The sequence below is a fragment of the Paraburkholderia guartelaensis genome (genome assembly GCF_004353905.1).
Classification (GTDB): Bacteria; Pseudomonadota; Gammaproteobacteria; order Burkholderiales; family Burkholderiaceae; genus Paraburkholderia; species Paraburkholderia guartelaensis.
On record NZ_SMOD01000009.1, the window covers coordinates 170,736 to 283,710 of the forward strand.

At 66.2% G+C, this 112,975-nt stretch carries 107 protein-coding genes, 1 pseudogene and 1 riboswitch (2 of these 109 only partly in view); of the genes and pseudogenes, 66 read left to right on the top strand and 42 right to left on the bottom strand.

Translation table 11 applies throughout. From position 1 onward, the window contains the following. From motB to E1N52_RS14185, 17 genes and pseudogenes are all read left to right on the top strand, one after another. Positions 1–155, top strand: the end of a protein-coding gene (motB, locus tag E1N52_RS14105) for a flagellar motor protein MotB (protein WP_133183382.1). Its footprint begins 922 nt before the window's first position; 155 of the gene's 1,077 nt are visible here — the last part of the coding sequence; the start codon falls outside the window, past its left edge; its stop codon occupies positions 153–155. Positions 156–168: 13 nt separating this feature from the next. Continuing rightward, positions 169–543, top strand: coding sequence for a response regulator (locus E1N52_RS14110; RefSeq protein WP_069264375.1), 375 nt, complete (start codon positions 169–171; stop codon positions 541–543). Between the two features lie 57 nt (positions 544–600). Then, on the top strand, positions 601–2,883 hold the full coding sequence (cheA, locus tag E1N52_RS14115) for a chemotaxis protein CheA (RefSeq protein ID WP_133183383.1): 2,283 nt from the start codon (positions 601–603) through the stop codon (positions 2,881–2,883). A gap of 57 nt (positions 2,884–2,940) precedes the next feature. Continuing rightward, positions 2,941–3,477: a chemotaxis protein CheW gene (gene cheW / locus E1N52_RS14120; RefSeq protein WP_028203349.1), complete on the top strand. Its 537-nt coding sequence runs from the start codon at positions 2,941–2,943 to the stop codon at positions 3,475–3,477. A 189-nt stretch (positions 3,478–3,666) separates the two neighbouring features. Beyond that, positions 3,667–5,526 (top strand): methyl-accepting chemotaxis protein, encoded by a 1,860-nt coding sequence (locus tag E1N52_RS14125; RefSeq protein WP_133183384.1) that lies wholly within the window; start codon positions 3,667–3,669, stop codon positions 5,524–5,526. A gap of 228 nt (positions 5,527–5,754) precedes the next feature. Next, a complete protein-coding gene (locus tag E1N52_RS14130; RefSeq protein WP_133183385.1) occupies positions 5,755–6,690 on the top strand; it encodes a CheR family methyltransferase in 936 nt (311 codons plus the stop codon). Then, positions 6,687–7,523 carry a chemoreceptor glutamine deamidase CheD gene (cheD, locus tag E1N52_RS14135; protein ID WP_133183386.1) on the top strand — a complete coding sequence of 279 codons (837 nt, stop codon included), beginning with the start codon at positions 6,687–6,689 and terminating at the stop codon, positions 7,521–7,523. The genes E1N52_RS14130 and cheD overlap by 4 nt, the downstream gene beginning before the upstream one ends. A gap of 59 nt (positions 7,524–7,582) precedes the next feature. After that, entirely contained in the window at positions 7,583–8,641 is a 1,059-nt protein-coding gene (locus E1N52_RS14140) for a protein-glutamate methylesterase/protein-glutamine glutaminase (protein ID WP_425468062.1), read from the top strand. A 130-nt stretch (positions 8,642–8,771) separates the two neighbouring features. Continuing rightward, positions 8,772–9,167 (top strand): chemotaxis response regulator CheY, encoded by a 396-nt coding sequence (cheY, locus tag E1N52_RS14145; RefSeq protein ID WP_028203354.1) that lies wholly within the window; start codon positions 8,772–8,774, stop codon positions 9,165–9,167. 130 nt (positions 9,168–9,297) lie between these two features. After that, on the top strand, positions 9,298–9,954 hold the full coding sequence (gene cheZ / locus E1N52_RS14150; RefSeq protein ID WP_165979386.1) for a protein phosphatase CheZ: 657 nt from the start codon (positions 9,298–9,300) through the stop codon (positions 9,952–9,954). Between the two features lie 215 nt (positions 9,955–10,169). Further along, positions 10,170–10,766 carry a DUF2844 domain-containing protein gene (locus E1N52_RS14155; protein ID WP_425468060.1) on the top strand — a complete coding sequence of 199 codons (597 nt, stop codon included), beginning with the start codon at positions 10,170–10,172 and terminating at the stop codon, positions 10,764–10,766. 16 nt (positions 10,767–10,782) lie between these two features. Next, the gene (locus tag E1N52_RS14160) at positions 10,783–12,069 is read left to right on the top strand and encodes a DUF3443 domain-containing protein (protein ID WP_246089058.1); all 1,287 of its coding nucleotides are present in this window, start codon (positions 10,783–10,785) and stop codon (positions 12,067–12,069) included. A gap of 242 nt (positions 12,070–12,311) precedes the next feature. After that, entirely contained in the window at positions 12,312–13,643 is a 1,332-nt protein-coding gene (flhB, locus tag E1N52_RS14165) for a flagellar biosynthesis protein FlhB (protein ID WP_133183388.1), read from the top strand. Next, complete coding sequence (flhA, locus tag E1N52_RS14170) at positions 13,640–15,739, top strand: flagellar biosynthesis protein FlhA (protein WP_133183389.1); 2,100 nt, start codon at positions 13,640–13,642, stop codon at positions 15,737–15,739. Before flhB ends, flhA begins: the two co-directional genes overlap by 4 nt. Before the next feature lie 296 nt (positions 15,740–16,035). Beyond that, positions 16,036–18,072, top strand: a complete 2,037-nt coding sequence (gene flhF / locus E1N52_RS14175) for a flagellar biosynthesis GTPase FlhF (protein ID WP_133183390.1) — start codon at positions 16,036–16,038, stop codon at positions 18,070–18,072. After that, positions 18,065–18,847: pseudogene (locus E1N52_RS14180) on the top strand (MinD/ParA family ATP-binding protein); the annotation flags it as partial. The gene flhF and the pseudogene E1N52_RS14180, both read left to right, overlap by 8 nt. Before the next feature lie 355 nt (positions 18,848–19,202). After that, the gene (locus E1N52_RS14185) at positions 19,203–19,934 is read left to right on the top strand and encodes an RNA polymerase sigma factor FliA (protein ID WP_028203358.1); all 732 of its coding nucleotides are present in this window, start codon (positions 19,203–19,205) and stop codon (positions 19,932–19,934) included. Positions 19,935–20,107: 173 nt separating this feature from the next. Here E1N52_RS14185 and E1N52_RS14190 read toward each other — a convergent pair whose 3' ends face one another. From E1N52_RS14190 to flgA, 3 genes are all read right to left on the bottom strand, one after another. Continuing rightward, positions 20,108–20,551: a flagella synthesis protein FlgN gene (locus E1N52_RS14190; RefSeq protein WP_133183392.1), complete on the bottom strand. Its 444-nt coding sequence runs from the start codon at positions 20,549–20,551 to the stop codon at positions 20,108–20,110. A gap of 50 nt (positions 20,552–20,601) precedes the next feature. Next, positions 20,602–20,955 (bottom strand): flagellar biosynthesis anti-sigma factor FlgM, encoded by a 354-nt coding sequence (gene flgM / locus E1N52_RS14195; RefSeq protein WP_133183393.1) that lies wholly within the window; start codon positions 20,953–20,955, stop codon positions 20,602–20,604. Positions 20,956–21,135: 180 nt separating this feature from the next. Continuing rightward, positions 21,136–22,428, bottom strand: coding sequence for a flagellar basal body P-ring formation chaperone FlgA (gene flgA / locus E1N52_RS14200; RefSeq protein WP_133183394.1), 1,293 nt, complete (start codon positions 22,426–22,428; stop codon positions 21,136–21,138). A gap of 247 nt (positions 22,429–22,675) precedes the next feature. Here flgA and E1N52_RS14205 point away from each other — a divergent pair, with 247 nt between their 5' ends. From E1N52_RS14205 to flgL, 12 genes are all read left to right on the top strand, one after another. Beyond that, entirely contained in the window at positions 22,676–23,191 is a 516-nt protein-coding gene (locus E1N52_RS14205) for a flagellar basal body protein (RefSeq protein WP_133183395.1), read from the top strand. 93 nt (positions 23,192–23,284) lie between these two features. Beyond that, positions 23,285–23,710 carry a flagellar basal body rod protein FlgC gene (gene flgC / locus E1N52_RS14210; RefSeq protein ID WP_133183396.1) on the top strand — a complete coding sequence of 142 codons (426 nt, stop codon included), beginning with the start codon at positions 23,285–23,287 and terminating at the stop codon, positions 23,708–23,710. Between the two features lie 209 nt (positions 23,711–23,919). Continuing rightward, entirely contained in the window at positions 23,920–24,567 is a 648-nt protein-coding gene (locus E1N52_RS14215) for a flagellar hook assembly protein FlgD (RefSeq protein WP_133183477.1), read from the top strand. Positions 24,568–24,593: 26 nt separating this feature from the next. Continuing rightward, positions 24,594–25,832 carry a flagellar hook protein FlgE gene (gene flgE / locus E1N52_RS14220; protein ID WP_133183397.1) on the top strand — a complete coding sequence of 413 codons (1,239 nt, stop codon included), beginning with the start codon at positions 24,594–24,596 and terminating at the stop codon, positions 25,830–25,832. 27 nt (positions 25,833–25,859) lie between these two features. After that, entirely contained in the window at positions 25,860–26,618 is a 759-nt protein-coding gene (gene flgF, locus E1N52_RS14225; RefSeq protein WP_133183398.1) for a flagellar basal-body rod protein FlgF, read from the top strand. 65 nt (positions 26,619–26,683) lie between these two features. After that, on the top strand, positions 26,684–27,472 hold the full coding sequence (flgG, locus tag E1N52_RS14230; protein WP_133183399.1) for a flagellar basal-body rod protein FlgG: 789 nt from the start codon (positions 26,684–26,686) through the stop codon (positions 27,470–27,472). Positions 27,473–27,486: 14 nt separating this feature from the next. Beyond that, positions 27,487–28,218, top strand: coding sequence for a flagellar basal body L-ring protein FlgH (locus E1N52_RS14235; protein ID WP_425468063.1), 732 nt, complete (start codon positions 27,487–27,489; stop codon positions 28,216–28,218). Then, positions 28,212–29,411, top strand: coding sequence for a flagellar basal body P-ring protein FlgI (locus tag E1N52_RS14240; RefSeq protein WP_133183401.1), 1,200 nt, complete (start codon positions 28,212–28,214; stop codon positions 29,409–29,411). The genes E1N52_RS14235 and E1N52_RS14240 overlap by 7 nt, the downstream gene beginning before the upstream one ends. Before the next feature lie 10 nt (positions 29,412–29,421). Continuing rightward, positions 29,422–30,423, top strand: a complete 1,002-nt coding sequence (flgJ, locus tag E1N52_RS14245) for a flagellar assembly peptidoglycan hydrolase FlgJ (RefSeq protein WP_133183402.1) — start codon at positions 29,422–29,424, stop codon at positions 30,421–30,423. A gap of 268 nt (positions 30,424–30,691) precedes the next feature. Continuing rightward, on the top strand, positions 30,692–31,453 hold the full coding sequence (locus E1N52_RS14250) for a flagellar brake protein (RefSeq protein ID WP_133183403.1): 762 nt from the start codon (positions 30,692–30,694) through the stop codon (positions 31,451–31,453). A 216-nt stretch (positions 31,454–31,669) separates the two neighbouring features. Continuing rightward, on the top strand, positions 31,670–33,697 hold the full coding sequence (flgK, locus tag E1N52_RS14255) for a flagellar hook-associated protein FlgK (RefSeq protein WP_133183404.1): 2,028 nt from the start codon (positions 31,670–31,672) through the stop codon (positions 33,695–33,697). Between the two features lie 11 nt (positions 33,698–33,708). Then, positions 33,709–34,953, top strand: coding sequence for a flagellar hook-associated protein FlgL (flgL, locus tag E1N52_RS14260; RefSeq protein ID WP_133183405.1), 1,245 nt, complete (start codon positions 33,709–33,711; stop codon positions 34,951–34,953). Positions 34,954–35,036: 83 nt separating this feature from the next. On the opposite strand, the gene fliR is transcribed toward flgL, so the two are convergent. The 13 genes from fliR to fliF form a co-directional block, all read right to left on the bottom strand. Then, on the bottom strand, positions 35,037–35,828 hold the full coding sequence (fliR, locus tag E1N52_RS14265; protein ID WP_133183406.1) for a flagellar biosynthetic protein FliR: 792 nt from the start codon (positions 35,826–35,828) through the stop codon (positions 35,037–35,039). Between the two features lie 52 nt (positions 35,829–35,880). Next, positions 35,881–36,150 carry a flagellar biosynthesis protein FliQ gene (gene fliQ, locus E1N52_RS14270; protein ID WP_133183407.1) on the bottom strand — a complete coding sequence of 90 codons (270 nt, stop codon included), beginning with the start codon at positions 36,148–36,150 and terminating at the stop codon, positions 35,881–35,883. A gap of 10 nt (positions 36,151–36,160) precedes the next feature. Next, complete coding sequence (gene fliP, locus E1N52_RS14275; protein WP_246089067.1) at positions 36,161–36,904, bottom strand: flagellar type III secretion system pore protein FliP; 744 nt, start codon at positions 36,902–36,904, stop codon at positions 36,161–36,163. A gap of 102 nt (positions 36,905–37,006) precedes the next feature. After that, entirely contained in the window at positions 37,007–37,648 is a 642-nt protein-coding gene (gene fliO / locus E1N52_RS14280; protein WP_425468061.1) for a flagellar biosynthetic protein FliO, read from the bottom strand. After that, positions 37,645–38,103: a flagellar motor switch protein FliN gene (fliN, locus tag E1N52_RS14285; protein WP_133183409.1), complete on the bottom strand. Its 459-nt coding sequence runs from the start codon at positions 38,101–38,103 to the stop codon at positions 37,645–37,647. The genes fliO and fliN overlap by 4 nt, the downstream gene beginning before the upstream one ends. Next, positions 38,096–39,094 (bottom strand): flagellar motor switch protein FliM, encoded by a 999-nt coding sequence (fliM, locus tag E1N52_RS14290; protein ID WP_133183478.1) that lies wholly within the window; start codon positions 39,092–39,094, stop codon positions 38,096–38,098. Before fliM ends, fliN begins: the two co-directional genes overlap by 8 nt. 46 nt (positions 39,095–39,140) lie before the next feature. Continuing rightward, positions 39,141–39,644 (bottom strand): flagellar basal body-associated protein FliL, encoded by a 504-nt coding sequence (gene fliL, locus E1N52_RS14295; protein ID WP_133183410.1) that lies wholly within the window; start codon positions 39,642–39,644, stop codon positions 39,141–39,143. 232 nt (positions 39,645–39,876) lie between these two features. Continuing rightward, positions 39,877–41,421 (bottom strand): flagellar hook-length control protein FliK, encoded by a 1,545-nt coding sequence (locus tag E1N52_RS14300; protein ID WP_133183411.1) that lies wholly within the window; start codon positions 41,419–41,421, stop codon positions 39,877–39,879. A 21-nt stretch (positions 41,422–41,442) separates the two neighbouring features. Then, entirely contained in the window at positions 41,443–41,895 is a 453-nt protein-coding gene (gene fliJ / locus E1N52_RS14305) for a flagellar export protein FliJ (protein ID WP_133183412.1), read from the bottom strand. After that, positions 41,892–43,601 carry a flagellar protein export ATPase FliI gene (fliI, locus tag E1N52_RS14310; RefSeq protein WP_133183413.1) on the bottom strand — a complete coding sequence of 570 codons (1,710 nt, stop codon included), beginning with the start codon at positions 43,599–43,601 and terminating at the stop codon, positions 41,892–41,894. The genes fliJ and fliI overlap by 4 nt, the downstream gene beginning before the upstream one ends. Beyond that, on the bottom strand, positions 43,595–44,272 hold the full coding sequence (gene fliH / locus E1N52_RS14315; RefSeq protein WP_133183414.1) for a flagellar assembly protein FliH: 678 nt from the start codon (positions 44,270–44,272) through the stop codon (positions 43,595–43,597). Before fliH ends, fliI begins: the two co-directional genes overlap by 7 nt. Further along, positions 44,265–45,260, bottom strand: coding sequence for a flagellar motor switch protein FliG (gene fliG / locus E1N52_RS14320; protein ID WP_042269052.1), 996 nt, complete (start codon positions 45,258–45,260; stop codon positions 44,265–44,267). Before fliG ends, fliH begins: the two co-directional genes overlap by 8 nt. After that, positions 45,250–47,058 carry a flagellar basal-body MS-ring/collar protein FliF gene (gene fliF, locus E1N52_RS14325; RefSeq protein WP_133183415.1) on the bottom strand — a complete coding sequence of 603 codons (1,809 nt, stop codon included), beginning with the start codon at positions 47,056–47,058 and terminating at the stop codon, positions 45,250–45,252. Before fliF ends, fliG begins: the two co-directional genes overlap by 11 nt. A gap of 308 nt (positions 47,059–47,366) precedes the next feature. Here fliF and fliE point away from each other — a divergent pair, with 308 nt between their 5' ends. From fliE to E1N52_RS14350, 5 genes are all read left to right on the top strand, one after another. Then, positions 47,367–47,702, top strand: a complete 336-nt coding sequence (fliE, locus tag E1N52_RS14330) for a flagellar hook-basal body complex protein FliE (protein WP_069264308.1) — start codon at positions 47,367–47,369, stop codon at positions 47,700–47,702. A 144-nt stretch (positions 47,703–47,846) separates the two neighbouring features. After that, on the top strand, positions 47,847–48,293 hold the full coding sequence (gene fliS, locus E1N52_RS14335) for a flagellar export chaperone FliS (RefSeq protein WP_133183416.1): 447 nt from the start codon (positions 47,847–47,849) through the stop codon (positions 48,291–48,293). After that, positions 48,290–48,622 carry a flagellar protein FliT gene (locus E1N52_RS14340; protein ID WP_133183417.1) on the top strand — a complete coding sequence of 111 codons (333 nt, stop codon included), beginning with the start codon at positions 48,290–48,292 and terminating at the stop codon, positions 48,620–48,622. Before fliS ends, E1N52_RS14340 begins: the two co-directional genes overlap by 4 nt. An 84-nt stretch (positions 48,623–48,706) precedes the next feature. Beyond that, on the top strand, positions 48,707–50,227 hold the full coding sequence (gene fliK, locus E1N52_RS14345) for a flagellar hook-length control protein FliK (protein WP_133183418.1): 1,521 nt from the start codon (positions 48,707–48,709) through the stop codon (positions 50,225–50,227). Further along, positions 50,227–50,640: an EscU/YscU/HrcU family type III secretion system export apparatus switch protein gene (locus E1N52_RS14350; RefSeq protein WP_133183419.1), complete on the top strand. Its 414-nt coding sequence runs from the start codon at positions 50,227–50,229 to the stop codon at positions 50,638–50,640. The genes fliK and E1N52_RS14350 overlap by 1 nt, the downstream gene beginning before the upstream one ends. Here E1N52_RS14350 and E1N52_RS14355 read toward each other — a convergent pair. Both E1N52_RS14355 and E1N52_RS14360 read right to left on the bottom strand, forming a co-directional pair. Then, positions 50,618–52,069, bottom strand: a complete 1,452-nt coding sequence (locus E1N52_RS14355; RefSeq protein ID WP_133183420.1) for a coniferyl aldehyde dehydrogenase — start codon at positions 52,067–52,069, stop codon at positions 50,618–50,620. The two genes, E1N52_RS14350 and E1N52_RS14355, sit on opposite strands and share 23 nt — an antisense overlap. Before the next feature lie 82 nt (positions 52,070–52,151). Further along, entirely contained in the window at positions 52,152–53,873 is a 1,722-nt protein-coding gene (locus E1N52_RS14360; protein WP_133183421.1) for an isovaleryl-CoA dehydrogenase, read from the bottom strand. 366 nt (positions 53,874–54,239) lie between these two features. Here E1N52_RS14360 and E1N52_RS14365 point away from each other — a divergent pair, with 366 nt between their 5' ends. After that, a complete protein-coding gene (locus E1N52_RS14365; protein ID WP_133183422.1) occupies positions 54,240–55,868 on the top strand; it encodes a GMC family oxidoreductase in 1,629 nt (542 codons plus the stop codon). A 42-nt stretch (positions 55,869–55,910) separates the two neighbouring features. Here E1N52_RS14365 and E1N52_RS14370 read toward each other — a convergent pair whose 3' ends face one another. Next, complete coding sequence (locus E1N52_RS14370; protein WP_133183423.1) at positions 55,911–56,858, bottom strand: LysR family transcriptional regulator; 948 nt, start codon at positions 56,856–56,858, stop codon at positions 55,911–55,913. Between the two features lie 214 nt (positions 56,859–57,072). Here E1N52_RS14370 and E1N52_RS14375 point away from each other — a divergent pair, with 214 nt between their 5' ends. From E1N52_RS14375 to E1N52_RS14425, 11 genes are all read left to right on the top strand, one after another. After that, positions 57,073–57,501, top strand: coding sequence for a CidA/LrgA family protein (locus E1N52_RS14375; RefSeq protein WP_133183479.1), 429 nt, complete (start codon positions 57,073–57,075; stop codon positions 57,499–57,501). A 38-nt stretch (positions 57,502–57,539) separates the two neighbouring features. Continuing rightward, complete coding sequence (locus E1N52_RS14380) at positions 57,540–58,262, top strand: LrgB family protein (RefSeq protein ID WP_133183424.1); 723 nt, start codon at positions 57,540–57,542, stop codon at positions 58,260–58,262. 84 nt (positions 58,263–58,346) lie between these two features. Continuing rightward, a riboswitch (S-adenosyl-L-homocysteine riboswitch) is annotated at positions 58,347–58,454 on the top strand. 33 nt (positions 58,455–58,487) lie between these two features. Beyond that, complete coding sequence (gene ahcY / locus E1N52_RS14385; protein WP_069264292.1) at positions 58,488–59,906, top strand: adenosylhomocysteinase; 1,419 nt, start codon at positions 58,488–58,490, stop codon at positions 59,904–59,906. Between the two features lie 216 nt (positions 59,907–60,122). Continuing rightward, complete coding sequence (locus E1N52_RS14390; protein ID WP_028203399.1) at positions 60,123–60,476, top strand: phage holin family protein; 354 nt, start codon at positions 60,123–60,125, stop codon at positions 60,474–60,476. 52 nt (positions 60,477–60,528) lie between these two features. After that, positions 60,529–61,359, top strand: a complete 831-nt coding sequence (gene metF / locus E1N52_RS14395; protein WP_133183425.1) for a methylenetetrahydrofolate reductase [NAD(P)H] — start codon at positions 60,529–60,531, stop codon at positions 61,357–61,359. 325 nt (positions 61,360–61,684) lie between these two features. After that, entirely contained in the window at positions 61,685–63,319 is a 1,635-nt protein-coding gene (locus E1N52_RS14400; protein ID WP_133183426.1) for an ABC transporter substrate-binding protein, read from the top strand. Between the two features lie 129 nt (positions 63,320–63,448). Then, on the top strand, positions 63,449–64,462 hold the full coding sequence (locus E1N52_RS14405) for an ABC transporter permease subunit (RefSeq protein WP_133183427.1): 1,014 nt from the start codon (positions 63,449–63,451) through the stop codon (positions 64,460–64,462). Between the two features lie 54 nt (positions 64,463–64,516). Further along, entirely contained in the window at positions 64,517–65,434 is a 918-nt protein-coding gene (locus E1N52_RS14410; protein WP_133183428.1) for an ABC transporter permease subunit, read from the top strand. 1 nt (position 65,435) lies between these two features. Continuing rightward, complete coding sequence (locus tag E1N52_RS14415; protein WP_133183429.1) at positions 65,436–66,431, top strand: ABC transporter ATP-binding protein; 996 nt, start codon at positions 65,436–65,438, stop codon at positions 66,429–66,431. After that, positions 66,428–67,462, top strand: a complete 1,035-nt coding sequence (locus E1N52_RS14420) for a peptide ABC transporter ATP-binding protein (RefSeq protein WP_133183430.1) — start codon at positions 66,428–66,430, stop codon at positions 67,460–67,462. Before E1N52_RS14415 ends, E1N52_RS14420 begins: the two co-directional genes overlap by 4 nt. Before the next feature lie 184 nt (positions 67,463–67,646). Continuing rightward, positions 67,647–68,765, top strand: coding sequence for a TraB/GumN family protein (locus E1N52_RS14425; RefSeq protein WP_246089059.1), 1,119 nt, complete (start codon positions 67,647–67,649; stop codon positions 68,763–68,765). Positions 68,766–68,864: 99 nt separating this feature from the next. Here E1N52_RS14425 and E1N52_RS14430 read toward each other — a convergent pair whose 3' ends face one another. The 5 genes from E1N52_RS14430 to pxpB form a co-directional block, all read right to left on the bottom strand. Beyond that, a complete protein-coding gene (locus E1N52_RS14430) occupies positions 68,865–69,818 on the bottom strand; it encodes a DUF979 domain-containing protein (RefSeq protein WP_133183431.1) in 954 nt (317 codons plus the stop codon). Next, entirely contained in the window at positions 69,815–70,558 is a 744-nt protein-coding gene (locus E1N52_RS14435) for a DUF969 domain-containing protein (RefSeq protein ID WP_133183432.1), read from the bottom strand. Before E1N52_RS14435 ends, E1N52_RS14430 begins: the two co-directional genes overlap by 4 nt. 218 nt (positions 70,559–70,776) lie before the next feature. Next, a complete protein-coding gene (gene pxpA / locus E1N52_RS14440) occupies positions 70,777–71,532 on the bottom strand; it encodes a 5-oxoprolinase subunit PxpA (RefSeq protein WP_069264272.1) in 756 nt (251 codons plus the stop codon). Positions 71,533–71,576: 44 nt separating this feature from the next. After that, positions 71,577–72,644 (bottom strand): 5-oxoprolinase subunit C family protein, encoded by a 1,068-nt coding sequence (locus E1N52_RS14445; RefSeq protein WP_133183433.1) that lies wholly within the window; start codon positions 72,642–72,644, stop codon positions 71,577–71,579. Further along, complete coding sequence (gene pxpB, locus E1N52_RS14450; protein ID WP_133183434.1) at positions 72,641–73,300, bottom strand: 5-oxoprolinase subunit PxpB; 660 nt, start codon at positions 73,298–73,300, stop codon at positions 72,641–72,643. The genes E1N52_RS14445 and pxpB overlap by 4 nt, the downstream gene beginning before the upstream one ends. Positions 73,301–73,514: 214 nt before the next feature. On the opposite strand from pxpB, the gene E1N52_RS14455 reads away from it, so the two are divergent. Next, positions 73,515–74,027, top strand: coding sequence for a winged helix DNA-binding protein (locus tag E1N52_RS14455; protein ID WP_133183435.1), 513 nt, complete (start codon positions 73,515–73,517; stop codon positions 74,025–74,027). 22 nt (positions 74,028–74,049) lie between these two features. Here E1N52_RS14455 and E1N52_RS14460 read toward each other — a convergent pair whose 3' ends face one another. After that, positions 74,050–74,676, bottom strand: a complete 627-nt coding sequence (locus E1N52_RS14460) for a 5-formyltetrahydrofolate cyclo-ligase (protein WP_133183481.1) — start codon at positions 74,674–74,676, stop codon at positions 74,050–74,052. Positions 74,677–74,684: 8 nt separating this feature from the next. Between E1N52_RS14460 and E1N52_RS14465 the strand changes: the two genes are divergently transcribed. The 4 genes from E1N52_RS14465 (at position 74,685) to E1N52_RS14480 (ending at position 79,706) form a co-directional block, all read left to right on the top strand. Further along, complete coding sequence (locus E1N52_RS14465) at positions 74,685–76,658, top strand: lytic transglycosylase domain-containing protein (RefSeq protein WP_133183436.1); 1,974 nt, start codon at positions 74,685–74,687, stop codon at positions 76,656–76,658. Positions 76,659–76,806: 148 nt separating this feature from the next. Further along, a complete protein-coding gene (locus tag E1N52_RS14470) occupies positions 76,807–77,763 on the top strand; it encodes a complex I NDUFA9 subunit family protein (RefSeq protein WP_133183437.1) in 957 nt (318 codons plus the stop codon). A gap of 54 nt (positions 77,764–77,817) precedes the next feature. After that, positions 77,818–78,468, top strand: coding sequence for a glutathione S-transferase family protein (locus E1N52_RS14475; RefSeq protein WP_133183438.1), 651 nt, complete (start codon positions 77,818–77,820; stop codon positions 78,466–78,468). After that, entirely contained in the window at positions 78,465–79,706 is a 1,242-nt protein-coding gene (locus E1N52_RS14480) for a multifunctional CCA addition/repair protein (protein ID WP_133183439.1), read from the top strand. Before E1N52_RS14475 ends, E1N52_RS14480 begins: the two co-directional genes overlap by 4 nt. 18 nt (positions 79,707–79,724) lie before the next feature. Here the strand turns inward: E1N52_RS14480 and E1N52_RS14485 are convergent, their stop codons facing one another. Together E1N52_RS14485 and E1N52_RS14490 are read right to left on the bottom strand one after the other, a co-directional pair. Further along, the gene (locus tag E1N52_RS14485; RefSeq protein ID WP_133183440.1) at positions 79,725–79,919 is read right to left on the bottom strand and encodes a DUF2905 domain-containing protein; all 195 of its coding nucleotides are present in this window, start codon (positions 79,917–79,919) and stop codon (positions 79,725–79,727) included. Positions 79,920–79,937: 18 nt separating this feature from the next. Beyond that, complete coding sequence (locus tag E1N52_RS14490) at positions 79,938–81,140, bottom strand: class I SAM-dependent methyltransferase (RefSeq protein ID WP_133183441.1); 1,203 nt, start codon at positions 81,138–81,140, stop codon at positions 79,938–79,940. Between the two features lie 52 nt (positions 81,141–81,192). Between E1N52_RS14490 and E1N52_RS14495 the strand changes: the two genes are divergently transcribed. The 7 genes from E1N52_RS14495 (at position 81,193) to E1N52_RS14525 (ending at position 88,707) form a co-directional block, all read left to right on the top strand. After that, positions 81,193–82,011, top strand: coding sequence for an SDR family oxidoreductase (locus E1N52_RS14495; RefSeq protein ID WP_133183482.1), 819 nt, complete (start codon positions 81,193–81,195; stop codon positions 82,009–82,011). 204 nt (positions 82,012–82,215) lie between these two features. Continuing rightward, a complete protein-coding gene (locus tag E1N52_RS14500) occupies positions 82,216–82,611 on the top strand; it encodes a dihydroneopterin aldolase (RefSeq protein WP_133183442.1) in 396 nt (131 codons plus the stop codon). A 3-nt stretch (positions 82,612–82,614) separates the two neighbouring features. Further along, complete coding sequence (ttcA, locus tag E1N52_RS14505; protein WP_133183443.1) at positions 82,615–83,586, top strand: tRNA 2-thiocytidine(32) synthetase TtcA; 972 nt, start codon at positions 82,615–82,617, stop codon at positions 83,584–83,586. Between the two features lie 201 nt (positions 83,587–83,787). After that, positions 83,788–85,149 carry a bifunctional UDP-N-acetylglucosamine diphosphorylase/glucosamine-1-phosphate N-acetyltransferase GlmU gene (gene glmU / locus E1N52_RS14510; protein ID WP_133183444.1) on the top strand — a complete coding sequence of 454 codons (1,362 nt, stop codon included), beginning with the start codon at positions 83,788–83,790 and terminating at the stop codon, positions 85,147–85,149. A gap of 77 nt (positions 85,150–85,226) precedes the next feature. Next, the gene (gene glmS, locus E1N52_RS14515; protein WP_133183445.1) at positions 85,227–87,053 is read left to right on the top strand and encodes a glutamine--fructose-6-phosphate transaminase (isomerizing); all 1,827 of its coding nucleotides are present in this window, start codon (positions 85,227–85,229) and stop codon (positions 87,051–87,053) included. 268 nt (positions 87,054–87,321) lie between these two features. Continuing rightward, positions 87,322–88,089, top strand: coding sequence for an SIR2 family NAD-dependent protein deacylase (locus tag E1N52_RS14520; protein ID WP_246089060.1), 768 nt, complete (start codon positions 87,322–87,324; stop codon positions 88,087–88,089). A 117-nt stretch (positions 88,090–88,206) separates the two neighbouring features. Continuing rightward, the gene (locus E1N52_RS14525) at positions 88,207–88,707 is read left to right on the top strand and encodes a CinA family protein (protein WP_165979381.1); all 501 of its coding nucleotides are present in this window, start codon (positions 88,207–88,209) and stop codon (positions 88,705–88,707) included. 444 nt (positions 88,708–89,151) lie between these two features. Here E1N52_RS14525 and E1N52_RS14530 read toward each other — a convergent pair whose 3' ends face one another. Beyond that, entirely contained in the window at positions 89,152–90,117 is a 966-nt protein-coding gene (locus tag E1N52_RS14530) for a DMT family transporter (protein ID WP_246089061.1), read from the bottom strand. Between the two features lie 429 nt (positions 90,118–90,546). Between E1N52_RS14530 and E1N52_RS14535 the strand changes: the two genes are divergently transcribed. Continuing rightward, on the top strand, positions 90,547–90,768 hold the full coding sequence (locus tag E1N52_RS14535) for a hypothetical protein (RefSeq protein ID WP_028203426.1): 222 nt from the start codon (positions 90,547–90,549) through the stop codon (positions 90,766–90,768). Between the two features lie 74 nt (positions 90,769–90,842). On the opposite strand, the gene E1N52_RS14540 is transcribed toward E1N52_RS14535, so the two are convergent. Together E1N52_RS14540 and E1N52_RS14545 are read right to left on the bottom strand one after the other, a co-directional pair. Next, positions 90,843–91,127, bottom strand: a complete 285-nt coding sequence (locus tag E1N52_RS14540; RefSeq protein WP_133183447.1) for a hypothetical protein — start codon at positions 91,125–91,127, stop codon at positions 90,843–90,845. 117 nt (positions 91,128–91,244) lie between these two features. Continuing rightward, positions 91,245–92,063 carry a Mut7-C RNAse domain-containing protein gene (locus E1N52_RS14545; RefSeq protein WP_133183448.1) on the bottom strand — a complete coding sequence of 273 codons (819 nt, stop codon included), beginning with the start codon at positions 92,061–92,063 and terminating at the stop codon, positions 91,245–91,247. A gap of 138 nt (positions 92,064–92,201) precedes the next feature. Here E1N52_RS14545 and E1N52_RS14550 point away from each other — a divergent pair, with 138 nt between their 5' ends. Continuing rightward, a complete protein-coding gene (locus E1N52_RS14550) occupies positions 92,202–93,074 on the top strand; it encodes an NAD(P)-dependent oxidoreductase (RefSeq protein WP_133183449.1) in 873 nt (290 codons plus the stop codon). Positions 93,075–93,340: 266 nt separating this feature from the next. Next, positions 93,341–93,706 carry a response regulator gene (locus tag E1N52_RS14555; protein ID WP_165979382.1) on the top strand — a complete coding sequence of 122 codons (366 nt, stop codon included), beginning with the start codon at positions 93,341–93,343 and terminating at the stop codon, positions 93,704–93,706. 245 nt (positions 93,707–93,951) lie between these two features. On the opposite strand, the gene argC is transcribed toward E1N52_RS14555, so the two are convergent. Further along, positions 93,952–94,899 (bottom strand): N-acetyl-gamma-glutamyl-phosphate reductase, encoded by a 948-nt coding sequence (gene argC, locus E1N52_RS14560; protein ID WP_133183451.1) that lies wholly within the window; start codon positions 94,897–94,899, stop codon positions 93,952–93,954. 159 nt (positions 94,900–95,058) lie between these two features. Continuing rightward, entirely contained in the window at positions 95,059–95,583 is a 525-nt protein-coding gene (locus tag E1N52_RS14565; RefSeq protein ID WP_246089069.1) for a YbhB/YbcL family Raf kinase inhibitor-like protein, read from the bottom strand. 334 nt (positions 95,584–95,917) lie between these two features. On the opposite strand from E1N52_RS14565, the gene E1N52_RS14570 reads away from it, so the two are divergent. Then, positions 95,918–96,625, top strand: coding sequence for a response regulator (locus E1N52_RS14570; protein WP_133183452.1), 708 nt, complete (start codon positions 95,918–95,920; stop codon positions 96,623–96,625). A gap of 94 nt (positions 96,626–96,719) precedes the next feature. On the opposite strand, the gene E1N52_RS14575 is transcribed toward E1N52_RS14570, so the two are convergent. Further along, positions 96,720–97,406: an orotate phosphoribosyltransferase gene (locus E1N52_RS14575; RefSeq protein ID WP_133183453.1), complete on the bottom strand. Its 687-nt coding sequence runs from the start codon at positions 97,404–97,406 to the stop codon at positions 96,720–96,722. 377 nt (positions 97,407–97,783) lie between these two features. Here E1N52_RS14575 and E1N52_RS14580 point away from each other — a divergent pair, with 377 nt between their 5' ends. Next, positions 97,784–99,040, top strand: a complete 1,257-nt coding sequence (locus E1N52_RS14580) for an MFS transporter (protein ID WP_133183454.1) — start codon at positions 97,784–97,786, stop codon at positions 99,038–99,040. A gap of 204 nt (positions 99,041–99,244) precedes the next feature. Next, on the top strand, positions 99,245–101,530 hold the full coding sequence (locus E1N52_RS14585; protein WP_133183455.1) for an NADP-dependent malic enzyme: 2,286 nt from the start codon (positions 99,245–99,247) through the stop codon (positions 101,528–101,530). Positions 101,531–101,619: 89 nt separating this feature from the next. Here E1N52_RS14585 and E1N52_RS14590 read toward each other — a convergent pair whose 3' ends face one another. Beyond that, entirely contained in the window at positions 101,620–105,222 is a 3,603-nt protein-coding gene (locus E1N52_RS14590) for an indolepyruvate ferredoxin oxidoreductase family protein (RefSeq protein ID WP_133183456.1), read from the bottom strand. Between the two features lie 406 nt (positions 105,223–105,628). Between E1N52_RS14590 and E1N52_RS14595 the strand changes: the two genes are divergently transcribed. Then, complete coding sequence (locus E1N52_RS14595) at positions 105,629–105,817, top strand: hypothetical protein (RefSeq protein ID WP_133183457.1); 189 nt, start codon at positions 105,629–105,631, stop codon at positions 105,815–105,817. 145 nt (positions 105,818–105,962) lie between these two features. Here the strand turns inward: E1N52_RS14595 and hppD are convergent, their stop codons facing one another. Next, positions 105,963–107,060 (bottom strand): 4-hydroxyphenylpyruvate dioxygenase, encoded by a 1,098-nt coding sequence (gene hppD, locus E1N52_RS14600; RefSeq protein WP_133183458.1) that lies wholly within the window; start codon positions 107,058–107,060, stop codon positions 105,963–105,965. Positions 107,061–107,199: 139 nt separating this feature from the next. On the opposite strand from hppD, the gene E1N52_RS14605 reads away from it, so the two are divergent. Then, positions 107,200–107,694 (top strand): Lrp/AsnC family transcriptional regulator, encoded by a 495-nt coding sequence (locus E1N52_RS14605; RefSeq protein WP_028203439.1) that lies wholly within the window; start codon positions 107,200–107,202, stop codon positions 107,692–107,694. 82 nt (positions 107,695–107,776) lie between these two features. On the opposite strand, the gene E1N52_RS14610 is transcribed toward E1N52_RS14605, so the two are convergent. The 7 genes from E1N52_RS14610 to paaB all read right to left on the bottom strand — a co-directional run. Then, a complete protein-coding gene (locus E1N52_RS14610) occupies positions 107,777–108,442 on the bottom strand; it encodes a GNAT family N-acetyltransferase (RefSeq protein WP_133183459.1) in 666 nt (221 codons plus the stop codon). 262 nt (positions 108,443–108,704) lie between these two features. Further along, positions 108,705–109,307 (bottom strand): TetR/AcrR family transcriptional regulator, encoded by a 603-nt coding sequence (locus tag E1N52_RS14615; RefSeq protein WP_133183460.1) that lies wholly within the window; start codon positions 109,305–109,307, stop codon positions 108,705–108,707. 6 nt (positions 109,308–109,313) lie between these two features. Beyond that, positions 109,314–110,138, bottom strand: coding sequence for a DUF1835 domain-containing protein (locus E1N52_RS14620; RefSeq protein WP_133183461.1), 825 nt, complete (start codon positions 110,136–110,138; stop codon positions 109,314–109,316). Between the two features lie 165 nt (positions 110,139–110,303). Further along, on the bottom strand, positions 110,304–111,392 hold the full coding sequence (gene paaE, locus E1N52_RS14625; RefSeq protein WP_133183462.1) for a 1,2-phenylacetyl-CoA epoxidase subunit PaaE: 1,089 nt from the start codon (positions 111,390–111,392) through the stop codon (positions 110,304–110,306). Position 111,393: 1 nt separating this feature from the next. Further along, on the bottom strand, positions 111,394–111,927 hold the full coding sequence (gene paaD, locus E1N52_RS14630) for a 1,2-phenylacetyl-CoA epoxidase subunit PaaD (protein ID WP_133183463.1): 534 nt from the start codon (positions 111,925–111,927) through the stop codon (positions 111,394–111,396). Between the two features lie 29 nt (positions 111,928–111,956). Continuing rightward, on the bottom strand, positions 111,957–112,763 hold the full coding sequence (paaC, locus tag E1N52_RS14635; protein ID WP_133183464.1) for a 1,2-phenylacetyl-CoA epoxidase subunit PaaC: 807 nt from the start codon (positions 112,761–112,763) through the stop codon (positions 111,957–111,959). Positions 112,764–112,772: 9 nt separating this feature from the next. Continuing rightward, positions 112,773–112,975: the 3' portion of a 1,2-phenylacetyl-CoA epoxidase subunit PaaB gene (gene paaB / locus E1N52_RS14640; RefSeq protein WP_028203445.1), read on the bottom strand. The gene runs 82 nt beyond the window's last position; only the last 203 of its 285 coding nucleotides appear in the window; its start codon lies beyond the right edge, outside the window — the gene reads right to left on this strand; the stop codon is at positions 112,773–112,775.

Sequence of the window (112,975 nt, forward strand, 5' to 3'; positions counted from 1 at the left end):
CGGCGGGCTCGGGCAAGAGCCTACCCGCGCTCACGCCGGACGCCGGCATGGGTCGGGTGGCGCCGGCGCCGGTCGCGATCGCGCCGAAGGTGGCAACGACGGTGGCGCCGGCGGGACCGGCAGTTGCCCCAGCCGTCGCGCCGGCAGCGCAATGACAACGAGGAACGGATGATCAGGAACATTCTGGCGATCGACGATTCGGTGTCCATGCGGGAGATCCTGCAGGCGGCGCTCGGCTCGGCAGGCTACGAAGTGACGGTGGCGAGCGACGGCGAAGAAGGGCTCGAGCATGCGCTCGCCCAGCGCTTCGATCTCGTGCTCACCGACCTTTACATGCCGCGCATGGGCGGGCTCGACCTGATCAAGCAGTTGAGGGCGAATCCTTCGTACTTCGAAACGCCCATCCTCGTGTTGACCACGGAATCGGACGAAGGCTTCAAGGCAGCCGTACGCGACGCAGGCGCGACCGGCTGGATCGAAAAACCGGTGGACCCCGAGCTGCTCGTCGATCTGGCGAGCGCACTCGGCGAGGCCCACCCTTGAGGTGCCGCGCGGCGAACGACCAGGCACCCCCCAGGCAATTAACGCGGTGAAAGAGCAATGACTCTCGACATCACTCAGTTCTATCAGACGTTTTTCGACGAGGCGGACGAGCTGCTCGCGCAGATGGAGCAGCTTCTCCTGAACCTGAACGTTGGTCGCCCGGATCCCGAGGATCTGGCGGCGATCTTCCGCGCGGCGCACTCGATCAAGGGTGGCGCGGCGACGTTCGGCTTCACGGCCTTGACCGAGACGACCCACATTCTCGAATCGCTGCTCGACCGCGCTCGCAACAACGAGCTCGTGCTGCGCAAGGACATGATCGACACGTTCCTCGAAACTAAGGACGTGCTTTCCGACCAGCTCGGCGCCTACCGCGCGAGCGCCGAGCCCGATGCGCAGGCAGCTGCTGCCGTGCGCACGAAGCTCGAGCGCCTCTATGCGGAAAGCCGCGGCGTACCCGCGTCCGCGCCTGAACCCGCTCCGGCGCCGGCCCCCGCGCCCGCGCCGGCCCCGCAGGCGAGCGCAGGCGACTCGGAAGAAGATCTCGAAGCCGCTTTCGAAATGCACAGCACGCTGGCGGCTGCAGGCTCGGGCGCGCCCGAGCACGTCGTGAGCGAGGCGATCGATGCGGCAGCCGCGGCGCCCGCGGCAGGCGGTGAAGCCGCAGCGGAAGGTCCGCACCTGCGCGTCACGCTGCGCGCCGTCGACGCGAAGGACCAGGAACTGCTCGTCGAAGAGCTTGGCAACCTCGGCCGCATTCTCGGCCAGGTGAAGACCGGCGACGACCTCACGCTGTGGCTCGAAACCGATGTCACCTCCGACGACATCATCGCGGTGTGCTGCTTCGTGATCGACGAGAAACAGATTTCGATCGGCCGTGGCGCTGCGCCCCAAGGCGACGCGCAACCGGCCGCGGCCGCAGCGCCTGCCGCCGCACCGGCCGCGCCGCCGGCAGCACCGGCTGCGCCCGTCGCCGTCGCGCCTGCGCCGGTTGCGAGCGCACCGGTCGCGCCGCCCGCTGTGCACGCCGAACACGAAATGCCGCGCCCGCCCGCGAGCGCACCGGCGCCCGCGCAAACCGAAGGCGAGCGCAAGGCGCGACCGGCCGCAGCCGCTGCATCGGCGGAAGGCAGCTCGATTCGCGTGGGCGTCGAAAAGGTCGACCAGCTGATCAACCTCGTGGGCGAACTCGTCATTACGCAGGCCATGCTGGCGGAAACCACCAGCACGTTCGACCCGGCGCTGCACGACCGCCTCTACAACGGCATGGCGCAGCTCGAGCGCAACGCGCGCGACCTGCAGGAAGCGGTGATGTCGATCCGCATGATGCCGATGGACTACGTCTTCAGCCGCTTCCCGCGTCTCGTGCGCGATCTCGCGGCGAAGCTCGGAAAGGAAGTCGAGCTTGTCACCTTCGGTCAGGCGACCGAACTCGACAAGAGCCTGATCGAGCGCATCATCGACCCGCTCACCCACCTCGTGCGCAACTCGCTCGACCACGGCATCGAAACCGTGGAAGCGCGCCGCGCCGCGGGCAAGGACGCCACGGGCCAGCTCGTGCTCTCCGCCGCGCACCATGGCGGCAACATCGTGATCGAGGTGAGCGACGACGGCGCGGGCCTGCGCCGCGACAAGATTCTCGCCAAGGCAATCAAGCAGGGCATGCAGGTCAGCGACAGCATGTCCGACGACGAGGTCTGGAACCTCATTTTCCTGCCGGGCTTCTCGACGGCCGAACAGGTGACCGACGTGTCGGGCCGCGGCGTGGGCATGGACGTGGTCAAGCGCAACATCCAGGCGATGGGCGGCCACGTGGAAATCACCTCGCACGCGGGCAAGGGCAGCACCACGCGCATCGTGCTGCCGCTCACGCTGGCGATTCTCGACGGCATGTCGGTGAAGGTGGGTAGCGAGATCTTCATCCTGCCGCTGAATTTCGTGATGGAGTCGCTGCAGCCGCGCCACGAAGACATCTACACGGTCACTAACGGCGACCGCGTGGTGCGCGTGCGCGGCGAATACCTGCCGCTCGTCGCGCTCCATAGCGCGTTCAACGTGGAAGGCGCGCGCACGGACCCGACGCAGGGCATCGTCACGATCATGGAAACCGAAGGCCGTCGCTTCGCCATGCTGATCGACGAACTGGTCGGCCAGCAGCAGGTCGTGGTGAAGAACCTCGAAACGAACTACCGCAAGGTGCACGGCATTTCGGCGGCGACCATCCTCGGCGACGGCAGCGTCGCGCTGATCGTCGACGTGGCCGCGCTCAATCGCGAGACGCGCGCCACACACGGCGTGAGCGCCAGCGCAAATTCGGGTGCGTTCGCCGAATTCGCGTAATCGTTATGAAGTCCGGACGCACTCAACCAATCATCTCCCAACCGTTCAGGGGCTAACGTGGCAGAAGTCCAATCGATTCAAGGCAACGGCGCGCACGGCGCGATTGCCGGCGCGCAACGCCGCGACGCGCTGCAGGCCGACGCAGGCGGCCAGGAATTCCTCGTCTTCACCCTCGGCGCGGAAGAGTACGGCATCGACATCCTGAAGGTGCAGGAAATCCGCGGCTACGACAGCGTGACGCGCATCGCGAACGCGCCCGATTTCATCAAGGGCGTGATCAACCTGCGCGGCATCATCGTGCCGATCGTCGACATGCGCATCAAGTTCCATCTGGGCCGCGTCGAATACGACCACCAGACGGTCGTCATCATCCTGAACGTCGCGCATCGCGTGGTCGGCATGGTGGTGGACGGCGTCTCGGACGTGCTCACGCTGCAGATGGAGCAGATCATGCCGGCGCCCGAATTCGGCGCGACGCTCACGACCGAGTACCTCACGGGCCTCGGCACCGTGGAAGGTCGCATGCTCATCCTGATGGACATCGAAAAACTGATGACGAGCCGCGAAATGGCTCTGATCGAGGCGCTGGTCTAACGCGCCGAGAGTTAAACCGGGGGGCCGCGAGGCCAGCGTGAGAGAGAGCGGAAAGCCGCCGCTAAAGAGCGGCAAGCCGCCTTCGTTTTCGCGCGCGCTTCGTGCAGGGTCCCGGGCGTCGCCGTGCCTATGCCGGCCGCGCCTGACCGCGTAGCCCACCCCGATTCGCACAGGACAGGAGCAAACGAGATGCTGCAAAGATGGTCGATCCGCACGACGCTCACGGGCGTCGGGGTCATTCTGGTTGCGCTGACCGTGCTGGTCGGCGCACTCGGGCTCGTCGCTCTCGGGCGTGCGAGCGATGCGTTCACCGAGATCGTGCGAGGCGATCTCGTGGCGATGCATGCGCTGAACGACGCGTCGTCGTATCTGCTGCGCACGCGCGTCGCAGTCGACCGCGCCAGCGCGCTCACGGCAGCCGGCCAGGCCGACGACGCGAAGAAGGTGATCGATCGCGCCCAGGAGTTGCTCGGCAAATCCAACGAAGCCTGGCAAGCGTTCCAGAACGCGCCGAAGGGCGGTCTCGACGCCGCCGCGCTCGACGCGCTCGCGGCCAAGCGCGCCACGCTCATGCAAGACGGCGTGCAGCCCGAATTTGCGGCCTTGCGCGCAAACGATCAACCGGCCTATCACGCCATCGCCGACACGAAGATCAGCCCGATGTTCGTCGACTACGACAACGTCGCCGGTCCGCTCGCGCAGGCCCTGGAAGACAGCGCACAGGCTCGCGAAGCTGGTGCGCACGACAAGATCGCCGTCATGCGCATCGCGATTGGCGCGGCGATCGCCGTCGCGCTCGTGCTCGTGGTGGTGATCCGCTTCGCCATGCGCGGCCTCATCGTGCAGCCGCTCGAGGACGCCGTGACGTGCTTCGAGCGCATCGCGCACGGCGATCTCACGCAGCCGGTCACGGTCTACAGCGACAACGAGATCGGGCGTCTGTTCAGCGGAATCAAGCGCATGCAGGAAAGCCTCGTCACGCTCGTGAGCGCGGTGCATACGGGCGCAAGCTCGATCGACGTGGGCGCGCGCGAGATCGCCATGGGCAACACCGATCTCTCGCAGCGCACCGAGCAGCAGGCCGCTTCGCTGCAGGAAACGGCGTCGAGCATGGAGCAGCTCACCGGCACCGTGCGCCAGAACGCCGAGAACGCGCGCCAGGCGAGCCAGCTGGCCGTCAACGCCTCGGATATCGCGACGCGCGGTGGCGAGGTGGTGGGCGAAGTCGTGAACACGATGCAGGGCATCGCGGCGAGTTCGGCGAAGGTCGTGGACATCATCAGCGTGATCGAAGGCATCGCGTTCCAGACCAACATTCTTGCGCTCAACGCGGCCGTGGAAGCGGCGCGCGCGGGCGAGCAGGGCCGCGGCTTCGCGGTGGTGGCCGGCGAAGTGCGCAGCCTCGCGCAGCGCAGCGCCAGCGCGGCGAAGGAAATCAAGGAACTCATCAACGACTCGGCCGAGAAGGTGCAAAGCGGCTCGCAGCTCGTGGGCCGCGCAGGCTCGACGATGGAAGAAATCCTTCAGGCCGTGCGTCGCGTGACCGACATCATGGGTGAGATCAGCGCGGCGTCCGAGGAGCAGTCGGGCGGCATCGAGCAGGTCAACCGCGCCGTCACGCAGATGGACACCGTCACGCAGCAGAACGCGGCGCTGGTGGAACAGGCGGCCGCTGCGGCAGCGTCGCTCGAAGAGCAGACGCGCCAGCTGCAGAACGTGCTCGGCACGTGGACGACGGGTAGTGCAGCGGCGCGCAGCGTGGGTGCAGGTCCGGCTCACGTGAGCGCTGTCACGCCGGGCGCCGCGAAACGCACGACGCCGTCTTCGGCTTCGGCGGGGACGAAGGCCGCGGTGACGGCAACGTCGTCGTCGGTCGCGACCTCGGCGGCATCGGCGGACACCGCGAAGCCTGCGGCCAGGCCCGCGGCGCAACCGGCAAGCAAGGCGGCGGCAAAACCGGCAGCCAGGCCGGCCGCGCCTGCGCGCGCCGAGACGCATGTGAGCACGGCGGCATCCGCTTCGGACGATTCGGACTGGGAAACGTTCTGATCGAACGCGGCATAGAAGAGTAGTGAAGCACTGAACACGACGAGCAACTGCAATGCACATGAGCGCTACACAACGGCAAGACCTGCCGCGCCGGGCCCAAAAGCCCGCGCGCGCTGCGCAGGCCGCCCATGCGCCGCACGCATTGCAACCGGGCAGGCGCGGCGCGCAGCAGTCCTGCGCCGCGGTATCCCATGCAGTGGGCGGCGCGCAATGCGAAGGAGCATCAGCATGAAAGCGCTGCGAAATACGCGCCAGGACGCCGGCGAGATGGGCGGCCCGGGCGTGGAGAGCAACCGCGATTTCGATTTCACTTCGGCGGACTTCGAGCGCATCCGCGCGCTCATTCACCGCCGCGCGGGCATCTCGCTCTCGGACCACAAGCGCGACATGGCGTACAGCCGCCTCGCGCGGCGCTTGCGCACGCTCGGCATCGACAGTTTTCGCGAGTACCTCGACCAGCTCGAAGCACGCAACGACGCGACCGAGTGGGAAGCGTTCACGAACGCGCTCACCACGAACCTCACGGCGTTTTTCCGCGAGGCGCATCACTTCCCGATCCTTGCGGATTTCGTGAAGCGCCGGGGTTCGAATCCGGTATCGGTGTGGTGCTCGGCGGCCTCCACGGGCGAAGAGCCGTACTCGATCGCGATGACGCTCGTCGAAGCGCTGGGAGACCGCGCCGCGCGAGAGGCGCGCGTGCTCGCGACCGACCTCGATACCCAGGTGCTCGCCAAGGCCGACGCGGGCGTCTACTCCTTCGACCAGGTGAAGCATCTGTCGCCGGAGCGCCTCAAGCGCTTCTTCTTCAAGGGCACCGGCTCGCACTCGGGACTCGTGAAGGTGCGCCCGGAGCTGCGCGCGATGATCAAGTTCGAGCAGCTCAATCTCACCGACGCGGACTACGGCTTGCGCACGACGTTCGACGCGATCTTCTGCCGCAACGTGATGATCTATTTCGACAAGCCGACCCAGGCTCAGGTCCTCACGCGCTTCGAGCCGCTCATGAAGCCGGACGGCCTGCTGTTCGCCGGGCACTCGGAGAATTTCACCTACGTCACGCAGGCGTTCCGTCTGCGTGGCCAGACGGTGTACGAACTCACGCGCGGCGCACAGGCCAATGCCGCGCCGCGCCGCGCGAACGACGCGATCGGAGTGCCCGCATGAGTGCCCGCCTCCCGATCGCGACGAACCGCTATTTCGACGCGCATTTCCAGCGCCCCGGCGTCAAGCTGCTGCCCAACGAGTTCTACACGACGGGCGAGGACATGGTGCTCGTCACCGTGCTCGGCTCGTGTGTGGCGGCCTGCATCCAGGACCGCACCGCGGGCATCGGCGGCATGAACCACTTCATGCTCCCCGACGACGGCGCGGACTCCGCCCACGCGCTCACTGGCGCGTCCGACGCGATGCGCTACGGCGCCTACGCGATGGAAGTGCTCATCAACGAGCTGATCAAGGCGGGCGGCCGTCGCGAGCGTTTCGAGGCCAAGGTGTTCGGCGGCGCTGCGGTGCTCGCGGGCATGACGACGATGAACATCGGCGACCGCAACGCTGCGTTCGTGCGCCGCTATCTCGCGACCGAGAACATCCGCATCGTCGCCGAGGACCTGCAAGGCGCGCATCCGCGCAAGGTGGCGTTCCTGCCGCGCACGGGCCAGGTGATGGTCAAGAAGCTGCGCCTGTCGCAGGACGCGAGCGTGGCCGAGCGCGAGCAGCAGCTCGCCGCGCAAACCCCCGAAGCGCGCGCCGAGAGGCTCGCGCGTGCACGGGCGCGCGTCGAGCTGTTCGGCGTCGGCAGCGCCGGGCGCGCGGGCCCGGGCGCCGCTGCGCCGGCTCATGTGGCCAATGCAGCAGCCAACGCGGCAGCTCAAGCGACCCAGATTTCCCAATCCCAGCCGCAGAGCGCGCGGCCTCGCATCGAGCTGTTTGGCTCGAGCGTGTCGTCCGCGCTGCGCGCATCCGGTCAAGACAACGCCAGGACAGTAGAGGAGGCGTGAACGCTGTGCAAAAAATCAAGGTTCTCTGCGTCGACGATTCGGCGCTGATCCGCAGTTTGATGACGGAAATCATCAACAGTCAGCCCGATATGACGGTCGTCGCCACCGCGCCGGATCCGCTCGTCGCGCGCGAGCTGATCAAGCAGCACAACCCCGACGTGCTCACGCTCGACGTGGAAATGCCGCGTATGGACGGCCTCGACTTCCTCGAGAAGTTGATGCGCCTGCGGCCCATGCCGGTCGTGATGGTGTCGTCGCTGACCGAGCGCGGCAACGAAATCACGCTGCGCGCGCTCGAACTGGGCGCCGTCGACTTCGTGACGAAGCCGAAAGTCGGCATTCGCGACGGCATGCTCGAATATTCGGAAAAGCTTGCCGACAAGGTGCGCGCCGCCGCGCGAGCCCGCGTGCGCGCACACCATGCGCCGGCCGCGGCCCCCGCCGGCGCGGCAGCGCACACGCACGGCCACGCCGGGGCGCACGCCGCGAGCCCGGCGCCGATGATCAACAACCCGCTCGTCTCGACCGAAAAGCTCGTGATCGTCGGCGCGTCGACGGGCGGCACCGAAGCGATTCGCGAAGTGCTGCAGCCGCTGCCGCCCGACGCGCCCGCGGTGCTGATCGCGCAGCACATGCCGCCTGGTTTCACGAAGTCGTTCGCACAGCGCCTGAACGGGCTGTGCCGCATCACCGTCAAGGAAGCGGAGCACGGCGAACGTGTGCTGCCCGGCCACGCCTACATCGCGCCGGGCCACGCACACCTCTTGCTCGCACGCAGTGGCGCGAACTACATCGCGCATCTGTCCGACGACCCGCCCGTCAACCGGCACCGTCCGTCGGTCGATGTGCTGTTTCGTTCGGCGGCGCTGCACGCGGGCAAGAACGCCATTGGCGTGATTCTTACGGGCATGGGCCGCGACGGTGCGGCCGGGCTGCTCGAAATGCGCCAGGCCGGTGCTTACACGCTCGCGCAGGACGAAGCGAGCTGCATCGTGTTCGGCATGCCGCGCGAAGCCATTGCCATGGGCGGCGCCGACGAAATCGCCTCGCTCTCAGACATGAGCCGGCGCGTGATGACCCGACTCGCCTCGATGGGCGACCGGGTTCAGCGCGTCTAAGAAATTGCCGATATAGAGAGATCATGCAGGCCGCAAACGCTTGCTCGATCGCTCGCGATTAATTTATCTGGATAGGCGGTGCGCTTCTCTGGATAATTGCCCGGGTTTTCGCCTGGAGGAATGGAACGTGATGGATAAGGGAATGAAGATTCTGGTGGTGGACGATTTTCCGACGATGCGCCGGATTGTCCGCAACCTGCTCAAGGAACTGGGCTACTCGAACGTCGACGAAGCCGAAGACGGTGCAGCGGGCCTCGCCCGCCTGCGCGGCGGCAACTACGAGTTCGTGATCTCCGACTGGAACATGCCGAACCTCGACGGTCTCGCCATGCTCAAGGAGATCCGCGCCGACGCGAACCTGACGCACCTGCCGGTGCTGATGGTGACGGCGGAGTCGAAGAAGGAAAACATCATCGCGGCGGCGCAGGCTGGCGCGAGCGGCTATGTGGTGAAGCCGTTCACGGCTGCCACGCTCGACGAGAAGCTCAACAAGATTCTCGAGAAGATGGCCAAGACGGGGAGCTGACGTGAACGAGCCCATCAGTGAGCAGTCCAGCGCTCATGGCGGTGAGTGGCCCGAAGGCGAGGGCGTCGAGCCGCTCCCGCAGCCGCCCGAATTCGACTTCGAGCCGCCCGCCGCGGGCGAGGCCGGCGAGCTGGCGACGGACCGCATCCTCGCGCGCATCGGACACTTGACGCGCAGCCTGCGCGACTCGATGCGCGAACTCGGCCTCGACAAGCATGTGGAGCGCGCCGCCGAGGCGGTGCCCGACGCGCGCGACCGGCTGCGCTATGTCGCGAACATGACCGAGCAGGCCGCCGAGCGTGTGCTGACCGCGATCGACATCGCCAAGCCGTTGCAGGAAACGCTCGAACGCGACGCGAAGGAGCTGACGAGCCGCTGGGCGACCTGGTACGACGCGCCGATCGGACGCGCGGAAGTGCGCCAGCTGATGGACGACACGCGCGCCTTCGTGGATGGCGTGCCGCAAGCCACCGCGGCGACCAACGAGCAGCTCCTCGCGATCATGCTCGCTCAGGACTTCCAGGACCTGACGGGCCAGGTGATCAAGAAGATCATGGATGTGGTCTATCTGATCGAGCAGCAGTTGCTCACCGTGCTGGTCGAGAACATCGCGCCAGAGCGGCGCGAGCAGTTCGCGGCAACGGCGGCGGCGCTCGCGGAGACGCAGAGCAGCACGGGCAGCCCCGAAGGTCTGCTCAACGGCCCGCAGATCAATCCGGAAGGCAAGACCGACGTCGTGCAGGACCAGGCGCAGGTCGACGATCTGCTCGCAAGTCTCGGGTTCTGACCCCTAACGGTAGCTAATCGTTCGGTTAGCTGCCGCATGTAGTCCAAGGCGGGCATACTAGTGCTCATGCCTTCGTGCCCCGCCGCGACGAGTGTCGCGGTGGTGCAACGAAGCATAGCCAGCCGTTGCCCGTCCTGCTGCGTCCCGCCGCGACGTTCCCGCGCGGCCCCGACAGCGTATGGTGCAACGCGCCATCGCAAGAGGGAGGGGACGCCTTGTATCCATACACATCGTTCTGTGGCAAGGCGGCGCGCTCGTTTGCGCGCCGCGCCATACCCGGCTGCGCACCTGGCGCAGTGCTTGTCGGCTCACTGCTTTGCGCGCTGCTCGCGGCGCCTGTGGCTCACGCCGCGCTCGGCGGCGCGCCCATGCCCACGCCGGCGGGCGCGAGCGTCAGCACCCTGAGCGCCGCTTCGGCGGCAGCCGCGGCCGGCAACGCCTCCGCCGCTGCGCGCGCAGCCGTGCAAGGCTCGGCCTCCGGCGCTTCCACGACTCCCGCCTACACCGTTCAACAGACCACGCTCGCCAACGGCACCATCGTGCGCGAGTACCTCACGCAGGCCGGCACCGTATTCGGCGTCGCCTGGGACGGCCCGCAGATGCCCAATCTCGCCACGCTGCTGGGCAGCTACTTTCCCCAATACACGGCTGGCGTGAAGGCGAGCCACGCCGCCGGTCACGTGCGCGGGCCGGGCGTGGTCGAAAATTCGAACGTCGTTGTGCATTCGGGCGGCCACATGGGCGCCTTCTCCGGGCAGGCATGGCTGCCGCAGGCACTGCCTGCGGGCTTCAGCGCCTCCGACATCCAGTGACGAGCGGAGGCCCAACGTGCTGACTTCAGTGCTGACTTCACGCCATTCGCGCAGCTTGTGGCTGCGCCCTTTCCGTTTCCTTTCGAGCGCCGCGCTCGTGGCCCTGGTTTCGCTCGTCGCCGCCTGCGGAGGCGGGGGCGGCAGCAACAATAGCAATAGCAACAGCAGCAGTTCGAGCGGTAGCAGTGGCAGCGGCGGCTCAGCGGTTCCCAGTCCCACGCAGCAGCCCACCGCGGCTACCGCCGCGAATACCGTGGGCGTCGTTGTGAACAGCGGGCTGACCGGCACGCTGCCCAACATTCCCACCGTTAGCGTGACGGTTTGCGTGGCCGGCACGAGCACCTGCGAGACCGTCAACAACGTGCAGGTGGATACGGCGTCGTTCGGCCTGCGCCTGCTCGCGTCGGCGCTGCCGAACCTGTTGGGCTCGCTGCCCGCCTCCACGGCCAATGGCGGCACGCTCGCCGAATGCACGGCCTTCGCCGACGGTTACACGTGGGGCACCGTGCGTCCTGCCGACGTCAAGATCGGCGGCGAGACGGCATCCAATATTCCGATCCAGGTGATCGGCGACCTGGGCTCGGTGCCGTCGGCGTGCGCCGGTTTTGGCAACGCGCAGAACACGGTGCAGGACTTGGGCGCCAACGGCATTCTCGGCATCGGCGTCGCGCCTTATGACAACATCGGCGCTTACTACTCCTGCCCCGGCAACACGAACTGCGTCACCGCAACGGTCACGCAAACCCAGCTCGTGGCCAACCCCGTGCCCAAATTCGGCACGGACGGCAACGGCGTGATCCTGGAGATGGCGCCTGTGTCCGATAACGGCGCGCCCAGCGCAACGGGCACGCTCGTGTTCGGCATCGGCACGCAGTCGAACAACGCGATGAACGCCTCGCAAAGTTTCAACACGGACTCGTGGGGCAGGCTCAGTTCCACGTTCAACGGGCGCACGCTCCAGACCTTCCTCGACTCGGGTTCGAACGCGATCTTCTTCGTCGACAGTGCCCTGCCGCAGTGCGGCGGCAATCTCGGCACGTTCTACTGTCCGTCGTCCACGCAGTCCTTCAGCGCGGCGCTCGTTTCCAATAACGGCGCGTCGACGGGTACCGCGACCTTCAATGTCGCGAACGGCAGCATGCTGCTCGGCAGCGGCTCCAACTATGCGGCCAACAACCTGGCCGGGCAGTTTGGGTCGTCGGCGGCGCTCGACCTGGGGTTGTCGTTCTTCTATGGCCGCTACGTGTACTACGGCATGGACATGACCGCGTCCGGGGGCAAAGCGCCGTACGTCGCGTTCTGAGGCTGCGGGCGTTTCGGGGGCGCTTGCCGTGAAATTTGCGGCGCGCGAGCGCGTGTGCGCATCGCGCGCCGGCGCTCGCCGATGATGCCGCTCCGTTTCCATCGGCCGAAATACCCTGATTTCCCCTTCCTACTCCGTCAATCGGTGCTTGGCTTGCGCGGCAATAATCGCTGTCACTGAAAAAGGGCGCGCGCCAGCCGCGCAGCCGCGACGAGCGGCGCGTGCCCGCGACCGGAGCATGCGTGGCTGAGGACAGCGACCTCGAGAAAACCGAATCCGCCACTCCCAAGCGCCTCGAAAAGGCGCGGGAGGAGGGGCAGGTTCCGCGTTCCCGGGAACTGGCGACGTTCGCGCTGCTCTCGGCGGGCTTTTATGGCACGTGGATGCTCTCCGGCACCATCGGCGAGCATCTGCAGGCCATGATGCGCGGCGCCTTCACGTTCAATCACGCGAGCGCGTTCGAAACGAGCCGCATGCTGATCGGCGCGGGCGTCGCCGCGCGCGAGGGGCTCATGGCGCTCATGCCGGTGCTCGCGCTCACGGGGCTCGCCGCGTTGCTCGCGCCCATGGCGCTCGGCGGCTGGCTCATCTCCACGAAGGCGCTGCAGCCGAACTTCGGCCGCCTCAATCCGATGTCGGGTCTCGGGCGGATCTTCTCCGTGAACGGGCCGATCCAGCTCGGCATGTCGCTCGCCAAGACGCTCGTCGTGGGCGTGATCGGCGGATCGGCGCTGTGGAGCCGGCGCGACGAGATTCTCGGGCTTGCGATGCAGCCCGCGCCGCGCGCGTTCGCCGATGCGATGCATCTGATCGGCGTGTGCTGCGGCATGACGGTCGCCGGCATGTTTGTGGTCGCCGCGCTCGACGTGCCGTACCAGCTCTGGTCGTACTACCGCAAGCTGCGCATGACCAAGGAAGAAGTGAAGCGCGAGCACAAGGAAAACGAAGGCGACCCGCACGTGAAGGGGCGCATTCGCCAGCAGCAGCGCGCCGCCGCGCGCCGCCGCATGATGACCCAGGTGCCCAAGGCCGACGTGGTCGTGACCAACCCGACGCACTTCGCCGTCGCGCTCAAGTACGCCGACGGCGAGATGCGCGCGCCGAAGGTCGTCGCCAAGGGCGTGAACCTCGTGGCCGCGCGCATCCGCGAGATCGCGACCGAGAACAACGTGCCGCTGCTCGAAGCGCCGCCGCTCGCCCGCGCGCTGTATTACAACGTCGACATCAACCGCGAAATTCCGGGTCCGCTCTACGGCGCGGTCGCCCAGGTGCTCGCGTGGGTCTATCAGCTCAAGCGCTTCCGCGAGCATGGCGGCGACGTGCCGATGGAGCCGACCGACCTCGAAGTGCCGCCCGAAATGGACAAGGGCGCGATGAGCGACGAAGACGAAGCCAGCGAAGCCGACGAAGCCCTCACCCCCGAGGAGCGCGCGGCCGCCGAGGCCGCCAGTCGCGCGAACGCGGCAAATTCCACGAACGCAGCGAACGCGGCGAACGCAAACAACGCATCGAACACCGTTGGCCGCGCCGACAAGAACACGGCGCGCGACGGCACTGAAGGAGCAACAGAATGAACGCCCGCACCGGTTTCCTCGCGCGGCGCCCGGAGATGCTGCAAAGCACGAATCTGCGCGCGCTGGCGGGACCGATCCTGATCTGCATGATCCTCGGCATGATGATCCTGCCGTTGCCGCCGTTCCTGCTGGATCTGCTGTTCACCTTCAACATCGCGCTTTCGGTGATGGTGCTGCTCGTCAGCATGTACACCATGAAGCCGCTCGACTTCGCGGCCTTCCCGAGCGTGCTGCTGTTCTCCACGCTCCTGCGGCTCTCGCTGAACGTGGCTTCCACGCGTATCGTGCTGCTCGAAGGCCATACCGGCCCGGGGGCCGCTGGCCAGGTGATCGAGTCGTTCGGCCACTTCCTCGTGGGCGGCAACTTCGCCGTGGGTATCGTGGTATTCGTGATCCTCATGGTCATCAACTTCATGGTGATCACGAAGGGCGCGGGCCGTATCGCCGAAGTGTCCGCGCGCTTCACGCTCGATGCGATGCCCGGCAAGCAGATGGCGATCGACGCCGACCTGAACGCGGGCCTCATCAACGAAGAAGCGGCCCGCAAGCGCCGCAGCGAGATTGCCCAGGAAGCCGAGTTCTACGGCTCGATGGACGGTGCGAGCAAGTTCGTGCGCGGCGACGCCATCGCCGGCCTGTTGATCATGGTGATCAACATCGTGGGCGGCCTGATCGTGGGTGTCGTGCAGCACGGCATGCCGCTCGCTTCGGCAGGCGAGACCTACACGCTGCTCACCATCGGTGACGGCCTCGTCGCGCAGATTCCGTCGCTCGTCATCTCGACGGCGGCCGGCGTGATCGTCTCGCGCGTGGCGACCAACGAAGACATCGGCACGCAGCTCACCGGCCAGCTCTTCACGAACCCGCGCGTGCTGATGATCACGGGCACGATCATCGTCATGATGGGCCTGATTCCGGGCATGCCGCACTTCGCGTTTCTGCTGCTCGGCGGCGGTGCGATCCAGCTCGGCCGCACGCTCAAGAAGAACGCCGAGGCGAAGAAGGCGAGCGCCGTGATCGCCGACGCCGCGCCCGCCGCGCTTGCACCCGTCGAAAACACCGAAGCGACCTGGGACGACGTGGCGCTCATCGACACGCTCGGCCTCGAAGTGGGCTACCGCATCATTCCGCTCGTCGACAAGAACACCGACGGCGAGCTGCTCAAGCGCATCAAGAGCATCCGCAAGAAGTTCGCGCAGGAAATCGGCTTTTTGCCCCCCGTCATCCATATTCGCGACAACCTGGAGCTGCGCCCCAACGCCTACCGGATTGCGCTGAAGGGCGTGGAAGTGGGCACGGGCGAGGCCTACCCGGGCCAGTGGCTTGCGATCAACCCGGGCCAGGTGAGCGCGGTGCTGCCCGGCACGCCAACTATGGACCCCGCTTTCGGCCTGCCGGCCGTGTGGATCGATTCGAACGTGCGCGAGCAGGCGCAGGTGTTCGGCTACACCGTGGTCGATTCGAGCACGGTGGTGGCGACGCACCTGAATCACCTCGTCGTCACGCACGCGGCCGAGCTGCTTGGGCGCCGCGAAGTGCAGGCGCTGCTCGAGCGCGTGCAGAAGGACACGCCTTCGCTCGTGGACGACCTCGTGCCGAAGGTGCTGCCGGTCACGACGCTGCAGAAGGTGCTGCAGAACCTGCTGGAAGAAGGCGTGCCGATCCGCGACATGCGCACGATCATGGAATCGCTCGCGGAGCACACGCCGCGCATCACCGACGCCCACGATCTGACGGCGGCGGTGCGCATCGCGCTCGGCCGCGCGATTACGCAGCAATGGTTCCCCGGCAACGCCGACATGCAGGTGATGGGCCTCGACGCGAACCTCGAGCGCGTGCTTTCGCAGACGCTCACCTCGGGCCCGAACCCCGGCCTCGAACCTGGTCTCGCGCACACGCTGCTCACGCAGACCGAGCAGGCGATGGGGCGTCAGCAGGCGCTGGGTCTCGCGCCGGTGATGCTCGTGCAGCACGCGCTGCGGCCCATGCTGTCGCGCTTCCTGCGCCGCAGCCTGCCGCAGCTCAAGGTGCTTTCATACGCCGAGGTGCCGGATACGCGCAACGTGAAGGTGGTGAATGTGATCGGGGCGCACTGATCGCGCTGCCGTACCTGAATGAGAAAAAGCCCGCGTCTTGCGGGCTTTTTCGTTAGCCGAGCCGCGTGCGAGCCTTTCTACGCGTAATTTTTGCCTGCGCGCACCCCCGCCACCGATTCCGCGAATTGCCCGCATTTCTCCGCCCTGATCCATCGATCATGGGGGCCTCACCTTCGAAATAATTCCAACATCGGAAAAGGTCTTGCACAGGACGCAAGGCCGGTAGCAATCCAGCGCCATTCCAGCAACAGACGACCGGCGGCGGCATTGGCCGCTCACCTCATCAGGGGCTTAGCTTGAACATTCGCAAATTCATCGGTGGCACCAGCCGCGACGCGTTACGGCTCGTACGCGAAGCGTTGGGTGCGGACGCCGTCGTTCTGTCGAACCGCACGCTCGACGACGGCAGCGTTGAGATCGTCGCGCTCGCAGACCGCGATCTCGCGGCGATCACGCCGGCCGATGCTGCCGCAGCGCAGGGCCTGGCTGCCCAGGCTGGCCAAGGCGCCCCGTTCGCGCAGGCCTCCGCCGCGATGACGCAAATGTCGCGCACGCCGCGCGCAGCGCTCCCCGCCCCGGTCAGCAGCGCCAACCCCTACGCGAGCGGCATGCCGGACGTGTTCTCGTCGGTGTTCGGCGCGAGCCCGGAAGTGGGCGCCGAAAATGGCGGCGCGAGCGCCGACGCCGATGCCGATGGCGACCACGCCGCCGACGCCGCCGTCTCGCTCGGCCAGGAAGCGTCGGCCGTGTCGGCCGCCATCGCGCCGCTTTCGCCGTCTTCACGCGCCGCGGCAGGCCAGCAGGCCGCGATGCAGGCGGCGCAATCGCAACAATCGCAACAAGCCGTTCCGCATGCGCATTCGCCGCTGCAAATGGCGCTGCAGGCCGCGACCGAGTCGCTCGCCTCGCCGGCCTTTGCGCCATCGTTTGCGTCGATGGCGCCGGCCGCGAACGCCCCGGCCGCCGCACGCGAAGCCGCAGCGCGGCTCGAACAGGCAGCCGGCAACCCGGCAAGCGACGCGCCGCGCACGATGGCCGAGTCGAACCCCTGGCTGATCGACCACGCCCGCCGCATCGCGAACCAGCAGAACGCGCCGCGCGTGCCGGGCATGACGCCCGCCGCCGCAGCCGCACGCGGCCTTGGCAGCGTCGCCGATCCGGTGCTGCCGCCTGATGTCGACGCCAGCACGCCCGACTGGGCGCTCGAGGCCGCTCATGTCGCCGCGCGCCGCGCCGCGCAGCGCCTTGGCCACGGTCCGGAAGCCGCGGGCCCCGCGCCCGGCAGCCGCAATGCGCAGGGCGGCGATGCGGCGCAAACCGTGAGCGAAGCGATCCGCGCGCGCATCGAGCAGGTCGTCAACGAAACCGTGATGAACGAGTTGGCCTCCATGCGCGGCATGATGGAAGAGCAGTTCGCGGGCCTCCTGTGGGGCGAGCGCCAGCGCCGCAGCCCGGTGCAGGGCGCGCTCACCAAGCAGCTGTTCGCCGCGGGCTTCTCGGCGCAGCTCGTGAAGATGATGATCGACCGCCTGCCCGACGTGCAAACCGAAGAGGCCGGCATGGAGTGGCTCCAGTCGGTGCTCGAATCGAACCTGCCCGTGCTCGAAGACGAAGAAGCGCTGATGGAGCGCGGCGGCGTGTTCGCGCTGATGGGCCCGACGGGCGTGGGCAAGACCACGACCACGGCGAAGCTCGCCGCACGCTGCGTGATGCGCTTCGGCGCGAGCAAGGTCGCGCTTCTCACGACCGACAGCTACCGTATCGGCGGCCACGAGCAACTGCGCATCTTCGGCAAGATCCTCGGCGTTTCGGTGCACGCGGTGCGCGACGGCGCGGATCTCCAGCTCGCGCTCACCGAACTCAAGAACAAGCACATCGTGCTGATCGACACGATCGGCATGAGCCAGCGCGACCGCGCCGTGGCCGACCAGATCGCCATGCTGTGCGGCGCGGGCCGCCCGGTGCAGCGCCTTCTGCTGCTCTCGGCGACCAACCACGGCGACACGCTCAACGAAGTCGTGCAGGCCTACCAGAGCGGCCCGGACAACGCGCCGCTCACGGGCTGCATCCTCACCAAGCTCGACGAGGCCACCAACCTCGGCAGCGCGCTCGACACCGTGCTGCGCTACAAGCTGCCGGTGCATTACGTCTCGACGGGCCAGAAGGTTCCCGAGAACCTTTACGTGGCGACGCGCCGCTTCCTGATCCGCAGCGCCTTCTGCATTCCGCGAGAGAGTTCGCCGTTCGTGCCGCACGAAGACGATATCCCGGCGCTGCTGTCGGCACTTTCGACGCGTACGAATTCGCAGGCTCCCGAGGTCAGGTTTGGATAAGTTCGTAATCGATCAGGCTGAAGGGCTGAGGCGGCTGCTCGCGCGCGAAGGCTCGCGTGTGGTCGCGGTGACGGGCGGTGCAGGTTCGCCGGGACGCACGACCACCGTGGTCAATCTCGCGGCGGCGCTCACCGCGCATGGCAAGGACGTGCTCGTGATCGACGAGTGTCTGGGACCCCGCTCGGTCTGTTCGCTGGTAGGCGGTGTGCGGGGCGCAGGCAACTTCGCCGCCGTCATGCGCGGCGAGCGCACGCTCGACGAAGCCGTGGGCCGCCATGCGCTCGGTTTCGGCGTGCTGGCCGCTTCGCGCGACAACCGCGCGCAGTACACGTCCGCCCAGCTGCAAAAGGTCATTTCGGGCCCCGCTGACATCGTACTGATCGATGCGCAGCTCGACGCCGAAGGCGCGCTTTCGCCGCTCGCCATGCATGCGCACGACGTGCTGATCGTGATGCGCATCGGTGCGCAGTCGATCACGGACGCCTACGCGTGCATGAAACGGCTGCACTTCGCGCATGCAATCGCTCAGTTTCGCGTACTCGCGAATCATGTGGCGAACGCAAGCGACGCGCAGACCGCGATCGAGAACCTCGCCGGGGTGGCGAGCCGCTACCTGAACGTGTCACTCGAAAGCGCCGGTAGCGTCGCTGCCGATCAGCACATGGCGCAGGCGCTCAGGCTTGCACGCTGCATCGTCGATGCGTTTCCGTCGACGGCTGCCGCGCGCGATTTCCGCCACGTGGCTGCCGAATTGCCGCACTGGCCAATGCGACCCGCGGTCTCGGCGTGTTCGCCGGCCACGGCGCGCGCCAGCGCGGCGTTCGGCGCCACGGACGAAGAACATGAAGCGGCGGGCCAAGCACCCGCCGACGATCTGGACGGCGCGCCCCAGGCCGGCGTCCAGCCACACGCTACGCATGCAACAAACGCCGCACACAGCACGCTCGCCGCGAACGCCGATTCGTTCGTTGCGGCCGTGACGGGTGTGCATCCCGCACCCAACGCAACATCCGCGTCCGCCGCGGCCCATGTGGGCTGGCGGACCGATACGCCCGCGCAGCGGACGTCGCCGCAGCACGTCTGACGTGCGCACGACGACGCCAACAGGGACATGAGAAGTGGAGAGCACGATGTATAACGCTCAAGGAAAGATTTCGCAGGCCGACGTGCTCGCGAAGTACGCGCCGCTCGTAAGACGGCTCGGCTTGCAGCTCGTCGCCAAGATGCCAGCGAGCGTAGACCTCGACGACCTGATCCAGGCCGGCATGATCGGCCTGCTCGACGCGGCCAACCGCTACAAGGAAGATCAGGGCGCGCAGTTCGAGACCTACGCGAGCCAGCGCATTCGCGGCGCGATGCTCGACGAGCTGCGCAGCAACGACTGGCTGCCGCGCAGCCTGCGCCGCACCTCGCGTGAAGTGGAAAGCGCGGTGCACAAGGTGGAGCAGCGGCTCGGTCGCTCGGCGAGCGAGACGGAGATCGCCGAGCATCTGAGCATGCCGCTCGACGAGTATCAGAGCATGCTGCAGGAACTGCACGGCAGCCAGCTCATCTACTACGAAGACTTCGACCGCTCCGCCGAGGACGAACCGTTCCTCGACCGCTACTGCGTCGATCATTCGGATCCGCTTTCGGCGCTGCTAGACGACAGCCTGCGCGGCGCGCTCGTCGAAGCGATCGATCGGCTGCCCGAGCGCGAGAAGCTGCTCATGTCGCTCTATTACGAGCGCGGCATGAACCTGCGCGAAATCGGCGCGGTGATGGAGGTGAGCGAGTCGCGCGTGTGCCAGCTGCACAGCCAGGCGGTGGCGCGACTGCGCACGCGGCTGCGCGAGATGTCGTGGGCCGGCCAGGAGAATTGAGGCGCTAGCCGGTCCGCGTGGTTGCGAGCGCGAGCCGGAGTGCAGTTGCAGTGAAAGAGCCGGGGTGCGAGAGCGCTCCGGCTTTTTTGTTGATGGGCTGGGCCCGCGCAAACAAAAAAGCCGAAGCATCGCTGCTTCGGCTTTTGTCTTTGGCGAACGATGTGCGTGCGCGCTTACAGCCCGAACGCCGGCAGCCGGCCATCGGGGCCGTACAGCATCGAGCCGTTGCCCGTTTCGCCGCGCAGGATCGCGAGCGCGCGGCGGTTATGTTCCATGCGCGTGCGGATCATCATGCCGATAGTGAGATTCTTGCGGCGCGCACGCTCGGTCGACCCCTTGAGCAGCGCCCACTGGCTTGCAAGACGCGTGTCGCCGTCGCAGGCCATTTCGATACCTTTGCGGCCGCCGGGCAGACCGAGGCCGGCCAGTTGCGCATCGCGCGCTTTCTCGAGACCCGCCAGTCGCTGCGTGAGCGTCGTCTTCTGCTCGACGATCTGCGGCAGCGCCTCCATGCCGTCGGCCGACACGAGCGCCTTTTCTTCATAGGCGAGCAGCGACGCGAACGCCTCGACCGTGGCGTGTTCGTCGATCAGTGTGGCCAACAGGGCATCTTTCATTGCAAGGCACCAAAAAAAGCGAGGTTTGCGCGGCGCTCGCGCATCGAGCGTCAGTGGCTCGACGTCGGCTTCATGAGGTCGCGCGCGGTCTGGATCACGCCGTCGGCGATCTTGCCGGAGTCGATCTGCAGCGTGCCGTTGCGGATCGCGTCCTTGATCGACTGCACGTGTGCCGTGTCGATGTCGGCGGAGCCGCTCGCAGCGAGCGAGCGCATCGTCGACGAGAGCGACGAGAGGCTCACGTTCGCGCCGCCTTGAGCTGCGGCGGTCGTGCTGCTTGCCGCGCCGGAGGTGGCCGCGGTGTCGGTACCGGCGGCGCTTACGCCGGTCGAATCGGCTTGCGAGCGCGCGAGGCCATCCTGCAGCGTGCGCGCATCATTGCGGGTGGAGGAGTCAACTTTCACGATGGGCTTTCCTGATCGATTTGACCTTGATAACGGCATAGGTCGGGCCGAACTTTAGCCGAAAATCCCACCGTTACATGCTGTTACGTGTGCTGGCGCACAAAGCCGGAAACGGCCGGATCGGTCCGCCGGACGGGGCTCAACACACCCTGATCCGGCCCTTACCAGCGTTTACCGGCCCTAGATTTGCACCTGCACGGTACCCGCGTCCTTGACCACGCCCGAGATGATCTGGCCGCCGCTCGTGCGCACGCGCACCTGCTGGCCGGGTTCGGCGTTGTTCAGCGCGCTGCCCTCGGCGGAGATCGTGAAGTTGCTGCCCACGGCGATCACCTTGACCGTCTGTCCGATGACCACCGAGGCGGCGCTGCGCAGCATGTCGGTGCGCAGCGGCAGTCCCGCCGAAATGCGCGCGAGCGCGACGGCGCCCGTCGCCTGGTTGGGATCGGTGATGATGGTCTGCGGCAGGGTCGCGAGGTCGCCCGCGCGCGGCATGAAATCGGCGGCCGAAAGGGCTTCGCCCGCGCCGATCTGGCGCGAGGCCACGTAGTAGGTCACGTCCACGGCAACGCGCGCGCTCACATAGAGCGTCCACGGCTTCGCGCCGATGCAGCGCACGCCCACGGTCGTGTGCCCGTACGTGCGCGCGCCCGGCGGCACGAACGGCTCGAGCGAAGTGCAGGCCGCGAGGCCGCGCGGAAACACCGGCGCGACCGTGATGCTCACGTGGCCCGGCAAGCCCGCCGACTGCTGCTGCAGGAAGGCGAGCGCGGCGGCGCGGATCGATTCTCCGTCCTGCTGGCCGGGCGGCGTGGCCTGCACGTTCGTGGCGACGGCGCTGGTATTGGGATTCGGCTGCGCGCTCGTGCTTGCGCTTGCAACCGGCTTCGCGCCCGCGAGCGCCGCCGCGCCGGCGTCCACGACCACCGGGGCGACGCGGCTCGCGGCGCTCGACAGGTTCACGCGCTGGAGCGTGCCCGCGTTGTTCGCGTTGGCCGCCGGCACGCGCATCGGCTGGGCGCTCGCGCCCGGTGCGGGAATCGTGACGATGCGCGGCGCGTCGCCTTGGGGCGCTCGCTCGCCGGGACCCGGAATCGTGATCATGCCGTTCGAGTCGACGCCCGCGCGCGCATCCTCGGGCACGCCGCGCGAATTCAGATCGGCGTAGCTGGCCGCGCGCAGCGGCGCGGCGTCAGTGGGGGGGGCACTGCTGGCCGGGGCCGCGGCGGGCTTCTTCGCCTGGCTCGCGAGCAGCGCGTTCATCTGCGCGGCGTCGGAGCCTGCGCGGTCGCCGGGGCCCGCAATAAATATCTGGCCGCCGGCGCTTTCGGGCTGCGCCGCGGTTTGTGCGTGGGCGAGCGCGCCGCCAAGGGCGCAGGCAAGCACGCACGTCCAGGACGCGCTCCACGACAGCGCGCGCGCACGCCGCTCCAGGCCGGCGTGCGGCCTAGGGAAAGAGGCAGTCTGCGGCATCGTCGTTCTCCATCGAATGCATTGACACGCCTCGCATTCTAGGCGGCGGCCCCCGCGCGCTTGCGTCGAATAGAGGGGCGCTTTACCGGCTATTCGTCCGATTGGTTCTTGCCACCCCCGCCTAATATTCCACTCCATGCGCAAAGGCCTTCGGACCGCGCGCCTAACGTTTGCGTCGGCTTCCCCGCCTTTTGGCGAGCCCGCCGCGCTCACGCCGAATCCTTTTTCGTTTCACGGAGAACGCCCGATGCTGGACAAACTCGATGCCGAATTCGCCTTTGGTCGCGAAGCGCTCGATGTGCGCGCCACGCGGCAGGCATTGATCTCTTCGAACATCGCGAACGCCGACACGCCGGGTTACCAGGCGCGCGACGTGGACTTCGCGGCGTCGCTCGCCGGTGCGCTGCGCCAGCAGGGCGCCGGCGGCACCGTGGGCATGACGGCCACCTCGGGCGGCAACGTCCAGCCGCTTGCCATGGCGCAGCCCGCGGGCGTGACGAGCGGCATGCAGATGGCGGCGACGGAGTCGGGCCACATGGCCGGCGACGCGAAGCTGATCCCGACGGGCGGCCCGGCCGATACGTACAAGAGCCAGCTCATGTACCGCACGCCGGTGCAGCCCGCGCTCGACGGCAACACGGTCGATCTCGACACCGAACGCGTGCAGTTCGCGGACAACGCGCTGCACTTCGAGTCGGGCATGACGGTGGTCTCGCAGCAGATCAAGACGATGCTCTCCGCGATCACCTCGGGTTCGAGCTGATCGCCGCTTGTAGCGCAGCCGGAAAACGCAGTAACGAAGCCATGAACGACCAACGCGCGCGTGACGCGCACCTGATGTGAGGTCAACGAAACCATGCCATCCCTGATGAACATCTTCAGCGTTGCGGGCTCCGCCATGACGGCGGAATCGCAGCGTCTGAACGTGACGGCGTCCAATCTCGCCAACGCCGACAGCACGACCGGCCCCGACGGCCAGCCGTACAAGGCGAAGCAGGTCGTGTTCGCGGTGAATCCGCTCGGCGGCGCGCGCACGGCCTCGGGCCAGCAGGTGGGCGGCGTCAGGGTGACCGGCGTGGTGGACGACCCCACGCCCATGAAACAGACCTACGACCCCGACAATCCCTCCGCCAACGCGGACGGCTACGTGACGATGCCGAACGTCGACCCGGTGCAGGAGATGGTGAACATGATCTCGGCGTCGCGCTCGTACCAGGCCAACGTCGAAACGCTGAACACGGCCAAGACGCTGATGCTCAAGACGCTCACGATCGGAACGTAAAGCGGGAACCTGAAGCACAGCAAGCCGCAGTCAGTACGGACACTGCAGTACATACAGAGACCAGCGGGCGCGAAACGAAGCAGCGGAAGCAGCGCCCGCCACCACCACACGCCTAGCACGAAGCGCAATCGAGGGAGAACGCGTTGAGTTCCAGCAACACAACCATCGGCGGCAGCACCGCCACCGTGTCGCAGCAGCTGCTCGACACCATGAACGGCACGAGCTCGAGTTCGTCGTCGGCGTCGTCGAGCGGCACGAGCGCGAGCGACCTGCAGTCCACGTTCCTGCAGATGCTCGTCGCGCAGCTGCAGAACCAGGATCCGACCAATCCGATGGACAGCTCGCAGATGACCTCGCAGCTCGCCCAGATCAACACGGTGTCGGGCATCCAGCAGCTGAACACGTCGCTGTCGTCGCTTTCCACGCAGCTTTCGGCGGGCCAGAACGCGCAGGCCGCACTGCTGATCGGCTCGACCGTGCTCGCCCCGGGCAGCAGCGCCACCGTGTCGAGCGGCAGCGCGCCGCAGCTCGGCGTGACGCTGCCTTCGGCGGTCTCGGACGTGAAGCTCACGATCACCAACTCGGCGGGCCAGGTCGTCAACACCCTCGACCTCGGCGCGCAGTCGGCCGGCACCGTGCCGGTCACCTGGAACGGCAAGGACAGCTCGGGCAACACGGTTGCCGACGGCACCTACACGATCAGCGCGACCGCGACGACCAACGGCCAGTCCGCCACGGCAACCGCGCTCGTCGCGAGCCAGGTGCAAGGCGTGGTCCAGAAGTCGGACGGCACCCCGAGCCTCTCGCTCGCCAACGGCAAGACCGTCGCGCTTACGAGCGTCGGCGCCATTCTCTGAACACGATAAACGCGGAGTAGACAACCATGGGCTACCAGCAAGGATTGAGCGGCCTCGCCGCGTCGTCGAACGACCTCGACGTGATCGGCAACAACATCGCCAACGCGAACACCGTCGGCTTCAAGCAGAGCACGGCGCAGTTCGCCGACGTGTACGCGAACACCATCGCGACGTCGGTGGGCAACCAGATCGGCCTCGGCGCCTCGCTGCAAACGGTGCAGCAGGACTTCGCGCAGGGCACGATCAGCACGACGGGCCAGGCGCTGAACGTCGCCATCAACGGCAACGGCTTCTACCAGATGTCGAACAACGGCACGATCACGTACTCGCGTAACGGCGTGTTCCAGCTCGACAAGAACGGCTATATCACCGACGCCTCGGGCAATGACCTGATGGGCTACGCCGCCAGTTCGACCGGCGTGATCAACACCGCGCAGACCGTGCCGCTGCAGGTGCCGACCACCAACATCGCGCCGGTTGCGACCAAGAACATCACGGCGCAGCTGAACCTGAACGCACAGGCCACGACGCCGACCACCACGACCTTCAGCGAAACCGACTCGACGAGCTACACGTATTCGACGTCGGTCACGGCCTACGACACGCTCGGCGGCACCCAGACGGTCAACATGTATTTCGCGAAGGATGCAACGAGCGGCCAGTGGGACGTCTATGCGGGCCAGGCCGGCTCGGTGACGAAGATCGGCACGGCGCAGTTCAGCTCGTCGGGCGCGCTGCAGAGCATCACGGCCTCGGGCACGGCAACGACCAACGGCACCACGTCGCTCACCTTCAGCATTAACCCGACGGACGGCTCCACGACGCCCCAGTCGCTGACGCTCGACCTCGCGGGCACGACGCAGTACGGCTCGGCCAACGGCGTGAACAACCTCGCCCAGGACGGCTACGCGAGCGGCACGCTCTCGAACTTCTCGATCGGCGCGGACGGCACCATCACCGGCAATTACTCGAACGGCCAGACCATGTCGCTCGGTCAGATCGTGCTCGCCAACTTCAACAACCCGAACGGTCTCCTGAACCTGGGCGGCAACCAGTTCCAGCAAACGGCGGCATCGGGCGTCGCGCAGGTCTCCACGCCGGGCAGCACGAACCACGGCACGCTCACGGGCGGCGCGCTCGAAGCGTCGAACGTCGACCTGACGAACCAGCTCGTCGACCTGATTACGGCCCAGCGCAACTACCAGGCGAACGCGCAGACCATCAAGACGCAGCAGACCGTCGACCAGACGCTGCTGCAGATGTAACGCGTCTAACCACGTACCGGGCACACCATGGACCGACTGATCTATACCGCGATGACGGGCGCGAGCCAGGCGCTCGAGCAGCAGGCCGTCGTCGCGAACAACCTCGCGAACGTCTCGACCACGGGCTTTCGCGCGCAGCTCGCCAACTTTCGCGCCGTGCCGATGTCGTTCGGCGACGGCTCGACGGTGAACGACCAGACCACGCGCACCTACGTGCTCTCGGCGACGCCTGGCTCGGACATGACGCCCGGTGCGATCTCGCATACCGGCAACCCGCTCGACATCGCCATTCAGGGCCAGGGTTTCATGGCCGTGCAGACGGCCGACGGCAACGAGGCCTATACGCGTGCGGGCAACCTGCACGTCGATGAAAACGGCCAGCTCGTCACGGCCAACAACCTGCAGGTGATCGGCGGCGGCGGCCCGATCGCGGTGCCGCCGGGCTCGGCGATCACGATCGGCAAGGACGGCACGGTTTCGGCCATCGCGCCGGGCAGCCCCGCCAACGCGATCGCCATGATCGACCAGATCAAGTTCGTCAACCCGCCGGCAGGCGCGCTCACGCGCGGTGACGACGGCCTTTTCCACACGTCGGACGGCAACCCCGCCGACGCGGACCAGACCGTCCAGGTCGCAACCGAGTCGCTCGAAGGCAGCAACGTGAACCCGGTGGCGGCGATGGTCTCGATGATCACCAACGCGCGCCAGTTCCAGATGCAGACCAAGCTGCTCCAGAACGCTGACCAGAACGAGCAGAGCGCGAACCAGCTGCTCAACTTCAGCTAAGCCATTTCAAGTTAAATGAAGGCCGCCTCGCGCCGCGCGCGAGGCCGGACCGGGAGAAAGACACCGTGAACCGATCGCTCTACATCGCCGCCACCGGCATGAACGCCCAGCAGGCGCAGATGGACGTGATCTCGAACAACCTCGCGAACGTGAGCACCAATGGCTTCAAGGGCTCGCGCGCGGTGTTCGAGGACCTCATGTACCAGACGCTGCGCCAGCCGGGTGCGAACTCGACCCAGCAAACCGAACTGCCTTCGGGCAGCCAGGTGGGCACGGGCGTGCAGCAGGTGGCGACCGAGCGTCTCTACACGCAGGGCAACCTGCAGCAGACCGGCAACTCGAAGGACGTGGCGATCAACGGCGCGGGCTTCTTCCAGGTGCAGATGCCCGACGGCACGACGGCCTACACGCGCGACGGCTCGTTCCAGACCAACGCACAAGGCCAGCTCGTGACGGCAAGCGGCTACCAGGTGATGCCGGCCATCACGGTGCCCGCCAACGCGACCTCGCTCACCATCGGCAGCGACGGCGTGGTGACGGTCACGACGCCGGGCACGGCCAACAACACGACCATCGGCACGCTGCAGCTCGCCATGTTCATCAACCCGGCCGGCCTGCAGTCGAACGGGCAGAACCTCGTGTCGGAAACGGCTTCGTCGGGCGCGCCCACGGTTTCCACGCCGGGCCAGAACGGTTCGGGCACGCTCAACCAGGGCTACGTGGAATCGTCGAACGTGAACGTCGTGCAAGAACTCGTGAACATGATCGAGACGCAGCGCGCCTACGAAATCAACAGCAAGGCGGTCACCACTTCTGACCAGATGCTGCAAACCCTCAGCCAGATGCAGGTCTGAGGTCTCCCTGGTTAATCAAGTCGGTGAAGAATATGTCGCAGTCCGTTCGAAACCATCCTCGCATCCGCGCGCGGCACCCGGGCAATTCCCGGGCGCTCGTGGCGGCTGTGGCGCTCGCGATGCTGGCGGGCTGCGCCTACATTCCCAACCGGCAGCCGATCACGCAGCAGCCCATGACGGCCGTGCCGCCCCCGCCGCCTGTGAACAACTCGCCGGGCGCGATTTACAACCCCGGCTACGCGGGACGGCCGCTCTTCGAGGACCAGCGTCCGCGCAATACCGGCGACATCCTCACGATCGTCATCTCCGAAAACATCAACGCGACCAAGTCGTCGGGCGCGGCCACCAAGCGCGGCACCAGCGCGAGCTTCTCGGGCACCGCGAACTTCCTGCCGGGCTTCTTCAACCGCGCGAACCTGAATACGACGGGCGCGAACCAGTTCGACGCCACGGGCGGCGCGAACGCCTCGAACACGTTCACGGGCGTCATCACCGTGACCGTGACGAACGTGCTGCCCAACGGCAATCTCGTCGTCTCCGGCGAGAAGCAGATGCTCATCAACCAGGGCAATGAATTCGTGCGCTTTTCCGGCGTCGTCAATCCGAACACTGTTGCCGGAGACAACTCCGTGCTCTCGACCGACGTCGCCGACGCGAAGATCGAATACTCCGCCAAGGGCGTGATCGACGAAGCCGAGACGATGGGCTGGCTGCAACGCTTTTTCCTGAACATCGCGCCATGGTGAAGATCCGCTTCCATCGTTCGCGCCGCTCGCGCGTGAAGGACGTGCTCGCCGCAATCGGCGTGGCATTCGGCTTCGTGCTGGCCTGCGGTGCACTCGTCGCCTACGCGACGCCGGCACGCGCCGAGCGCGTGAAAGACCTCGCGACCTTCCAGGGCGTGCGCGACAACCCGCTCATCGGCTACGGCCTCGTGGTGGGTCTCGACGGCACCGGCGACCAGACGACCCAGGCGCCGTTCACGACGCAGACGCTCGCGAACATGCTCGCGAACCTCGGCATCTCGATCAACAACACGTCGAGCTCGTCGGGTTCCTCGTCGACGCTCAACAACATGCAGCTGAAGAACGTCGCCGCGGTGATGGTGACGGCGGTGTTGCCGCCGTTCGCGCGGCCGGGCGAGCAGATCGACGTCACGGTGTCTTCGCTCGCCAATGCCAAGAGCATTCGCGGCGGCACGCTGCTGCTCACGCCGCTCAAGGGTGCCGACGGCCAGGTCTACGCGCTCGCGCAGGGCAACGTGGCCGTGGGCGGCGCGGGCGCCTCGGCCAACGGCAGCAAGGTGCAGGTGAACCAGCTCGCCGCCGGCCGCATCTCGGGCGGCGCGATCATCGAGCGCTCGGTGATCTCGCCGGTCTCGCAGCAAGGCGGTCTGCTCACGCTGACCGTCAACGACATGGACTACGACACGACGCAGCGCATCGTCTCGGCCGTCAACAACATGTTCGGCCCGGGCACGGCCTCGCCGCTCGATGGCCGCACGATCCAGGTGCACGGGCCGGCCGATCCGGGCTCGCAGGTGGGCTTCATCGCGCAGATCCAGGACCTCAACGTGAATCCGGCCACGCCGGCCGCGAAGGTGATCCTGAACGCGCGCACCGGCTCGATCGTCATGAACCAGATGGTGACGCTCGAGAGCTGCGCGGTCGCGCACGGTAATCTCTCGGTCGTCGTGAACACGCAGACGGCGGTAAGCCAGCCCGGCGCGTTCTCCAACGGCCAGACAGTGGCGACGCGCCAGTCGCAGATCCAGCTGAAGCAGGACAACGGATCGCTCAAGCTCGTCACGGCGGGCGCCAATCTCGCCGAGGTCGTGAAGGCGCTCAACGCGCTGGGCGCCACGCCGGCGGATCTGATGTCGATCCTGCAGGCGATGAAGGCGGCGGGTGCATTGCGCGCCGACCTCGAGATCATCTAAGGGGTGTAACTTGGATAATACGAAGAACATCGGCGGCGGCAGCCTCGACCTCTCCAACCGCTTCGCGCTCGACGTGCAGGGCTTCGACTCGATGCGCGCCGCGGCGAACGCCTCGCCCCAGCAGGGCGTGAAGATGGCCGCGAAGCAGTTCGACGCGGTCTTCACGCAGATGATGCTCAAGAGCATGCGCGACGCGACGCCCGACGACGGCCCGCTCGACTCGCACGACGGCGCGCAGTTCACCTCGATGATGGACCAGCAGCTCTCCCAGCAGATGTCGAACAAGGGCATCGGCGTGGCGAACGCGATGCTCAAGCAGCTCATGCGCAGCATGGGCGGCGCGGCCGGTGCCGATGGCGCGGGTGGTGCCGGTGGTGCGGACGGCGTGGCGGGCGCGATCTCGGGGCTTTCGGGCAAGGACGCGAGCGAAGGGAACCTCGCCATGCTCAACGCGCTCGGCCGCGCCTACGGCAACGCCGCCGCCAACGGCGCGCTCGCCAACGGCTCGGGGTACAGCGGCAACAGCTCGCTCACGCCGCCGGTCAAGGGCAACGGCGACGCATCGGTGGACGCGTTCGTCGACAAGCTCGCCAACGCGGCGCAGCAGGCCAGCTCGACCACGGGCATTCCGGCACGCTTCATTCTCGGCCAGGCCGCGCTCGAATCGGGCTGGGGCAAGCGCGAGATCAAGAACGCCGACGGCTCGACGAGCCACAACGTGTTCGGCATCAAGGCGAGCAAGGACTGGACCGGCAAGACCGTCTCGACGGTCACGACGGAATACGTGAACGGCCAGCCGCATCGCGTGGTGGAGAAGTTCCGCGCCTACGACTCGTACGAAGACGCGATGACCGACTATGCGACGCTGCTCAAGGGCAACCCGCGCTACGCGTCGGTGATCAACGGCTCGAAGAGCGCCGAGGGCTTCGCGCACGGCATGCAGCGCGCGGGCTACGCCACCGACCCGCACTATGCGAAGAAGCTGCTGACCATCATGCAGCGGATGGCTTGACGATCGATTCGACGCCTCGCGCCGCGGTTGGCGTCAATTAGGCAACCGCAAACGTTGGCTTCGCGCAGTTGCCGGAAGAAGCTGCGCACGTGTGTTTCATGCAGGGAAAAGGCACATTTTTTTTACGCCTAATCCCTAAATTTTTCGTAATGTCTGCCGCTAATGCAGGCGAGATGGAAAAGAAATCCGGGCGGTCGGACCGCCCGAACGGCGCGTGCGGAAAGGGTCCGCGGGCGCGCCGGCACGTTCACGAATTCCCGGCAGGCCGATGAATACCGTTCAGTCGAATCCACAGGAAGCAGGCGAGGGCGCGGAAGGCTCCCACGACTTTGGGCGCCGCAATCCGCTTGAGATCGGCGTCCAGCTACGCAATCTCGTCAATCGCGGCGACTTCCTGACCCTCCAGTATCGCGGCGGACAGCTCGTCACGCGCATTCTGGCCGTCAACGGACGCGAGCGCACTTTCGTGTTCGACTGGGGCGCGATGCCCGAGCAGAACACGGGCGTGCTCGCCGCGCCCGAGTGCCTGTTCCACGCATCGCCCGATGGCGTGCGCGTGGAGTTCAAGACGGCTACGCCGCGGCGCACCGAGTTCGAAGGGCGCCCCGCGTTCGAAGCCGATTTCCCCGAAGTGCTGTTCTACGTGCAGCGGCGCGAGTACTTCCGCGTCGACACGCCCGTGCTCGAGCCGTGCATCTGCCGCGGCGAACTGCCGAGCGGCGGCCCGCGTTTCGCGTACGAGGTGCATGACCTCTCGCTCGGCGGCCTCGGGCTGCGTACGACGGACGAGCGCGTCGCGGATCTCGCGATGGGGCTCGTGCTGCCCGACGTCGAACTCGACCTGCGCGCGCACGGCAAGCTGCGTGTGGATCTCGCGCTCGTCGTGCTGCGTTTCATCGACCTGCCCAACGGCGACCGCCGCTATCACATGGGCTTTCGCTTCGACGCGCTGCCCGGCTCCGCCGAGAACACGCTGCAGCGCTATATCACGCAGCTCGAGATGAAGCGCCGCGCACTCGCGCGTGCCTGAGCGGCATAGCCTCAAGCCTCACCTGCACGATCCGCAACACCCTCGCCGGCGCAACGCATGTTGCGCCGGTTCGCCCGCCGCGCGGCAGGCGCGCCCGCTCTTTCTCGCTAACGTTTTCGTGTCCATCAGGCGCTCAATTTTTGCAGCGCGTTGCCGTTATACCGTGAGTACATCACGCGGTTTGCCAGGGGGGCGGGCCGCTTTCGAGGATTACGCATGTCCAACATTTTCTCGATCGGTCTGAGCGGCCTGCAGGCGGCGCAGATTGGTATCTCGACCACCGGCGAGAACATCAGCAACTCGACGACCGCGGGCTATACCGTCGAGACGCCGGTGTACCAGGAATCGGCGGGTCAGTACACGTCGAGCGGCTATCTCGGCAGCGGCGTCACTACCGCGACCGTGCAGCGCGCGTACAGCCAGTACCTCACGACGGCCGTCAACAATGCGCAGACGGCCAGCAGCTCGTACACGGCGTCGTACAACCTCGCCACGCAGCTCTCGAACCTCGTGGGCAGCCCGACCTCGGGCATCGCCACCGCGATCACGAACTTCTTCACGGGCCTGCAGAACGTCTCGAACTCGCCTTCGGATACCGCAGCGCGGCAAACCGTGCTCTCCGACGCGCAGACGCTCGCCACCCAGATCAACGCCGCAAGCCAGCAGTACGACGCGATGCGCCAGAGCGTGAACACGCAGCTCACGAGCGCGGTCTCGCAAATCAACACCTACACGCAGCAGATCGCGAGCCTCAACGCGCAGATCACGTCCGCAAGCTCGGGCGGCCAGCAGCCGAACCAGCTGCTCGATCAACGCGATCAAGCTGTCGCGAATCTCTCGAAGCTGGTCGGCATTCAGGTCGTGCAGGGCAGCACCGGCTACAGCGTTTTCCTCGGCAATGGCCAGCCGCTCGTGGTGAGCGGCCAGAGCTACAACCTCGGCACGCAGCCGTCGAGCACCAACCCGTCGGAGCTGACCGTGACGTGGCAGGGCCTGAACGGCGCGAGCGCCGCGTCGCAAGGCACGCCGCAGGTGCTGTCGTCGGCCGCGCTGCAAGGCGGCACGGTGGGTGGCCTCGTCTCGTTCGTCCAGACCACGCTCGATCCGGCGGAATCGCAATTGGGCGCGATCGTGACGAGCTTCGCCGCGCAGGTGAACTCGCAAAACGCACTCGGCCTCACGCTCTCGGGCGGCGCGGGCGGCAATCTGTTCACGGTGGGCAATCCGCTCGTCACGGCCAGCTCGACGAACCCCGACACGCAGACCACGGTCAGCGCGACGCTCACGAACAGCACGCAGCCGCTCACCGACAACTACAAGCTGAGCTACGACGGCACGAACTGGAACCTCACCGACACGACGACGAACTCGCTGGTCGCGACCCAGCCGAACGGCACCGCGCCGATCACGATCGGCGGCTTCTCGATTACGCCTTCGGGCACGGTGAGCGCAGGCGACTCGTTCATGATCCAGCCGACGGCCGGCGCGCTCGCGAGCTTCTCGGTCGCGACCAGCGATCCTGCCGCCATCGCGGCGGCCACGCCGGTCGTCGTTTCGGCATCCACGACGAACGCGGGCACGGCTACCGTGACGCAAGGCGCGGTGGGCACGGGCTATTCGACGACGAACCTGCCGGTCACGCTCACGTACAACTCGACGTCCGGCACGCTGACCGGCCTGCCCAACGGCACGACCGTCACGATCACGACGCCGGGGTCGACGACCACCAGCACCGTGACGATCAACAGTGCCGCGACGCCGCCTGTGACCGGCGTGCCGTACGATCCGACCACGGGTGCAACCTTCACCATCACGAACCTCACGGATTCGACCGGCGCGAACGCCACCGCGACCAACGTGAGCTTCACGATGACGGGCACGCCCTCGAACAACGACACGTTCACGGTGGCGGGCAACAAGAGCGGCACGCAGGACGGCCGCAACGCGCTCGCGCTCGCGAACCTCACGTCGAGCACGGCATACACGGGATCGGCCACGCTGACCACGGCGTATGCGAACTACGTCAACACGATTGGCAACACCGCTAGCCAGCTGGAGGCGTCGAACACGTCGCAGCAGTCGCTCGTGACGCAGCTCACTTCGCAGCAGCAATCGGTGCAGGGCGTGAACCTCGACGAGGAAGCGGCGAACCTGCTGCAGTATCAACAGCTCTATCAGGCCAACAGCAAGGTGATCCAGACGGCGGCATCGCTGTTCCAGACCCTGATCGGCATTTTCCAGTGAGGCGCTGACCCATGCGTATCGCGACTTCCCAGATTTTTTCCTCCAGTCTGTCGACGATGGAGAACCAGCAGTCTCAGCTCCTTCAGGTCCAGCAGCAGATCTCGACCGGCGTGGCGATTTCGAACCCGGGCGACAATCCGCTCGGCGCCGCGCAGGCCGTGACGCTTTCCGCGACGAGCGCGACGCTCACGCAGTACACGTCGAACCAGACCACGGCGCTCACCGCGCTGCAGCTCGAGGACACGACGCTCTCGAGCGTGACGACCACGATGCAGAGCATCCACTCGCTCATCATCGAAGCGCAGAACGGCTCGCTCACGGACCAGGCGCGCCAGGCGATCGCCCAGCAGATGCAAGGCGACCGCGACCAGCTGCTCACGCTCGCCAACACCACGGACGGCGCCGGCAACTACATCTTCTCGGGCTTCCAGAGCACCTCTCAGGTGTTCTCGAACAAGTCGGGCGGCGGCGTGACCTACAACGGCGACGCGGGCCAGCGCGTGATGCAGGTGGCCGGCACGCGCAACATCGCGGTCGGCGATACGGGCACGACGGTGTTCCAGAGCGTGCAGGCCGTCGGTTCGGCCAACGTGGCCTCGGGCAGTTCGTCGAACAAGGGCACGGGCGTGATCAGCGGCGTGACGGTGACGGACCCGACCCAGGCGACGAACAACGACAACTACTCGATCGCGTTCGCCACCGACGCGACCACCGGCGCGCTCACCTATACGGTGACCGACAACAGCGTGACGCCCGCGACGACGACCACGCCGGCCAACTACACCGAAGGCAACGCGATCTCGCTCGGCTCGGGCATGAGCGTGACGATGTCGGGTACGCCCAGCGCGGGCGACTCGTTCTCGGTCACGCCCGCCACGGCGTCGCAGAACACGGACGTGTTCGCGAGCATCGACAGCATCATCGCTGCACTGAATACGCCCACGAGCGGCTCCACCGCCGCGGTCGCGAACCTCAACAACGCGCTGAACACGGGCCTCACGCAGATCGGCAACTCGCTGTCGAACGTGATCACGGTGCAGGCGTCCGTGGGCGGCCGCGAGCAGGAAGTGAAGGCGCTGCAAACGGTCACGTCGACCAACTCGCTGCAGGTCACGTCGAACCTCTCCGACCTCATGAGCACCGACACCGTGGCCGCGATCAGCCAGTTCGAGCAGCTGTCGAACGCGCTCACGGCTTCGCAAAAGAGCTTCGCGGCAACGCAGAATCTCTCGCTGTTCCAGTACATCAATCCTTGATCGTGAGGCATTGAGCGGTCGAAAAAAAGCGGACTCCGGTCCGCTTTTTTATTGCGCTGCGCGCGCGTCGTGCGAAGCGCGTTTTAGCCGTGCGGCCGCAGCGCGCCGGCCACGCGGCCCATCTGATCGATACCGCTGTCGAACAGGCGCGCGAAGTAGGGAATCAGGTTCGGCATCATGAGCTGGATAAGCACCAGGCCCACGAGCATCGTGAGCGCGAAGCCGATCTGGAAGATACCGATTTGCGGGGCCGCACGGTTCAGAATGCCGAGCGACAGATTGGTGATGAGAAGCGCGACCACCACCGGCAGCGAGAGCAGCAGGCCCGAGGTGAGGATCGTCGCGCCGTAGTTGGCGATCAGCTGCCAGCCCGAGGCGCCGAGCACGCTCGCGGTGACAGGCAGCGTCTGGAACGTGGCGACGAGCGCCGCGATCATCTGCAGATGGCCGTCGAACACGAGGAAGGCGAGCATTGCCATCATGTTCAGCCAGGAGGAGAGCGCGGGCGAGCTCGTGTTGGCCTGCGGGTCGAAGAAGTTCGCGAAGCCCAGACCCATGCCGAGGCTCATCAGGTCGCCCGCCGCGGTCACGACCGCGAACACGAGCTGCATCGTGAAGCCGAGCGCAATGCCGATCAGGAACTGATTGACGAGGATCCACACGCCCTCGGTGGAAAACACCGTGACCTGCGGCATGGCGCTGAGCGTGGGCGCGACGATCAGCGTGACGAAGCCCGCGAGGCCGATCTTCACGCGCGTCGGCACGGAGCGGTTGCCCACCACGGGCGCGACCGCCACGAGCGCCAGAATGCGCGTGAACGGCCAGAGGAACGCCGTGAGCCAGGCGTTGAGCTGCGCGTAGGTGACCGTAAACATCGTGTGCCGGAAGAGGTGCGCCGCAAGCGCGAGGAGGCGGCCGGGGCGGCGCCTAGCCCGCGAGCTGCGGAATGCTCGTGAAAATGCGGTGCATGTAGTCGAGCATCGTCGTGAGCATCCACGGGCCGGCGATCACGAGCGTGACCGCGATGGCGACCAGCTTCGGGATGAACGAGAGCGTGGCTTCGTTGATCTGCGTGGCCGCCTGGAACAGGCTCACCGCCAGGCCCACCACGAGCGCGACGAGCAGGAGCGGCGCAGCAAGCAGGAGCGCCACATACATCGCCTCGTGAGAGAGCGTCATGACCATTTCGGGCGTCATGTCTGTGTCCTCAGGTAAAACTCTGCGCGAGCGAACCGATCAGCAGTTGCCAGCCGTCCACCAGCACGAACAGCATCAGTTTGAACGGCAGCGAAATCGTCGCGGGCGACACCATCATCATACCCATCGACATCAGCACGCTCGCCACCACCAGGTCGATGATGAGAAACGGGATGAAGATCGTGAAGCCGATCTGGAAGCCCGTCTTCAGTTCGCTCGTGACGAACGAGGGCACGAGCAGCGTGAGCGGCACGTCCTCGGGTCCCTGCATGGGCGCCGCGTGCGAGATGCGCGCGAAGAGCGCGAGATCGGACTCGCGGGTCTGGCGCAGCATGAAGGTCTTGAAGGGCGCGACGCCGCGCGCCACGGCGTCGTCCATCGAAATCGTGCCGGCCGAGAACGGTTTGTAGCCGTCGTTGTAGGCCTTGTCGAGCACCGGCGACATCACGAACAGCGTGAGAAAGAGCGCGAGGCCCACGAGCACCTGGTTGGGCGGGGTGGTCGTCGTGCCGAGCGCCTGGCGCAGCAGCGAGAGCACGATGATGATGCGCGTGAAGCTCGTCATCATCAGCACCATCGCCGGCAGGAACGACAGCATCGTGAGCAGCAGCATCGTCTGCACGCTCAGCGAGTACGTCGTTCCGCCGTTGGGGCCGGGGCTCGTGTTGAAGGCGGGGAGGCCTTGCGGGCCGCCCGCGCTCTGTGCGTGCGCGAGGTGCGGCAGCGCGAGGGCGAAGGCGCCCGCGCCGAGCATCAGCGCGAACGGGAGCGCCGTTCTGGCGATCTTCGCGAGGGTAGCCGCGCGCGCGCGGACATCGCCGCCGGCGCCCGGCGCATGAAGGGAACTGCCGTGCATTTACTGCGCTCCGCCGTCGTGACGCATGAAACGCGCGCTGATGCGTTTGTTCGCCTCGCTTTTCAGCGCGTCACGAAAGCGCTGTGCGAAGGTGCCCGAGAGGGCGGGGGCGTTGGGGGCAGACGCCGCGACGCCTGCGGGAAGCTCACCCGCGGGCAGCGTGTGCAGCAGGCGCACATTGCCGGGCGCGGCGCCCAGCACGAGCCAGGTGTCGCCGATCTCGACGACGGCCACGCGCTCCTTGCCGCCGAGCGATGCGCCGCCCACGGTCTTCACGAGTGCGTTCCTCGGGCCGCCTTGCAGGCCGAGACGCCGCGCGAGCCAGGCGCAGCCGAACACCACGGCGATCACGAGCGCGAGACCCAGAACCGTTTGCACGACCGCGCCGAAACCGAGCGAGGGAACCGCGCTGCCGGCGATCACGGCGGAGGCGCCCGAAGCACCCGATGCCGCGCGCGTGGCTTCGTTGACTGCCTGAAGGTCGGCGGCTCGCGCGCTCATGACCGCGAAAACGGCGGCGCCGGCGAGCGAGAGGTGTACGGCGAGGCGCCACGACAATCGCAGCACGCGTGCGCTGCGGGACTTCCGCGTGCGTCGCATGCTGGCGTCAGAAGCGGCGCCGGGAACAGCCTGGGGTTTCATCGGTTCAGCTTCCGGATCCGCTCGGACGGCGTGATGATGTCGGTGAGACGGATGCCGAACTTGTCGTTCACGACCACCACTTCGCCCTGGGCGATGAGGCAGCCGTTCACGAGCACGTCCATCGGCTCGCCGGCCATGCCGTCGAGTTCCACGACCGAGCCCTGCGCGAGTTGCAGCAGGTTGCGGATCGCGATCTTCGTGCGGCCCAGTTCCACGGTCATCTGGACGGGAATGTCCAGAATCATGTCGATGTCGTTGGCCGTCTTCGTCGAGTCGACCTTCGAGAGCGGCTGGAACACGGCCGTCGGTTGCGCGGCCGGCGCGTCGTTGCTGTTCTGCTCGGCAAGCGCGCTCGCCCAGTCGTCCATGGAGTCGCTGCCTGCTTCTTGCGCCGCGGCGTCGAAACCCGGGTCGAGCACCGGCTCGTCTGCGCTCGTGCCGTTGATCTCACTCATATCCACCTTCCTTCATCGTGTCGGCTGCGCTGATCATCTTCTGGACCCGCAACGCGTATTGACCATTGAAAATTCCGTAGCCGCACTCCATCACGGGCACGCCGTCCACCTTGGCGGTGATGTGCTCCGCGACGTTCATGGGCAGCACGTCGCCCTTCTTCATGTTCAGGATCTGCTCGAACGTCACGGGCACCTGCGCGAGGTCGGCCGTGAGCTCGACTTCGGCGGCCTGCACCTGCTGCGAGAGCACGCGCACCCAGCGGCGGTCCACGTCGAGCACTTCGCCTTGCAGCGGCGAGGCGAGCACGTCGCGGATCGGCTCGATCATCGAGTAGGGCATGCAGATGTGCAGCGTGCCGCCCGTCGGCCCGAATTCGATCGAGAACTGCGTGACGATCACGATCTCGTTGGGCGTGGCAACGTTTGCGAACTGCGTATGCATTTCAGAGCGCACATATTCGAACTGCAGCGGCCGCACGCTTTTCCATGCGTTCGTGTAGTGCTCGAACACGAGGTTGAGCAGCTTGCCGATGATGCGCTGCTCGGTCTGCGTGAAGTCGCGGCCTTCCACTCGCGTGTGGAAGCGCCCGTCGCCGCCGAAGAGGTTGTCCACGACGAAGAACACGAGGTTCGGGTCGAACACGAACAGCGACGTGCCGCGCAGCGGCTTCACGTGCACGAGGTTCAGGTTCGTCGGGATCGGCAGGTTGCGGGTGAACTCGCTGTACTTCTGCACGCGCACCGGACCGACCGAGATTTCGGCGGTGCGGCGCATGAAATTGAAGATGCCGACGCGCAACAGGCGCGCAAAGCGCTCGTTGATGATTTCGAGGCCAGGCATCCGGCCGCGAACGATACGTTCCTGCGTCGCGATGTTGTAGGGCCGTACGCCCTTGTTCTCGGAGCCACCCGAATCGGAATCGACTTCGCCGGTGACGCCTTTGAGGAGGGCATCGACCTCCTCCTGGGACATGAACTCGTCGTGACCCATCGTCATGATGACTGGCCCTCCATCGCGGGAATCATGTCAGCCACGCTCACTGGACGACGAATTCGGTGAACAGCACGTCGTCGACGTGCATCGGCTTCTCGTTGGCGCCCGCGGGCTGCGAGATCAGCACGGCGAGCTCGGTGGCGAGCGCACGCTTGCCGTCGAGCGGTGCGAGGTCGGACGGATGCTTGTTCGAGAGCGCGAGCAACAGGCGGCTGCGGATCTCGGGCATGCGCGCGACGAGCGCGTCCTGGGTGGCCTGGCTGTCGAGCTTGAGCGTGAGGCCGATGCGCAGGTAGTGCGATTCGCCGTCGTCGGACTGCAGATTGACGGTCATCGGCTCGAGCGCGTAGTACACGGACACGGCCGGCGGCGCGGCGGTCGGCGTGGCTGGTGCGCTCGCCGTATGGCGCGACATGAAGAACCACGTCGCGCCGCCCGCCGCGGCGGCGGCGAGGATCGCAATGAGCGCGATGACGAGAATGCGCTTCATCGGTCCGGGTTTCGCGCCCTGGGGCGCGGCTTGCTGGGATGCGGTGGTGGTCGCCATGTCGAAAAGTCAGCCTGGATGCTTGCGAGGGTCCGGGGGCCGACCTGATGGTCAGTCCGGGCATGCTGCATTGTTCCGGCTTTTGCCTTTCAGCGATGGGAGGAATAGACGGGGGAATTCCGGCTATCTCGTGGTTTTGTTGCGCGCCGCGGCAAGCCGGGCGCGCAAGGACGAGATGTCAGCGCGCGCAGCCGCTGGGCGCGGCTGCGTAAGGCAGGGTGTCAGGAAGGCGTCAGGCGAACGTGTCGATCAGGCCGACGGAGCGCGTCGTGACGCTCGCGGCGCTGCTCGTATCGTCCACGGCGTCCGTTGCGGCGAGCGTGCTGCCCGAGCCGGAACCGGAACGGCCGGAGCGGCCCGAACCGCTGCCGTCCTGCTGCGCCTGCTGGTTCATCTGGCGCGAGAAGCCGTCGCTCACGCTCGCGCTGCCAAGGCCGATGCCGTTTTGCTCCATGGCCTCGCGCAGCTTCGGCAGGGCCGCCTCGACGGCTTCGCGCACCTGCTGGTGCTGGGAGACGAAGAGGGCGTGCGCGTGGGTGTCCGAGACCTGCAGCACGACCTGGAGCGGTCCGAGATCCTTCGGATTGAGCGTGAGTTCCGCCGATTGCTGGTGAGCGTTCGAGAGGAACACGACCTTCTGGCTGAGCGCGTCTTCCCAGTCGCTCGTGCCGACCTGCGGCGAGATCGATGCGGAGGCGGCCGCGGCCGCCGGATTCGCGGTTGCGCTGGCCGCCTGGGCGGCCTGGGCCTGGGCGGCCGACGCGGCGGCGACCGCTGCGGCCTGGTTCGCGGCGAGCGCGTCGGTCGTGGCGGTGCTCGCCGTGGCGTCGGTCTGCGTGGCGGCGCCCGCCTGCTGCTGCGCCGCTGCCGTGAGCGCTTCCGTTGCGGCCTTCGCGGCGTCGGTCGCGGTGGTCGTGGCGCCCTTGGCCGCGTCGGCGCTCGCACCGCTACTCGCGGCCGTGCCGAACGCCTTGCTTTGGGCGGTCGCGCTCAAATGCGAAGCGAAGCTGCTGACGATGTTCGAACCCGAGCCCGTGCTGGCCGTGGTTGCGCCATTCGTAGCTGACCCGGCCGTGCTCACCGCATGCGTGGCTAGCGTGCCCGCACCGCCGCGCAGTTGCGCGAGCGCGGCTTGCAGCGCGTCGTGCACCGACTTCGGGTCGGCGCTTGCGGCGCTGCCCGTGGCCGTGCTGTCGCCTGTCGCGCCGGCGGCTGCCGTGGCGGCCGCTGCTGCGGCGGCGGACGCGACGCCTGCGAGCGTGCTGTCGCTGCTCGACTGGCTGCCGTCGGCGTTCGCGTCGGTGCTCGTGTCGTCCTGGGTCTGCTGGCCCTGCTGCGCCTGCTGGGCCTGAGCCGCGGCGGCGGCCTGCGCGCCTGCGTCAGTCGCCTGCTTTTGCTGGGCGCGCGCGGCGGCGGCGCGGCGATCGGCGCTCGAGGTGCCCTGCGAGGCCTGGCTCGAGTTCGAGCTGGACGTCTGCGAAGCGCTGCTGCTGCTGTTGCTGCTGCTGCTTTGCGAGATGCTGCTGCTCGACGTGTTCGAGTTGGACTGCGCGGACGCATTCGACTGCGTGTTTTGCGCCGCCTGGGCGTTCTGGTTCGCCTGCGCGCTTTGCGTGTTCATCTGCTGTTGCAGCGTCTGCGCGAAACCCTGGCTGGCGGCATCCGCCTGGCTGATGGAGTTCGATGCCGCGTTCGACACGGCGTTCGATGCGGAATTGCCCGACACCGCGTCCGTGGCGGCGCCGAACAGCGAAGAAATGGAAGAGAGGAGCGACATACTGGCGGCCTCGAAAACGTGTTACGGATGTTGCGACGTTCGCATGCGCAGCACGCGGGCTGCGTGCTCGTCGGCGTCGCGCTGTTCGCGGCGGGCATCCTTGCGGGCCTGCACATCGTCATGGCGGGTTTGCAGGACCTCGTACGAGCCGAGCTTCTGCTTGCTGCGCTGCCACTCGGGCTTCGCGGCCTCCACGCGCGCGGTGGCCTGCTCGAGCAGGCGCCGCTGCTGTTCGATCGCCGCGTCGAGCGTGTCGATGAACGCCTGGAAGTTGCGCACGTTGCCCGCGGCCATGCCGCTGCGCGCCGATTCGGTGAAACGCGCGTGGTACTCGTCGCGATAGGTGATAAGCGCCTCGAGCTGCTTTTCGACCTCGCCGCGCTCGCGCTGTACGCGGCCGAGCTTTTGCGTGGCGGCGTCGACGTCGTCTTGCGCGAGGCCGATCAAGGTTTGCAGCGCGGTTTGTTTCGTCATGTCCTGGCTCCAATCAGCTGGCCGAGCATCTCGACGCTCTGATCATAGTTCGCGGTTTCGCGAAAACCCTGCTGAAGAAAGGCCTCGATGCGCGGATACAGCGCGATCGCGCGGTCGAGCACGGCGTCGCGCCCGCTTACGTACGCACCCACGTTGATGAGGTCGCGGTTGCGCTGGTAACGCGAAAGCATCTGCTTGAGCGCGCGCGTCTGGTTCAGATGCTGGTCGTCGATCAGCGCGGTCATCGCGCGGCTGATCGAGGCCTCGATGTCGATGGCCGGATAGTGCCCCGCTTCGGCGAGCGCACGCGAGAGCACGATATGGCCGTCGAGAATCGCGCGCGCCGAGTCGGCGATCGGGTCCTGCTGGTCGTCGCCTTCGGTGAGCACGGTATAGAACGCCGTGATCGAGCCGCCGCCCTCGGGGCCATTGCCGGTGCGCTCGACGAGCGCGGGCAGCTTGGCGAACACCGAAGGCGGATAGCCCTTGGTCGCGGGCGGCTCGCCGATGGCGAGCGCGATCTCGCGCTGCGCCATCGCGTAACGCGTGAGCGAGTCCATGAGCAGCAGCACGTGCTTGCCCTGGTCGCGGAAATATTCGGCCAGCGACGTGGTGTACGCGGCGGCCTGCATGCGCAGGAGCGGCGAAACGTCGGCGGGCGCGGCCACGACGACCGAGCGCGCAAGGCCGTCCTCGCCGAGGATCTGCTCGATGAATTCCTTCACTTCGCGGCCCCGCTCGCCGATCAGGCCGATCACGATGACTTCCGCGCTGGTCGCGCGCGCCATCGTGCCGAGCAGCACCGATTTACCCACGCCCGAGCCTGCAAAGAGGCCCATGCGCTGACCGCGTCCGACCGTGAGCAGCGAATTGATCGCGCGCACGCCCACGTCGAGCACCTTGTGGATCGGCTCGCGGTTCAGCGGATTGATGACGGGCGCGGTGAGCGCCGAGTCGGCTTCGGTGTTCAACGGGCCCAGGCCGTCGAGCGGGCGGCCCGAGGCATCGACCACGCGGCCGAGCATGCCCCAGCCCACCGGCAGGCGCTTCGCGCCCGCCTTCGGGTCGGCGATCGGCGCGGTTTCCAGCGGCCAGACGCGCGCGCCGGGCAACAGGCCCGCGACTTCGGTCGTCGGCATCAGAAAGAGCTTGTCGCCGCCGAAGCCGACCACTTCCGCTTCGGCCATCGGCAGCGAGCTGCCCGGCGGCAGTTCGATCATCACCTCGGCGCCCACGGCGAGGCGCAGCCCCACGGCTTCGAGCACGAGGCCCGCCGCGCGCGTGAGACGCCCGCAGCCGCGCAGCGGCAGGGCGAGCGCATTGCGCTCGCGCACGTCGCGCAGTTGCGCGTTCCACGAGGTCAGGAACGGGTTGGCCGGGTCGTAGTTCGCCGGCGGCACGTAGGGCGCGCTCGGCGTTTTGGCCTCGATCGGCGCGTCGTGATCCGCGAGGCCTGGCGGCGCATCGGCCGCGTCCGCGGCAAGCGCCGCGTCGATCGCGTGGATCGCGTCGGCGGCACCCAGCTCGCGTGACTCGCGCTTGGCCGGAATGCCCGGGATGTCGAGGTCGCCTACAAGCAACGCGCCGAGCTGCGCAGGGTCGCTCGCGAGCGGGCCGAACGAGGCGAGCGCGAGTTCCTGCTCGAGCGGCGTGAGACCGCCCGTGTGGATGGCCTGATGGCTCGGCGGTTGCGGGTGGTTCACCATGGCCGTGCCTTGCCGAGCGCGGCCGTCACGCGCTCCCAGCGCGTGCGGATGCTGGCGTCGGTTTCTCCCGTTGCGGCCTGCGCGCGGCAGCCGCCGCGCTCGATCGTCGGGTCGGTGCGCACGCTCCAGCCGCGCGCCTGAAGGTCATCCATCAGATAAGCCTCGACGATCGGCAGATCGGCGGGGCTCACCACGAGCTGCGGGGAACCCGCGAGCTGCGGTTCGGCCACGAGCACTTCGCGCGCGACCGCGACGAGCGCCGTCGGGTCGTGCTGAACGTGCTGGCGCACGACCTGCTGCGCGATGTCGAGCGCGAGTTCCACGAGCGTCTCCGCCACGCCGGCCTGCGCCGTTTCGAGCGCGTCGCTAAAGCGGCTGGCGAGCGCCGCGAGCTGCGCCGCTTGCGCGCGCGCCTCGGCCTGACCCTGCTCGAAGCCCTGCTGGCGGCCCTGTTCGTGCCCGGCCTGATAGCCGAGCGCCTGGCCCGCCACATGGCCGGAGCGCAGCCCTTCCTGATGGGCCGCGTCGCGCAGCGCATGGAGCTGGGCCTCGAACGCGGCCGTCTCGTCGGGCGTGGGCGGCGGCGGCGGGGGAGGCGGCGGGTCGAACGACGCCATCTCYCAGCGCTGATACGCCGAGCGATGGCTGTTCGCGGAGCTCGTGTCAGACATAAGCGTCTTCTGCCTTGCCGCCTAGAACGATCTGGCCGCTCTCGGCGAGGTTGCGCACGATCTGCAGGATACGGCGCTGCTGTGCCTCGACTTCCGACACACGCACCGGACCGCGCGCGTCGAGGTCTTCGGCGAGCAGTTCGGCCGCACGCTGCGACATGTTCGAGAGGAACTTGGTACGCAGCGCGGGCGGCGCACCCTTGAGCGAAATGATGAGCGACTCCGACTCGACTTCCTTGAGCAGCAGCTGGATCGCGCGGTCCTCGAGGTCGAGCAGGTTCTCGAACACGAACATCTGATCGATGATCTTCTGCGCGAGTTCCGCGTCGTACTGGCGAACGTTCTCGATCACCCCTTCTTCGTGCTGGCTCGTCATGAAGTTGAGGATTTCGGCCGCCGTGCGGATGCCGCCCATCGGGCTGCGCTTGAGGTTGTCGCTGCCCGAGAGGAGGTTCGTGAGCACGTCGTCGAGCTCGCGCAGCGCCTGCGGCTGGATGCCGTCGAGCGTCGCGATACGCAGCAGCACGTCGTTGCGCAGGCGCTCGGTGAAGCACGAAGCGATTTCCGAGGCCTGGTCGCGGTCGAGGTGCACGAGGATCGTCGCGATGATCTGCGGGTGCTCGTTCTTGATGAGCTCGGCCACCGACCCCGAATCCATCCACTTGAGGCCTTCGATGCCGCTCGTGTCGCCGCCTTGCAGAATGCGGTCGATGATCGCGCCGGCCTTGTCCTCGCCCAGCGCCTTGTTGAGCACGTTGCGGATGTAGTCGTTCGAGTCGAGCGAGAAGGCGGTGTGCTGCTCGGCTTCCTTCACGAATTCCTGCAGCACGACTTCGATCTCTTCGCGCTTGACGTTCTTGAGCGCCGCCATGGCGGCGCCGATTTTCTGCACTTCGCGCGGACCGAGGAACTTGAAGACCTCGGAGGCCTCTTGCTCGCCGATCGACATGAGCAGCAGCGCGCTCTTGGTTGCGCCTTCAGCGTTCATCGTTCACCCAGCTTTTCACGACGGTTGCGACGATCTTCGGATCCTGGCGCGCGATGTTGCGCGCGTATTCCAGGTTGCGTTCGAACTTGTTCTTCTCGTTTTCGAAGGCGAGCAGGGCGGCTTCGCTGTCCGCATTGTCTTCGCCTTCAGCGCCGGCGCCACCCACGCGCACGGCTTCGGGGAGGCCGTCGAGCAGCAGCGGCTCGCCGTCGGCCATGCCGGGGAGCGAGGGCGCAACCGGCTCGGGCGGCGGGAACGCGCGGCGCAGCGCCGGCTTCACCATCACGAAGTAGAGGAAGAGAGCCACCGCGCCAATGCCGAGCCACGTCGCAATCTGCTTGGCAAGGGCGAGGATGTCGGGTTGGCGCCACCACGGCAGGTTCGCGTTCGGGTCGACTTCGGTCTGGAACGCGGCGTTCACGACGTTCACCGAGTCGCCGCGCTTGGCGTCGTAGCCCATGGCGTCCTTCACGAGCTGCTCGACCTGCGCGAGCTTCTGCGCGTCGAGCGGCTGCATGGTGGCGTGGCCCTTGGCGTCCACCTTCGGCTGATAGTTCACGATCACGGCGACCGACAGGCGTTTCACGTCGCCCGGCGCCTGCTGATAGTGGCGCACGGTCTTGTCGAGCTCGTAGTTCGTCGTGGTGTCGCGATGATCGGAGACCGGCACCGCAGCCGACGCACCGCTCGCCCCCGCAGGCGCGCTGATGGGCGCCGAGGCCGGCTGCGGCGGCTGGTTCGTGAGGGCGCCGGGCACGCCGCCCGCGCCGCTTTGCTGCATTTCCGTCGAAATGTTCTGCTGCTGGCTGCGGATGGCTGCGGCCTGCGGGTTGGCGTTCGGACCGTAGGCTTCGGAGGTCTGTTCGAGCTTCGAGAAGTCGAGGTCGGCGCTCACCTGCGAGCGCGCGTTGCCGGCGCCGAACAGGGGCGCGAGGATCGCGTCGATGCGCGCCTGGGTGTCGTGCTCGACCTGGCGCACGTACTTGAGCTGCGAGGCGTCGAGGCCCACGCCCGTGGCGCTCTGGGTGAGGAGGTTGCCGTCCTGGTCGACCACCGTCACGTTGCGCACCGGCAGGTCCGGCACGGCCGAAGCCACCATGTGCGTGATCGCGGCAACCTGGCCGTCGTCGAGAATGCGGCCCGGATACAGGTTCACGAGCACCGAGGCGGAGGGCGCTTCGCGCTCGCGCACGAACACCGAAGGCTTCGGAATGGCCAGATGCACGCGCGCCGACTTCACGCTCGCGATCGACTGGATCGTCTGTTCGAGTTCGCCTTCGAGCGCGCGCTGGTAGTTCACCTGCTCGGCGAACTGGCTGATGCCGAACTTCTGGTTGTCCATCAGCTCGAAGCCGACCGAGCCGTTCTTCGGCAGGCCCTGGGAGGCGAGGCGCAGGCGCATTTCGTTGACCTGCTCGGCGGGCACGAGAATGGCGCCGCCGGCGTCCGAAAGCTTATAGGGAACGTTTGCGGCCTGAAGCGCGGTAATGATGGCGCCGCCGTCACGGTCCGAGAGGTTGCTGTACAGCACCTTGTAGTCAGGCGCGCGCGACCACAGCACGAGACCCGCGACCACGGCCACGAGCAGCGCAACGGCAAAAATGAGCGGCGCGCGCGGGTTGCCGCGCACGTTGCGCAACGACGAGAGCGAGCCGAGGCGCTGCGCGAAACCGCCGCCGAGGTCATCCGCGCCGCCCAGGCCTGCGCCCGCGCCAGCGCCGGGCGCGGCGCCCGCGCCAGAGGTGGCGAGGCCCATGCGGGCGTCGGGGTTGATCAAAGAATTGGCAGTCGAATCCATGCGACGGGTATCTCCGGAGGCTTCCAGGTCTCGCCTTGCATGGCGGAGACTTTCACGTGACGCATTATCCGGGGCCACTGGCAAGCCGATTGCGCGAATAGAGCCGGGTTTTCCCCCTAGTTTCGGGGCTGCCGAAACGGACCCGCTGCTATGCTCTCCCCCAGATTCGGCATCCTGTCAGTGCGCCGTCTCAGCCGGGCCCGCAGGATTGCACTGCAATCGCTGAAGATTGCCGCGCAATCGCTGAAAATCCGGCCCTGGGGCTCGTCCCCGGAATACCCCGCATGTCCCCTTTTCGTGGAGCAAACATGACCGTGCCAGTATCCCCGCTCACGTCCGCCTTGGCGCAAATGCAGTCGATGGCGACCCAGGCGGCCGGCGGCCCCACCGCAGCCGACGAAAAGTCGGGCGCGGCCACGGCCGGCGGGTTCGCGGCGGCGCTCAAGTCGTCGCTCGACCAGATCAGCGACGCCCAGCAGAAGGCCGTTGGCGAGTCGCAGGCGTTCGAGCTGGGCGCGAACAACGTGTCGCTCAACGACGTGATGGTCGACATGCAGAAAGCGAACATCGGCTTCCAGTTCGGATTGCAGGTGCGCAACAAGCTCGTGGCCGCCTACACCGACATCATGCAGATCCAGGTGTGACGGTGCCCGAAGCCTTTGCCCGCTCAACGCGCTAAAGCTTCCTCCCCTACGATCCGATAACCCGGCTAGAAGAGTCCGTCGCTCGTGCTTGCACAGCGCGTCGGACGACCGCATTCAAGCCAAACGTATCAAGGAGAAGCGCCGATGTTTTCCCCTGCCCAATCTGGAGCTAACGCCTATGCACGCGTGGGCGTCGAAACGGGGGTCATGGGTGCGAGCCCGCACAAGCTGATCGTGCTCCTGTACCAGGGAGCGCGCCAGGCGATTGCGCAGGCGCGTATGCATTTGCAGGCCGGCAACGTCGGCCCGCGTTGCGAGGCGATCGCCAAGGCGATCCGGATTGTCGAGAGCGGACTTCAGCTCGCGTTGAACGTCGAGGCGGGCGGCGAGATCGCTCAACGCCTGAATGCGCTGTACAGCTACATGACGAAGCGCCTGCTGGAAGCCAATATTAAACAGAGCGAGACCATGCTGGTCGAGGTCGATGGACTGCTGGCTACGCTCGAAGAAGCCTGGTTGGGGATAGCGCCGGAAGTGGCGAGGATGGCCGAACAGGCATCCGCGTCAGCGTCCGGCTCACTGATGAGATGAGTTCAAAAGCAGACTACTTCGCCCGCTACGAAGCGATAGCGGCTGTGTCGGAGCAGATGCTCCATGCGGCGCGCGATGCGCACTGGAACGATCTGATCGGTTTGCAGGAGCAGTACCGGATCCTCGTCGACGCCTTGAAGGACGCCGAAGCCGCCGTACGGCTCACGGTTTCCGAACGGGCGCGCAAGTACGAGCTGATCCGCCAGATCCTCGCCGACGACGCCGCCATCCGCGATCTCGCAAGCCCTTGCATGGCACGGCTTTCGGCGCTCTTTTACGGCACCGTGCAGCCCGCGCGGGTCTTGCAGGAAATCTACGGAGCCCGCTAGCGCGGTGCGTGGCGCCTCGCGAGGCAACGGCGCGCAACGCCCCATGAACCGGCAGGTCAGCGCCGTGCGCAGATCCGGAACACCATGAACGGAATCGACACCGGAGCCGCCGCGCTCCTCGCGAGCCGCATCGCGGCGCTCACGCCGGTTGGGCCGCAGAGCGCCTCCGGCGCGGCGCAAACGGGCGTCTCCGCGCTCGCAACGGGCACTGCCGCGCTCGCCGACACCGCAACCCACACCAGCAGTACGCAGGACTCGACCGAGACCGTGCTTTCGGCGGTTGCGCTGGCGCTCGACGCCATCATCCGCTCGGGCGGCGAGGCGACGCCCGCCGTGGTGGGACGCGCGCCGATCTGGGCCAATCCCGATGCCGATGCCGACGCTGCGCCTGGCGGCGCGGCGACGTTGCCGCTGCCGGGTCTTGCCGGCGAGCAGGCGCAGGCGGCGGAAGCCGCACTGCTCGCCGACGTGGCGCTCGCGGCCCAAGGTCTGGCCGGCGAGGCGCTGGCCGGAGCGGCCGACGCTGGGACCGATGCTTCCGCGCAGACGGCGTCCTCGCAAAACCCGCAGGCCGGACAAACCACCCAAACCGCTCAAACTGCGCAAGCCGCCGCCGCACAGGCCGGTCCGGTCGCCGCGCTCGCCGCGTCGCTCGCGCAGACGGTGAGTTCGAGCGGACTCTTCTACGAAGCCCACCTCGTGCAATGGTTGCGCGGCCAGCTTTCGCCCGCCGACCTTGCCGACGAGCCGCAGAACCGTCTGCTCGGCGCGCACTCGCAACTGCCGCTCGACTGGAGCCCGGCCGACGACGCGATCGACGACGTGCAATGGACCGAGACGTTCTCCGATGCGCCGGGCGCCGCGCGCGGCGAAGCGGGCAATGCCCAGAACGCGGCAAACGCGCTCAATGCCGCGCTGGCGCGGGCCTTCCCCGGGCTGGCGGATCCGCACGGCGAAACGGCCGCGACCCAGGCCCAGGCGCGCGCGACGCTTGCCGACACCCTGTTGCCGGCCATGCACGAGGCTGCCGCGCAGGCAGCCGGCCCGACGGTCCATCCAGCCGTGATTCCGCTCGTGCGCCAGCAGCTCGATCTGCTCGCGACCGGCGAGTTTCGCTGGAACGGCGAGGCCTGGCCGGGTGTGCGGGTGGACTGGAGCATCCAGCAAGACGACTACGACGCCCGCGATCAGCATTCGGGCGCAGCCGATGCGGACGCCGACGACATTCCATGGCGCACGCGGCTCACGCTTGCGCTGCCGAAGCTCGGCACCGTCGACGCGGAACTCACGCTCACGGGCTCAACGCTCGCGGTGCGCGTGCAGGCGAATGCGGGCGGCGCCGCGCGCCTCACGGCGGAAAGCGAGTCGCTGCGCGGGCGCCTCGAAGCGCTCGGGCTCACGCTCGCGGGGCTCTCGATCCGCGAGATCGGCAGCGGCGCCGCGGCAAGTCCCGCCGAGGCTGCGAGAGCCGCGAGCGCCGCAAGCGCCTACGCCGCCCAAACCACGTCCGCCGCATCCACGGCGCAGACCGAGCAGACCGCGCAGGCTGACGCCGACGCGAACGATCAGCGCAACCACCGCCTCGACCACGACTGGGAGTTGTGATGAGCCGCACGCACCGCAAGAGCGCCGCCGCGCTCGCCTACGACGCCCCCGAAGGCGACGGCGCACCGCGCGTGGTCGCGAAAGGCTACGGCCTCGTCGCGGAGATGATCGTGCAACGCGCGAAGGAAGCGGGCCTCTACGTGCACGAAGCGCCGGAGATGGTCTCGCTGCTCATGCGCGTGGACCTCGACGCGAAGATCCCGCCGCAGCTCTATCAGGCGGTGGCCGAACTGCTGGCCTGGCTGCACCGCCTCGAAGCGGAGAACGACGCGAAGGCCAAAGCCGCCGCGCAAGCGCAAGCCGCCACGCCGGCCGGAGCCGCGGCCGGCGGCGCCCCGCGCGATATCAGCGACGTTCGCAGGATCGCCGGCACCCGCCCCGCGCTGCCCTTCAACCCCTCAACATCAACTTGATCAGCCAGGCGACGCGCTTGCCATAGGGCGGCGCGATGAGCCCGCGCGCATTCAGCCGCGCCTGGGTGAAGACCGGCTTCATCTTCGAAAACGTGACGAAGCCCTCGTAGCCGTGATACGCGCCCATGCCGCTCGGGCCGACGCCGCCGAACGGCAGCCCCTCGGCGGCGATATGCATGAGCGTCTCGTTCACCGACATCCCGCCCGCCACCGTTTCACGCGTCACGCGCTCGACCGTGCGCGGGTCGTCGGCATAGAGGTAAAGCGAGAGCGGGCGAGGGCGCGCATTCACGTAGCGCAGCGCTTCGTCGAGCGTGTCGTAGGGCACGAGCGGCAAGAGCGGCCCGAAGATTTCCTCCTGCATGAGCGCCGTCTGTGCGCCGGCGTTCGTTACGATGACGGGCGCGAAGCGCCGCGTGGCGGCGTCGTGCGTGCCGAGCGCGTGCAGCTGCGCGCCGCTCGCCTGAGCTTCATCGGCAAGGCGTTGCAGGCGCTCGAAGTGGCGCGCCGAAATGATCGACGTGTAGTCGCGGTTGTTCGTGAAGTCCGGATAGAGCTGCGCGAAGCGCGTGCGCGCGCGAGCGATGAACGCCGCCTCCTGGCCGCGCGGCAGCAGCACGTAGTCGGGTGCGATGCAGGTTTGCCCCGCGTTCAGCGTCTTGCCGAGCAGCAGGCTGTCGACGGCGTAGTTCAGGCGCGCCGCGGCGCCGATGATCACGGGCGACTTGCCGCCCAGTTCGAGCGTGACCGGCGTGAGGTTCGCGGCAGCTGCGCGCATGACCTCGTGCCCCACGCGCGTCGAGCCGGTGAAGAGCAGATGGTCGAACGGCAGCGCGCTGAAGGCGGCGCCCACCGACGCGTCGCCGTTCACGACCGCCACATGGTCACGCGCGAAAGTCTTGCCGATCAGCTCTTCGAACAGCGCGGAAGTGCGCGGCGTCAGCTCCGACATCTTGATCATGGCGCGGTTGCCCGCCGCGAGCGCACACACGAGCGGGCTCGCGGCCAGCTGCAGCGGATAGTTCCACGGCACGACGATCCCTGCCACCCCAAGCGGCTGCGGCACCAGCTTCGCGCGCCCGGGCAGCAGCCATTTGCCGACCGGTCTGCGGCGCGGCTTCATCCAGCGCGCGCCGTGCCTGAGCGCCGCATCGATCTCCTGCTTGAGGACGACGAATTCCGCAAGCTCGACTTCCGCCTTCGAGCGCTGGCCGAAGTCGGCGTTCATCGCGTCGGCGAGCGCGTCCCGGTTCGAGAACAGCACGTCGCGCAGCGCCTTGAGATTGCGCGCGCGTGCGTCCCACGACGGGAACGGGTCGCGCAGGAAGGCTTCGCGCTGCGCGGCGAGCAGCGTGTTCAGCGCGGCGTGCGGGTCTTCGGGTGCGGCGTGCGCGTTGCGGGCGAAGTCTTCGGGCAGGTCCTGCTTCATGGTCGGTCCTCTTGGGTTCGCCCACGCTTCGGCGCGTGGGCGAACGGAAAAATCGGTTCGTACTATCGGCGCTGCTGACGGGTCACGCCGAGCGCGACGGAAACGCCCGCTCGATGATCGCGCCGTGATCGAAGCGCGCGGGCAGCGTACCGAATACACGGTCGCAGTCGGCGTCGTGCTCGTCGAGGCGCGTGGCGATGAACGCTTCGGCGATCTCCGGCGGACCGTCGCGCAGCAGCATGGCCTGCGCGATCAGAACGATTTGCTGCGCGATGCGCCGCGCGCTCGCCTCGCGCGTGCCCGGCGCGCCGTTGAGCAGCACCGAGAGGCGGTCGAGCGCGGCGTTCAGAACCGGGTGAGTCTGCGCGTCGCGCCGCCACGCGAAAAAGAGCGCCTGGGCGGCGTCGGCCTCGCGCTCCAGCGCGCGCAGCACGTCGAGGCACATCACGTTGCCCGAGCCTTCCCAGATCGAGTTGACGGGCGCTTCGCGATAGAAGCGCGCCATCGGCCCTTCCTCGACGTAGCCATTGCCGCCCCAAACTTCCATGGCCTCGCCCGTGAACGCGAGCGCGCGCTTGCAGACCCAGAACTTCGCCGCCGGCGTGACGATGCGCCGCCAGGCGCGTGCTTCGAGCAACGTGTCGTCGGTATCGCCGGGTTTCGCGTCGGCGCTGTCTTCGAAGGCGCGCGCAAGACGCATGAAGAGCGCCGTCGCCGCCTCCGATTCGAGCGCGAGATCGGCGAGCACGTTTTGCATGAGCGGCTGCTCGGCAAGCACGCGGCCGAACGCGCTGCGGTGGCGCGCGTGGTGGATCGCCTGCACGAGCGCCGCTCGCATGAGCGCCGCGCTGCCGATCACGCAGTCGAGCCGCGTGTAGTTCGCCATCTCGATGATGGTCGGCACGCCGCGGCCTTCGTCGCCGATCATCACGCCGTACGCATCGAAGAACTCCACTTCGCTGCTCGCGTTCGAGCGGTTGCCGAGCTTGTTCTTCAGGCGCTGCACATTGACCGCGTTTTTCGTGCCGTCCGGCCGGTAGCGCGGCACGAAGAAGCAGGAAATTCCGTCGTGCTCCGTGGTGCGCGCGAGCACGAGATGCGCGTCGCACTGCGGCGCCGAGAAAAACCACTTGTGACCGGTCAGCAGATACGCCGCGCCGCGTCCGGTTTCGATGCCCGCGGGGCGCGCCTCGGTGCGGTTGCTGCGCACGTCCGAGCCGCCTTGCTTCTCCGTCATGCCCATGCCGATCATCATCGAGCGCTTCTGCGCGATCGGCAGGTCGCGTGCGTCGTGCTCGCGCGTGTAGAGCGGCGCGCGCAGCGTTTCGAACAGCGCCGGTTCGCGCTGCAGCACGGCGATGCTCGCGAACGTCATGGTCAGCGGGCACAACGACCCCGATTCGAGCTGCGCGTGCAGGAAGTAGCCTGCGCAGCGCGCGGCCATCGCGCCGGGCTGCGGGTCCGAATACGGCAGCGCGTGCAGCCCCTGCTCGCGCAGCAGCGCCAGCAGTTCGTGCCAGGCCGGGTGGAACTCGATCGCGTCGATACGCTCGCCGCGCGGGCTGTGCGTGTGCAGTTCGGGCTCGTGGCGGTTGGCGAGGTCGGCGAGCGCGAGCGTTTCGGCCTTGCCGAGCGTCTCGCCATGGCGTGCGAGCGTTTCGCGGTGCCAGTCCGCGCCCGCGCGCGCGAGAGCCTCGCCGAGCGCCGCGTCGGTGGTGAAGAGGTTGTAGTCGGCGAGCGGCGGCGCCTGGTTCGTGACTTCGTGGGTCGTGCCGGGGCGATGCGTGACTTCCGTCGGGTTCATCTGCCTGTCTCCGATGCAAGGCTGCTGCGTGCGGCGTGCTTCACGCGCGGCCGTTCGTGTTGTATTCGCTGTCGTGACGGGGAGGCGTGCGCAGCGGCCGCTCCATGGGAAGCGTCCGTGAGGTGAGTGATTCTTGTGCGCTCCAGCGCTCCCTTTACCGCTCGCTGGAATCTTGCGGGTTTCAGCTCTGGCGGCTGAACCGCCTTCCATCATAGGCGTCGATCCGCCGTCAGGTTTAGAGGGGATGCTCTGACATAAAAGCTGACCTCGGAATCAGACGCTTCCTACAATGCGCCATTGAAGCCGAAAACGAACGAGCGTGCAAATAGCGCGCCGGGGCCTCGCAAGGGGCAGGAGACGGAGACGATGCAATACGATTACATCATCGTAGGCGGCGGCTCGGGCGGAGCGTCGCTGGCTGGCCGGCTGGCCGACCGTTGCCCGCAGGCGAGCATCGCGCTCGTCGAAGCCGGGCCCCACACGGCGCGCAACCCGTTCGTCAACATGCCGCTCGGCGTCGCCGCGCTCGTCCCGTTTCGCACGAAAAACAACTACGCCTATGAAACCGTGCCGCAGCCGGGACTCGCCGGTCGGCGCGGTTACCAGCCACGCGGCCGCGGTTTCGGCGGCTCGAGCAACATCAACGCGATGATCTACACGCGCGGCCATCCGCTCGATTACGACGAATGGGCGCAGCTTGGCTGCACGGGCTGGGCGTGGCGCGATGTGCTGCCGTACTTCCTGCGCGCCGAGGACAACGAGCGTGGCGCGAGCGCCTGGCACGGCGCGGGCGGCCCGCTGGGCGTTGCCGACCTGCGCGAGCGCAATCCGGTGGCCGCGCGCTTCGTCGAGGCCGCGCGCGAGGCAGGGTTTCGCCTGAACGACGACTTCAATGGCGCGGAACAGGAGGGCGTCGGCTTCTATCAGGTGACGCAGCGCGGCGGCGAACGCTGCACGGTGGCGCGCGCGTATCTGTATGGGCGCGAGCGGCCGAACCTGCATCTGATCGCCGATGCGACGGTCCTGCGCGTGAGCTTCGACGGCGCACGCGCGAGCGGCGTGGAGCTTGCGCGCGGCGGTGCGATCGAGACACTGCAGGCGCGCGCCGAAGTGATCCTCGCGGCCGGCGCGTTCAACTCGCCGCAATTGCTGATGTGCTCGGGCATCGGTCCCGCCGACGAACTGCGCGCGCTCGGCATCGCGGTGCGCCACGATGCGCCCGAGGTCGGCCGCAACCTGATCGACCATATCGATTTCACCTTCAACAAGCGCGTGCATTCGAGCGACACCATCGGCTACTCGCTGCGCGGCGCGGCGCGCATGACCGCGGGCCTCGTGCGGTATCTGCGGGCGCGGCGCGGCATGCTCACGACCAACGTGGCGGAGGCGGGCGGTTTTTTAAAGAGCCGCCCCGAACTCGACCGGCCCGACCTGCAACTGCACTTCTGCACAGCACTCGTCGACGATCACAGCCGCCGCCTGCATTGGGGCCACGGCTATTCGCTGCACGTGTGCGTGTTGCGCCCGGTGAGCCGCGGCACGGTCACGCTCGCGAGCGCCGATGCGCGCGTCGCGCCCACGATCGACCCGCGCTTTCTCTCCGATCCGCGTGATCTCGACGCGCTCGCACAGGGCGCGCGCCTCGCGCGGCGCATACTCGATGCGCCCGCGCTCGCGCAGTTGGGTGGCCGCGAAATCTACACGCACGGCGCGCAAAGCGACGCGCAATTGCGCGAGACGATCGCTCGCCATGCCGACACGATCTATCACCCCGTCGCGACCTGCCGCATGGGCGGCGACGCGCGCTCCGTCGTCGATCCGCAGCTGCGCGTGCGCGGTGTGACGGGGCTGCGCATCGCCGACGCCTCGGTCATGCCGACACTCATCGGCGGCAACACGAATGCGCCGAGCGTGATGATCGGCGAGCGTGCGGCCGACTTCATCGCACAAGCGCAGTACGCGCCCGATACGGCGCTTCAGCACGTCGACGCCTGACGTTGCGCTTTTCGTCTTCGATTACCTTCGCTCGTTGCAGCTTCAGGCAGGTTTGCCCGGCTGCTTCTCCATGCCCGGCGGATGTACGAAGTCGTCGAGAAACGTGAAGGGCTTGCCGTATTCCGAGCGCGCGACGTCGAGCCACGCGCGCGCCGCATGCGAGAGATAGCCGCTGCGCTTCCAGCCGATTGCCATGTCCCAGGTGATTTGCGGCTCGCTGACAGGCAGGCAGGTGAAGCGCTCGGCGTCGAGCCGGCGCACGTAAGGCGCGGGCAGCAGCGCAATGCCTACGCCCGCGAGCACGAGCGCCGCCATCAGGTCCCAGTGGCCGCTGCGTCCCACCACCTGCGGCACGAAGCCGGCCGTGCGGCACGCGTTCAGCACGACGTCATTGAGCGCGAGGCTTTCGCCGTAGAACACGAACGGCTCACCGGCCAGCTCCGCGAGCGGCACGGCGAGCTTGTTGTCCCAGCGCGAGCCGCGCCGCGCGACGAGCCACAGCAGCTCGTGCGAGATCGGCAAGACGTCGATGAGCGCGGGATCGACGGGCAGCAGCACGCCGCCCAGCTCCAGCTCGCCCGAGATCAGCGCGGCTTCGATGGCGCGCGAGCCCTGCTCGAAAAGCTTCAGCTCGATCTTCGGATAGCGCTGGCGAAACGTGGCGATGGCGGGCGTGAAGAGCGAGCCGCCCATCGGCGGGATGCCGATGGTGAGTTCGCCGCGCCCGAGCGTGCCGAGATCGGCGAGTTCGGCCTGTAGCTGCGCCTGCGCGGCGAGCACGTCCTGGCCGCGCTGATAGACGATGCGTCCGGCGTCGGTGAGCACCATCTGGCGGGCGTCGCGCAGCAACAGCTGCGTGCCGGTCTCGTCTTCGAGCGCCTTCACCATCTTGCTGATGGTCGGCTGCGTGACATGCAGTTTTTCGGCCGCGGCGGTGAAGCTCTGTTGCCGCACCACCTCGATGAAATAGCGAAGCGCGCGCAGTTCCACGATCGGGACTCCACAAGTGTGCAGGAAGCACGCTCAGCGAGGCGCGGAGTTGGTGCATTCCAATATGGAATGTAGCAGATGATCCTAAGTCATTATGTTTATGCTGCGCTGCACCCTATACTGACTTCCATTCCAGTGTCACTTAGGGTTTGCCATGACTACCTCCACCGCGACCGCGAAAGTCTCCGAAAACGCTGAGCGCAACGTGGGCGGCATGGCGAGCCTCGGCCGCCGCATCGGCCGCATCGCCGTGCAATCGGCGCTGCTCGCGGGCGTCTGGTACGCCGCCGACGCGCTCACGCGCTTCACCCACCTGCCGGTGCCGGGCGGCGTGGTCGGCCTCGTGCTGTTGCTCGCGCTGCTCTTTTGCGGCGGCGTCACGCCGCGCTGGGTGAAGGCGGGCGCCGACTGGCTGCTCTCCGACATGCTGCTGTTCTTCATTCCGGCTGCCGTCGCAGCCGTGAAATACGGCGGTCTCTTTCGCGCCGACGGCTGGCGTCTCGCGCTCGTCGTGGTCGGCGGCACGCTGATGGTGATGGTGGCCGTGGCGTTCGCGGTCGAACAGGCCGCGAAGCTCGAACGGCGTCTCGCGCTGCGCCGCGTGCGCGATTCGCGGCACTCGCGCCATCTGGCGCGGGCTTGAAGCTGCACCGTCCTGAATAGAGTGAGGCTGATTCCGTCATGAACACGTTTTATTCGTCCCTGTTCGCCGACGACGCGGCGCGGCTCATCGCCGCCGGCTGCTTCATCCTCACCGTTGCGCTCTACTTCGCCTCAAAGGCGCTCTATGCGCGCTTTCGCTCGCCCTGGCTCACGCCGCTCGTCGCGGTGCCCGCGGTGCTCGGCGCGTTCGTGCTGGTTCTCCATATTCCGTACCCCGTGTACTTCCAGGACACGCGCTGGCTCATGTGGCTGCTCGGGCCGGCCACCGTGGCCTTCGCAGTGCCGATCTACGAGTACCGCGATCTGCTCAAACGCCACTGGATCTCGCTCACCGTGGGCGTGACGGTCGGCATCATCGTGGCGGTGGGCGGCTCGCTCGCGCTGGCCAAACTCCTGCACCTTTCGCCCGATCTGCAGCGCAGCCTGATGACGCGCTCGATCTCCACGCCGTTCGCGCTCGCAGTGTCGGACAAGATCCACGCGCCGCGCGACCTCACCGCGCTCTTCGTGATCGCCACGGGCGTGTGCGGCATGCTGTTCGGCGAACTGGTGCTCGGCCTCGTGCCGCTGCGCACCCGGCTTGCGCGCGGCGCGCTCTTCGGGGCGGCGGCGCACGGCGTGGGCACGGCGAAGGCGCGCGAGTTGGGCAGCGAAGAGGGCGTGGTCGCGAGCCTCACGATGATGATCGCGGGCGTGGTGATGGTGCTGCTCGCGCCGGCGCTCGGGTTTCTGCCGGTTTGAAGTCCTGCGGGCGCGTTCGCGCCCGCTTTTTTGGCTTATGCGCACGCGCGCGGACGCCATCCCGATTTGCTACAATCTCGGCTCGCTTTCGAGGAGCGTTGCGACGGGTTTTCTGTAACCCGCCAGGCTCGAAAGTGCTTCAATCCGGTTGAATCCACTGAATCAACCGCACTGAAACGGCGCTCACGTCTTTAATTTCTAGTCACTTTTAGAAAGGAGGGCGTGATGAACGCCGCAGTTCCGCAAGATCAAGCCAAAGATTTCATCGTCGCCGATATGTCGCTTGCCGCCTGGGGCCGCAAGGAACTCAACATCGCCGAAACCGAAATGCCGGGCCTCGTGCAAACGCGCGAAGAGTACAAGGCGCAGCAGCCGCTCAAGGGCGCGCGCATCGCCGGTTCGCTGCACATGACGATCCAGACGGGCGTGCTGATCGAGACGCTCACCGCGCTCGGCGCCGACGTCCGTTGGGCCTCGTGCAACATCTTCTCGACGCAAGACCATGCCGCTGCCGCGATCGCGCAGGGCGGCGTGCCGGTGTTCGCGTTCAAGGGCGAATCGCTCGACGAATACTGGGAGTTCTCGCACCGCATCTTCGAATGGCCGAACGGCGAGTTCGCCAACATGATCCTCGACGACGGCGGCGACGCAACGCTCCTGCTGATCCTCGGCTCGAAGGCTGAAAAGGACCGCTCGGTCATCGCCAAGCCGACGAACGAAGAAGAAGTCGCGCTGTACAAGTCGATCGCCGCGCACCTCGACGTCGATCCGCAGTGGTACTCGAAGCGCCTTTCGCACATCCAGGGCGTGACCGAAGAAACCACGACGGGCGTGCACCGCCTGTACCAGATGGAGAAGGAAGGCCGTCTGCCGTTCCCGGCCATCAACGTCAACGACTCGGTCACGAAGTCGAAGTTCGACAACCTGTACGGCTGCCGCGAGTCGCTCGTGGACGGCATCAAGCGCGCGACCGACGTGATGATCGCGGGCAAGATCGCAGTCGTGGCCGGTTACGGTGACGTGGGCAAGGGCTGCGCGCAGTCGCTGCGCGGTCTCGGCGCCACGGTGTGGGTCACGGAAATCGATCCGATCTGCGCGCTGCAGGCTGCGATGGAAGGCTACCGCGTCGTGACGATGGAATACGCCGCCGACAAGGCAGACATCTTCGTGACGGCCACGGGCAACTACCACGTGCTGAACCACGATCACCTGAAGGCGATGCGCCACAACGCCATCGTCTGCAACATCGGCCACTTCGACTCGGAAATCGACGTTGCGTCGACGCGCCAGTACCAGTGGGAAAACATCAAGCCGCAAGTCGACCACATCATCTTCCCGGACGGCAAGCGCGTGATCCTGCTGGCGGAAGGCCGCCTCGTGAACCTGGGCTGCGCCACGGGCCACCCGTCGTTCGTGATGTCGAACTCGTTCACGAACCAGACGCTCGCGCAGATCGAACTGTTCACGCAGGGCAAGAAGTACGAGAACAAGGTGTACGTGCTGCCGAAGCACCTGGACGAAAAGGTCGCACGCCTGCACCTCGCGCGCATCGGCGCGAACCTGACCGTGCTGTCGGACGACCAGGCTTCGTACATCGGCGTCGACAAGAACGGTCCGTTCAAGCCGAACCACTACCGTTACTAAAGCGATGCGGGGTTGGCGCTCTAGCGCTGACTCCGGTCCCCGGCTGGTTACAGCCCGATACAAACGCGATACGACGCGGCGAGAAGTTTTAAGCCGCGTTTAAGCGGTCAAGCGGATGCTGACCCCAATCCCTGCGCGCCCAACGTGCGGGGACTGCGGGCGGCATCCGCCGCCGGCACCTGGCGATACAAAAGCAACGACGCAAAAGGAGTCCTTATGACCGTGCTGCTGACCTGGCTGATCAACGCGCTCGCGCTCCTGATCATCACCTGGCTCGTTCCGTCGATCCATATTCGCAGTTTCGGCACCGCGCTCATCGTCGCGATCGTGCTCGGCCTCATCAACGCCGTGCTGCGCCCGCTGCTGATCGTGCTCACGCTGCCCGTGACCATCCTCACGCTCGGCCTCTTCATCCTCGTGGTGAACGCGCTGTGCTTCTGGCTGGCGGCGTCGCTCCTCAAGGGCTTCGAGGTGTCGGGCTTCTGGTCGGCATTTTTCGGATCGATCCTGTACAGCATCGTATCGTGGCTGCTTTCCGCGCTGATTTTCGGCAACCGCAGCCTCGGCTGATGCGGGCCTGGGCCGCTCACCCTCGCGGCCCGGCCTCACTGGCCTCATCAACATGAAACCGATCGAACTCTCATTCGAATTCTTCCCGCCGAAGACGCCGGACGGCGTGGAAAAGCTGCGCGCCACGCGCGCCCAGCTCGCCACGCTCAAGCCGAAGTTCGTCTCGGTGACGTTCGGTGCGGGCGGCTCGACGCAACAGGGCACGCTCGACACCGTCGTCGATATCGCGAAGGAAGGCGTCGATGCGGCGCCGCACCTTTCGTGCATCGGCTCCTCGAAAGAGGACCTGCGCGCGATTCTCGGCGAGTACCGCTCGCACGGCATCCGCCACATCGTGGCGCTGCGCGGCGACCTGCCCTCGGGCATGGGCTCGGTGGGCGAGCTGCGCTATGCGTCGGAACTCGTCGCCTTCATCCGCGAGGAAACCGGCGACGCGTTTCACATCGAAGTGGCCGCGTATCCCGAGTACCACCCGCAGGCGCGTTCGCCGCGCCACGACCTCGAAGCGTTCGCGCAAAAGGTGAAAGCGGGCGCCAATTCGGCGATCACGCAGTACTTCTTCAACGCGGATGCCTATTTCCGCTTTGTCGACGACGCGAAGAAGCTGGGCGTGGATATTCCCATCGTGCCCGGCATCATGCCGATCACGAACTACTCGCAGCTCATGCGCTTCTCGGAGATGTGCGGCGCCGAAGTGCCGCGCTGGGTCGCGAAGCGTCTGGAAAGCTTTGGCGACGATCGCGAGTCGATCCGCGCGTTCGGGCTCGACGTGGTGACCGACCTGTGCCGCCGTCTCGTCGAGGCGGGCGTGCCGGGCATCCACTTCTACACGCTCAACGCGGCGCCGGCCACCAAGGCCATTTGCGAGCGGCTGGGCTACTGACGCCCCGCATCGTTCTTGCGCACGCGAACCGCGCGGTTCCCGGATTTCCGGGCCGCGCGGTTTTTTATTGAGAGGCCGTTGCGCGATTGGCATCAGCAAGGCCGGCCGGCCCGGCTGCGCGCGGTATTTCGGCGCGCTATGTTCCTGATCCAGCAAGAGAAAAAAGGGGGCAAAGCTACGCTGCACCGCAGCATGCTGCAACGACGACGCCTGTCAACCCGGCGTTTTCCACAGGCGACGGGACTTTTGGCTTGCTTGTGACTGCGGCACCTGCTGTGTAAGATCGCGCTACGCTGGCGCAAGCCGGCACTGAACTGGAGGAAACATGAAAGAAAACAAACTGTTGCGTGCTGCACGAATGACGTCTTTCGTGGCGCTCGCAGCGGCATCGATTGCCGGGGCCCCGCTCGCGCACGCCGCGCAAAACATTCCGAACAAGACGCTCGTCTATTGCTCGGAAGGCAGCCCCGCTGGCTTCGACCCGGCGCAATACACGACCGGCACCGACTTCACCGCGAACACGTTCACCGTCTATAACCGCCTCGTCGAATTCGAGCGCGGCGGCACGAAGGTCGAACCGGGCCTCGCAGAATCGTGGGACGTTTCGCCGGACGGCAAGACCTACACGTTCCATCTGCGTCATGGCGTGAAGTTCCAGACCACCTCGTTCTTCAAGCCCACGCGCGAATTCAATGCGGACGACGTCGTGTTCTCGTTCGACCGCATGCTCAACCCGAACAATGCGTTCCGCAAGGCGTACCCGGTGTCGTTCCCGTACTTCACCGACATGGGCCTCGACAAGCTGATCGCCAAGGTCGAAAAGGTCGACCCGTACACGGTCAAGTTCACGCTGAACGAGCCGAACGCACCGTTCATCCAGAACATGGCGATGGAATTCGCCTCGATCCTGTCGGCTGAATACGCAGACCAGCTGATGAAGGCCGGCAAGGCCGCCGACATCAACCAGTTCCCGGTCGGCACGGGTCCGTTCATCTTCAAGAGCTACACGAAGGACGCGACGATCCGCTACGACGGCAACCCCGATTACTGGAAGCCGGGCGCTGTGAAGCTCTCGAAGCTGATCTTCTCGATCACGCCGGACGCCAGCGTGCGCGTGCAGAAGATCAAGCGCGACGAATGCCAGGTGATGAGCTATCCGCGTCCCGCCGACATCGCGCCGCTGAAGGCCGAGCCGAACATCGCGATGCCGTCGCAGCCGGGCTTCAACCTGGGCTACCTGTCGTACAACGTCACGCACAAGCCGCTCGATAACGCGGACGTGCGCCACGCGCTCGACATGGCGATCAACAAGAAGGCGATCATCGACTCGGTGTACCAGGGCGCGGGCCAGCTCGCAACCAACCCGATGCCGCCGACGCAGTGGTCGTACTACAAGAACCTGCCGGCCAATTCGTACGATCCGGAAAAGGCCAAGGCGCTGCTCGCGAAGGCGGGTCAGGGCAACGGCTTCGAGATCACGCTGTGGGCCATGCCCGTGCAGCGCGCCTACAACCCGAACGCACGCTTGATGGCCGAGATGATCCAGGCCGACTGGGCGAAGATCGGCGTGAAGGCGAAGATCGTGACGTATGAGTGGGGCGAGTACATCAAGCGCGCTCACGCAGGCGAAGACGATTCGATGCTGATCGGCTGGACGGGCGACAACGGCGATCCGGACAACTGGCTCGGCACGCTGCTCGGTTGCGAAGCCGTGAACGGCAACAACTTCGGCAAGTGGTGCTACAAGCCGTTCGACGACCTGATCCAGAAGGGCCGTCAGACCTCGGACGTGGCGCAGCGCACCAAGTTCTACCAGCAGGCGCAGCAGATTTTCGCGCAGCAACTGCCGTTCTCGCCGATCGCTCACTCGACCGTCTACCAGCCGGTCAGCAAGAAGGTGACCGACATGCGCATCGAACCGCTTGGCTACGCGCGCTTCGACGGCGTGGGCATGCAGTAAGGATAATCGGGTAAGACTTTCCGCTCGGTCCGCATATCAGCCAGGACCGGCGGAAAATGGTCCGGCGACCGGGGTCACGAGCCCCTGTCGCCGGTTGCGTTTCATTTCAAGCTTTTGGGGGAACACCACATGTTCCGCTTCGTATTGCGCCGCATCGGCATGGTCATACCTACGTTCATCGGTATCACCGTCCTTGCGTTCGCACTCATCCACCTGATTCCGGGCGACCCCATCGAAGTGATGATGGGCGAGCGTGGGGTCGATCCGCAAATGCACGCCGAGGCGATGCACCGCCTGGGGCTCGACGAGCCTCTGCCGATGCAGTATGTGCACTACGTCTGGCACGCCGTGCACGGCAATCTCGGCACCTCGATCATCACCAACACGAGCGTGATGGGCGAGTTTCTCGCGCGTTTTCCCGCCACCGTCGAGCTGTCGATCTGCGCGCTCATTTTCGCGCTCGCGATCGGCTTGCCCGCCGGCGTGTTCGCGGCACTGCGGCGCGGCACCGTCGTCGATCACGGCGTCATGGGCACCGCGCTCACCGGCTACTCCATGCCGATCTTCTGGTGGGGGCTCATCCTCATCATGGTGTTCTCGTCGAAGCTCGGCTGGACGCCTGTGTCGGGCCGCATCGCGGTGGAATTCGACATTCCGCACGTGACCGGCTTCATGCTGATCGACTCGCTCCTGCCCGGCACCGACGAAGGCGCGTTCAGGTCGGTGCTGAGCCACCTGATCCTGCCGGCCATCGTGCTCGGCACGATTCCGCTCGCCGTGATCGCGCGCATGACGCGCTCTTCCATGCTCGAAGTGCTGCGCGAGGACTACATCCGCACCGCGCGCGCCAAGGGTCTTTCGCCCTTGCGCGTGATCGTCGTGCATGCGCTGCGCAATGCGCTCATTCCCGTGGTGACCGTGATCGGCCTGCAGGTCGGCACGCTGCTCGCGGGCGCGGTGCTCACCGAAACGCTGTTCTCCTGGCCCGGCATCGGCAAATGGCTGATCGACGCGATCAGCCGGCGCGACTACCCGGTGGTGCAAGGCGGCATTCTCATGATCGCGACACTCGTGATCGTCGTGAACCTGTTCGTCGATCTGCTGTACGGCGTGCTCAACCCGCGCATTCGACATACGAGGTAAGCGAGCCATGAAAATGCGAACCCCACAACACAACATTCAGAACCAGGAGGCATGATGGCTGACATTCAGAACACCGTGCCTCGCGCCGTCACGCCGCCTTCGGGCCGCGCGCTCGTGCTGCGCGAATTCTGGGCGAACTTCTCGCGCAACAAGGGCGCCGTGGGCGCGGGCGTGATCGTGCTCGCGCTGATCGTCATCGCGATCTTTGCGCCGCTCATCGCGCCGCACAGCCCCATCGAGCAATACCGCGACTACGTGAAGATTCCGCCCGCGTGGCTCGACGGCGGCAACTGGAAGTTCATTCTCGGCACCGACGAAGCGGGCCGCGACATCCTCTCGCGTCTCATGTACGGCGCGCGGCTTTCGCTGTGGATCGGCTGCGTCTCGGTGCTGCTCGCGCTGATTCCGGGCATCGTCCTCGGGCTCATCGCCGCGTTCTTCGAGAAGTGGGCCGATACGCCGATCATGCGTCTCATGGACGTGCTGCTCGCGCTGCCTTCGCTCCTGCTCGCAGTGGCGGTGGTCGCGATCATCGGTCCGGGTCTCACGAACACCATGCTCGCGATCGCGATCGTGGCGCTGCCGGGCTACGTGCGTCTCACGCGCGGTTCGGCGCTGGGCGAACTGCACAAGGAGTATGTGACCGCTTCGCGCGTGGCCGGCGCCGGCACGCTGCGCCTGATGTTCTCGCAGGTGCTGCCCAACTGCACGGCTCCGCTCATCGTGCAGGCGACGCTCGGCTTCTCCTCGGCGATTCTCGACGCTGCCGCGCTCGGCTTCCTCGGCCTCGGCGTGCAGCCGCCGCGTGCGGAGTGGGGCGCGATGCTCGCCTCGGCGCGCGACTACATCGACAGCGCATGGTGGATCGTCACGATGCCGGGTCTGTCCATCCTCATTTCGGTCCTCGCGATCAACCTGCTCGGCGACGGGCTGCGCGACGCGCTCGATCCCAAGCTCAAGCGGATGGCCTGACATGAACAAAGAACTTTTGACCATCCGCAATCTGGCGGTGAACTTCAACGGCCTGCCCGCGGTTGACCGCGTGAATCTGTCGGTCGCGCCTGGCGAAGTGCTTGGCATCGTCGGCGAATCGGGCTCGGGCAAGAGCGTGACGATGATGGCGCTGATGGGCCTCATCGACGCGCCCGGCAAGGTGACGGCGGATTCGATCACCTTCGACGGCCGCGATCTGCTAAACGCCACGGGCAAGGAGCGCCGCCGCATTGTCGGCAAGGACATCGCCATGGTGTTCCAGGACGCGCTCACGAGCCTGAACCCGAGCTACACCGTCGGTTATCAGATCAAGGAAGTGCTCAAGCTGCACGAGGGCCTGCGTGGCTCCGCGCTGCATGCGCGCGCCCTGGAACTGCTCGATCAGGTGGGCATTCCCGACGCGAAGAACCGCATCGACAACTTCCCGCACCAGATGTCGGGCGGCATGAACCAGCGCGTGATGATCGCGATGGCCGTGGCCTGCAACCCGAAGCTGCTGATCGCCGACGAGCCCACCACGGCGCTCGACGTGACGATCCAGGCGCAGATCATGGAACTGCTCGTGCGTCTGCAGAAGGACCGCGGCATGGCGCTCGTGCTGATTTCACACGACCTGGCCGTGGTGTCCGAAGTCGCGCAACGCGTGGCCGTGATGTACGCGGGCGAAATCATCGAAACGAACCGCGTGCCGGACATCTTTTCGCGTCCGCATCATCCGTACACGGAAGCGCTGCTCGCTGCGATTCCCGAGCACAACAAGGGGGCGATGCGGCTTGCTGCGCTGCCCGGCATGGTGCCCGGCCGCGACGACCGGCCGAGCGGCTGTCTCTTCGCGCCGCGCTGCAAGTATGTGGTGGATGACTGCATGGCGCGGCCCGCGCTCGACGCGGTGACCGATGAGAGCGGTTATGCGCAAGTGCGCTGCATCAAGCCGCTGAACGCGGCGGTGACTCAATCCAGCGGAGGCGCGCGATGAACGCAGTCCAGCAACACGCGGCTCATGAGGACCATAAGGACGATAAGGTTCTGGTCGCGGAAGACCTCAAAAAGCATTACACCGTCAAGCGCGGCATGTTCGGCACGGGCACCGTGAAGGCGCTCAACGGCGTGTCGTTCTCGCTCACGCGAGGGCGCACGCTCGCCGTGGTGGGCGAGTCCGGCTGCGGCAAATCGACGCTCGCGCGCCAGCTCACGATGATCGAGCCGCCCACCGAGGGCAAGCTGACCATCGACGGCGAGGACGTTGCGCACGCAAACGCCGCGAAGATCGCCGCGCTGCGCCGCCGTGTGCAGATGGTGTTCCAGAACCCGTTCGCCTCGCTCAATCCGCGCAAGACCGTCGAGCAGACGCTCGGCGAGCCGCTCGCCATCAACACGCGCCTCACGGCGAGCGAGCGCGCGGACCGCATCGCGCACATGATGCGCATCGTCGGCCTGCGCCCCGAGCACGCCAAGCGCTATCCGCACATGTTCTCGGGCGGCCAGCGCCAGCGTGTGGCGATCGCGCGGGCCATGATTCTCGACCCGCAGATCGTCGTGGCCGACGAGCCGGTTTCCGCGCTCGACGTCTCGATCCAGGCGCAGATTCTCAATCTGTTCATGGACTTGCAGGAGCAGTTCCGCACGAGCTACGTGTTCATCTCGCACAACCTGGCCGTGGTCGAGCACATCGCCGACGACGTGATGGTGATGTATCTGGGCGGCGTGGCGGAACTGGGCGACAAGGACACGGTGATCTCGCGGCCGCGCCATCCGTACACGCGCTCGCTGCTCTCGGCCACGCCCGCGATCTTCGAAGCGGACCGCCGCGTGAAGATCAAGCTCGAGGGCGAACTGCCTTCGCCGCTGAACCCGCCGTCTGGTTGCACGTTCCATCAACGTTGTCCATACGCAGTCGAGCGGTGTCGTAAGGAAGTGCCTCTTCTTCGCGAAGTGGACGGCCGTCAGGTATCCTGCCATCGTGCAGAGGAGGTGGGGGAAGAGGATGGGCGGCCCATGCCGGCCTGAAGCGACGGCGGCGCGTCGTTTTATTGCTATGCGCCGCCAGTTGATGGGCGGCCGCCGTGCCGCCTTTTTCACTGTTTTTCCCACCGTTTTCTCCGCCGTCCTTTCAATCATTCCGGCTGCCGCTTTTGCCGTGGTGGCCGGGCTGTGTACGGCTGTTCGTGTGACATTCGGTGTAGCTTTTGGTGTGGCATTCGCTGGGGCGTTGCGTGCGGCGTTGAAGAAAGCGTCGAGCGATGCGGCGCGCGCGGCGCTCACGCTGGTCCTGGCGATCGGCGTTCTCGCAGGCGCCTCGGGCCCGGCGTTCGCTGGCGGCGCCGTCGCCAACACGCCCGGGGTGCACCCGGCCGTGCCCATGCCGCCCGGCACGGCGCGCGGCGCGAACGGCGGCATTCCTGGCTTTCACGCCGCGCCCGCGGTGCCGAGCTACGCATCGGGCACGACGGCTGGCGGCCCGGTGCGTACCCAGCCTGCGCGCATGCCGTTCTACGTCGCCACGCGCGGCAATCTCACGATCTATCTGCTCGGGACGCTCCATGTGGGCGACCCCGCCGACTATCCGCCCGGCCAGCCGTTTCGCCCGCAGATTCTCGCGGCGCTCGCCGCGTCGCCCATTCTCGCGCTCGAGCTTTCCCCAGACGATCTGCTGGTTTCGCAGGACGATGTCTCGAAGTACGGGGTGTGCAAGCGGCCCTGCCTGCCGGGCCTGTTGCCTGATCCGCTCTGGCAGAAACTCGAGGCGCGCATGCGCGGCAATCCGGAGGCGCTTGCCGAGATCCGCAAGATGCGGCCGTGGCTCGCCTCGCTGCTGGTGGAAACCTACGATTCGCTGAGCGCCGGCCTGCAGACCGAGTACGGCACCGAGGCGCAGTTGCAGAACGTTTTCCTGCGCTGGAAGGGCCGCCGCATCGTCGGGCTGGAGACGCTCGCCGAGCAGATGCGCGCCTTCACGAACCTGAGCCTCGCGCAGCAGCGCGAGATGCTCGCACAGGACCTGGCGCAGACGCCGGCGCAAAACGTCTCCGATGTGCAGACGCTCCTGCACCTGTGGCGCGTGGGCGACGCCGACGCGATCGCCGCCTGGGAAACGGCGCGCACCGAAAAGCTCTCGCACGACGCGCGGGTGGCGGCGTCGGTCGATAACCGCATCGTCTACGAGCGCAACCGGCGCTTCGTTTCGCGCATGCAGCAGTACGTGGCGCCCAACAAGCCGCTCTTCGTTGCCGTCGGCGCGCTGCACCTGGGCGGACCTAAAGGCGTGCTCCAGCTGCTGCGCCAGCGTGGGTTCAACGTCGACCCGGGTTGAGCCGTGTTGTTCCCTTCGCGCTCGCACGTGCGCCCTGAATGCAAAAAAGCCGGCTTTCGCCGGCTTTTTTTGCGACTCCGCATGCGTACGAGTGAGTCGTCAAAACCCGAACACGTTCAGCAGCACGATATTCGCCACGAGGATGCCGAGCGCCGTGGGCACCTGCACGCGGATCACCGCGTTCTTGTCGGGCAGCTCCAGCAACGCCGCGGGCACCATGTTGAAGTTCGCGGCCATCGGCGTCATGAGCGTGCCGCAGTAGCCCGAGAACATGCCGATGGCGGCCATCATCGCCGGATTGACGTGGAACACGCCCACCAGCACCGGCACGCCCACGCCGCCCGTCATCACCGGAAACGCGGCGAAGCCGTTGCCCATGATGATCGTGAAGAGCGCCATGCCCACGCAATAGACCACGACGGCGACGAAGCGCACGTCCATGTTGATGTACGACGTCGTCACGTGCGCCACGGCCTTGCCGACGCCCGCGTCCGAGAACACGAGGCCGAGCATGCCGAGCATCTGCGGCAGGACGGCGGCCCACGAGAGCGCGTCGACGAGGCGGCGCGTTTCCTTCATCGACTGGCCGACGCTGTCGCGCGTGATGATGCGGGCAATCACGAGCGCGATCACGCAGCCGATGCCGAAGCCGATCAGCGTGACGTTCTTCGGGTCGATGAGCGCCTTGCCGCCGAAGACGAGATGGCTGGCCGCGAGCGTGAGCACGACGGTGATGACGGGAATGGTGAGCGCGGGCACGAAGAGCTTGTTGCCGAGACGCTTCGCGCTGGCGATACGCGTTTCGAGCGCAAGCACCTTGGGCTTCGCGGCCGTCACGCCGCCGAGACCCGCGATCAGCGCCATGGCGAGCACGAGCACGCCCACGACTTCGGCAGGCAGCAGATCGCCGACGAGAAAGATGAGCGCATAGAGCAGCCAGAAGCCGCCCGCCGTGAAGCGGCGCGGATGCTCGCGGTCCATCACGATCATGCCGCCGACGATGAGCAGCACGATGCCGAGCAGCCAGAAGAGCCAGTTGAGCGTGAGCGTCATGCTTCGTCTCCCTGTGCACGGTTTGCAGCCTTGGCGTCGATCCCGTTGCGCATGGCGCCCAGTTCGCGTTCGAGCTTGCGGTCGAGCAGCCAGAGCCGGAAGCCGTGAATCAGGAACGCGCAGATCGCCGTGGGAATGCCCCAGAACGCCACGTGGATCGGCTCGACCGAAACGCCCGCTTCCTTGAGCAGCGTGACCATCAGCACGATCGCGCCGAACGCGACGAAGATGTCCTCGCCGAAGAAGAGGCCCACGTTGTCGGTCGCGGCCGAGTAGGCGCGCAGCTTGTAGCGCACGGCGTCGGAGAGCTTGCCAAAGCGGTTTTCGGTGGCGCCTTCGGCCATCGGCGCGATGAGCGGTCGCACCATTTGTGGATGGCCGCCGAGACCCGTCAAGCCGACCGCGGCGGTCAGCTCGCGCACGAGCAGATAGACGATGAGCAGACGCCCGGCGGTGGCCGCCTTGATGCTGCCGATCCAGATCTGCGCGCGCTCACGCAGGCCGTGGCGCTCGAGCAGCCCGATCACGGCGAGCGGCAACAGGATGATGAGCGGAATATTGCGGGTCTTGATGAAGCCGGTGCCGATGGCGGCGAGAATCTTCGCGACCGGAAAGCCCCCGGCGAAACCGGTGACGACGGCCGCCGCGGCGACGATCAGCATCGGATTAAAACGTAACAGGAAGCCTGCGATGATGACGGCCACGCCGATTAGCGGCCATAAGTTGACGGTGCTCTGCATGTAGATCTCCAAACGTATTGGCTAGTCGTTGATTGCCGCGGGTAGCGGCGTTGACTTCGTGGCTCTGTCGGCCATTCGTACAACTACGAACCTGCTGGTACAACTACGCTTGGCAAGCTTGCGCTGCCGAGGGATTGCCTTGTGAAGACCTTCGGTGATACGGCTCGAGCAGCGCGCGGCGCATGCCGCGCGCTTTGCTACGTCCAAACTTGCGTGCGTCAGACTTCGCCAGCGCCCGCCGCGCGCACGCCGATGCCTGCGTCGTCGAGCGCCGTACGGATGCGCCGCGCGAACGCGAGCGCGTGCGGGCCGTCGCCGTGCAGGCAAATGGTCTGCGCGTTGAGCGGCACCCAGGCGCCGTTGACGGCCTGCACGCGCTGCTCGCGGATCATCGCGAGCGTGCGCGCGAGCACGGTGTCTTCGTCGTCGAGCAATGCGCCCGGCTCGCTGCGCGGCACGAGCGAGCCGTCCGCGCGATAGCCGCGGTCGGCGAACACTTCCTCGATCGCGACGAGCCCTGCCTCGCGCGCCGCCGTCACGAGGCCGCTGCCCGCGAGTGCGAACACCGTCACGGACGGATCGAAGTCGTGCACGGCGGAGACGATGGCCTCGGCGATTTGCGGGTCACGCGCGGCCTGGTTGTAGAGCGCGCCGTGCGGCTTCACGTGGGCGATGCGTCCGCCTTCGGCCTGCGCGATCGCCGAGAGCGCGCCAAGCTGATACAGCACGCCCGCGTAGATTTCCTCGGGCGGCAGGTTCATCTCCTTGCGGCCGAAGTTCTCGGGGTCGTTGAAGCTCGGATGCGCGCCGATCGACACGCCTTTCTCCACGGCCCAGCGCACGCATTCGCGCATGGCATTGGCGCCGCCCGCGTGCCAGCCGCACGCGATGTTGGCGGAGCTCACGAGGTCGAGCAGCGCCTCGTCGGAGCCGCAGCCTTCGCCGAGATCGGCGTTCAGATCGATGGTGGTCATGATGTGTTCCTCTTACTGCTCGTCTTACCGATGGTGCTTGATAGTCAGGCGCTCGCGGCCGCGTTCGCGCGGCGGCTCACAAAGCGCTCGTCGTGCATGGCGATTGCGGTGTCGATCTGCCGCAAATACGCCCGTTCTTCTTCCAGCGCCGCGCGCGCGGCGGCCGGCGTCACTTCCACGAAACGCACGCCACCGGTGAGCCGCACCTGGGCGAGCTTCCACCAGTCGGCGCGAATCACGGAGCCGATCTTCGGATAGCCGCCCGTGGTCTGCGCGTCGGCCATCAGCACGATGGGCTGGCCGCTCGGCGGCACCTGGATCGTGCCGGGCAGCACGGCGTGCGAGAGCAGATCCGCGCCGTTCGCGCGCGCGAGCGGCGTGCCCGTGAGCCGAAAGCCCATACGGTTGCTGTTGGGCGTGATCTGCCATTCATCGGACCAGAGCGCGCGCTGCGCCTCGGGTGTGAAGCTGTCGTACTCGGGACCGCGCAGCACGCGCACGGGCGCGGCCCACGCCATGCCGTCCGGATGGCGTCCGCGCCGGTGATGCGGCTCGTCGACCAGCGCGAAGTTGCACCATACGGGCGCCTTCACGCCGAAGGGCGGCGCGGCCGGGTCGAGCGCGGCGCGCTCGCGGCCCGGCGCGAACGAGGCGCCGGTGGCGAGACGGTCGCCGTCTTTGAGCGCACGGCCCGCGAGGCCGCCGAAGCCCGCCGCGAGGTCGGTGCTGCGCGAGCCGAGCATGGGCAGCACGTCGATGCCGCCGGCCACGCAGACATAGGCGCGCATGCCGCGCTTCGCGCCGTTCAGCACGAGTTCCTCGCCGGCGGCCACGGGCAGGCTCCACCACGACCAGACCGCGCGGCCGCCGAGCGTCGCGCCGAAGTCCGTGCCGGTAATGGCGACGCGCGTGGCGCGCGCGAAGCGCAGCGCGACGGGGCCGAATGTGATTTCCACGCCGGCGGCGTCGGGCCGGTTGCCGACGAGGCGGTTGCCCACTTCGAGCGCGAGCGTATCGAGCGCGCCGCCGGTGGCGACGCCCAGATGCCGGTAGCCGGGGCGGCCGAGATCCTGGACCGTGGTGAGCAGGCCCGCGCGTAGTACTTCGATCATGCGTGGAGCTCCGCGATGGTGAAACGCACGCGGTCGCCTGGCATGAGGAGCGAAGGCGGATTGCGCGAAGGGTCGAAGAGCTTCGCGGCGGTGCGGCCGATCAGTTGCCAGCCGCCTGGCGAGGCGGCCGGATAAATGCCCGTCTGCTCCCCGCCGATGCCCACCGATCCGGCAGGGACGGCCAGGCGCGGCTCGCGGCGGCGCGGCGTGTGCAGCGCGGGTTCGAGACCGCCGAGATAGGCGAAGCCGGGTTGAAAGCCGAGGAAGAACACCGTGTAGACGCCCGCGGCATGGCGCGCGGCGACGTCGGCGGCGGCGAGCGCGCAGTGCTGCGCGACCGCTTCGAGATCGGGGCCGTCTTCGCCGCCGTAGACCACGGGTATCTCGACTTCGCGGCCGGCCGTGCTCGTCTCTTCGGCCTCGCGCCATGCTTCGCGCAACGCGCCGGCAAGCGCCGCGGTGTCGGCCGCGAGCGGATCGAAGGTAATCGTCAGATTGTTCATGCCGGGCACCACTTCGCGCACCGGCGCCCAGCCGCGCGCGAGCGCGGCGACGGCCCAGACGCGGCGCTGGACCTCGAGCGTGGCGGGCGGCGGCGCTTCGCAGACGAGCGCTTCGTCACCGAGAGGAAAAATGCGAGGGTCAGAATTCGGCATGTTGGATCGATCAGGGGACGGTTTGACCGGTCGAAGATTAGCGCACGGAGGTGCACAGGCGAGGCCGGTGCCATTCCTTCCTAGCGTACATTGTCGATAAATTATCTACAAATTATCAATAAGCGTTTTCGCCAGGCGCACTGAAAACACACTGCAATTACACTCACGCCACGCCGCTTTGTCTTTTCGAACACCGACTACCGGGTTATCAGCCATGTCGCGCCAGCCGACCAAGATCGTTTCGTCCGAACATCTCGTCTCCGAGTCGAGCGCCGAGCTTTCCGAATTCGAGTACGCGCTCATCATGGCGAGCAACGCGTTCAATCGCTGGATGGTGCGCTGCATGTCGGCGGCGGGCGTGAAGGACATGACGCCGATCGAGGTGTCGCTGCTCCATCACGTCGGCCATCGCGAGCGGCGCAAGAAGCTCGCGGATATCTGCTTCGTGCTCAACATCGAGGACACGCACGTGGCCACGTATGCGTTGAAGAAGCTTGTCTCCAGAGGGTATGTAAAAAGCGAAAAGACCGGCAAGGAAGTCTTCTTTTCGGTCACGCCGGAAGGCCACGCGCTGTGCCTGCGCTATCGCGACGTGCGCGAGAGTTGCCTCATCGCGACGCTCAAGGAAAGCGGCCTCACGAACCAGCAGATCGGCGACGCCGCGCAACTCATGCGCAATGCGTCGGGGCTCTATGACACGGCCGCGCGCGCGGCGGCTTCGCTCTGAGCGATCAAGGCGCGTTCAGCGTTCAACGCTCACGTGAACGTTGGCAAAGGTGCGTGGCGGCTTCCGTCACCACGGCGTCGAGCGGCAGGTCGTGCGCCTCGCGCGCGAGCACACCGTCGTCGATGCGGCACGCTTCATACGCAATGCCAACCGTGACGGGCAACGCAACGCCCGGCCAGGCTGCCAGCGTGCGGTCGTAGTAGCCGCCGCCGTACCCGAGGCGATAGCCGTCGCGATCGAAACCCACGCAGGGCACGAGGAGAAGATCGGGCACGATCACTTCCTGCGATTGCGGCTCGAGGATCCCGTGGTGGCCTTCGCGCATCGGTGCATCGGGCGTCCAGGCGTGAAAGACGAGCGGCGTATGGCGCTCGGGAATGGCGGGCAGGGCGGCGCGGCGTGACGCATCGGCGGCGAGCCAGGCGGTGATCCTGGCGCGTGCATCGAACTCGCCGCGCAAGGGCCAATAGAACCCGATCGAACGCGGCGAAAATTGCGCGACGAGCACGTCGAGACGAGCCGCCAATGCCGCACCGGTTGCCACGTCGGAAGCCGCTTCAATTCGCCGAGGAAGCAGCCTTGCACGCCAGTCCTTTTTGGATTCCGTGTGAGGGTTGCGTGCTATGCTTGGGTTCACCTCGCGCTCCAGAAATAACGATGTCCAAACGCCTTGTCCGAGTATATCGCGTGGTCGGTCTCGCACTGACTGCCGCGGCACTCGTAGCATGCAGCACGGCGGACGCCGTGCGCCCCGTCGCACTGCCCGTAGGCGCAGTCCTTTCGAACGACGATCAGACTTTCATCCAGCTTCGCGAAGCCGCGCGCAACAACGATCCGGCGCGCGCCGCGCAACTCGCTGCGATGATTCCCGATTACCCGGCGCCGTCCTATCTCGAATACTTCCAGCTCAAGCCGCAGCTGTTCGATTCGCAGGGCCACGCGCGCATCGATGCGCCCGACGCGCCGGTGCTGTCGTTCCTGCAGCGCTATGACGGCCAGGCGATCGCCGACCGCATGCGCAACGACTATCTGACTGTGCTCGGCGCGCGCCACGATTGGGCGAACTTCGACCAGCAATATTCGCGCTTCGTGCTCAACGACGACACGCAGGTGAAGTGCTACGCGCTGGAGTCGCGCGCGGCTCGCGGCGAGAACGTCGCGAACGACGCGCGTGCGCTGCTCGTCGAGCCGCGCTATTACGGCGACGGCTGCGTCGATCTCATCACGGCGCTCGCCATCAAAGGCCAGTTCTCGAGCGACGACGTGTGGCAGCAGATCCGCCTCGCCTACGAGCAGAACCAGACTTCGACCGGTGCAAAGCTGCTCGACGGCCTCGCGCAGCGTCCTGACCCGACCGCGTTCAGCCAGGCCGTGAGCGCGCCGCCGCTCACGCTCGCGCAAGGCGTCACCGCCGATCCGCAATCGCATCAGCTCGCGCTGCTGGCTGTCACCGTGATGGCGGCCAACGATCCGGCCATGGCAGCAGCCACCTTCGCCACCGTCGCACCGCAGCTCAGTTCGCCGGAGCGCGCGATAGGCTGGGGCACGATCGGCTATCAAGGGGCGTTGAAGCGCCTGCCCGCTTCGCTCGGCTGGTACCGCCTCTCGGCCAATGCGCCTCTCTCGAACCCGGCTTACGAATGGCGTACGCGCGCCGCGCTGCTGGGCGGCGACTGGACCATGGTGCGCTGGTCGATCGAACAGATGCCGGCCGCGCTGCGCGCGCAACCGTCGTGGGTCTACTGGCACGCACGCGCGCTCAAGCAGGCAGGCGAAACGGGCGCAGCGAACCAGGAATTCGCGTCGATTTCGCCGGGCTATAACTTCTACGGCCAGCTTGCCACCGAAGAACTCGGCCAGAAGATCACCATCCCGCCGAAGACCACGGTGAGCGACGCCGAAATCGCCCAGGTCGCCCAAACGCCGGGCTTCGCGCTCGCGCAGCGCTTCTATGCGCTGAATCTGCGGCTCGAAGGCAATCGCGAATGGAACTGGCCGCTGCGCGGCATGAGCGACCGGCAGCTGCTCGCCGTCGCCGAATACGCGAAACGCATCCAGCTGCTCGATCGCACCGTGAACACGGCCGACCGCACGCAAACGGAGCACGACTTCTCGCTGCGCTATCTCGCGCCGTTCCGCGACGTCGTGGAGCGCGACGCGCAAACCAGCGGCCTCGACGTCGAATGGGCCTACGGTCTGATTCGCCAGGAATCGCGTTTCATTCTCAACGCGAAGTCGGGCGTGGGCGCGAGCGGCCTCATGCAGATCATGCCGGCCACCGCGCAGATGGTGGCGAAGAAGATCGGCCTCGGGCCCCTGTCGCGCGACCAGCTCAACGATCTCGACACCAACATCCTGCTCGGAACGAACTATTTGTCGATGATCTACAATCAGTTCGACGGCTCCGCTGTGCTCGCCACCGCGGGCTACAACGCCGGGCCGGGCCGCCCGCGCGCATGGCGCCAGACTTTGCAGGGCGGCGTCGAGGGCGCCATCTTCGCGGAAACCATTCCGTTCCAGGAAACCCGCGATTACGTGAAAAACGTGTTGTCGAACACGGTCTACTATGCGGCGCTGTTCGAGGGCCGTCCGCAATCGCTGAAGGCGCGTCTCGGCTATATCTCGCCGTAAGCGCCTGGCCGGCAGGCCGCGCCGCTTCCCTTCATACGGAAACGCGCGCGGCATGACGGCACGCTGCGTGCTTCGTCTTCTGGCTGGCGCGCTGCGGGACGAACCGGACCTCGTACGCGGCGGCGCCGTCTGCCCGAGGAGGTCGAAGATGCGACATCAAGCCATTGCGGTCATCGGCGGTTCGGGATTCATCGGCAGCCATCTCGTCAACGCGCTCGTCGAGGCGGGCAAGGACGTGCGCGTCGCCACCCGCCGCCGCTACAACGCCCGCCATCTCACTCTGCTGCCCGTCGACGTGGTCGAGGCCGACGTCTCCGATCCGGTCGCACTCGCGGCGTTCGTCGAAAACGCGGACGCGGTCATCAATCTCGTCGGCACGCTCAACGGCGGGCGCGGCGATCCCTATGGACCGGGCTTCGCGAAGCTGCACGTCGACTTGCCCACGAAGATCGTCGCCGCCTGCGAGGGCAAGGGCGTGCATCGCCTGATCCACATCAGTGCCATCGGCGCCGACCCGCGCGGGCCGAGCATGTACCTGCGCTCGAAGGGCGACGGCGAAAAAGCCGTGCACGCGGCCACGGCGCTCGCCACGACCATCTTCCGGCCTTCCGTCGTATTCGGTCCCGAGGACACCTTCCTCAACCGTTTCGCGCTCCTGCAGCGGCTCTTTCCGATGATTCCGCTCGCCATGCCCGACGCGAAGTTCCAGCCGGTGTTCGTGGGCGACGTGTCGAAGGCGATTGTCAACGTGCTCGATCTCGACGCCGCGAGCGGGCACACTTACGAACTCGGCGGCCCGACGGTCTACACGCTCGAACAGTTGCTGCAGTATTGCGGCGAAGTGGTGGGCCGGCACGCGCGCATCATGCGGCTGCCCGATGCGTTCGGGCGCTTGCAGGCGCTCTCTTTCGAGATGGCGCCGGGTGTACCGGTGCTCACGCGCGATAATCTCGATTCGATGAAGGTGGACAGCGTGCTGACCGGGCCGCTCGCACCCGAACTCGATATCGAGCCCGCTAGCATCGAGACGATCGCGCCGCTCTATCTCGCCGACGCCTCGCTGCGTTCGCGGCTGAACATCTTTCGCGCCAGTGCCGGTCGATAGCCCAAAGCGGGCTATCAGCCGGCGCTCTTTCAACTCACAACGGTCATTGGAACAATGAAGCTCGTAATCGGAGACAAGAACTATTCGTCGTGGTCGATGCGCCCGTGGGTGCTGCTCAAGCACTTCGGCATCGCGTTCGAGGAGGTGCTGATCGAGCTCGACGAGCCGGGCACCAAGTCGTCGATCCTTGCGTTCTCGGCCTCGGGCAAGGTGCCGTGCCTCGTTGGCAACGACGGCTTTGCCGTGTGGGATTCGCTCGCGATTGCCGAGACGCTCGCCGAGCGTTTCCCGCAGCACGCGCTGTGGCCGCGCGACGCGAACGCGCGCGCCCGCGCGCGCAGCGTGAGCGCGGAGATGCATTCGGGCTTCGGCGAAGTGCGCAACCACATGCCGATGAACATCCGCAAGGTGAAGCCGGGCGCAGGTGCAACGCCGGGCGCGCTCGCCGACGTCGCACGCATCGACGCGCTCTGGCGCGAGTGCCTCGCCGCGAGCGGCGGCCCGTTCCTGTTCGGCGAATTCAGCATCGCCGACGCAATGTACGCGCCGGTCGTCATGCGCTTCAATAGCTATCAGCCGAAGCTCTCGCCCGAAGCGGCGGCGTACGCGCAGCGTGTGAGCGCACTGCCCGCGGTGGCCGAGTGGGTCGAAGCGGCGCGCCGCGAAACGCACATCGTCGCCGACGACGAACGCGACGACGAATGAAGATCTATGTCGTAGGCGGGGCGATCCGCGACGAGATGCTCGGGCTGCCCGTGCGCGACCGCGACTATGTCGTGGTGGGCGCGACGCCCGAGCAGATGGCCGCGCAGGGCTATCGTCCGGTGGGCAAGGACTTCCCGGTCTTTCTGCATCCCGAAACGCATGAGGAGTACGCGCTTGCGCGCACCGAGCGCAAGACGGCGGCGGGCTATCACGGCTTCCAGTTTTTCTACGCGCCCGACGTGACGCTCGAGGAAGACCTCGCGCGGCGCGACCTCACCATCAACGCGATGGCGCGCGAAGTGCAGCCGGGCGGCGTGCTCACGGGAGAGGTCGTCGATCCGTTCGGCGGCGCGCGCGATCTCGAAGCGCGCGTGTTTCGCCACGTAAGCGACGCGTTTCTCGAAGACCCCGTGCGCATTCTTCGTATCGCGCGCTTTGCTGCGCGATTCGCCGACTTCACCGTCGCGCCCGAAACGCTCGAACTCATGCGCGAGATGGTCGCCTCGGGCGAAGTCGATTCACTTGTGCCCGAGCGCGTGTGGCAGGAAATCGCCCGCGGTCTCATGGAAACAAAGCCCTCGCGAATGTTCGAGGTGCTGCGCGATTGCGGCGCGCTCGCGCGCGTGCTACCCGAAGTCGATGCGCTGTGGGGCGTACCGCAGCGCGCGGACTATCATCCGGAAATCGATACGGGCGTGCACGTGATGATGGTGATCGACCACGCGGCCGCACAGGGCTACACGCTGCCGGTGCGCTTCGCGGCGCTCACGCACGATCTCGGCAAGGGCACGACGCCCGAGGACGTGCTGCCGCGTCACATCGGCCACGAAGGGCGCAGCGTCGATCTGCTCAAACCGCTGTGCGACCGCCTGCGCGTGCCCAACGACTGCCGCGAGCTGGCGGTGCTGGTCGCGCGCGAGCACGGCAACGTGCATCGCGTGATGGAGATGGGCGCGGCGGCGCTCGTGCGCATGCTCGAACGTTGCGACGCACTGCGCAAACCCGCGCGTTTTGCTGAGGCGCTGCAGGCCTGCGAGGCGGATTTGCGCGGGCGGCTGAACTGGGAGAGCGCGCCTTATCCGCAGGCGGAGCGTCTGCGTGTGGCGCTCGTGGCCGCGCGCGGCGTCGATGCCGGGGCGATTGCGCGCTCGATCGAACGCGGCGGTGCCGAGAAGATCAAGGAAGCGGTGCACGAGGCGCGCGTGGCGGCGGTGGAAGGCGCGCTCGCTACGGCTTGATCGGTTGAGTGCGCGCGCTCAGAGCACGCGCACGATAAACGAGAGCGCCATCGAAAGCACGAGCGTCGACATGAACGGCAGCGGATACTCGCGGCCGAAAATGCGCAGCGTGATGTCGCCGGGCAGGCGCCCGATGCCGAGCTTTTTGAGCCAGGGCTGGGCGCTCGAGAGAATCGCCACGGCGATGAAGGTGGTGAGAAACCAGCGGATCATGGTCGCGTGGCGTGAGCGTCAGAGTGTGTGGCTGCGGTCGCCGCGCGCGAACGCCGCGATGGTCTCGTCGATGCCGCGCGAAAACGCGATCACCTTGAACAGCTCGCCCATCTCGCTTTCCGAAACGAGTTTCTGCACGGCGTTCGCGGCGGGCAGAAAGCGCTGCGCGTCGCGCGGATCGATCTCGCTCAGCACGTCGGTGATGCCCGCGTTCATCAGAAAGCGCGCCTGCGTGGTGTAGCCGAGCAGGTCCGCGCCCGCTTCTACGCCCGCTTCGGCAATGCCCGTGAATTCGACGTGCGCGGTGATGTCCTGCAAACCGGGATAGAGGAACGGGTCGCCATGTGCGCGATGCCGGTAGTGGCACATCAGCGTGCCTTGCGCGCGCTGCGCGTGGTAGTACTCGTGGCGCGGAAATCCATAGTCGATGAAGAACGCCGCGCCGCGCTGGAGCATCGCGCAAACCGTGCGTGTGAAGGCGAGTGCGGCTTCATGCGTTTCGGTCACATAGTCTTCGCTGCCTTCCACGCCTGCGAGCGCGCTTTCGGGCCAGTTGGCGTCGCGCCCTGAGTTCGCCGGCTGATCGGAAAAGACGAAGGCGCCTTCTGCGTTTGCGCTCACGCCGCGCTCGTGCCAGACGGCGTCCTTGCGCGAGAAGAGGCGCACCGGCATGGCGTCGAGCACCTCGTTGCCGATCACGACGCCTTCGAACTGCGCGGGCAGCGCATCGAGCCACGTCACACGATTCAGGAGCGCCGGTGCGAGCTGCGCGATCGTCTTGCGCTGGCGCTCGCGCAACTCGCCCGACAGATCGACGATGGCGTAGGAGTCGAACGCCACGCCAGCGGCGTCGAGTGCGAGCATCACGCCCGCCGCGAGGCGGCCCGTGCCCGCGCCGAATTCCATCAGACTGCGCGTGCCGCTGGCGGAGAGCGCTTCGCCCACGGCGCGCGCGAGCGTCGCGGCAAAGAGCGGCGAAAGCTCGGGCGCGGTCACGAAGTCGCTGCCGTCATCGGCGAAGAGGCCGAACTTGCGTGCTCCGCCGCCGTAGTAACCGAGTCCTGGCGCGTAGAGTGCGCGCTCCATGTAGCGGTCGAACGGGAGCCAGCCGCCCGCTGCCGCGATCTCGGCGCGCAACGTGGCCGCGAGCGCCTCGGACTGCGCGAGCGCGATCGGCTCGGGAACAGGTAAACTATCGGGTTCGTGAGCTTTCGGATTCATCCCGGCATTGTAAATGAGCGCAACTTCCGGCATCCGCCCGGCTGACGCCGACATGAGCGCATCCGGCGAAGGATCGCGCCCCGATTCTGACGCCCTGGCGCCCGTCGTGCTGGTCACGGGCGGAGCACGCCGCATTGGCCGCGAGTTCTCGCTCGGTTTTGCGGCGCGCGGCTGGGACGTCGCAGTCCATTACGGCGAGTCGCGCGAGGCCGCCGACGAAGTCGTCGCGCAGATCGCGGCGCTGGGCCGCCGGGCCGTGGCGCTGCACGCCGACCTCGGCAACGAAGCCCAGGTGGCGCGGCTCGTGCCGGATTGTGTCGCGGCGCTCGGTCGTCCGGCGTGCGTGCTCAACAATGCCTCGCGCTTCGACGAGGACACCGCGCAGGATGTGGGCTACACGAAGCTCCTGCAGCTCATGGCGATCAACGTGGGCGCACCGCTCGTGCTCTCGCGCATGCTGTACGAGGCAACACCCGAGGCGGCGGTTGACGACGAGACGCTGCGCACGTGTGTGATCAACGTGCTCGACCAGAAGCTGTACAACATGAACCCCGACTATCTGTCGTACACGCTGACGAAGGCCGCGTTGCAGAACGCCACCGTCGCGCTCGCCCAGGCGCTCGCGCCGAAGGTGCGCGTGGTGGGGCTCGCGCCCGGCCTCACGTTGCAGTCGGGCGACCAGACGCCGGAGAGCTTCGCCGCCGCGCACCAGGTCACACCGCTCAAGCGCGCGTCGCGGCCTGCCGATCTCGTGGAAGCCGCGCTGTATCTGGCGCGGGCATCAGGCGTGACCGGCACGACGCTCGTCGTGGACGGCGGCCAGCACCTCGTGCCGCTGCCGCGCGACGTGATGTTTTTGACGGGCGGCTGACGCCCGAACATTGGGTTGCATCTAAATTTGCAACTAAATGCATAGCCCGCTGTGCGCAGACCTGCGAGCGAGCGGTGCTGATGAAGACAAAGGTACGCAAGCCGCCGCGCACGAGCGGTTTTGCAGACCGGCTGAACGACCCGCCGGGCGCGCCGCGCCGGCATACGTGCGAGAGAACGCACGCTTTTATCGACTGGAACTTACATGTCCACCGTATTGCTTCACCCCCGGCTCGCCGATTGCCGCCGGCTTTTCCTGCGCGACTACGAAGTGCACATCAACATCGGCGTGCATGACTTCGAGAAGCGCGGCGAACAACGCGTCGTCATCAATGTCGATCTGTTCGTGCCGCTCGCTTCGAGCACGCCGCAAGAGGACAAGCTGCGCGAGGTCGTGGACTACGACTTCATGCGCTCGACCGTCGCCCAGCGCGTGGGCAAGGGCCATATCCATCTGCAGGAGACGCTCTGCGACGATCTCGCCGCGGCGCTGCTTTCGCACGAACTCGTGCGCGCCGTGCGCGTCTCGACCGAGAAGCCCGACGTTTATCCGGACTGCGACGCGGTGGGCGTCGAGGTCTTTCGCATCAAAGAGGACTGATTCATGAACGCCCCCGAAACGCTACCCGTCGGCGAGGACGCCGCGACCGAAGAGACGGGCCGCCAGGTGCTCACGCGCCGCGAGCAGAAGGAAGCCTACGAGAACAACAAGCTGTTCAAGCGCATCGTGCGTCAGGTCGGCCAGGCGATCGGCGACTACAACATGATCGAGAACGGCGACAAGGTCATGGTCTGCCTGTCGGGCGGCAAAGACAGCTACGCGATGCTCGACGTGCTGCTGCGCCTGCGCGAGCGCGCGCCGATCGACTTCGACATCGTGGCCGTGAACCTCGACCAGAAGCAGCCGGGCTTTCCGGAGCACGTGCTGCCCGAATATCTCGACAAGGTAGGCGTGCCGTACCACATCGAGAACCAGGACACGTACAGCATCGTCAAGCGCCTCGTGCCAGAGGGCAAGACGACATGTTCGCTGTGCTCGCGCCTGCGCCGCGGCATTCTGTATCGCGTGGCGGGCGAACTGGGCGCGACCAAGATCGCGCTCGGCCATCATCGCGACGACATTCTCCAGACGCTGCTGCTGAACCTGTTCTACGGCGGCAAGCTCAAGGGCATGCCGCCCAAGCTGCAGTCCGACGACGGCAAGAACGTCGTGATCCGGCCGCTCGCCTATGTGAAGGAAACCGATCTCGAGAAATACGCGGTGCTGCGCGAATTCCCGATCATTCCGTGCAACCTGTGCGGCAGCCAGCCGAACCTGAAGCGCGCGGAGATGAAGGCGCTGATCCGCGAGTGGGACAAGCGCTTCCCGGGCCGCGTCGAGAACATGTTCAACGCGCTCGGCAACGTCGTGCCTTCGCACCTCATGGACGCGAACCTGTTCAACTTCGCGGACCTGCGCGCGACGGGCGTGGCCGATCCGGCCGGCGACATCGCGTTCGACGAAGAGCCGTGCTCGACCGACCCTGCGCCCACGGAAGGCACGGCGATCAAGTTCACGCCGTTCGACGATCTTTGAGCCTTCCCTCAGGTCGCCTCTGCGGTTCGACTCAAACGCTCCGACCCCGCATCGGAGCGTTTTTTACTTCTGCCTGTCGATCCGCAGAAAAGCAGTTGTAAAACAATGTTTTTCGGGGCACGAGAGCCCGGCCGGCCGGCGTGTCGGGGATATCCCGCATGCTAAAATCAGCCGCTTCATCCTCATTCAGTCACTGATGCAATGAACATCGTGATCCTCGCGGCAGGCATGGGCAAACGCATGCACTCCGCGCTGCCGAAAGTGCTCCATCCGCTCGCCGGCAAACCGCTCCTCTCGCACGTCATCGATACTGCCCGCACGCTGTCGCCAACGCGGCTCGTCGTCGTGGTCGGCCATGGCGGCGAAGCCGTGCGCGAAGCCGTCGGCGCACCCGATGTCCAGTTCGCGCTGCAGGCGCAGCAGCTCGGCACGGGCCACGCGCTCGCGCAGGCGTTGCCACTGCTCGACGCGAATGTGCCCACGCTCGTGCTCTACGGCGACGTGCCGCTCACACGCACGTCGACGCTCAAGCGTCTCGTCGAGACCGCTGGCGAGAACGGCTACGGCATCCTCACCGTCACGCTCGACGACCCGACAGGTTATGGCCGCATCGTGCGCGATGCAGCAGGCAAGGTCGAGCGCATCGTCGAGCAGAAGGACGCGAACGAAGCGCAGCGCAAGATCGCCGAGATCAACACGGGCATCGTCGTGACGCCGACCGCGCCGCTCGCGGGATGGCTCGCCGCGCTGAAGAACGACAACGCGCAGGGCGAGTATTACCTCACCGACGTCGTGGAAGCCGCGATCGCCGCCGGTCATCCGGCCGTGACCGCGCAGCCCGACGCAGAATGGGAAACGCTCGGCGTGAACAGCAAGCAGCAGCTCGCCGAACTCGAGCGCGTGCATCAGCGCAACGTGGCCGAAGCGCTGCTCGTGGCGGGCGTGACGCTCGCAGACCCGGCGCGCATCGACGTGCGCGGCTCGCTCACCTGCGGGCGCGACGTGTTCATCGACGTGAACTGCGTATTCGAAGGCGAGGTGATGCTCGCGGACAACGTGAGCGTGGGCCCGAACTGCGTGATTCGCAGCGCGTCGATCGGCGCGGGCACGCGCGTGGACGCCTACACGCATATCGAAAACGCGGCGGTCGGTGCGAACGCGGTGCTCGGGCCGTATGCGCGTCTGCGTCCCGGCGCGAAGCTCGCCGACGAAGTTCACGTGGGCAACTTCGTCGAGGTGAAGAACGCGAACATCGGCGTGGGCTCGAAGGCGAATCACCTGAGCTACGTGGGCGACGCAGACATCGGCGCGGGCGTGAACATCGGTGCGGGCACCATCACCTGCAATTACGATGGCGCGAACAAGCACCGCACGATCATCGAGGACAACGTGTTCGTGGGTTCGGATACGCAGCTCGTCGCGCCCGTGCGCGTGGGCCGCGGCGTGACCATCGCGGCGGGCACGACGGTGTGGAAGGACGTGCCGGAAGCCACGCTCGCGCTCAACGAAAAAACGCAGATCGCGAAAACCGGCTACGTTCGCCCGGTGAAGAAAAAGAACTGAACGGTTGAATTGCGGGCGCCGCAATTCGCGCGACAAGCGCGCGGCGCCCACGCCTCTCATTGCAAAGGATCGAATCCATGTGCGGCATCGTCGGCGCGGTAGCGCAACGTAACATCGTTCCCGTCCTGATCGAAGGACTGCGGCGGCTCGAATATCGCGGCTACGACTCGTGCGGCGTGGCCGTCGTGACGGCCGACGGCCCGCAGCGCGTGCGCAGCGTGGCGCGCGTGGCCGAGCTCGACGAGCAGGTGCGCGAGGCGCACTTCGAAGGCGTGACCGGTATCGCGCATACGCGCTGGGCCACGCACGGCGCGCCCACGGTGAACAACGCGCATCCGATCTTCTCGCGCGACACGCTCGCGATCGTGCACAACGGCATCATCGAGAACTACGAGTCGCTGCGCGAAATGCTGCGCGCGAAGGGCTACGAATTCGTTTCGCAGACCGACACCGAAGTCATCGCGCATCTGATCCACAGCCTTTATCAAGGCGACTTGTTCACCGCCGTGCGCGCAGCCGTGCAGCAGCTCGCGGGCGCGTATGCGATCGGCGTGGTGCACAAGAGCCAGCCGCATACGGTGGTCGGCGCGCGAGCCGGTTCGCCGCTCGTGGTGGGCTACGGCAAGGGTGAGAATTTCATCGCGTCGGACGGGCTCGCCATTGCAGGCAGCGCCGAGCACATCAGCTATCTGGAAGAAGGCGATGTGTGCGAGATCACGCTGGAAGGCGTGCGCATCGCCGATCGCGCGGGCAATATCGTGACGCGCGAAGTACGCGACGTGCAGGCCTATGGCGCGTACGGCGGCGCGGTCGATCTCGGCCCGTATCGCCACTACATGCAGAAGGAAATCTTCGAGCAGCCGCGCGCGATTTCCGACACGATTCCGGCCACCGACGCCTTCACGCCCGAACTCTTCGGCGAGAACGCGGGCGAGGTGTTCAAGGGCATCGACAGCATTCTGATTCTCGCGTGCGGCACGAGCTATTACGCTGGCCTCACGGCGAAGTACTGGCTCGAATCCGTGGCGAAGATCCGCACCGATGTCGAGATCGCGAGCGAATACCGCTATCGCGAGTCGGTGCCGAATCCGCGCGCGCTCGTCGTGACGATCTCGCAGTCGGGCGAGACCGCCGACACGCTCGCCGCGCTCAAGCATGCGCAGTCGCTCGGCATGGCGCACACGCTCGCCGTGTGCAACGTGGCGACGAGCGCGATGGTGCGGCTCACCGCGCTCAAGTTCCTTACGCACGCAGGGCGCGAAATCGGCGTCGCGTCGACGAAGGCGTTCACCACGCAGCTCGTCGGCCTCTTCATTCTCGCGGTCACGCTCGGCAAGCTGCGCGGCCATGTGAATGCCGAGCAGGAAGCCGCGTACCTGAAACTGCTGCGCCACCTGCCGGCCGCGCTCAACGGCGTGCTCGCGCTGGAGCCGCAGATCATCGCGTGGTCGGAAGAATTCGCGCGCAAGGAAAACGCCTTGTTCCTCGGGCGCGGGCTGCATTACCCGATCGCGCTCGAAGGCGCGCTCAAGCTCAAGGAAATCTCGTACATCCACGCCGAGGCGTATCCGGCCGGCGAACTGAAGCACGGGCCGCTCGCACTCGTAACCGAGGCGATGCCCGTGGTGACGGTCGCGCCCAACGACGCGTTGCTCGAGAAGCTCAAGTCGAACATGCAGGAAGTGCGCGCGCGCGGCGGCCAGCTGTACGTGTTCGCCGATGCCGATACGCACATCACGAGCGAAGACGGCATCCACGTGATCCGCATGCCGGAAAACTACGGGCTGCTCTCGCCGATCCTGCACGTCGTGCCGCTGCAACTGCTCGCGTATCACACGGCGTGCGTGCGCGGCACCGATGTGGACAAGCCGCGTAACCTCGCGAAGTCGGTGACGGTGGAGTGAGGTTGTTCGCGCGCTGATCGCGCCGGTTAAAAAAAGGGATGCCATTGCGGCATCCCTTTTTTATTGGCCGATCGCCGCAGAGGGCACTGAGAGGCCGCTCAAGCGGCTGCCGCGAACCGGTGCGTGGGCAAGGGTGATCAGACGCCCTGCGCCGCCTCTGAGGGCGCACAACGCGCTCGTCGGGACCATGCGCCTGTCCGCCAAGGCGAACCTCTGCCGAAACGCCGCTGGCCGGTCATAATGTCGCCGTTCGATCAAGGAGGCGAAAGTGGCAAACGTGGCGCAATCCCGGCAACCGGGTCAGTCCGGCAGACTCCCCCGCCTGTTCGTGTTTTCCGGTGCGGGGCTGTCTGCGGAAAGCGGCATTTCGACGTTCCGCACCGGCGACGGCATCTGGTCCCACGCGAACATCGACGAGGTCTGCAATTACCTCACGTGGCGCCGCAACCGGCCCGCGGTGTTCCGTTTCTACAACCAGCGCATCGCCGAATGCGGCGACGCGCGCCCGAACGCCGCCCACGAACGGCTCGCGAAGTGGCAAGACGCCTGGGGCACGGAGCGCGTGCATCTCGTCACGCAGAACATCGACGACATGCTCGAGCAGGCCGGCGCGCGCCAGGTGACGCATCTGCACGGCGACATGATTTCGCTTCTGTGCACCGACTGCGATTATCGCTTTCCCGTGTCCGGCCGCGCGCTCGATCCGCAAGCGGCCTGTCCGTCGTGCGGGCAGGTGGAGGGCGTGAAGCCCGGCGTGGTGTTCTTCAACGAGGCCGCGCCCGAGTACGAGACGCTCTGGCGCATTCAGGGCGACATGACGCCGGACGATCTCTTCATCGCCGTGGGGACGGCATTCGAGGTGATCCCGCCCGAGCGGCTTTTGCCGCCTGCGCGTTGCGGGCATTACGCGCGCAATTTCCTCGTCGATCCGGCGCCACAGCGCACGGAATGCTTCGGCGTCGTCGAGGCCAAGCCCGCGACCATCGGTTTGCTCGATCTCGAGCCGACCATCGAGCGGATGATGGCGGGCGACTAGCCGCCACGATGTTTTCACGCGATGCATTCGGCAAGGGCGTGCCTCCTCGGGAGGCACGCCCTTTTTCATTGCGCATGCGTGCGAGACTCGCTTTTTACTTATTCATTCGCTGCCGTCATGAACATTGCAAAGCAGATCGTCGGTTATCTGAAGTCGCGCTCGCTCGTGCTCGTGAGTGTCGAAACCGGCACGGCGGGTGCGATCGGCGCGATGCTGGCCGACCAGCGCGGAGCCGCTGGTTGCCTCGATCTCGGTTGCGTGGCGCATTCGCAAGCGGCGCTTGCAGCGCTGGCCGGCGTCAGTGCGCAGACGATCGAGCGCAACGGCCTCATTAGCGAAGCCTTGGCGCGTGAAGTCGCCGAAGGTGCGCTTGCGCGCAGCGCAGGACGCGCGAGCGTGGCGTTGGCGAGCATCGGCTGGCTCGCCGACGAACATGACGAGCCAGGTGCAATCGTCACGCATTGCCTCGCGTGGGCGTGCATCGAACGCGGCCGGGTGCATAGCATGGGCGAGACGGTGTGCTTTTCCGGCAGAAGAAGCGAGATCCGCAGATCGATCGCACGACGCGCGTTGCTCGGCTTGCCGCGATTCGTCGACGGTGTTCTCACGCGCGATTAAACACAGCGTGGAATGACGTTGCGCGAATGCGCAGCACGCGAGCGCAGCGAGCGTCGCGTGTTTCCCCATAGTCTTTTCAGTATTTATATTTATAAGTAGTAGCAGTTAACAAGTCCTGGCATTAACTGTGGACAACACGAAAATTGCCTGATGGCTCATACCGATGCAAAACGGATAGCCATGCGGACAAAGCTTGTACGCGTTGCGAGCTATTGGGATAACTTTTGAGGCCGCAAAGCCAGGTGCGTGGTTATCAAGAAGTGGTCCACAGGTCGTTCGCCAGGTCGTCCCCAGGTTGTCCAGAGGTTGGCGTGGATAACCTGGTTCGGCGCGACGCAATCACGCGTTATCCACATGCAAAAAAAATGGCGTCGCTCTTGAGCGACGCCATTTATCGAAACAGTGCGGAGCGCGAGATCAACGCCGGGAAATCACGGCGCGCTTTTATACCGTTTCGGCAGGTTGCGTAGCGGCGCGCTGCTTCGCGAGCATGCGCGCTTGCCAGGCCGGCAGCAGTTGGCAGGCGAGCAGGCCGGCGAGCATGAGCGCGCAACCGCCGAATGCGCGCGGCGTGAGTGATTCGCCGAGTGCGGCCCAGCCCGCGAGCGCGGCGAATACGCCTTCCATGCTGAAGATCACGGCGGCGTGCGCCGGCGCGGCGTCGCGCTGCGCGACGACCTGCAGCGTATAACCGATGCCGACCGAAAGCGCGCCGCCATACAGGATGGTGGGCGCGGCGCGCACGATGTCGGCCGCGCGCAGCGGTTCGCACGCGAGCCCGATCGCGAGGCACACCACGCCGCAGGCGACGAACTGCACGATCGAAAGCGCGAGCGGATCATGGCGCGGCGCGTAGTGGCCCACAAGCATGACCTGGATCGAGATCACGAGCGCGCAGCCGAGCTGGTACCAGTCGCCGTACATCACCGAAAAGTGCTCGTTGATGCTGAGGAAATAGAGCCCAACCGCAGCGAGCGCGGCGCCCAGCCATGTGGCGATTCCCGTGCGATGGCGCAGCAGCACGCCGAGCATCGGCACGATTACGACATAGAGCGAACTGATGAAGCCAGCGTTGGCGATCTTCGTGTAGCCGAGCCCGATCTGCTGAAGCGAGATGGCGACGGCCAGCACGAGGCCGAGCACGGTGCCCGAGCCCAGCAGCGCGCCGTTGAAGAGCGCCGGTGCCGCCGCGTTGCCGCTGTCCCCGGCGCCCCGCCGGCTGGGGCGGCGGCGTGCAAGCAAAAAGACCGAGACGACGCCGGCGCCCAGCAGGAAGCGCAGGCCGGTGAACAGGAACGGGCCGATGGCGTCGAGGCTCAGGCGCTGGGCGACGAACGCCGAGCCCCAGATGAGGGCGGCGGTCAGCATCAGCAGATTGGCGCGCAGGTGGCGGCGGGTGGCGGATTGCAAGCGGAGATCTCTTTTCGCGGGGAACGGGCGCGACAGCGTTTTCGACGGTTGGCGCGCGCGGCGCGCAATGTCCGCCTGGTGTCCTGTTGCGCAAGGGGCGGGTTGCCCCATTTTTCTCGCGATTGCATCTGAATCGGGTATCAATCTGGCCCGAATTTGCACGGGGGCAGGCCGATTCAGCGTATTACGTGAAAAAACAACGAACTTCCGGAAAACGAACGCGTAAATGCCGATCGTATCCGAATTGAAAGGGAATTGTCTCCCGGAAAATACACCCGGGCATTAGCGGATGACAAACGCCCTACGCTGCGTAATACTGCTTCGCGCGAAACGCCCGCCTAGATCGGCAAGCGGATCGTTTTGCGGGTTTCACGCTGTTCTAATTCACAACGTGCCGGTCATTATTTGTCAGGTTTTGGGGAACAACAGATGAAAAAGATTCTCGCCTCGCTCATCGCAGCATCGTTCGCACTGGTTACGGCTTCGGCATTCGCACAAGACGCTTCGGCTCCCGCTGCAACCGCACCGGCAGCCAGCGCGCCGGCAAAGGCCAAGAAGCAACACAAGCAACTCAAGCATCACGGCAAGCGTGCCGCTGTGTCGGAAGGCGCATCGGCCGCCGGTACGGCAGACAAGGGCCAGGCAAACTAAAGCGCCCTTCAGCCGTAAAAAAAGCCAGAGCATCTGCTCTGGCTTTTTTTTGCGCATTCGCCGCGGATGAGCGCTCAGGACGCGTCGTGCGCGAGCGCGGCCTCGAGCAGTTCCGTGAGCAGGCCGCTCACGCCGCCCGGGTGACCCTCGGCGCGCGCCTTCAGCTTCTCGACGAGTTCGGCGTTCAGCTTGCACGCGAACGGCACGAGCCCTTGCGCCTGGTCCAGCTTGCGCTGCTCGCGGCGGTCCAGCGCCGGTTGCGCCGACGCCTTGCCGAAACGGTCGGGCCCGCTCTTGTGCGTCGCTTGCATCAGTTTCAGTGCCTTGTTCTTCTCAAGGTCGGTTTTCTTCATGGCCATATGTCGTGCTCCGGTGTTGGGCGGTGGCGCGCATTGTACGCAAACGCCTGCGTGCGTCCATCGCGGCGGCTGGCTTCCTGAGCGCCATGCAGCCGCATCGAGTACCCGTGAAGACCACTACGTGCCGCCGCCGCGATCCGGTCCCTCATGTCCGTTGTGGCGCTCGTGCCGGCTATGTGTCGCGTGCGCCTCGTCCGTTGGACACGTGAGGCCGTCGATCAGCGTGCGCATGCGCTGCCAGTGCGAGCCTTCCCAGAACACCCGCCGGCAGACGTCGCACGTCACGAAGCGCGTCTGCCGGTCATAGACGCCCGTGGGCACGCGCTCGCGCACCGCGGCGCGCTCGATCGGCCGCAGCGGCGCGTTGCACATGAGGCAGAGCCGGAACGGCCGCGCACTCGCCGCGAGGTCGAGCCGCTCGAAAATCTCGTGGACCTGGGCGCGCGGCTTGAGCGCGCGCACGTAGCAGCCGTGCGTGATGCTGCGCCGCTTGAGCAGCTCGCGGTCGCGCGTGAGGACGATGCGGTGTTCGGCGGCGGCGAGCGCCTCGATCTCGTCATCGGGGTAGTGGTTGTCGTAGAGCGTATCGAAACCGGCCAGCCGCAGGAGTTGCGCGAGGCCGCCCAGATGCGCGTCGGCGACGAAGCGCAGTTCGCGCAGCGGCGCGTCGCGCACGCGCAGCAGCGGCCGGATGTCGAGCGCCTCGAACTTCGGGTAGACGGCCACACGGTCACCGTCCGCGAGCGGATGGTCGAAACCCACCGATTCGCCATTCACGAGGATCAGCTCGACTTCCGTGTGCGGCACACCGAGCGCTTCGATCATGTGTTTCGTCGTGGCGTTGCGCGCGCAGGCGCAACTGAACGCACGCCGGCGCAGCGGCCGCGCAAGAAAGTCGTTCAGCTCCTCGTAAAAGCGGAAGGTGGCGGTGACCATGCAAAGCAGTATCGCACCGCCTGCCAGAGCGCGCGCGCGTTCGCGCGGCCTGAGAGCCCGCCTGCAGCGCGGCCCGTCTTGTGCTGTACTGCACCTTTCCTCCGGGTTTCCCCTCGTTTTTCTTGGAAGGAGCAGGCGATGGACATCGGATTTATCGGTCTTGGCGAAATGGGCGGCGCGATCGTCTCCAATCTGCTGAAGGCAGGCCACACGGTGCGCGTGTGGAACCGCACGGCCGCGAAGGCGCAGGCGCTTGCCGACGCGGGCGCGCGCATCGTCGGCACGCCGGGCGAGGCCTTTGCCGGCGACGCCGTGTTCTCGATGCTCGCCGATGACGCTGCGCTGCGCGAAGTCATCGACGCGACGCTGCTCGACCATGCGCCTCAAGGCCTCGTGCACGTGAACATGGCGACCATTTCCGTCGCACTGGCCGAAGCGCTGGCACAGGCCCATGCCGGGCGTGGCTTGCACTACGTGGCGGCGCCGGTGCTCGGGCGCCCGGACGCCGCGCAGGCGGCGAAGCTCACGATCATGGCGGCAGGGGCGTCGGAGGCGATCGACCGCGTGCAGCCGCTATTCGACGTGATCGGCCAGAAGACATGGCGCGTCGGCGCAGTGCCGCAGCAGGCAAACGTGATGAAGCTCGCCGCGAACTTCATGCTGGCTTCGGCCGTCGAGTCGCTCGGCGAAGCGGCGGCGCTGCTCGACGGCTACGGCGTCGCGATGCGCGACTTCCTTGACGTCGTGACGGGCGGCCCGTTTCCGGGCCCGGTGTATGCGGGCTATGGCGGCATGATCGCGGAGCGGCGCTACGAGCCCGCGCTCTTCAAGGCGCGCCTCGGCCTGAAGGACGTGCGGCTCGCGCTGGCGGCTGCCGATGCCGCCGCGACGCCGATGCCGCTCGCGAGCGTGCTGCGCGACAGTCTGCTCGAAGCTGTGGCGCACGGCGACGGTGATTCCGATTTCGCCGTGCTCGGCAAGGTGGCCGCACGGCGCGCGGGCCGCGGCTGACGAGTCTGCGTGAAATGAAGGGGCGCAATGAGGCGCGGCGAACGTTTGCAGGCGTTTTGCGATCAAAATCTTCAGACAACCGCTCGGTGACGCACAAAGAACCCGAGGGCGGCTGAGCACAATGTGGCGCATTGCGATGGACGGCGGCCGGCTTGGCGCCGCCTCCCGCGATGTGGGGACGGGGAACCGATGACGACGACAGGGCACGCACCAGATCCAGCAGGGCATCTGACTGCGTGGCCAATTTCAGGGTAGGAGAACGGCGGATGGAGACGCGCATCCTGATCGCCGATACCGACGAGAAGTCGCTGGACGGGCTCAGCAACTTGCTGACCGATCTTGGTTACGGCGTATCTGTGGCACGCACGCTCGACGAGGCGCTCGACCTTGCCGCGCGCGGCGCGCCCGATGTGGCGATCGTGGCGCTTTCGCTCGCGCAGGACGAGCCCGGAGCGATCGTGCAGCACTTGCGCGCGGTCAGCGGCGAACGCGTGCCGCTGCTGATCGCGCTCGCCGGCTGGGGCGAATCGCGCCACCGCGACGAGGCGCTTGCGGCGGGCTTCGACGTGCATCTGGTGCGGCCAGTGGGACTCGATCAGTTGATGTTCATCCTGTCGATGACAGGACAATGACGGCTATGTTGTTTTAAAGCAACATTCAGGGTGCGCACTACTTTACATGTTGCATTGCATCACGCTAGTCGATACAATGGTTCTTGTCTCCTCCATGTCTCCTCTGATATGGATTCAGCCCGCCAAACATTGGCGGGCTTTTTTTCGTCCATAGCTTTCGCATCGGCGCAGTGCACGGTGTAGGGGCGAAAAAAAACCGGCTCAGCGAGCCGGTTTTTTTGTTTGCGCGGCAAGTCGCGCATGCTTCAGGCATGCAGGCCGGTATCTTCAGCCGCGCCAATCGCGAGGTTCATGCACTGGATCGCCGCGCCCGAGGCGCCCTTGCCCAGATTGTCGAGGCGGGCAACGGTGACGAACTGCTCGTCGTTGCCGAACACGAACAGGTCGACACGGTTCGTGTCGTTGTTCGCCTGAACGTCGAACATGCCGGCGTCGAGGTTCTCATCGGCGTTGAACGGCGCAACACGCACGAACTGCTCGCCCGCGTAGTACTCGGCGAAGAGCGCCTGCACGTCTTGCGGCTTGGCGCCGCGCGTGAGCTGCTTCGGCGAAAAATACGTCGTGACAGCGAGCCCCTTGTAGAACGGCCCGACGATCGGCGTGAACACCGGCGCCGACTTCAGGCCGCCGTGCACCGCCATTTCCGGCAAATGCTTGTGCGTGAGACCGAGTGCGTACGGGCGCGGGCTCGCGAGCTTCGCGTTGCCGCCTGCTTCGTACTCCGCAATCATCTTCTTGCCGCCGCCGCTGTAGCCGGTGAGCGAGTAGCTGTGCGCGGCGAAGTCCGGCGCAACGAGGCCTGCTTCGACGAGCGGACGCATGGCGAGAATGAACGCCGAAGCGTGGCAACCGGGCACCGCGATGCGCTTCGATTTGCGCACCTTGTCGCGTTGGGCTTTGGTCAGCTCGGGCAGGCCGTAGGCCCAGTCAGCCTGGGTGCGGAAAGCCGTGCTCGCGTCGATCAGCACGGTGCGATCGTTCTCGACGAGCGAGGCCGACTCGCGCGAGGCGACGTCGGGCAGGCACAGGAACGTCACGTCCGAAGCGTTGATGAGACGGCGGCGTTCTTCGACGTCCTTGCGCTTCGCATCGTCGATACGCAGGATCTCGACGTCGGCGCGCGGCGACAGGTATTCAAAAATCTTCAGGCCGGTCGTGCCTTCCTGTCCGTCGACAAAAACTTTCGTGCTCATCTCAGTCTCTCTGAACGCGGGGATTGGGGGGCGCCATCACCCAAGGCGATGCTGGAACGGTATTTTAAGACGTCATGCGGACGCGCGTGTGAACGCGTCCGGAAAAAAATCGGGGCTTACCCGTAAGGGCTCAGGCGCTCGCCGCGCGGCCGCTCCCCGTCAGCGGCCGTACGTCACAGTGATTTGTGCGCTTCCGAGCGTCGAGCCGCTGATCTCGCGATCGAACAGCGCGGCAGGGCGGCCTTGCGCGAGCGGGAGCGTATCGATGCGCAGCGCGTAGACGGTGACGACGTAGCGATGGGAATTGCCCGGCGGCGGGCACGGTCCACCATAGCCGTCGATGTTGAAGTCGTTGCGCGCTTCGATCGCGCCGAGCTTGCGCAGCGCTCCCGTGGCGCTGGCGTTCTCCGGCAGGCTCGTGACGCCGGCCGGAATATTCGCGACGGCCCAGTGCCACCAGCCGCGTCCCGGCGCGTCGCGATCGAAGATCGTAATGGCGAAACTGCGCGTATCTGCAGGAGCATTGCGCCAGGTCAAACTTGGTGATTGGTTCGGCCCACTGCATCCCGCATCGTTGAAAACCTGGCGCGGGCCGATTTTTCCGCCATCGTTGAAATCGGCGCTCGATACCGTGAATTTTTCGCCTGCGCAGGCTAAGTTGACTGTCGTCACGACACTTGCCATCGCGAGCCACGCGAATACGCGTGCACGGCGCATGCAACCAGGCTGAAAGTCATATGGAGTACGCATCAGCGAGTTCTCCTGTATGTTTGTGAAATTCTGGCCACGTCGTCCTGAAGGAAAGGTTTGTTTTGTTCCCAAGTCCGAATTTGAACCAATATACCGGCTAAACGAGCGAGCTTTCGCCTGGGTGCGTACCGAGTGCGCGGGAGGTCCGTTATAGTCATATATTCTCCTGGCCAGGCACCTGGAGCTGTCAGACGCCAGAAACGAGACGCGAAATATCGACTGGCGCGCGCGCCGGAGAAACAAGCGGGTTTGCGTAAATGGAGGGGTAATGCAGCAACCAATCAGGGTCGTAGTCGCCGACGATCATCCGGTGATCTTGTTTGGTGCGGAACATGCACTGCTCAACTTTCCCGGGATCCAGGTCGTTGGCCGCGCCCGCCAGTCCACTGACCTTGTCAAGGCGCTGCAAACGGTTTCCTGCGACGTGCTGGTGACGGACCTTGCCATGCCGGGCGGCCAGTACGGCGACGGTTTGCCGCTCATCGGCTACCTGCGGCGCAACTTCCCGAACGTTCCCATCGTTGTCCTCACGATGCTCGAAAATGCCGCGCTGCTCAAACGCCTCCGCGAACTCGGCGTGATTGCGGTGGTGCACAAATCCGATGACCTGAGCCACATCGGTCTCGCGGTGCAGCATGTGAGCCGCAATCTCGAATATATGAGCCCACAGGTGAAGATTGCGCTCGAGCAATTGCGCATCAACAGCGGCGGGAAAACCGATGAAGTGATTCTCTCAAAGCGAGAACTCGAAGTCGTGCGACTCTTTGTTTCGGGGATGACGATTAAAGAAATATCCGAGAAGCTGAGCCGCAGTATTAAGACAATTAGTACTCAAAAGAACACGGCGATGCGCAAGCTCGGACTCGATCGCGACTCCGAACTTTTCCAGTACGCGCAGAGTAATGGCTTGCTCAATCTCTCCTCGCATGCGCGCGATGTTCCCGAACAGGGCGGCGAGGCAGAAAAGGCGCATTGATCCTGCCGCTCTACACCGGTCAGAAAAAAGGCCATCTGCCCAGGAGGCAGATGGCCTTTTTTGCTATGCGCCAGCGCTTGCGCGGCGCGTGCGTTTATTGCGGTGCCGCCGTTGCGCCGCCGTGCGCAGCCGACCACTCAGCCGGTGCGTGCAGGAACTTCTCGACTTCGTCGAGCGTCTTCGTTTCGAAGTAGCCCGACTGCTTGGCGACGCGCAGCACGTCCCACCACGTGGCGAGCGCGTGCAGATCGACGTCAATGTCCTTCAGGACCGAGACGCTTTCCTTGAAGATGTTGTAGTGGAACAGCACGAAGCAGTGGTTCACCTGCGCGCCGGCCGTGCGCAGCGCGTTGATGAAGTTGATCTTGCTGCGGCTGTCGGTGGTCAGGTCTTCGACGAGCAGCACGCGCTGGCCTTCGGTGAGCAGACCCTCGATCTGCGCGTTGCGGCCGAAACCCTTCGGCTTCTTGCGCACGTACTGCATGGGCACCATCAGGCGGTCGGAGAGCCATGCCGCGAACGGGATGCCCGCGGTTTCGCCGCCGGCGACGGCGTCGATCTGCTCGTAGCCGACGTCGCGCAGAATCGTGGCTTCGGCCATTTCCATCAGGCCGCGACGCACGCGCGGATACGAGATCAGCTTGCGGCAGTCGATATAGACCGGGCTCGCCCAGCCGGAAGTGAAGATGAAGGGCTTTTCGGCGTTGAAGTGCACGGCCTTCACTTCGAGCAGCATTTTCGCGGTTGCGTCCGAGATCGTCTGGCGATCGTAGCCTGTCATGGGCGAATCCTTGGATATGAGTGCGGGAGGAGGGTGGGCGCATGGCCCGGTGGCGCTGGCACGGCGGGCGCGAAGCGTGGCTTCGGCGTCTGCGGTGCGCGGCCCGGAGGCGTGGATCGTCTGACCTTCTCACTGCATGGGGTCAAGGCGACTCGCCCGGTCCGGACGGCTTCTCTTGCGCGCGTAGGCCGGTATTTTACCCGACTTGACGACTGCCGACGAGTCGCACGGGCAAGCGCCGACAGCGATGTGGGGCGCGAACGCTTGCGGCACTGCGGTTCGGGCGGTTGCCGTCGCGGTTGTGACGGCCCGGCCACGCCTTTACACTCACGCCGGTTTGCGCTCCCCGTGCGCACGCGTTACTCAGGATTGCCCACATGACCGCCGTTTCTCCGCCTGGCGCCACTGCCAGCCCAGCCGCCGCCACGCGCGGCCACGCCATGCGTGCGCTCGTCGCCTCGGTGCTCGGCTACGCCATGGACGGCTTCGATTTGCTGATGCTCGGCTTCATGTTGCCCGCGATCAGCGCCGATTTGCATCTCTCCGGTGCGCAGGCGGGCGCGCTCGTCACATGGACGCTCGTCGGCGCGGTGGTGGGCGGGATCGTGTTCGGGCTGTTGAGCGACCGCTACGGTCGCGTGCGCGTGCTCACGTGGACCATTCTGCTGTTCGCCGTCTTCACCGGCATGTGCGCGCTGGCGCGCGGCTACGGCGACTTGCTCGTCTACCGCACGATCGCGGGCATCGGGCTGGGCGGCGAGTTCGGCATTGGCATGGCGCTCGTTGCCGAGGCGTGGCCCGCGCAGCTGCGCGCGCGGGCGTCGTCGTACGTCGGGCTCGGCTGGCAGCTGGGCGTGCTGGCCGCGGCGCTGCTCACGCCGCTGCTGCTCCCGCTGATCGGCTGGCGCGGCATGTTCGCGATCGGCCTGCTGCCGGCGGTCGTTTCGTTCGTGGTGCGGCGGCGCGTGGAGGAGCCCGAGCTTTTCGTCGCGCATGCGCAGCGCATGGCCGCTGCCGCCAGGGCCGAGCGCCCCCGCGCCCTGCGCATGCTCGTGGCCGATGCGCGCACCGCGCGCGCGAGCCTTGGCGTCGCAGTGCTGTGCTCGGTGCAGAACTTCGGCTACTACGGGCTGATGATCTGGCTGCCCGCGTACCTTTCGAAGTCCTTCGGCTATTCGCTCACGAAGTCGGGGCTGTGGACCGCCGCGACGGTTGCCGGCATGGCGCTCGGCATCTGGCTTTTCGGCATTGCAGCCGACCGGTTCGGCCGCCGGCCCGCGTTCCTGTTCTATCAGGCGGGCGCCGTGGTCATGGTGTTCGTCTACGCGCAGCTTTCCACGCCGTTCGCGCTCTTGATCGGCGGCGCGGCAATGGGCGTGTTCGTCAACGGCATGATCGGCGGCTATGGCGCGCTCATCTCCGAGTTGTATCCCACCGCGGCACGCGCCACCGCGCAGAACGTGCTGTTCAACATCGGCCGCGCCGTGGGCGGGTTCGGGCCGCTCGCCGTGGGAGCGCTTGCCGCGCGCTATTCCTTCACGGTGGCGCTCGGCATGCTCGCCGCCATCTACGTGCTCGACATTCTCGCGACCCTCTTCCTGATTCCCGAACGCCGCGGCGCGGCGCTCGAGTAATCGGCGCGCATCGGTCAGACAAAAGCGCGGCCACATTATCGGCCGCGCGAATTCCCGGTATCAGTCTTTGACCCACGTGGACGCGAACGGCGCCAGGTGTACACTAATCGGCCCTGCTGGAACGCTCGTGCCGTGCGAACCGGCGGGCCTACGACCATAAAAGATTCTCTCTCTCACGTCTCTCACGTCCAGGCAGGCCTGAAAATGGATGAACAACTGAAGCAAAGCGCGCTCGCGTATCACCAGAATCCGAAGCCCGGCAAGATCTCGGTCACACCGACCAAACCGTTGTCGAACCAGCTCGATCTTTCGCTCGCGTACTCGCCCGGCGTTGCGGCCGCGTGCATGGCGATTCACGAAGAACCGCTCGATGCGCAGAAGTACACCTCGCGCGCCAACCTCGTCGGCGTCGTGACGAACGGCACGGCCGTGCTTGGCCTCGGCAATATCGGCCCGCTCGCGGCCAAGCCGGTGATGGAAGGCAAGGGTTGCCTCTTCAAGAAGTTTGCCGGCATCGACGTGTTCGACATCGAACTCGACGAAACCGACCCGGACAAGCTCGTCGAAGCCATCGCGATGCTCGAGCCCACGCTCGGCGGCATCAACCTCGAAGACATCAAGGCGCCCGAGTGCTTCTACATTGAGAAGAAGCTGCGTGAGCGCATGAAGATTCCGGTCTTCCACGACGATCAGCACGGCACGGCCATCATCGCTTCGGCGGCGATTCTCAATGGCCTGAAAGTGGTCGAGAAAAAACTCGATGAAGTGAAGCTCGTGTGCTCGGGCGCGGGCGCAGCGGCGATCGCGTGTCTGGACCTGCTCGTGAATCTCGGTCTGAAGAAAGAGAACGTCCTCGTCACGGATTCGAAGGGTGTGATCTACGAAGGCCGCGGCAATCTCGATCCGTCGAAGCAGCGCTACGCGGCCAACACCGAAGCGCGCACGCTCGGCGACGCGATCAAGGCCGCCGACGTGTTCCTCGGCTGCTCGAGCGCAGGCGTGCTCAAGCCCGAAATGGTCAAGGAGATGGGCGACAAGCCGCTGATCCTCGCACTCGCGAACCCGGAGCCGGAAATCCGCCCCGAAGAAGCGAAGAAGGTACGCCCGGATGCGATCATCGCCACGGGCCGTTCGGACTATCCGAACCAGGTCAACAACGTGCTGTGCTTCCCGTTCATCTTCCGTGGCGCGCTGGACGTGGGCGCGACGACGATCACGGAAGAGATGAAGCTCGCGTGCGTGCGCGCGATCGCGGAACTCGCCGAAGAAACCGATCAGGGCGACGAAGTGGCGAAGGCCTATGAAGGCCACACGCTCGAATTCGGTCCGGAGTACCTGATTCCGAAGCCTTTCGATCCGCGCCTCATCATCAAGATCGCGCCGGCCGTGGCGCAGGCTGCGATGGATTCCGGCGTGGCCACGCGTCCGATCCAAGACATGGAAGCCTACCGCGAGCAGCTCGGCGCGACGGTCTACCGCTCGGGCATGGTGATGCGTCCGGTGTTCGCAGCGGCGAAGTCCAAGTGCGCGCGCATCGTGTTCGCCGAGGGCGAAGACGAGCGCGTGCTGCGCGCCGCGCAGTTCGTGCTCAACGAGAAGATCGCGAAGCCGATCATCGTGGGCCGTCCGTCGGTCGTGGAAATGCGCCTGAAGAAGATGGGCTCGAAGCTGCGTCCGGGCACCGACTTCGAGATCGTCGATCCCGAAGACGATCCGCGCTTCCAGAAGAGCTGGCAGGCGTACCACGAACTCGGCGCGCGTCAGGGCATCACGCCTGACGTGGCGAAGGCTTCGGTGCGCAAGTTCAACACGCTGATCGGTGCGATTCTCGTGCATCTGGGCGATGCCGACGGCATGATCTGCGGCCTGCTGAACAGCTTCGACTATCACCTCAAGTTCATCGACCAGGTGTTCGGCAAGGCGAAGGAAGCCGAGAACTACGCGGCGATGAACCTGCTGATGCTGCCGGGCCGCAACATCTTCATCAGCGACACCTACGTGAACGAAGTGCCGAGCGCCGAGCAGCTCGCCGACATGACGATTCTCGCCGCGCGCGAAATCGAGAAGTTCGGCATCACGCCGAAGGTCGCGCTGCTGTCGTCGTCGAACTTCGGCAGCGTGCGTTCGTCGACGTCGCAGCGCATGCAGGCCGCGCGCGAGCTGATCGCCGCACGCGATCCGCAGCTCGAAGTGGACGGTGAAATGCACGGCGACGCGGCGCTCTCCGAGCTGATCCGCAAGCAGTCGTTCCCGGGCACGACGCTCACGGGCGAAGCGAACCTGCTGATCATGCCGAACGTGGAAGCGGCCAACATCGCCTACAACCTGCTGAAGGTGATCGGCGGCGAAGGCGTGACGGTCGGCCCGTTCCTGCTGGGCGCGTCGAAGCCGGTGCACATCCTCACGCCGGCGGCGACTGTGCGACGCATCATCAACATGACGGCGGTGGCTTCGGCTAACGCGAACATGGCGAAGGCTGCTGCGAAGTAAGCGCGCTTTCGTGAATCGCCTGATGTGAAAAGGGCGCTCCGTATTGCACGGAGCGCCCTTTGTTTTTACCGCCTCGAATCAGGTGAGCGTCAAGCCGCGTGCCGCGCCGCGCCGTTTTCCGGCGAGCGCCACTTCGCGAGCAACGTGGCCCACTTCGCACGCGTGGCCTTGAGGTTGTTCTCCTTGATGTGGCCGTAACCGCGAATCGCGTCGGGCAGGTTCGCGAGTTCCAGCGCGAGCGGCAGATTCGCTTCGCTCAGACCGCCGATCACTTCGCGCATCAGCGTTTCATACTCGCCGATCAATGCGCGTTCGTGACGGCGTTCCTCGGTGCGGCCGAACGGGTCGAGTGCCGTGCCGCGCAGGAACCTGAACTTCGCGAGCATGCGCATGGCTGTGAGCATGCGCGGGCCATATTGCTTCTTCACGAGCTGGCCTTTGTCGTCATGCTTCGCGAGCGAGGGCGGGGCGAGATGGAAGTTCACCTTCCAGTCGCCTTCGAAGCTCGCCTTGATCTTCTCGATGAACGCCGGGTCCGCGTAGAGGCGCGCGACCTCGTACTCGTCCTTGTACGCCATCAGCTTGTGCAGGTTCTTCGCCACGGCTTCGGTGAGCGGAGACTGACCGTCGACGTGCTCGAGCTTCGCTTCTGCCTGGCGCACGCTTTCGACGAACGCGCGATAGCGCCGCGCGTATGCCTGGCTTTGATACGCGGCGAGATACTGCGCGCGCTTGTCGATGAGCGTGTCGAGCGCCCTGGGCGTGTGCAGCGAGACGATCTTCGCCCCGGCCGCGTCGGCGTTCTGCTCCGGCATCGGCTTCTTCACGAGCTGATCCACAGCGGCGCGGTCATGCGCCACGCGGCGGCCCCATTCGAACGCCGCGAGATTCTTCTCGACCTGCACCGCGTTCAACTCGATCGCGCGCACGAGCGATTCGTGCGTGAGCGGCAGCCAGCCCTTTTGCCACGCGTAGCCGAGCACGAACGGGTTCGTGTAGATCGCGTCGCCGAGCAGCGCGAGCGCGTAGCGGTTCGCATCGACGGTCGCGACGTTGTCTGTGCCCGCTGCGGCGCGCACGTCGGCTTCGGTGTTGGAGCCCGGGAATTGCCACTGCGGATTCTTGATGAACTCGGCGGTCGGTGTGGGCGCGCTGTTGAGCACCACGTGCGTCATGCCTTCCTGCATGCGCGAGACGCAGTCGTCGCCGGCCGTCACGATGGCGTCGCAGCCGATCACGAGGTTCGCCTCGCCCATGGCGATGCGCGTGGCGTGGATGTCGTCGGGGCGGTTGGCGATCTGCACGTGGCTCATCACCGCGCCGCCCTTTTGCGCGAGACCGGTCACGTCGAGCACGGTCACGCCCTTGGCTTCGAGGTGCGCGGCCATGCCGAGCAGCGCGCCGATCGTCACCACGCCGGTGCCGCCCACGCCCGTCACGAGCACGCCGTAGGGGCGGTCGATGGCGGGCACGTCGGGCGTCGGGACGGTCGGCATCGCTTCGTTCGCGACGCTGCTCGTCTTCGGCTTGCGTAGCTGGCCGCCTTCCACCGTCACGAAGCTCGGGCAGAAGCCCTTCAGGCACGAGAAGTCCTTGTTGCAGGTGGACTGGTTGATCTGGCGCTTCGTGCCGTATTCCGTATCGAGCGGCTCGACGCTCAGGCAGTTCGACTGCACCGAGCAATCGCCGCAGCCCTCGCACACGGCTTCGTTGATGACCACGCGCTTCGCCGGGTCCGGATACGTGCCGCGCTTGCGGCGGCGGCGCTTTTCCGTGGCGCAGGTCTGGTCGTAGATCAGGATCGTCGTGCCGGGAACCTCGCGCAGTTCGCGCTGGATCGCATCGAGCTGGTCGCGGTGATGGATCGTCACGCCCGGCGCGAGCTTCGTGGCGGGTTCGCCTTCGTACTTCTCGGGTTCGTCGGTGACGATCACGATCTTCGCCGCGCCTTCGGCGGCGACCTGATGCGTGATCTGCGGCACGGTGAGCGTGCCGTCGACCGGCTGGCCGCCTGTCATCGCGACCGCATCGTTATAGAGAATCTTGTAGGTGATGTTCGCCTTCGAGGCGATCGCCGCGCGGATGGCGAGCAGGCCCGAATGGAAGTAGGTGCCGTCGCCCAGATTGGCGAACACGTGCTTGTCGTTCGTGAACGGCGCCTGGCCGACCCACGCCACGCCTTCGCCGCCCATCTGGCTGAAGGTGCTCGTGTTGCGGTCCATCCAGACGGTCATGTAGTGGCAGCCGATGCCGGCCATCGCGCGCGAGCCCTCGGGCACGTTCGTCGACGTGTTGTGCGGGCAGCCCGAGCAGAACCACGGTTTGCGCTCCGCCTGCACGCGCGGCTTGGCGAGCGCCCTTTCCTTGGCCTCGATCACACTCATGCGCGCGGCGATACGCGCGCGCACGTCCGAGGGCAATTCGAACTTGTCGAGCCGCGTGGAGATGGCCTTGGCAATGATCGCCGGCGAAAGCTCGTAGTGCGCGGGCAGCAGCCAGTTGCCCATCGGCACCGACCATTCGCCGCCCGCGCCATCCTTTTCGTCGAACTTGCCGTACACGCGCGGACGCTGTGCGTCGGGCCAGTTGTACAGCTCTTCCTTGATCGCGTATTCGAGAATCTGGCGCTTTTCCTCGACCACGAGAATCTCTTCGAGGCCGCGCGCGAAGGCGTGCGCGCCCTGCGCTTCGAGTGGCCACACGCAGCCGACCTTGTAGAGCCGGATACCGATGCGCGAGCAGGTCTCGTCGTCGAGGCCGAGGTCGGTGAGCGCCTGGCGCACGTCCAGGTAGGCCTTGCCGCCCGTGATGATGCCAAAGCGCGCATGCGGCGAATCGATCTCGACGCGGTCGAGCTTGTTGGCGCGCACGTAGGCGAGCCCCGCGTACCACTTGTAGTCGAGCAGACGCGCTTCCTGCACGAGCGGCGGATCGGGCCAGCGGATGTTCAGGCCGCCCTCGGGCATCGCGAAATCTTCGGGAAGGATGATGTTCGTGCGATGCGGGTCGAGCTCGACCGACGCCGACGATTCCACCACGTCGGTCACGCATTTCATCGCGACCCAGAGGCCCGAGTAGCGGCTCATCGCCCAGCCATGCAGGCCGAAGTCGAGATATTCCTGCACGTTCGAGGGGAACAGCACCGGCAGCCCGCAGGCCTTGAAGACGTGCTCCGACTGGTGCGCGAGCGTGGACGATTTGGCCGCATGGTCGTCGCCGGCGAGCACGAGCACACCGCCGTGCGGCGACGAGCCGGCGGAATTGCCGTGCTTGAACACGTCGCCGCTGCGGTCGACGCCCGGGCCCTTTCCGTACCACATCGAAAACACGCCGTCGTATTTCGCGGATGGATACAGGTTCACCTGCTGCGAGCCCCAGACGGCGGTCGCGGCGAGGTCTTCGTTCACACCTGGCTGAAATACGATCTGATGCGCGGCGAGATGCTGCTTCGCCTTCCAGAGGGACTGATCGAGACCGCCGAGCGGCGAGCCGCGATAACCCGAGATGAACCCCGCGGTATTGAGACCGGCGGCCTTGTCGCGTTCCTGCTGCAGCATCGGCAGGCGGACCAGCGCCTGGATGCCGCTCATGTACGCGCGGCCGCGTTCGAGGGTGTATTTATCGTCGAGCGTGACGGAAGCGAGTGCGGCTTCGAGCGAAGCGCGCTGACCTGCGTCTAGCGGGGCATTCATTATCTGTCTTCCTCCATCCAACCAATCCGTTGTGGGATCGCCAGAACTTCAGGGCCTCGGCATCTTGTGAATGCTTCGGCCGGGGTCGCCATATTGGCTTCTTTCTTTCGATAGTAGCACTCGGATAAACCCGCCGCTGCGAGCGCTCGGAGCGCCGCGCCGCATTGCGCTGCATCTTTCGGGCCTGTGGCGCCGTGTCGCGCAAGCGGCCTGAAACCCTTGTGTAATAACGGATGTATCGAATTCCTCAGAGGAGTAACAACGTGTAAAACTTGCACTACATGGGAACCGGACTTGAATATCCTGTCTAACTCCCTCACCTGTGCGAACCGCGCAGCTTCCCTGGCTGTTAACAGTTATTAAAAGGGGCACTACTGCGACAGGCAGTCTAAAAAAGGAGTCCAGCATGAATAATCGACATATCCAGACCTTCCTGACGGTCTCGGCTGCGTTCTTTGCCATGAGCGCGCCACTGCATTCGAACGCCAGCACGAAGAGCGGCGAGAGTGCGACGACCCGATGCGCCCAGTACACGCTGAGCATGAAGGCTGATACGAACGCCATGCCGGCCGCGAAGGCCGAACGCAAATCCTGATGCCGCGCTGATCCGCGCAGCATTTCATTCACCTGAATCCGGCGCCGGGGTGTGCGGCGGCGGATTCAAAAGTCAAAAAGGGCGAAGATCGTGCGATCTTCGCCCTTTTTGTTTGCCTTTGGCCGAAATTAACGGCGTGAGCGCGTCATGCCTTGTCCTGCACCACGCCACGGCGGATCTGGTCGAGCTCGATCGATTCGAACAGCGCCTTGAAGTTGCCCTCGCCGAAGCCCTGGTTGCCCTTGCGCTGGATGATCTCGAAGAAGATCGGGCCGATCTGGTTTTCCGTGAAGATCTGCAGCAGCAGGTCTTCGGGCATGCCGTCGATCAGGATCTTGCGCTTCTTCAGCTCTTCCAGCGGCTCGGTGTGGCCCGGAATGCGGCGGTTCACGAGTTCGTAGTACGTGTCGATCGTGTCGAGCAGCGCGATGTTCGACGCGCGCAGGCCATCCACGGTGCGGTAGATGTCGTTCGTGCCGAGTGCGATGTGCTGGATGCCTTCGCCGTGATAGGCGTCGAGGTACTCCTGGATCTGGCCCGCCGTCTCGCCGCCTTCCTCGTTGATCGGGATGCGGATCTTGCCGCAGGGCGAGGTCATCGCCTTCGACTTCACGCCCGTGACCTTGCCCTCGATGTCGAAATAGCGGATTTCGCGGAAGTTGAACAGGCGCTCGTAGAACTCGGCCCATTCGTTCATGCGGCCGCGGTGGACGTTGTGCGTGAGGTGGTCGATATAGGTGAGGCCGTGGCCGACCGGGTTCTGCTCGGCGCCCGCGATCGGCTCGAAGTCGACGTCATAGATGCTGATGTCGCCGATGCTGCCCGGCGCCGCGCCGTTCTTGCCGCGCCAGCGGTCGACGAAATAGATCAGCGAGTCGCCAATGCCCTTGATGGCGGGAATGTTCAGCTCCATCGGGCCCGTCTTGTTGTCGAAGCCCCACGCGCCGAGTTCGAGCGCGTGCTTGTAGGCCTTGGCCGCGTCCTGCACGCGGAAGGCGATCGCGCAGATCGACGGGCCGTGCAGGCGGGTAAAGCGCTGGGCGAACGAATCGGGTTCGCCGTTGACGATGAAGTTGATGTCGCCCTGGCGGTAGAGCGTCACGTCCTTATGGCGATGGCGCGCGATGGCCGTGAAGCCCATGCGTTCGAACAGTTTGCCGAGCGCCTTGGGGTCCGGCGCGGTGTATTCGATGAATTCGAAGCCGTCGGTGCCGACGGGGTTCTCCCAGTTGGGGACCTGCATGGTTGTCTCCTGGCTGATGTAGATCAGATTTCGTGCGCTTAGTGTAGTTCGCCGTATTGGGAGAAAACTTGCGAGTTGGGTCGCGCTGCCGTCTATCTGCGCTATAAACTGCCTTGATCGAGTAATTGGAAGGCAGAAAATGGCAAGCATCGAATTGGACGCAATCGACCGGCGCATTCTGGCGATCCTTCAGGAGAATGGCCGGCTCTCGAACCAGGAGATCGCCGAGCGCGTGAATCTCTCGCCGAGCCCGTGTTTGCGGCGCATCCGGCGGCTGGAGGAAAGCGGCGTGATTCGCAGCTACGTGGCGCTGCTCGATGCGCAGAAACTAGGGCTCGACCTGCTTGCCTACGTGAACGTGCGGCTGGAGAAGCGAGGCCCGACGGCGGCAGGGCGCGAGGGCGTGACGCATGCCGAGCTGTTTCGTGCGGCGGTGCAGACCTGGCCGGAGGTGGTGGCCTGCCACGCGATGACGGGCGATATGGACTTTCTGCTGCGCGTGCAGGTGGAGGATATGGCGCACTTCTCACGCTTCGTGCAGGACCAGTTGCTGCACCATCCTTCAGTGATCGACGTGAAGTCCAGCTTTTCGCTCGACACGTTCAAGGAGACGACGGCTTTGCCGATCCGCTGATCGCGCGCCGGCTGCAGCGGGCGCAAAAAAAGCGGCCGAAGCCGCTTTTTTCATTGCATCAGTCTGTCCCGAAGGGCAGGAGTCACGCCGCGACAGCTTGCGGCAGGACCGTTTCCATCAGCTTGCGCGCCTGGCGCGCCTGACGCTTGAGCGCGTAGTCGAAAACGGCAGCTTGCTCCTGGAGCATTTCGGCGATGATGCTGCTCTGGTCGGCCGGCTCGAGCGAGAGATAGGCATCGGCTTCGCCGTAGGCGTACTCGATCTTCATGCCCGACTTCTTCGCGATGTGCATCATCGTCGAGTTGCGCGACAGGCAGTGCATGTAAAGCGTGGTGACGTGCGTATTGCGGCTGCGGATGGCGGCGCGCTCAAAGAGCTTCGAGCCAATGCCCTGGCCTCGCGCGCTTTCCTGCACGGACACGCCGAACTCGGCCGTGCGGCCGTTGCCGTCCGCCGGCAGGTAGGCCAGATGGCCGACGCCCACGAGTTGCAGCTGGTGGTCGAACACGCCGAACACGGTGTCGCGCGTGAAGTCCATCGAGCGCACGTACTTTTCGATCACGTGGTCCGGGGCGGCCTGGCCGAAGCGCAGCAGGCGGTCATCGCTGTCGAGCGAGAGAAAGTGCGCGAGCAGGCGTTCGCGGTCTGCCGAGGTGAGCACTCGCACCATGACGGACGCATGTCCGGACGTCAGCGGACGAGCGGACGAAATGATCGGCACGTTGGCTTGGGTCGAAAGCGGGTTCATGGTGGGTTCTCCTTAAAATGCATGCCGCATGATGCAGCGCAAAACGCATTCTAGCGGAAACCCTGGGTGCGCTCTAGGGAAAACCCGGAGTGTAAATTTGAGTGTTGCGCCTAATTAATAAAAATAAGAGTGCAACTATTTGATTACTAAGAAGTATTTTTTCGGGTCGTTTGACGTGTCAACTGTTGTTGTGGTGCATCATGTCGCGCCGCAACAATCTGGCCCGAAAAATCTTACCGGTCAAACACCGTCCACGCGCCCTTCAGGCGCCCTTCAGACCGTGATCGACCATCGCGATAACCTGCTCGGCGAAGTCGCGATAGCCCAGGCGGCCACCGGGCTTGAGCCAGGTAAACGTCCAGTTGATCATGCCGAACACCATCATCGTCAGCGCGGTCTGGTTTTCGTTCGTGACGCGGCCGGGATACGCGCGCGCGAGCTGGCGCGTAAAGGCGGCGACCACGTCGCGCTGGCGGTTCAGGATGATCTCGCGCTGGGTGTCCACGAGGTATTTGACGTCGTTCAGGAGCGCCACGTGGCGGCTGTGCGAGGTTTCGTACTCGGCGAGAAACGCGCGAATCAGCTCAGCGAAGCTCTCGCGTTCGTCGTGACCGCGCCGCTGGCTCGCCCCTTCCACCTCCGCGATGATCAGCATGAGCCGCTTGGTGTAGCGATCGAGCAGATCGAAGAGGATCGCTTCCTTGCTCTCGTAATAGTGATAGAGCCGCGCCTTCGAGGTGCCGCTGGCGGCCGCGAGGTCCGACATCGAGGTGCTCGGGTAGCTCGTCTGCGCGAATTTGGCGGCGGCGAGCTCGAGAATCTGGTCGCGTTGGGTTTCGTGGTCGGGCGCTCGGGTGCGTGCCATGGGAATTCAGCGGGGGAGGGAAAGATGCGCGGCAGTTTGCGGAAGCGGCGGACGCGCGGCGCGTGCGGCAGCGGCGAGCGGCGCGCAGGCGGCGCACATATCGTCGCGCAGACGCAGTTCTTCAGCCGCGCATAGTTCACGCAGGCGCCACAGCACGACGGGCTCGCCAACGGTGAAGCCGGCGCCGCCGCGCGTGAGCGCTGCGCCGAGCGCGTCGCTGGCGAGCCACGATGCGCCCGCCGGACGGTCTTCATGCGCGTCGAGCACGTCGAGGATCATGGCGTCGAGGTCGCTCCACGTGCCGCTCGTAAAGGTATTGTCGCGCCAGCGGCGCGTCTCGCCATTGGCGAACTTGGCTTCCTGCCACTCCAGCGCGAGACGCGTGATGCGCAGCACCGAGATCGGCGCGGCGTCGGGCAAGCGCGCCTCGATGCGGGCTGCGGCGTTCGGGCCCGAAATTTCGTCGGCGGTGAGGCGCACTTCGTTCAGGCGCTGCGGGACGTCGCGCAAGCGGTAGCAGACCCGCCGCAGCGCGAGCTGGTGCGCGGCGTCGTGTGTGTGCCAGATCACCACGTGGGAGTCGTCGGCTTCGAGGGCGTTCAGCGCCGCGCAGTCGTCGTGCGCCAGGGCTGGCGGCGCATCGCCGAGACGCTCCCAGAAGGCGGCGCGTTGTACCACGCCGGGGTTGCTCGCCACGTCGATGTCGCGCAGGGGTCCGACCGTCAGGTCGTCGCGCAGGGCGATCACGCGGTCCGGACGGCCTGCCGTTTCGAGGGCCTGACGTAGCGCCGTCGCGGCCGGCTCGCCGTAAATGAGGTGAATCGTGGTCATCGACAACTCGTTGCGTTCACGATGAACGCCCTATAAGCCCGAAAGCACGCAAATAACAAAAGGAGCCGCCCGCGGGTGTCGCAGCGCTGCGCTGCAACACCCGCGGGCGGCCCCTAGTGTAAGCGGATCGCCTGCGGGCCGAAAGCGTGCTGTTGCTCTAACGCCTTAACGTTCGTCGAAACTCACGACCACACGCTCGCTCACCGGATGGCACTGGCAGGTGAGTACGAAGCCGTCCTTCACCTCCTGCTCCTCGAGCGTGTAGTTCTTGTCCATCTTGACCTCGCCCTCGAGCACCTTGGCGCGGCAGGTGCAGCACACGCCGCCCTTGCACGCGTAAGGCAGCGCCAGACCCGCTTTCAGACCGACGTCGAGCAGGCTCACGCCCTCGTACGGCAGGCGCATCTTGCGTTTCTTGCCGTCGATGACGATTTCGAGGTCGGCCGCCGGCGTGCTTTCGGTGATCTCGACGTTCGGCACGCCCGCCTGCGGCAGCGGCGAGCCGAAGCGCTCCACGTGCACCTTCTGCGGCGGCACGCCCGCGTCCTTGAACGCGGCTTCGGCGGCGTCCATCATCGGGCCGGGACCGCAGATGAAGGCTTCGTCGATCTCGTCGGCGGGCAGCAGCGTTTCGAGGAATGCCGCGCACTTGGCCTGATCGAGCACGCCATTGAAGAGCTCGACGTCCTGCAGGTCGTCCGAGAGCACGTGATAGAGGCGGAAGCGGCTCATGAAGCGGTTCTTCAGGTCTTCCAGCTCTTCGGCGAACATGATCGCGTCGACGCTGCGGTTGCCGTACACGAGCGTGAACGCGCTGCGCGGCTCCGATTCGAGCGTCGTCTTGATGATCGCGAGTACGGGCGTGATGCCAGAGCCGCCCGAGAAGGCCACGTAATGCTTGCCGTGCTCGGCGTTCAGATGCGTGAAAAAGCGGCCATCGGGCGTCATCACGTCGATCTCGTGGCCGGGCGCGAGCTGCTCGAACGCGAAATTCGAAAAACGCCCGCCGCGCACGCGCTTGATGCCGATGCGCAACTCGCCGTCGCGGTCGTAGTCGGTTACACCCACGCAGATCGAGTACGAACGACGCGTTTCCTCACCGTCGATGTGGGTCTTGAGCGTGACGAACTGCCCCTGGGTGAAGCGAAACGCCTCGCGCAGCTCGGGCGGGACTTCGAAAGCGACAGAGACCGCGTCCGCGGTTTCGGGCCGCACTTCGCGGATGCGCAGCGAATGGAATTGCGGAGTGGCCATATCAGTACGGTTTGAAGTAGTCGAAGGGTTCGCGGCAGTCGATGCAGCGGTAGAGCGCCTTGCACGCGGTCGAGCCGAACTGCGCGAGGCGTTCGGTGTGCTTCGAGCCGCAGTGCGGGCAGGCGGGCGCGGGCAACGGCTTCGGTTTCGCGATAAAGGTGATCGGCTGTTCGGCCGATTGAGGCGCGGAGCCGCAGTTGCCCGTGGGCGGCGCGATGCCATAGGCGCGCAGCTTCTCGCGCGCTTCGTCGGTAATCCAGTCGGTGGTCCACGCGGGCGTCAGGGTCGTCGCGATGCGGTAGGGCGTGAGTGCGGCGGCGTCGAGCGCGTGCGCGACGTCCTCCGCGATCTGCGACATCGCCGGGCAGCCGGAGTAGGTGGGCGTGATGACCACTTCGATCTGGCCGTCGTCGGCGCGGCGCACGTCGCGCAGAATGCCCAGTTCGCGGATCGACACGACCGGAATCTCCGGATCGGGCACCGATTCCAGCACTTCCCAGGCGCGTTCGAGCGCGTGATCTGCCGTTGCTTGCATCGTGACTTCCTCTGTTCCGGCGGGGGTGCTTACCAGCGCGCGTCCGGGTGCTGGCGCGCGAGGCTCTGCATCTCGGCCAGCACGAAACCGATGTGCTCCGAGTGCTCGCCGTGCTTGCCGGTCGTGATGTGGAACACCTGCTCAGGCAGCGTAAGCGTGGCTTCTTCGAGCGCGGCTTCCACGTCGGCGCGCCACGCGGCTTCGAACTGCGCCGTGAGAGGTGCGATGCCGGCTTCGGCCACGGCCGTTTCCACGGCGTCCGTGCTGAAGAATTCCCGCGTGTACGGCATCAGCCAGTCGAGCGCGGCCTGGGCACGGCGGTGCGATTCGTCGGTGCCGTCGCCGAAACGGATCAGCCACTCGCGCGCATGGTGCACGTGGTAGCGCGTTTCCTTGATCGAGCGCTCGGCGATCGCGGCCAGCTGCGGGTCGGCGGAGCGCAGCAGCGCGGTCCACAGATGCTCCATCAGCGTGGCGTAGAGGAAGTTGCGCACGATCGTCACGGCGTAGTCGTTGGACGAATGCGTCGTGCCGGCGAGCGGGCCGAAATGCGGCAGCTCCGCGAGCGTGTAGTTCGCGAATTCGCGCTCGGCGCGGAAGTAGGCGTAGTCGTCCTCGGTGCGCTCGCGGCCGGTGAGCGCCTTTTCGAGCGTGGCGGCATGCGTGTAGAGCAGGCGCGCCTGACCGATCAGGTCGAGGCTCATGTTGGCGAGCGCGATGTCTTCTTCGAGGATCGGGCCGTGGCCGCACCATTCCGTGTTGCGCTGACCGAGGATCAGCGCCGTATCGGCGAGGCGCAGCACGTACGCGAGTTGTTCAGGCGTGGGCGTCGTCATGTTGCGCTCTTACATGTGGTTGACTTCGTCGGGCAGCGTGTAGAACGTCGGGTGGCGATAGATCTTGTCGCCGGCCGGCTCGAAGAGCTCAGCCTTTTCGTTCGGATCCGATGCCGTGATTGCCGACGACGGCACCACCCAGATGCTCACGCCTTCCTGGCGGCGCGTGTAGACGTCGCGCGCCATGCGCAGCGCCATCGAGGCGTCGGAGG

Excerpts from the sequence above, each read along its gene's own strand:
- fliJ (WP_133183412.1), bottom strand. The coding sequence starts at position 41,895 with ATGACGAAACAAACCGCGCTGCAAACCTTGATCGGCCTCGCGCAAGAC.
- fliS (WP_133183416.1), top strand. The coding sequence starts at position 47,847 with ATGTTTTCCCCTGCCCAATCTGGAGCTAACGCCTATGCACGCGTGGGC.
- paaC (WP_133183464.1), bottom strand. The coding sequence starts at position 112,763 with ATGACGACGCCCACGCCTGAACAACTCGCGTACGTGCTGCGCCTCGCC.
- E1N52_RS14585 (WP_133183455.1), top strand. The coding sequence starts at position 99,245 with ATGGATGAACAACTGAAGCAAAGCGCGCTCGCGTATCACCAGAATCCG.
- E1N52_RS14190 (WP_133183392.1), bottom strand. The coding sequence starts at position 20,551 with ATGAAAGATGCCCTGTTGGCCACACTGATCGACGAACACGCCACGGTC.
- flgE (WP_133183397.1), top strand. The coding sequence starts at position 24,594 with ATGGGCTACCAGCAAGGATTGAGCGGCCTCGCCGCGTCGTCGAACGAC.
- E1N52_RS14375 (WP_133183479.1), top strand. The coding sequence starts at position 57,073 with ATGGCGAGCCTCGGCCGCCGCATCGGCCGCATCGCCGTGCAATCGGCG.
- E1N52_RS14575 (WP_133183453.1), bottom strand. The coding sequence starts at position 97,406 with ATGACAGGCTACGATCGCCAGACGATCTCGGACGCAACCGCGAAAATG.
- E1N52_RS14595 (WP_133183457.1), top strand. The coding sequence starts at position 105,629 with ATGAATAATCGACATATCCAGACCTTCCTGACGGTCTCGGCTGCGTTC.
- fliF (WP_133183415.1), bottom strand. The coding sequence starts at position 47,058 with ATGGATTCGACTGCCAATTCTTTGATCAACCCCGACGCCCGCATGGGC.
- fliI (WP_133183413.1), bottom strand. The coding sequence starts at position 43,601 with ATGGTGAACCACCCGCAACCGCCGAGCCATCAGGCCATCCACACGGGC.
- E1N52_RS14615 (WP_133183460.1), bottom strand. The coding sequence starts at position 109,307 with ATGGCACGCACCCGAGCGCCCGACCACGAAACCCAACGCGACCAGATT.
- fliK (WP_133183418.1), top strand. The coding sequence starts at position 48,707 with ATGAACGGAATCGACACCGGAGCCGCCGCGCTCCTCGCGAGCCGCATC.
- glmU (WP_133183444.1), top strand. The coding sequence starts at position 83,788 with ATGAACATCGTGATCCTCGCGGCAGGCATGGGCAAACGCATGCACTCC.
- E1N52_RS14485 (WP_133183440.1), bottom strand. The coding sequence starts at position 79,919 with ATGATCCGCTGGTTTCTCACCACCTTCATCGCCGTGGCGATTCTCTCG.
- E1N52_RS14535 (WP_028203426.1), top strand. The coding sequence starts at position 90,547 with ATGAAAAAGATTCTCGCCTCGCTCATCGCAGCATCGTTCGCACTGGTT.
- fliN (WP_133183409.1), bottom strand. The coding sequence starts at position 38,103 with ATGAGTGAGATCAACGGCACGAGCGCAGACGAGCCGGTGCTCGACCCG.
- flgK (WP_133183404.1), top strand. The coding sequence starts at position 31,670 with ATGTCCAACATTTTCTCGATCGGTCTGAGCGGCCTGCAGGCGGCGCAG.
- E1N52_RS14140 (WP_425468062.1), top strand. The coding sequence starts at position 7,583 with ATGACGGAAATCATCAACAGTCAGCCCGATATGACGGTCGTCGCCACC.
- ahcY (WP_069264292.1), top strand. The coding sequence starts at position 58,488 with ATGAACGCCGCAGTTCCGCAAGATCAAGCCAAAGATTTCATCGTCGCC.
- fliP (WP_246089067.1), bottom strand. The coding sequence starts at position 36,904 with ATGCTCGGCGCGGGCGCCTTCGCCCTCGCGCTGCCGCACCTCGCGCAC.
- fliO (WP_425468061.1), bottom strand. The coding sequence starts at position 37,648 with ATGAAACCCCAGGCTGTTCCCGGCGCCGCTTCTGACGCCAGCATGCGA.
- flgL (WP_133183405.1), top strand. The coding sequence starts at position 33,709 with ATGCGTATCGCGACTTCCCAGATTTTTTCCTCCAGTCTGTCGACGATG.
- E1N52_RS14495 (WP_133183482.1), top strand. The coding sequence starts at position 81,193 with ATGAGCGCATCCGGCGAAGGATCGCGCCCCGATTCTGACGCCCTGGCG.
- argC (WP_133183451.1), bottom strand. The coding sequence starts at position 94,899 with ATGAGCACGAAAGTTTTTGTCGACGGACAGGAAGGCACGACCGGCCTG.
- pxpB (WP_133183434.1), bottom strand. The coding sequence starts at position 73,300 with ATGCCGAATTCTGACCCTCGCATTTTTCCTCTCGGTGACGAAGCGCTC.
- cheA (WP_133183383.1), top strand. The coding sequence starts at position 601 with ATGACTCTCGACATCACTCAGTTCTATCAGACGTTTTTCGACGAGGCG.
- E1N52_RS14110 (WP_069264375.1), top strand. The coding sequence starts at position 169 with ATGATCAGGAACATTCTGGCGATCGACGATTCGGTGTCCATGCGGGAG.
- E1N52_RS14355 (WP_133183420.1), bottom strand. The coding sequence starts at position 52,069 with ATGAAGCAGGACCTGCCCGAAGACTTCGCCCGCAACGCGCACGCCGCA.
- E1N52_RS14540 (WP_133183447.1), bottom strand. The coding sequence starts at position 91,127 with ATGGCCATGAAGAAAACCGACCTTGAGAAGAACAAGGCACTGAAACTG.
- E1N52_RS14405 (WP_133183427.1), top strand. The coding sequence starts at position 63,449 with ATGTTCCGCTTCGTATTGCGCCGCATCGGCATGGTCATACCTACGTTC.
- E1N52_RS14430 (WP_133183431.1), bottom strand. The coding sequence starts at position 69,818 with ATGACGCTCACGCTCAACTGGCTCTTCTGGCTGCTCGGCATCGTGCTG.
- fliM (WP_133183478.1), bottom strand. The coding sequence starts at position 39,094 with ATGGGTCACGACGAGTTCATGTCCCAGGAGGAGGTCGATGCCCTCCTC.
- E1N52_RS14580 (WP_133183454.1), top strand. The coding sequence starts at position 97,784 with ATGACCGCCGTTTCTCCGCCTGGCGCCACTGCCAGCCCAGCCGCCGCC.
- E1N52_RS14435 (WP_133183432.1), bottom strand. The coding sequence starts at position 70,558 with ATGCAGAGCACCGTCAACTTATGGCCGCTAATCGGCGTGGCCGTCATC.
- E1N52_RS14360 (WP_133183421.1), bottom strand. The coding sequence starts at position 53,873 with ATGAACCCGACGGAAGTCACGCATCGCCCCGGCACGACCCACGAAGTC.
- E1N52_RS14250 (WP_133183403.1), top strand. The coding sequence starts at position 30,692 with ATGAATACCGTTCAGTCGAATCCACAGGAAGCAGGCGAGGGCGCGGAA.
- E1N52_RS14570 (WP_133183452.1), top strand. The coding sequence starts at position 95,918 with ATGCAGCAACCAATCAGGGTCGTAGTCGCCGACGATCATCCGGTGATC.
- fliQ (WP_133183407.1), bottom strand. The coding sequence starts at position 36,150 with ATGACGCCCGAAATGGTCATGACGCTCTCTCACGAGGCGATGTATGTG.
- paaD (WP_133183463.1), bottom strand. The coding sequence starts at position 111,927 with ATGCAAGCAACGGCAGATCACGCGCTCGAACGCGCCTGGGAAGTGCTG.
- E1N52_RS14205 (WP_133183395.1), top strand. The coding sequence starts at position 22,676 with ATGCTGGACAAACTCGATGCCGAATTCGCCTTTGGTCGCGAAGCGCTC.
- E1N52_RS14410 (WP_133183428.1), top strand. The coding sequence starts at position 64,517 with ATGGCTGACATTCAGAACACCGTGCCTCGCGCCGTCACGCCGCCTTCG.
- fliE (WP_069264308.1), top strand. The coding sequence starts at position 47,367 with ATGACCGTGCCAGTATCCCCGCTCACGTCCGCCTTGGCGCAAATGCAG.
- E1N52_RS14465 (WP_133183436.1), top strand. The coding sequence starts at position 74,685 with ATGTCCAAACGCCTTGTCCGAGTATATCGCGTGGTCGGTCTCGCACTG.
- E1N52_RS14365 (WP_133183422.1), top strand. The coding sequence starts at position 54,240 with ATGCAATACGATTACATCATCGTAGGCGGCGGCTCGGGCGGAGCGTCG.
- metF (WP_133183425.1), top strand. The coding sequence starts at position 60,529 with ATGAAACCGATCGAACTCTCATTCGAATTCTTCCCGCCGAAGACGCCG.
- E1N52_RS14525 (WP_165979381.1), top strand. The coding sequence starts at position 88,207 with ATGAACATTGCAAAGCAGATCGTCGGTTATCTGAAGTCGCGCTCGCTC.
- flgF (WP_133183398.1), top strand. The coding sequence starts at position 25,860 with ATGGACCGACTGATCTATACCGCGATGACGGGCGCGAGCCAGGCGCTC.
- E1N52_RS14610 (WP_133183459.1), bottom strand. The coding sequence starts at position 108,442 with ATGAACCCGCTTTCGACCCAAGCCAACGTGCCGATCATTTCGTCCGCT.
- E1N52_RS14565 (WP_246089069.1), bottom strand. The coding sequence starts at position 95,583 with ATGGCAAGTGTCGTGACGACAGTCAACTTAGCCTGCGCAGGCGAAAAA.
- E1N52_RS14340 (WP_133183417.1), top strand. The coding sequence starts at position 48,290 with ATGAGTTCAAAAGCAGACTACTTCGCCCGCTACGAAGCGATAGCGGCT.
- fliR (WP_133183406.1), bottom strand. The coding sequence starts at position 35,828 with ATGTTTACGGTCACCTACGCGCAGCTCAACGCCTGGCTCACGGCGTTC.
- E1N52_RS14415 (WP_133183429.1), top strand. The coding sequence starts at position 65,436 with ATGAACAAAGAACTTTTGACCATCCGCAATCTGGCGGTGAACTTCAAC.
- E1N52_RS14590 (WP_133183456.1), bottom strand. The coding sequence starts at position 105,222 with ATGAATGCCCCGCTAGACGCAGGTCAGCGCGCTTCGCTCGAAGCCGCA.
- E1N52_RS14215 (WP_133183477.1), top strand. The coding sequence starts at position 23,920 with ATGAACGGCACGAGCTCGAGTTCGTCGTCGGCGTCGTCGAGCGGCACG.
- cheY (WP_028203354.1), top strand. The coding sequence starts at position 8,772 with ATGGATAAGGGAATGAAGATTCTGGTGGTGGACGATTTTCCGACGATG.
- flgA (WP_133183394.1), bottom strand. The coding sequence starts at position 22,428 with ATGCCGCAGACTGCCTCTTTCCCTAGGCCGCACGCCGGCCTGGAGCGG.
- E1N52_RS14185 (WP_028203358.1), top strand. The coding sequence starts at position 19,203 with ATGTATAACGCTCAAGGAAAGATTTCGCAGGCCGACGTGCTCGCGAAG.
- E1N52_RS14390 (WP_028203399.1), top strand. The coding sequence starts at position 60,123 with ATGACCGTGCTGCTGACCTGGCTGATCAACGCGCTCGCGCTCCTGATC.
- E1N52_RS14380 (WP_133183424.1), top strand. The coding sequence starts at position 57,540 with ATGAACACGTTTTATTCGTCCCTGTTCGCCGACGACGCGGCGCGGCTC.
- E1N52_RS14475 (WP_133183438.1), top strand. The coding sequence starts at position 77,818 with ATGAAGCTCGTAATCGGAGACAAGAACTATTCGTCGTGGTCGATGCGC.
- E1N52_RS14480 (WP_133183439.1), top strand. The coding sequence starts at position 78,465 with ATGAAGATCTATGTCGTAGGCGGGGCGATCCGCGACGAGATGCTCGGG.
- fliG (WP_042269052.1), bottom strand. The coding sequence starts at position 45,260 with ATGAACGCTGAAGGCGCAACCAAGAGCGCGCTGCTGCTCATGTCGATC.
- hppD (WP_133183458.1), bottom strand. The coding sequence starts at position 107,060 with ATGCAGGTCCCCAACTGGGAGAACCCCGTCGGCACCGACGGCTTCGAA.
- E1N52_RS14300 (WP_133183411.1), bottom strand. The coding sequence starts at position 41,421 with ATGTCGCTCCTCTCTTCCATTTCTTCGCTGTTCGGCGCCGCCACGGAC.
- E1N52_RS14455 (WP_133183435.1), top strand. The coding sequence starts at position 73,515 with ATGTCGCGCCAGCCGACCAAGATCGTTTCGTCCGAACATCTCGTCTCC.
- E1N52_RS14420 (WP_133183430.1), top strand. The coding sequence starts at position 66,428 with ATGAACGCAGTCCAGCAACACGCGGCTCATGAGGACCATAAGGACGAT.
- E1N52_RS14550 (WP_133183449.1), top strand. The coding sequence starts at position 92,202 with ATGGACATCGGATTTATCGGTCTTGGCGAAATGGGCGGCGCGATCGTC.
- E1N52_RS14545 (WP_133183448.1), bottom strand. The coding sequence starts at position 92,063 with ATGGTCACCGCCACCTTCCGCTTTTACGAGGAGCTGAACGACTTTCTT.
- E1N52_RS14605 (WP_028203439.1), top strand. The coding sequence starts at position 107,200 with ATGGCAAGCATCGAATTGGACGCAATCGACCGGCGCATTCTGGCGATC.
- E1N52_RS14470 (WP_133183437.1), top strand. The coding sequence starts at position 76,807 with ATGCGACATCAAGCCATTGCGGTCATCGGCGGTTCGGGATTCATCGGC.
- glmS (WP_133183445.1), top strand. The coding sequence starts at position 85,227 with ATGTGCGGCATCGTCGGCGCGGTAGCGCAACGTAACATCGTTCCCGTC.
- E1N52_RS14490 (WP_133183441.1), bottom strand. The coding sequence starts at position 81,140 with ATGAATCCGAAAGCTCACGAACCCGATAGTTTACCTGTTCCCGAGCCG.
- E1N52_RS14620 (WP_133183461.1), bottom strand. The coding sequence starts at position 110,138 with ATGACCACGATTCACCTCATTTACGGCGAGCCGGCCGCGACGGCGCTA.
- E1N52_RS14130 (WP_133183385.1), top strand. The coding sequence starts at position 5,755 with ATGAAAGCGCTGCGAAATACGCGCCAGGACGCCGGCGAGATGGGCGGC.
- E1N52_RS14400 (WP_133183426.1), top strand. The coding sequence starts at position 61,685 with ATGAAAGAAAACAAACTGTTGCGTGCTGCACGAATGACGTCTTTCGTG.
- E1N52_RS14445 (WP_133183433.1), bottom strand. The coding sequence starts at position 72,644 with ATGATCGAAGTACTACGCGCGGGCCTGCTCACCACGGTCCAGGATCTC.
- E1N52_RS14555 (WP_165979382.1), top strand. The coding sequence starts at position 93,341 with ATGGAGACGCGCATCCTGATCGCCGATACCGACGAGAAGTCGCTGGAC.
- E1N52_RS14500 (WP_133183442.1), top strand. The coding sequence starts at position 82,216 with ATGTCCACCGTATTGCTTCACCCCCGGCTCGCCGATTGCCGCCGGCTT.
- cheD (WP_133183386.1), top strand. The coding sequence starts at position 6,687 with ATGAGTGCCCGCCTCCCGATCGCGACGAACCGCTATTTCGACGCGCAT.
- flgC (WP_133183396.1), top strand. The coding sequence starts at position 23,285 with ATGCCATCCCTGATGAACATCTTCAGCGTTGCGGGCTCCGCCATGACG.
- E1N52_RS14125 (WP_133183384.1), top strand. The coding sequence starts at position 3,667 with ATGCTGCAAAGATGGTCGATCCGCACGACGCTCACGGGCGTCGGGGTC.
- pxpA (WP_069264272.1), bottom strand. The coding sequence starts at position 71,532 with ATGACCACCATCGATCTGAACGCCGATCTCGGCGAAGGCTGCGGCTCC.
- fliL (WP_133183410.1), bottom strand. The coding sequence starts at position 39,644 with ATGGCGACCACCACCGCATCCCAGCAAGCCGCGCCCCAGGGCGCGAAA.
- E1N52_RS14240 (WP_133183401.1), top strand. The coding sequence starts at position 28,212 with ATGGTGAAGATCCGCTTCCATCGTTCGCGCCGCTCGCGCGTGAAGGAC.
- E1N52_RS14350 (WP_133183419.1), top strand. The coding sequence starts at position 50,227 with ATGAGCCGCACGCACCGCAAGAGCGCCGCCGCGCTCGCCTACGACGCC.
- flhA (WP_133183389.1), top strand. The coding sequence starts at position 13,640 with ATGAACGCCCGCACCGGTTTCCTCGCGCGGCGCCCGGAGATGCTGCAA.
- ttcA (WP_133183443.1), top strand. The coding sequence starts at position 82,615 with ATGAACGCCCCCGAAACGCTACCCGTCGGCGAGGACGCCGCGACCGAA.
- paaE (WP_133183462.1), bottom strand. The coding sequence starts at position 111,392 with ATGGCCACTCCGCAATTCCATTCGCTGCGCATCCGCGAAGTGCGGCCC.